Source organism: Anaerofustis butyriciformans (assembly GCF_036289385.1).
Taxonomy (GTDB): Bacteria; Bacillota; Clostridia; order Eubacteriales; family Anaerofustaceae; genus Anaerofustis; species Anaerofustis butyriciformans.
In genome coordinates this window covers 56,089-171,431 of record NZ_JAYFFH010000003.1, presented here as the reverse complement: position 1 = coordinate 171,431, position 115,343 = coordinate 56,089, and the positions used below count along the sequence as shown (strand labels likewise).

Here is a 115,343-nt window from a genome sequence, read left to right as displayed (position 1 = left end):
AAGCAAGTTCTCTTGCTACGGATTTTGTAAGACCTATTACACCTGCTTTGCTTGCCGCGTAATTAATCTGTCCTGCGTTTCCTGATATCCCTACAACGCTTGACATATTTATAATGCTGCCGTTTCTTTGTTTCATCATTTGTCTTGCTGCATGTTTTATAGTATTAAATGTTCCTTTTAAATTAACATCAATTACACTGTCAAAATCTTCTTCTTTCATTCTTAGAAGCAATGTATCTTTTGTTATACCTGAATTATTTACTAAAACATCAATACTTCCAAATGTAGAAACTGCTTCTTTTATTAAATTTTCGCTTTCAGTAAAATCAGCAACATTTGCTTTAACTGTTATTGCATTAACTCCATAATCTTCACATTCTTTTTTTACTTGTTCTGCCTTTTCTTTGTTTCCGTTATAATTAATAACTACATTAAAACCGTCTTTTGCAAGAGCCAAGGCAATGGCTTTACCAATTCCTCTGCTTGCACCTGTTACAACTGCTGTTTTTCTTTCCATTATTTTAATGCTCCTAACATTTCTTCAAGTGATTTATTATCTTCCACGCTATATACCGGAATATTTTTATTGATTTTTCTTACAAACCCTTTTAATACTTTTCCCGGTCCTATTTCAACAAAAGCCTCTACTCCGTTATCTATCATGTATTCAACCATTTGCATAAAATATACGCTTGATTTAATTTGTTTTGTTAAAATTTCTCTTATATCACCATCGTATTCTTTTCCTGTAACATTATAAACAACAGGAATTTCAGGAGTTTTTATTTCATATTCACCTAAAACTTTATTTAATTTTACCGAAGCATCTTCAAGCAAAGATGAATGAAAAGCTCCGCTTACATTAAGAGGAATAAGTCTTCTTGCGCCTTTTTCCTTTAATATTTCACAAGCCTTGTCAACTGCTTTTACTTCCCCTGTTATAACTATTTGAGCAGGAGAGTTATAATTTGCAATTTCACATACTCCATCACATTTAACTTCTTCACAAGTTTCTTTTATTATGTCTTTATCAAAGTTCATTACTGCAACCATTTTTGATGTTCCCTTAGGAAGAGCATTTGCCATTATTTCTCCTCTTTTTCTAACTATGTTTGCAGCATCGTTAACACTAAAAGCACCGCTAAAACAAAGAGCAGAATATTCTCCAAGAGAAAGTCCGCATACATAATCAGGGTTTATTCCTTTTGATTTTACAACATTTGCTATTGCCATAGAAGTTGTAAGAATAGCACTTTGAGAATATGCAGTATCATCAAGCTGTTCTTTTGGTCCGTTAAAACATAAATCTTTTACATCATAATCAAGGCTAACACTATTATAAACTTCTCTTGCTTCTTCATATGTATCATATAATTCTTTTCCCATTCCCACACTTTGACTGCCTTGTCCGGCAAACAAAAATCCTATTTTCATTAATCATTCTCCTTTAACTTTTCATTTGCTTCACTTACAAGCTCATTTATCAAATCATGCACCGTAGTCATTTTATTTACTCTGTATGCATTACTGCCTACAAACACAAGACCGTTATCTACATTCCCTTTTACAGCTTCAATAAGAGCACCTGATATACAATAAGGTGTATCGGAAGGATTACATAGTGACAAACAGTTGAAACAAGAAGACATAGATATATTTCCTCTTTCTTCTGTTTTTTTCATAAAAGAGTTCATTATTCCCCTTCCAGGAAAACCTGTAGGACTTTTTACAATTGCAATGTCTTCTTTTTTACAATTTATTATCATATCCTTAAACTCTTTAGCCGCATCACATTCTTCTGTTGCAATAAACCTTGTTCCCATTTGTACACCGTCAGCGCCCTTTTTTATAAAATGAGCAATATCGCTTCCGGTAAATATTCCCCCCGCAACAAATACAGGAATTTTCTTATTATAAGCTTCTTCAAAAGGTTGAAGCTCTTTTTTTACATCATCAAAGATTTTATCTAAACTTTCACATGTTCCGTTTAAAAGTTCTTCCTTCTTAAACCCAAGATGCCCGCCTGCTTCACTTCCTTCAATAACAACAAAATCAGGAACCGTATTATGTCTTTTATCCCATCTTTTAAGTATAAGTCTTATAGCTCTTCCACTTGAAACTATGGGAGCTAGCAAAATACTCTTATCATCTACAAGTTTTGGAAGTTCAAGAGGTAAACCCGCTCCCGATATTATTGCATCAACCTTTGCTTTTACGGCCACTTTAACATATTCTGCATAATCTTTGCTTGCAACCATGATGTTTACCCCGAGAAGTCCTTTTCCCTTGCTTATTTCTCTTGCTTTTTTTACTTCTTCAAGGATTGCTTCCACATTGCATTTTAAAGAATTTTTATTGAATCCTTCTTTTTTATATCCGGGATGAGCAGCACTTATTACCCCCATAGCCCCCTCTTTCATTACACTACCTGCCAAAGAAGACAGAGAAACACCTACCCCCATCCCACCTTGAATGATTGGTACTTGTAAAATTTTATCTTTGATTTTTACTTCTTTTAACATTATAACTCCTTGTGTTTTTCAATAAGTTTTTCAAGTTCTTCTTTTGATTCGTCAATAATATTTTGTAATATTTTTTCTAAAGGTAAAATCTCTTTTACCATTCCTGCAATTTGTCCCATCATTACAGAACCTGTTACCATATCACCTTCAAAAACAGCTCTTCTAAGCCCGCCTAAAGTAAGTTTTTCAAGTTCTTCCCTGCTTCCTGCATGGGCTTCAAGCTTAACATACTCTCTGCTCATTTTATTCTTCATAACTCTTACAGGAGCATTAAGGCTTTTTCCCGTAACGATTGTTTCTGTATCTTTTGCCTTTAAAACCGCATTTTTATAATTTTCATGAATAGGACATTCTTCACTTGCAAGAAGACAAGTTCCTATTTGAACACCTATTGCACCTAATGATAATGCAGCGTTAAAACCTCTTCCCTCAGCAATACCACCTGCTGCAATAACAGGAATATTAACTGCATCTACAACTTGAGGAACAAGGCTCATAGTCGTTTGTTCTCCAACATGACCGCCGGATTCTCCCCCTTCTACAATTAGAGCATCAACTCCGCTTCTTTCAAGCCTTTTTGCTAAAGCAACACTCGGTGTAATAGGAAATACTTTAGTTCCGCTTTTCTTTAATTTTTCAACGTATTTCCCTGGGTTTCCTGCTCCCGTTGTAACAACATCAACCTTTTCTTCACATATCATATTCATGATTTCTTCTGTTTGAGGGTTCATCATCATTACATTTACCCCAAAAGGCTTATCTGTTAATTTCTTACATTTTCTTATTTCTTCTCTTGCTTGTTCGCAAGTCATTGCCCCTGTTGCAATTATCCCAAGCCCACCTGCATTACTAACGCTTGCCGCAAATTCTGCGGTTGCTATATTTGCCATGGCTCCTTGGATAATAGGATATTTAATACCTAAAATTTTATTTAACATTGTCATAACTTTTTACTATATTTCAATATACCCTGAAGCGTATGTAAATCCGGCTCCAAAGCCTATCAAAACAATTTTTGCTCCTTCTTTTATTAATCCTTTTTCCTTTGCCTCTGCAAGTGCAATTGCAACACTTGCAGCTGAGGTATTACCATATTTATTTAGGTTAATATATACTTTATCTTCATCTATCTTAAGTTTTTTTATAACGTGTTTTATAATCCTATAATTAGCCTGATGAGGAATTACTAAATCAATATCATCTATTGTTTTACCTGCTTTATTTAAAGCTTCTGTTAAAGCATCACTCATTGCTCTTACTGCAAACCTAAAAACATCGTTACCAGCCATTTCAATATGACCTACTTTTCTTTCTTCATTTTGAAGTGGTTGTTTTAAACTTAAACCTTGTATTCTTAATTTCCCTTGATTATCCCCTTCTGCGTTAGAATAAAAGTACATATCATTATCGGTTGGTTCTCTTTTCATTATTACAGCTCCTGCTCCGTCTCCAAAGAGAACACAGGTACTTCTGTCTGTCCAGTCAATTACCTTGCTTAATGTTTCAGCTCCGATAACTAATGCACATTTATATTCACTTAACATAAACGATGCAACCTGCATTGAATATAAAAAACCGCTACAAGCAGCATTCAAATCAAAAGCCATTACATGTGAATCATTTAGTCCAAGCTTTTCTTGAACCAAACAAGCAGTAGATGGAGTCATATTGTCAGGAGTACATGTTGCACATATAATTAGGTCTATATCTTCTTTAGCAATTTTTGCATCTTCAATAGCCTTTATTGCAGCATTATAAGCAATATCGCTTGTATTTTCATCACTGCTTATATACCTTGTTTCTATTCCAGATCTGCTTTTAATCCATTCGTCATTTGTATCTACGATTTTCTCAAGGTCTTGATTTGTTATTAAATTTTTGGGTATGTAATAACCGTATCCAATAATTTTTCTATTTTTCATCTTAAATCATTCCTATTTTTCGATATTTTAAATATCTTTCCTTGATTAGTTGTCTGTCTTTTTTATTTGATAATTCCATAAGCTCATTTTGAATATAAACGGATATTTGAGCAACTACATACTCAAGACCGTTTTGAGCCCCTCCCTCAGGTTCTTTAATTATGTGGTCAACAATTCCTTTTTCATACAAATCAAAAGAAGTAAGCTTCATATATTTACTTGCTTCTTCGGCTCTGCTTTCGTCTTTCCACAAAATACTCGCAAATCCCTCAGGAGAAAGTACGGAATATATTGCATTTTCAAGCATTATTATTTTATCGGCAACGCTTAAAGCCAAAGCCCCACCACTTCCTCCTTCAGAAATAACAACGCTTATAACAGGAGTTTTCAAATTTGAAAACTCATAAAGACATTTTGCAATAGCTTCAGCCTGTCCTCTTTCCTCAGCACCTTTTCCGGGATACGCACCTGCCGTATCAACTATTGTAATAATAGGTCTATGGAATTTTTCTGCTTCTTTTGCCAGTCTTAAAGCCTTTCTGTAACCTTCGGGATTCATCATTCCAAAGTTTCTCTTTAAATTTTCTTCTAAAGTTTTTCCTTTTGCCTGTGCCAAAACGGTTACCGGAATATCATTAAACGTTCCAATACCACCAATTAACGCACTATCATCTCCAAAACATCTATCTCCATGAAGCTCATAAAAATTATCAAAAAGAAGTGATATATAATCGCTTGCTTTTGGTCTGTCTTGATGTCTTGCAAGATATACTCTGTCCCAAGGCTCTAATTTTGCATATGCCTTTTTCTTTAGCTGTCTTATTTCTTTATTTATTTTGTCAAATTCTTCATTGTCCGTTAAAGAAAGAGAAGCTTTTTTTGCTTCTAATTCTCTTATTTTTATTTCACATTCTTTTATGCTCATTGTTTTACTCCTTTATGAAGTACTATAAGATCATAAATGGTTTTCTTCATGTCAGTTCTTTTTACAATCATATCTATAAAACCTTTTTCAAGTAAAAACTCAGCTCTTTGGAATTCTTTTGGAAGAGTTTCATTGATTGTATTTTCAATAACTCTTTTTCCGGCAAAGCCTACAAGAGCATTCGGTTCAGCAATTATTATATCTCCTAGCATCGCAAATGATGCACTTACGCCACCTGTAGTTGGATGAGTAAGTAAAGATATATAAAAGCCTCCCTCATCAGAAAATCTCTTTAGTGCAGCGCTTGTCTTTGCCATTTGCATCAAAGACATAATCCCTTCTTGCATTCTTGCTCCTCCACTGGTACAGCTTATAAGAAGAGGAAGCTTTCTTTTTGTTGCAAGCTCTATTATTCTAGTAATTTTATCTCCAACAACTTGTCCCATACTTCCCATCATAAAATTACTGTCCATAACGGCAATGGCAATTTTTTGACCGTTTATTTTTCCAACTCCGGTAACAACTGCTTCATGAAGTCCTGTTGCTCTTTTTAACTTATCAAGTTTATTAGAATAACCTGGGAAATCATCTTCATTTTTACTTTCAATGTTTTTATCCATTTCCCTAAAACTTCGTTTATCCGTAAGCTGTCTTATTCTTTCTCTGGCACTTATCTTTAAATGATGACCGCAATTTGGACATACATAAAGATTTTCCATCATTTCATCATATGGAGTATTTTTATGGCATACTTCACAGTTTTTTATTAAATTTTCAGGAACTTCTCTTTTTGTAACCTCTTTTGAAGAAGTTATTCTTCTGGACTTAAAAAGTTCAAGTCTTTCCTGTCTTTTCCTAAATAAGTTCTCCACTTTGTTCTTCCAACTCCTTTATAAACTCTTCAAAAAATCCCGTATCGTATTTTCCTTCAATAAAAGTTTTATTGTGAAGCACCAAATAATGAAATTCTATATTTGTTTTTACTCCGTCTATTATTAATTCTTCCAATGCAACTCTCATTTTCTTTATGCATTCTAACCTTGTAGGTGCAAAAGTAATGAGTTTTAAAATCATGGAATCATAAAACGGAGGTATTTCATATCCTGTATACACAGCACTGTCAACTCTTATTCCTCTTCCTCCGGGAATATGTAAAAAGTTTATCTTTCCTCCGGAAGGTGCAAAATTTCTTTCTACATCTTCCGCATTGATTCTGCATTCTAATGCATAACCGTTTTGTTTTATATCCTCTTGTTTTAAAGTAAGTTTTTGTCCGCCGGCAACTTTAATTTGTTGTTTTACTATATCAACTCCGCTTATCATTTCTGATATTGGATGTTCAACCTGAATTCTCGTATTCATTTCCATAAAATAATATTTTCCGCTTTTATCAAGCAAGAATTCAATTGTTCCTACACTGTCATATCCAACATATTTACATGCTTTTATTGCATCATTTATCATAGACTGTCTTATTTCATCTTTAAGCATATGACATGGGGCTTCTTCTATAAGCTTTTGGTTTCTTCTTTGAAAAGAACAGTCTCTTTCAAATAAATGTATAACATTACCATGCTTATCAGCTATAAGTTGAATCTCTATGTGTTTTGGTTTTTCTATGTATTTTTCTATATATACATCACTATCCCCAAAACAAGCCTTTGCCTCACTTGTAGCAGCATTAAAAGCATCTTCAAATTCTTCTTCTTTTCTTACAATTCTCATGCCTCTTCCACCGCCGCCATTACTGGCTTTAATAATTACGGGATATGTTATGTCATTTGCAAGCTTTTTACCTTCATCTACATCTTTTATAATTTCTTTAGAACCGGGAACAACAGGCACCCCAGCTTCTATCATTATTTTTCTTGCTTCACTCTTGTTCCCGAGTTTTTCTATTGTTTCAGGGTTTGGACCAATAAAGATTAATCCACATCCAATAACAAGCCTTGCAAATCTTGGATTTTCACTTAAGAAGCCGAATCCGGGATGTATGGCATCACATCCTGTCTGACAAGCAGCTTCTATGATATTACTCATATTAAGATAACTATCCATTGCTTTAGGCGAACCTATACAAACAGCTTCATCTGCTATTTGAACATGTAAGGCATCTTTATCCGCAGTTGAATATACACTTACGGTTTTAATTCCCATTTCCTTACAAGTTCTTATTATTCTTACTGCTATTTCTCCTCTGTTTGCAATTAAAATTTTCTTTATCATTTAATCACCTATACATATTAGATTTTCATCAAACTGAACCATTTCACCGTCTTGTTTTGCAACACTTATGATTTTTCCGCTGCAAGGTGCTTTTATTTCGTTCATTACTTTCATTGCTTCAATGATACAAACGATATCTCCCTTGTTTACACTGTCTCCCACGTTTACATAAGCAGGTGAACTTTCATTTGGTTTTGAATAAAATGTTCCTACAATAGGACTTTTTACCCAATTCCCTTTTGGTTCTTCTTTTATAACTTCTTTAGTATCTTCTTTTATAACTGGTTGTGATTCCACAATATATTCTTGTGGTTTAACATAATTTACAACACTTTTGCTATCTTCTTTTTCAAGTTTAATCTTCATTTCTCCGGCTTCAATTTCCATTTTATGAACATTTGAGCCTTCAAAAATATCTATAACTTGTTTTATTGCTTTAGTATCCAAAATTTTCTCCTTTTGAATTAATTTTAAAGAAATCAATAAATAATACTTTGATATTCAAACTATAATATCCTATAAAACCGAATAAATAAAAAATAAAATATAATGAATAAATGTAATATAAAAGGGCCCGTAAGCCCAAATATTATACTGAATAAAAAAGTGATATTATTGTTTTTCTTTAATAATGTCAATGATATCTTGTACAGTAACAAGTTTTTCTAATTCTTCATCTTCGATTTGAACATCGAATTCTGTTTCAAGTTCAAGTGATAATTCAACAGCAGCTAAAGAATCGATATCTAAATCTTCTTTTAATCTTGCTTCTGGTGTGATAAGACTTTCGTCAATATCTAATGCATCTACTAATACCTTTTTAATATCTTCTAACATATTTATATTCCTCCTAAGTTCTTTGATATTCAAAGTATTTTTGTATTATAAACTGTTAAAGTTATAAAGTAAATAGTTTTTTGTTCATTTTATTAACTTTTTATTATATTTATATGCTTTTTTTACTCTTAATAATACTCAGTATCATTAAAAACATTTTCATACAAATTTAGAATAACTTTTCAAGTTCTTTCTCACTTATTACTTCAATTCCATTTTCTTCAAAAAGCTTTGCAGTTATTCCCTTACCATCAATCAAAACAGATGAAAAACTTCCGTCGTATATTTTTTTATTTCCGCAAGACGGAGAATTGGCTTTCATTAATGCTAATTTTACATTGTTTTCTTTTGCAATATTAAGGCAAATCATTGCTCCTTTTTTATATTCATCAGTAACGTCTTTTCCGCTTTTTGAAAATACTTTTCCTTTTCTTATTTCGCTTGGCTCTCTTGGTGTAGATAGTCCTCCAAGACATTCTGGACAACATAATATAACATTATATTTATTTTCTATTTTCTTTATAATTTCTTTTTCTATTTCATTATTACCACCGCTGTATTTACAGTTCTCTCCAAACAAACATGCCGATACAATTATATTTTCCTTACTCATATATACCTCACAGTAAAAAAATAAGGAGTGTAATACACTCCTTAAATTAGCCTAATAATTCTCTGGCAACTTCATTAACGATTTTACCGTCAGCCTTACCTTTTACTTTAGGCATAACTTCGCCCATGATTTTGCCCATATCTTTTACCGTTTCAGCTCCGGTTTTTTCAATAGCTTCTTTTACTATTTCTTTAACCTCATCTTTTGTTAGCTGTTTTGGTAAATATCTCATTAGAACTTCAAGTTCTGCTTTTGCTTCAGCTATAAGATCTTCTCTTCCTGCTTTCTCAAATTCAGCAAGAGAATCTTTTCTTTGTTTTACTTGTTTAGCAACTACATCTACAATTTCTTCATCGCCAAGTTCAACTTTATTGTCTTTTTCAACTTGTAAGATTGCAGCTCTAACCATAGTAACAGTAGATTTTGTTATATTGTCTTTTTCTTTCATGGCTTTTTTTAAATCGCCAAGTAAAGTTTCTTTAAGTGACATATAAAACACTTCCTAATTATCTTTTATTTTTTTTCTTTCTTGCTGCTTCAGCTTTTTTCTTTCTTCTTACACTAGGTTTTTCATAGTGTTCTCTTTTTCTGATTTCAGACATAACACCAGCCATAGCAGTCTTTTTCTTAAATCTTTTTAAAGCGCTTTCTAGTGATTCGCCTTCTCTTAATCTTACTTCTGACATCTCTCAACCCTCCCCTCTACCGTGGGTTATCACGTTTATAGTCAACACAAATTATTATAAAAAAATATACAAGATATGTCAATAAAAAATATTCGTTTTTTATTCATTAAAATCATTTAATTTTATTTTTATTTTCATATTTAATAAAAAAATACACCTAAATTGTATATACAAAATAGGTGTATTTTAATTATTCGTCTAAACTATTTTAAACTAGTTTCTTCTTTACGTTTGTATTGTAAGTAAGTTATAAAACCTCCTGAAATTACAAACATTACAATCCATAATAATACATTTGATGAATCTGATGTAGCTGGAGTATCGCCTAATAATTTATAATCAGCTATACCGTCTCCATCTGTATCAATATTTGCGTCAGGAATACCATCTCCATCTAAGTCGATATTAACATCTGGATTTCCATCTCCATCTGTATCAATATTGATATCTGGTTTTCCATCTCCATCTGTATCGATATTGATATCTGGTTTCTTATCTCCATCTGTATCAATATTTACATCTGGTTTCTTATCTCCATCTGTATCAATATTAATATCTGGTTTCTTATCTCCATCTGTATCTATATTGATATCTGGTTTCTTATCACCATCTGTATCAATATTTACATCTGGTTTCTTATTTCCATCTGTATCGATATTGATATCTGGTTTCTTGTCTCCGTCTGTATCGATATTAATATCTGGGTTTAAATCACCATCTGTGTCTATATCAACATTAGGTTTTCCGTCTCCATTTGTATCAATATTGATATCTGGATTTCCATCTCCATCTTTATCATAATCTAGATTTGGATGACCTGTATCATATCCAGGGTTTCCAATTCCATCAGGATAAACATCTATACTTGGTTTCCAGTAATCATCTACACCATCACCATCAGTATCTTTACCAGGTCTATATAAATGATCTGTATCAACTTTTCCGTCTCCATCTGTATCTAGTTTTGTATCAGGTTTCCAGATGCCGTCACTATTTCCACCATTTCCGCTTGGTTTCCATGTTCCTTTATTATCTGTATCAATATTTATTTCAGGTTTTCCGTCTCCGTTTAAGTCAATATTAATATCTGGTTTTCCGTCTTTGTCTGTATCAATATTTACATCAGGAATACCATCTCCATCAACATCAACGTTTAATTCAGGTTTTTTACCTACAATTACTTCTACTTTATGATCTTTATTAATATCATCAAAAGTAATTTCGCCTTTTCCGTCAGGACTGATTAGATCAGGACGACTTACACCGTCTACAATTACATCTCTAATTTCGTAATTATCAGGATCAGTCACTTCCCATTCAACTTTAGAAGAGCTACCTTCTTCTACTTTTCCACTGTTTGTAATAGTACCAGGACCACCTACGATGCTAGTATTTATGTCATATAAAGGATTATCACCTTTTCCGTCTTGAACATCATCATTTCCAGGTAAACTATTTTTTTCAACATAGATATCTACGTCTTTATCACCTTGAAGGTCTTTTAAATCGATACTATTTCCGCTAAATGAAACACTTTCTCCGTTTACTTTAACGTCTACAACTTTATAATCACCGTCAATATTCCAAGAAACAGTATCATCGTCACCTTTTTCAAAGATACCTGTTCCATCTATTTCACCTGTTGCACCGATTATTTCTCCTGTAACAGAAATTAAATCTTCATCACCAGGAAGACTTCCTCCATCAGCAGTAAAGTAAACTTCTATTTCATGATTTTTTGAAATGTCATTAACATTTACACTAATACCAGTTTTGTCTTGTTTTGTTACTTCAACTTCATTTGCTGCAAGGGTAGTAATTCCTGTAATAGGATAATCTACACCGTCTACAACTAATTTTGAAACAACACTTCCACTATTTGGAGTACCTTCGATATTTAAGTAACTTTGTCCTTTATATAAAACTTTAGATACATCTACAGTCCCATCTCCGTATTTTAGAGTGTCAACTGCATAAATAACAGGTTTCATATAAACTTTTACATCTTGATTACTTTTAATTGAATTAAATTCAATTTTGTTTTGACCTTTTGTATCATATACTTTGTCATTTACAAGAACTTTGTCTATTTCATACACAGCATAGTCAGAATCACTTGGACTATTGCCTACTTGTAAAATAGGATCCCATGTTACAGTAAAGTCACTACCTTTTGAAACTATTCCGCCTGATGAAATAGTACCAGGACCACCTATAAGTTGAGTAGTAATTGTAACTGGATCTTTTTGCCAATCTCCATCACCACTACCGTCTTTTTGGAAATAAACATCTACAACATGATTTTGTGTAATATTACTAAAATCATATTTACCGCTGTTTATTGCACTTTGACTAATTTCTTTTCCGTCAACAAATACATGTGCGATTTTATATTCGCCTGTAGATTCCCAAGTTACTGTAGCATTATCTCCAGAGTTTACAACTTGGTTACCACTTACTTTAGTAGTTTCATCACCACCATATTTATTTACAGTTACTGTGTAATATCCTGTTGTTGAACCGCCACCTAAGCCAGGTAGACTTTCAACTGTTACAATAACTTCATGATCTGCTTTAATACCTTTAAAGTCAACATTCTTTGTATCAAGTGGATATTCTTTTCCATCAACTTTAATACTTGTAATGTAATATCCTTCATTTATTGTCCAATCAACAGCATAATCACTATTTTTAGCTACTGTCTTAGTTGGTGTTATTGTTCCGGCATCAATTGGACCATCAATCTTAGTTTTAACTTGATAGTAGCCTGTTTCACCTATATCAGTAGAACCTGAGCCAGATGAACCACCTTCTTTAACAAATTCAACATATACTTTATGATTTTTATTAATATCTTTGAATTCAATCTTATTATCAACTAATAAGTCATCTCTTATTACATCATCAACAAATACTCTTCCTACAACATATCCTTTTGCAGGTGTCCAGCTAACAGTATAATCAGAACCTTCTTTCATTGTTTTTGAAGGAGTAATTGTACCACTACCGTCTTTACTTGTTGATACTGATAAGTATCTATTATAGTAAATCTTTAATGTTAATTTACCATCACCGCTTATTGTTCCTGATAATTTATTTAATTCAGAACCTTCATCATACCAATATCCGCTAAAGTCTTTAATATCACCGTCTTTAATTGAAACTTGTTCATCAGTTGTACCATATCTAACAACAGTTAAGTCATCATTTCTTACATAACCGTTTTCTGTACTAAACCAATATTCTAATTTATATTGTGTATTTGTATTTGCAGACCATTTAGCTGTTAATGTGTGATCTGCTTGTTTATATACAGCATCGCCTGATTCTCTTAAAGTTCCACCTTCATCATACCAACCTTCAAATGTATAACCTGAACGGTTTGGTGTATTTAATGTTCCGTAGTTTGTAGTTGCTGTTGGATATGATTTGTCATTTACAGTACTTCCACCATTACTATCAAAGTGAACAATATATCTTGAAGTATCTTTTTGCCATTTTGCATATACAGTATATGTACCTGCTGGCATTGTTTCACTTCCTCCGATTGCAGTTCCATTTTTATCTTTTGCCCAGCCTTGGAAAGTATAACCTTCTCTTGTTGGAAGATATGTTCCTTGGTAAGGGGAACCAGTTTCATCGTTAGTAACGGCATTTACAATATTTGCACCGTATTCTACAGATTTTTCTTTTAATTTACCTAAATTTCCGCCATTTGCATCAAATTTTAATGTAAATGAATCTTTAGCCCAGTTAGCAACAAGTGTCATATCACTGTTTGCTTTTTGAGTTGTAATTTGTGCTCCACCATATGTCCAATATGTGAAATGATATCCTTCTTTTGTAGGAAGTTCATCACCTGAAAGTAAATGATCTATTACATTACTTCCTTTTGGAACTTCTATAACTTTTGATTCTTGAGAATCACCAAAGCTTCCGCCGTTTGGACTAAATGTAAGTTGAACTTTTTCTGTTGTATAAACAGGATGTAAAACAATATCATCTGAAACAACAGTTTCTGAAGATACTAAGTTTCCATCTGCATCAGCCCAGCCTTGGAAAATTTGATTTGGATCTTCATTTTTTGGTGCTTCTGGTAATTCACCAAGTTTTCCATTTTCTAAAACATAATATGTATCATATAAATCATCTTCAAAAGAAACAGATACAGTATTAAATGTATTTGTACTTTGGTTTCCACATTCATCCCATGAAGTTACTTTCAAAGGATCTGCTGTTAATTTTTGTGAGAAATTATATGCATGAACAGGTGCATCTAAAGTAATAACTTCTCCATCATTAACTTGATATTTTAATACGCCACTTCCTTCATCTTCAATAAGTGTTACACCATCTCTATCGATACCATAACCTTTATCTACAAGAGCAATATGAGCAGAAGATTTATAACCTTCAGAAGTAGCTTCAATTGCAGCAGCTTTATCATCTTTATAAGCTGTTAAATATGTTTGGAATGTACTTGATTCATTTCCTTCTTCATCTTTTACTACAAGTTCAAATGTATATTTACCTTGTTTTGAATCTTTGGTAAAAGTATAATTTGGTAATAATTCAGGTGAGTCTACAAATCCGCCTGAATTTGCGACTATACTATTATCTGGGTCATACACTTTAAGAGACCACTGTGTAATCTCAGCCCCGGAATCTGCAGGCATTGATTTATCTTTTATCTGTGCAACTATTTTATCGTTTGATGTTTTTAAATGTTGCAAGTGAACTGTCAAAATCTGACGTTCTTCTTCCGTTCCTAATTTTTCATATATAGAAAAGTCTGCAATAGGATTTTCTTTTATCTGTTGAATTTCAACAGGTGTAAACTTAACTTTATCTTTATAGTTATTTGCAATATATTCTGCAATCTGAGAAACATAGTCTTGGTCTGTTGCATACAAACCATTATCAGGTCCTATACCAGAACTATCAGCTGTTGGGTCTTTTAATATTTTTCCATCATCAACATTACTAATATAGAATATTTCATTTTCATTAAGACGTTTTATACCTTCCAAATAATTTTCTTTATCTTCTGGAACGCCCGGATCAGCATTTGTTCCGGCTAAGTTAATGAAATATTTATAGTCTGCATCTTCCGCATATTGTACATTTTTAAGTGCATCGAAAGCATTTGCTTCATAGTTCATTTCAAGGTCAGAGAATACAAAAGATGAAAGCTCTGAACAGCCATGAGACTTATAAGCAGCCATAGGACCAAATCCATTATATCCTGTTGCTTCCATTGCTACGGCTTTACCGCCAAACAATGTTTTTGTTTCTTCAAATGTACCTGAAGAAGTATAGTTTCTTTGTTGAACAGTTAAAGATCTTGACTGTAAATCAACATCAATTCTTGCTTTTTTACTTGCACCTAAATTAAATGTATCTTTTGCAATGGCTTTACTATACAAACCTGTAACATTTGAAGTTTGGAAATTCATTGCATTAACATTATTCATAGGAATTAAATAAATATTTCCGCTTACTTGAGTAGTAAATTCATAAAATAATAAATATCCATTTACTGTAGCAGAAGAACTTGTACCATTTATACCGGCATTAACAAAGAAACCTGCACCTGTTAATGTATGATTACCAACACCTTTTGCATCAATATCAAAACTAAATGTTCTTCTTGAGTTGCTTGGGGCAGGGTATATCATAAAATCAGCAAGAGCCTGTGTTCCATAACCGGCAAATGTCATCTTTGCTTTTCCCGCTTCATCTAAAGTAGAAGAAATATGTCTTTTAAAATATTTACAACTTGTTGGAGTTGTTTTTTCAAATTCCTTTTCTATGGTTGTTGGTTTTGTACCACTTGCATAAGAATTATCTGCTGCTCTATAAGGTTGCTTTGTTGAGTCTAAGCCAAGACTGTTATATGTAGATTGATCAAGATAATGATCATATACATACCAACCAGATGTATCGGTTGTATCAATTTTGATTGCAGATGAAACAATACGGAATTTATTTTCATCCAACCCTTGAGCGATTAATTTCTCAGTCAATTCCTCCTTAAAATCTAAAAAAGTACCCGGATAATCTGCTGGGATATTTACAACAATATCAATAACAGAATCAGGGTTACTTACTGCATCATTAGCCTGTACTTTAACAAGACCGGCAATTATGCAAAAAGTTAATAAAAAACAAAAAAATGATAATAATATTTTTTTCGTTTTTACGCGCATAAAATTACCCCCCTACGCATTTTAATAAATAAAAAAATATATATAATAAAAAATTTTATTATCACATTAATTATTAAATATCAATAACCAAAGTTACTTATTATTTTATTAAAAATATAAAAACAAATTAAATTTATTTTTATCGGTTAAGATACCCATAATATATGAAATTTTTCTAAATTATATCATACTTCTTTCTAAATATACATATAAATATGGTAAAATTTTGAATATTTTGTGAAAATTTATAAGTTCAAAATAATCTAAATTATTAAGAATTAATAAACTTTAAATTTAATTAAACATTAAAATTTTTTTTGTGATATAATAACCTTAACAAGAAAAGCATATAGGAGGGTAAATTATATGGCTAATAAATTAGACGGAACAAAAACACTTGAAAACTTAAAAACTGCATTTGCAGGAGAAAGCGAAGCAAGAAACAAATACACTTACTACGCAAGCAAAGCAAAAAAAGACGGTTACAATCAAATTGCTGCATTGTTCGAAGATACAGCAAACAATGAAAAAGAACACGCTAAACTTTGGTTTAAATTAATTCATGGAATCGGAACAACAGAAGAAAATCTTCTTGACGCAGCAGCAGGCGAAAATTATGAATGGACAGACATGTATGCTACATTCGCAAAAGAAGCAAGAGAAGAAGGCTTTGATGATATAGCTGAAACTTTTGAAGGTGTTGCAAAAATCGAAAAAGCTCATGAAGAAAGATACAGAGCTTTATGCGAAAACATCCAAAAAGGAAGAGTATTTAAAAGAGAAGAAGAAGTTGTTTGGGAATGCGGAAACTGCGGACACTTAGTAGTTGCAAAAGAAGCTCCTGAAGTTTGTCCTGTATGTGACCATCCAAGAGCTCATTTCTTTATTAAAGCTAAAAACTACTAAAAATAAAAAGAACATCTTATGATGTTCTTTTTTTATTTAACAGGTATATCTTTTAATACTTCTTTCATTCCATTCATTGCTTTTTCGATATTTTTCCTGCTTGTTGCAACGTTTATTCTAAAATAGCCAACTCCCTCTTCTCCAAACTGTTTACCGTGCTGAATAGCAAAACCGCCTTTTGTAACAAATAAATCCGATAATTCCTTATAATCTATATCGTACTTATTCATATCAAGCCATCCAAGGAATGTCGCCTGAGGGATTTCAAAACCTACATTTTCTAAATTTTCATTAACGAATCTTTTTATGTATTTAAAATTTTCTTCCACATATTCAAGCATATAATTATACCAATCATCACTTTCTTTATATGCTGCCTTAACAATCCCCGGAACAAAAACGTTAGGGTCTGCAGTATGTAATCTTTTTTGTGTATATAATTTCCACTTGTTTTTATATTCTTCATTTTTGATAATTATATTACTTACCTTCATACCCGGAATATTAAATGTCTTACTCGGTGCAGTTCCTGTTATAAATATATCGTCATTTTCAAATAAAGATGCAATAGGAATATGTTTTATTCCCTTTCTTACAATATCGCAGTGTATCTCATCACTAAAAACTATAACATTATATTTTTTACATATTTCACCTATTTTTAAAAGCTCATCTTTTGTCCAGACTTTCCCTATTGGATTATGAGGTGAACAGAACAGGAACATTTTTACGTTATTGTCTTTTATCTTTTTTTCAAAGTCTTCAAAATCAAGAGTATAATCTCCATTTTCATCTTTAACAAGAGGAGAATTAACAAGATTTCTGTTATTATCCTTTACTATATTCATAAAAGGAGTATAAACAGGTTGGTTTACAATAATATTGTCCCCTTCATTTGTAAGAGAAGTTATTAATACACACATAGCAGGAACAATCCCGCCGGAATAATATATATCTTTCTTATCAATTATAAAATCGTGTTTATCCCTCATCCAATCGCAAACAGCACTTTTATATTCATCATCAGCATACACGAAAGTATATCCAAGAACAGGATTTAAAAGTCTTTCTTTTATGCTTTCGATTATTGCATCGCTGCAAGGGAAATCCATATCAGCAACCCATAAAGGTATGGTATTTTCATCTGAAAGAGGGTATGCCCTTTTTAAACTATCATATTTTTCACAGTTAGTATTTCTTCTGTCAATTATTTTATCAAAATCGTATTTCATATTTTACCTCGTAAAAAACAAATTAAGTTGTATTTATTCATTTCTATATTTTTATATATAGTATCACTTTGGTAAAATATTTTCCATATAAAACCTTAAGCCTAATAAAAATTTTTAAACAGCTTAAAAGTTTTTGTGTCTATAAAAATTATCTTCTTTTCTTTTTTTATTGCATAATCAAGAGTATATCTTGTCCCCCCGCTGTCTCTTCCGTCATAAACAGCAAATAAAAACTCACTGTTATCTACCATATATCTATTTCTTTCAAGCATACAAGTTCTTGTATATTTTTCATTTAGAATTATTGCATCTAAAGAGTTATTTAATATGTAATTATAGTTTTTAATATCTTCTTGTTTCCATAATTTAGTTTGATTTTTACAAGGAATAACGGGAATAATTTTAATATTTGTATTAAATCTGTCATTATAATCTAAAATAGCTCCGGCACATAACAAATCCGCACCAAGAGCCATTCCACAATAAAATGTATTTATTTCATATTTCACGTGTAGTAATCCTATTATATTTTTTATCTTTTCAAACAATATTGTCTTTTTCTCTTCATCAAAATTTTTCACATCCCTTATTCCCGTTATGGCACACTTTTTATCCATTATCTTATCCCCTTAATATTTTTTTACAAGATAAAAGATACATTTATTAAAGTGCGAAATTTGTCAAAATATGTATTATGTAAAACTAAACATCTCTATAACTATTCTCATACAAATATTAAATCCCATTTTAAAACAATATTCATTTTCTTTTTGATTATATCTAAGCATCTTTTCAAAGATCTCTTCAAAACTTTCACTGTATGTTTTATCAATGTTCTTATTTAGTTTTTCAAACAAATCAATAATTTCATTTAGCATTTTTTGATTATCATCACATTTATTATTTTCAAGATAAAAATATAGAATTTCATTTAAAATACTTTCGCTCATTTTATTAAATATATTCACTCTCTTTTAAATTTACTTTTTTTAAAAAATTTAGATTCTCAAATAAAAGTTTTTTCTCTTCTTTACTACAATTTTTTAAAAACTCATTAATATCCTTAATATTTTCGCTTATAAAATTATTACCAAGATCAATACTAAAAAGCTCATCTAAACTTAAATTTAATATACTGGCAATATTAACTATTGCATGCAGTGAAACTTTCGCACTTCCATTTTCTATGTGGCTTAAATGACTTACAGACAAATCGATTTTTTCTGATAAACTTTCTTGTGTATACCCTAATTTTTTTCTTTTTTCTTTTATCTTTAATCCCAATTTTTTATAATTTATTTCCATACCAAAGCCACACTTTTTTGTTTCATTTTACAAAAATCATAAAATGATTAGAATGTCGTAAAAAAGATTATAAAAACTAATAAAAATGCTATATAAAACAATATACTTATTAAAGAACTACTAAACACAACAAATTTTTATATCTATAAAAAACAACCTTTTTTATAAAATTATATATAAATTTTGTTTTTATATGACATTCACAAAATGTCAAAATAAAAAAGACATAAAAGTCTTTAATGATAAAATATAATTTTTTTTAATAAAAAAAGACTCCAAAAGGAGTCTTTTTATCTATTTTCTTTCAAGTTTTATTACTGCTTCTTGATCGTTTAATTTAACATTAGCACCGTCATTTTCAGCATAGATAATTTCATCGCAAAGAGTTTCTTTTGTAAGATAAGCTTTAAATTCTTCAATAGAATTTTTGATTACATCGCTACAATCAATTGTTATGTTAATTCTGTCTGTTACTTCATAATCATTATTTTTTCTCATTTGTTGAACTTTTGAAATAACTTCTCTTACATAACCTTCTTTGATTAATTCTTCATCAAGATTTGTATCTAAGATTACGAATAAATTATCTTGTTTTTGAACATTGAAGCCTTCTTTTGCTTCTGTTCTTATTTCAACCCATTCTTTCTTAAGCATTAATGGACCTTCAGGTGTATCAAGTGTTACTTCACCATTTTTATCAAGTTCGTCAATTACTGCCTTTGCATCACAGCTATTTAATGCAGCAACAGCTCTCTTAACATCTTTACCTAAAATCTTACCAGCAACTTTAAAGTCAAGTTTTAAAATAAAGTTCATGTATTCTTCAAGGTTTTCAGGGAATGTAACTTCTTTTACGTTAAGTTCTTCTTTGATTAAATCAACAAGTCCTGAGATAACTTCTTTATCAGCACCATAAACAAGAATGTCTTTTACAGGTTGTCTAACTTTGATATTTGCTTCTTCTCTGGCACTTCTTCCAAGAGAAACAAGAGTTCTGACTAAATCCATTTTAAATTCATTCTTTTCGTCGATTAAATCTTCATTTGCAACAGGATATCTTTCAATATGAACTGATTCTTTACCTGTTAATTTTCTGTAAATTTCTTCAGAAATAAATGGAGCAAATGGAGCAATAAGTTTGCTTAAGCCTGTTAATACTTCGTAAGTTGTATTGTATACGGCTTTTTTGTCATTATCAAGTTCGCTTGCCCAGAATCTTCTTCTACATCTTCTGATATACCAGTTAGATAAATCTTCATTTACAAAATCTTGTATTTTCTTAACTGCTTTTGTATGTTCATTAATTTCCATATCAGCAGTTACGGCTTTAACAAGGTTATTGTATTTAGATAATATCCATAAATCTATTTCATCTCTGTCTTTATATTCAACAAAGAATTCTCTTGGGTCTACATTATCTGTATTTGCATACATTACAAAGAATGTATAAACATTTTTTAATGTATTGAAGAATTTAGAAATTACTTCTTTTAATCCTTCTTCATCAAATTTAGTTGGAGTCCATGCAGGTGATACATATAGTAAATACCATCTAAGTACATCGGCACCATATCTGTCAAATAAATCAAATGGGTCAACTGTGTTTCCTTTTGATTTACTCATTTTTTGACCGTTAGCATCAAGAATTAAGTCATTTACAAGAACACTCTTATAAGGAGCTTTTTTCATTAGGAATGTTGATATTGCAAGAAGTGAATAGAACCATCCTCTTGTTTGGTCAATACCTTCACAAATGAAGTTTGCAGGGAATTGTTCTTCAAACTCTTCTTTATTTTCAAATGGATAATGTTGTTGAGCAAAAGGCATTGAACCTGAGTCAAACCAACAGTCAATAACGTCTGTTACTCTAGTCATTGTCTTACCGCATTTATCACATTTAATATGAACATCGTCAACATATGGTCTATGAAGTTCGATACTTTCATCTATATCTTCAATTGCTTCTTCCACAAGTTGTTTTCTTGAACCTACACTGTGAATATTTCCACATTCACATCTCCAAATATTAAGAGGAGTACCCCAGTATCTGCTTCTTGAAATTGCCCAGTCTTTTACATTTTCAATCCAGTTACCAAATCTCTTTTCACCAACAAATTCAGGATACCATTTTACAGTATTATTTGCTGCAACAAGGTCATCTCTAAGTTTTGTCATTTCAATATACCAACTTGGTTTTCCGTAGTATAACAATGGAGTTTTACATCTCCAGCAATGTGGATAGTTATGTTCAATTTTTTGTTTCTTAAATAACATATCATGCTCTTTTAGATATTTAATAATATCTAAATCTGCATCTATAACAAAAGTACCCTTCCATGGAGTTTCAAGGAATTTACCGTCTTCACCAACAGGATTTAATACAGGTAAATTGTATTTTCTTGATACATTGTAGTCGTCTTCCCCAAAAGCAGGAGCAATATGAACGATTCCTGTACCATCTTCAGTAGAAACGAAATCACCAAGGATTACATAATGCGCTTTCTTGCCGTTTGGAACTTTTACGAAATCAAGAAGTTGTTCATATTCGATATATTCAAGGTCTTTACCTTTCATTTCTTCCATTACTTCATATTCGTCACCAAGAACAGTATTAGCAAGTGATTTTGCAAGAATGAAAGTTACTCCTTTAGATTTTACTTTTACATAATCAATATCAGCACCAACACAAAGGGCAACGTTTGAAGGAAGTGTCCAAGGAGTTGTTGTCCAAACTAAGAAATATTCATCTTTATCTTTTATTTTAAATGCAACATAAACAGAATTTGTTTTAATGTTTTTGTATCCTTGAGCTACTTCGTGAGAAGCAAGACCAGTACCACATCTTGGACAGTAAGGAACGATTTTATGACCTTCATAAATTAGTCCTGCATCAAAGAATTCTTTTAAAATCCACCAAACTGTTTCAATGTAATTATTGTCAAGTGTAATATATGGGTTATCAAGATCTACAAAATATCCCATTCTCTTTGTCATTTCTCTCCAAAGAGCTTCATAAGTAAATACACTTTCTTTACATTTTTTATTAAATTCTGCAATACCGTATTTTTCGATATCACCTTTTCCGTTCATATTTAAAGTTTTTTCAACTTCAATTTCAACAGGAAGTCCGTGTGTATCCCATCCTGCTTTTCTTTTAACTCTGTAACCTTGCATGTTTCTGAATTTGCACACGCTGTCTTTTAATGTTCTTGCAATAACATGGTGAATTCCAGGTCTGCCGTTAGCTGTAGGAGGACCTTCAAAGAATACAAAGTTTTCACATCCTTCTCTGGTTTCAAGAGACCTTTTAAGAATATCAATATCTTCCCAATAATTTGATATTTCTTTTTCCATGTCTTTAACACTGTTTTTATTCAAATCTTCAAAAACCATATCTTACTCCATTCCTAAATTTATATTAAAAAGCTTGTAATATTGCTATTTTTTGCTTTTCCTTAAAATATAATTTTAATATATTGTAATTATTACTGTCAAGAAAAATAATAAATCTATTTTAAAATAATATCTTTAATCTGAATCGGTGTTTTTACAATATGTATAGGATTACTTTCTTTAATCTCAGACAAATCACCATATCCATACAAAACACCCATAGTAGCAATGCCGTTTTCTTTCCCCCCGATTATATCCGGTTTTTTATCTCCTATCATAATTGCACTGCTTTTGTCTGATACTTCCATTTTATCAATGCACATTCCAACAAAATCGCTTTTGCTTCCTCTTGTTTGATATAGATTATTTGCAATAAAATGATCGAAATAATCAAGTATTTCTACATGTTTTGCTTCTATCAATGCGGAATCTTCGGGCTGGCTTGTCGCTACTGATAATTTTATATTATTCGCTTTAAGCATTTCCAAAGTTTCCCTCATTCCATCAAAAAGTTTACATTCATAAACGCCTTTGTCAAACATGTATTCGTTACTTACATCTATGGCTTTTTTTGCTTTTTCTTCGCTTAGCCCGTATTTTGTTACAAGAGTTCTTGCAAAGGGAGGTCCTATTAAAGATTTTACTACTTTGTCATCTTCAATGATTCCCGCATATCTTAGTCCCTCTTGAAACATTTTTACCGTCCCTTCAGCAGTATCAATAAGAGTTCCATCTAAATCAAAAACAATATACTTATACATATCCATTCTCCAAAATTTAATTACCTTTCAATTATATAATAAAAACGCCTTAAAATAAAGGGGTAAGAGTATCAGAAGATTAATAAAAAAAGACCTTTTTAGAAAGGTCTTTTATATTTTTCTTTTTCTGTTTTATATAAATTATTTCCTTTTGAATCTATTGCCACAATAACGGGAAAATCCTCTACATATAATTTTCTAACGGCTTCGGATAATAACTCAGGATAAGCTATAAGCTCAGCTTCTTTTATACATTTTTTTATTAAAGCTCCACATCCTCCAACTGCCGCAAGATATAAAGCATTATTATCTTTAAGGCTTTTTTCTACTTCGTCGTTTCGCTCCCCTTTTCCTATAATAAGCTTTAATCCTCTTTCAAGTAAAAACGGAGTGTATTTATCCATTCTTGCAGATGTTGTAGGTCCGCATGAACCTATTACTTCCCCCGGTTTTTCGGGACATGGACCTGCATAATATATACACTCTCCTTTTATATTAAAAGGAAGCTTATCGCCATTTTCCATTGTTTCCACCATTTTTTTATGAGCAGCATCTCTTGCAGTATAAATATATCCCGTTAAATATAATTTATCCCCTGCATTTATATCCATGATTTCATCATCACTAAGTGGTAATTTTACTTTCTTTTCCATATTAAATCTCCGTTTCCTTATGTCTTGATACATGGCAACCTATATTAACACTTACAGGCAGACCTGCAATATGAGTAGGATAAGTTAGAATATTTACTCCAAGAGCTGTAGTGCTTCCGCCAAGTCCTCCGGGGCCTATTCCAAGTTTATTGATTTTATCAATAAGCTCTTCTTCCATATTTCTATAAAACTCATCTTCATTTTTATGATTAATATCAAGAAGTAAAGCTTCTTTTGCCATTAATGCAGCCTTTTCCATTGTTCCTCCTATTCCAACTCCAACAATCATAGGAGGGCAAGGCTTGCTTCCTGCCTTTTCAACTGTTTGTAAAATAAAATCAACAACGCCTTCATATCCATCTGCTGGTTTTAACATCTTTGTATCACCGCAGTTTTCACTGCCAAAACCTTTTGGCATAACTTTTATTTTAACCTTGTCACCTTTTACTACGTTATAATATATTATCCCAGGTGTATTATCTTTGGTATTTTCTCTTCTTAAAGGACAACCTACAACACTTTTTCTAAAATACCCTTCATCGTAAGCTTCTCTTATAGCATCGTTTATTTCATCATAAATGTAATTACCAGTAAAGAAAACTTCCTGACCTACCTCCAAAAACACAAGGCACATACCTGTATCTTGACATATAGGGCAGTTTTCTTTCGCTGCAATATCTATATTATCGTTTATAACACTTAAAAGTCCTCTTCCAATCTCTGACTTTTCTTCTTTCTCACTTTCAATCAAAGCATTTTTAATATCATCTCCAAGAAAAACATTTGCTTCAAGGATAAGTTTTTTTACTTCTTCTTTTATAATTTTAGTATCTATTTGTCTCATAATAACCTCTAAAAAATTTATATATTAGAGTATAGCACAGGTATATTTTATTTTCTACTTTTCATCACAAAGTTATTTCAAATATTATTATGTTAAAACATAATAATATAGTATAATAATATAAATGAAAAGGTTTAATTGAAAACGTAGAATAAATGAAAGCGAGAAAAGATATGGCTGATAATATTATTATTCAAAACGTCAGTAAAATTTACGGCAGCAAAGAAAACGAAGTAAAAGCTTTGGATAATGTTAGCTTTGAAATCGAAAAAGGCAAATTTACGATTATAGTGGGACAAAGTGGCGCAGGAAAAACAACACTTCTTAATCTCCTTGGAGGAATGGACACAATCACAAAAGGAAGCATAATCGTAGATGGCAAAGACTTAAGCAAATTAAGCGAAAAAGAACTTACCTCATACAGAAGATACGATGTAGGCTTTGTTTTTCAGTTTTATAACCTTGTTCAAAACCTTACTGCAAAAGAAAATATAGAACTTGCAACTGAAATATCAAAATCTAGCATATCTGCAATGGATGCTCTAAGAGATGTAGGGCTAGAAAAAAGAGCTGACAATTTCCCGTCTCAATTATCCGGCGGAGAACAACAAAGAGTATCAATAGCAAGAGCTCTTGCAAAAAATCCTAAATTATTATTATGTGATGAACCAACGGGAGCACTTGACTATAAAACAGGAAAATCAATATTAAAACTACTTCAAGACATTTGCTTTATGAACAATATTCCCGTAATAGTGGTAACCCACAACCTTGCATTAACGGAAATGGCAAATAAAATCATAAAGGTAAAAAACGGACAAATTGAAGATATTATAATTAACGAAAATGTTAAAAACGTCGAAGACATAGAATGGTAGAATTTTAAATAACAACATATGAAGGTGCCTTAAATGAAGACATTAATAAAAGACTTATTAAGAGAAATCAGACTTACAAAAAACAGATTTATATCCATTTTATTAATCACTCTTCTTGGAGTGTGCTTTTTTGTCGGGCTAAGAGTAATAGGACCGCAAATGGAGTATACGGCAAATAAATATTTTGAAGACACCAGCTTGTACGATGTAAGTTTTATGTCCACATATGGTTTTAGTAATAAAGACATAGAAGCGATAAAAAACGATAAAGACACAAAAGATATTTTTGCCACATATTCAACAGATCTTCTTTTAGGTCATAACGACAAAAGCATTGTAGCTAAGGCTTATGGTATGCCAAACAAAGAAGATATCGTAATGATGGATTATGAACTTATAAGCGGAAGTTATCCAAAAGAATCAAATGAATGTGTAATATCAGATAATTATTTAAAAGCAAACAATTTAAAACTCGGAGATACTTTAAAAGTAGAAGATTATGAAAGCGTAAAAATAAAAGAAAAAGAACTAAAAATAGTAGGAACAGCAAGCTGGTCATATTACATTACTGATGATGATTACGGCTCTTCAAAACTTGGAGACGGAACAATAAACACATTCTTAATATTAAGTATGGATGCTTTTGACAGCGATTACTACACAGACTTATACGTAAGTTTAAAATCAACTAAAGATATAAATTGTTTTAGTGAAGAATATGAACAAATCATTACGGACTACAAAGATAGAATAAAAGAAACAACATCTTTAAGAGAAACTCAAAGGTTACAAGAAGAAAAAGACAAAGCATATAAAGAAATAAACGATTCACAAAAAGAGCTGGACGAAAAGAAAAAAGATGCTTACAATGAATTATCCAGTGCAGAAAAGAAACTTAAAGACAGCACTTCTAAACTTTCTGATTCTAAAAATGAACTTGAAGATCAAAAGTCCATTTTAAAAAATGAAATTGCAAATGCAAAAGCTGAACTAAACAAAAGCGAAAAAGAACTTGAAACTAAAGAAAAACAAATAAATTCAGCAAAAGCAGAATTAAAAACAGCAAAAGAGGAATTAGAAAAACAAGAAGAAGAATTTTATAACTATGTAGCTTCATTAACAGAAGAGGAAAAAGAAGCCTTAAAAGATATTCTTTCTAAACAAGAACAAGAATTAAAAGATGCAAAAACGGAATTAGAGACAAAAGAAAAAGAATTAAGCATCGCACAAACTCAAATAACAAACGCAAAAAAAGAAATTAAAAGCGGATACAGCGAAATAGAAAAACAAGAAAATACAGCAAACAAAGAATTTGCAAACGCATCTTACCAAATAACATCAGCACAAAAAGAAATTGACAGCGGATACAGCGAATACAACAAAAACAAAGAAAAAGCAGATGAAGAATTTGCAAATGCACAAAAAAAAATAGATGATGCAAAAGCAGAAGTTGAAGATATGGAAGAAGTTAAGTGGTATACACTTGACAGAAACACAAACGAAAGTTATTTTAGCTACGCAGAAAATTCAAAAAAAATAACATCAGTCGCAAAAGTATTTCCTTTAATATTCTTCCTCGTTGCAGCACTTGTATGCTTAACAACCATGACAAGAATGGTTGAAGAAAAAAGAACGGAACTTGGAATATTAAAAGCTTTGGGATTTGGCAAATTTGCAGTAAGCATGAAATTTATTGTTTATGCATTCCTTGCAAGTTTTATCGGCAGCATTATAGGACTTATCATAGGTTTTACATTTGTTCCAAACATGATTTACGAAGCATATAGAATTTTATATAAAACACCTGAACTTATCCCTGTAATTTATCCTAACTACATCGTTATTTCTCTTGTAGTAGGTGTGATGTGTACGGTTCTCAGTGCTTATGTAGCTTGTAATTCAGACTTAAGAGAAGTTGCAGCAAGTCTTCTTAGACCAAAAGTAATGAAAAGCGGAAGAAAAGCATTACTTGAAAGAATTCCTTTTATTTGGAACAGATTAAGCTTTAAATGGAAAATAACAATAAGAAATCTTATGAGATATAAGAAAAGACTTATAATGAGCGTTGTAGGGATCGGCGCATGCTGCGGACTTTTAATCGCAGGATTTGGGCTTAGATATTCAGTATCTTCAATGATAGATTTACAATATACCCATGTAAGAAATTACAACATGGAAACATCTTTGGACAGCGATGTATCTACAAAAGAAATAAAAGAAATTGAACAGGAATTTAATAATAACAGTGAAATAAAAGAAAGCAAACTATTCTATCAAGATACCTATGAAGTAGACGGAGATAAAAAAAGTTATAATTTCTCTTTAATGGTTCCGATAGATACTGATGCAATGAACAACTATATTTACTTAACCGACTACGAAACGGAACAAAGCTTAACTCTTCCTGATAATGGCATTATAATAACCAGCAGATTAAGTGAAATAGCCGGAATAAAAAAAGGCGACACAATTAAAATAAAAGATATGGACGGAAAAGAATATCAAGTTTCTGTAGCAGGGGTAGTAAATAATTATATTTACCACTATGCATTCATCAGTAAAGATTATTATGAACAATTAACAAATGAAGATGTAAATGCAAATCTTATTTTATCAAGACTTACAAATAATGATGAAGAAACTTATGATAATCTAAGTAAAGAAATTTTGAAAAACAAAAATATATTAAGTGTTGAATTTAATCAAAGAACGGCAGAAGGATTTTCTCAACAGCTCGACAGTTTGGATTTTGTTATTGTTGTAATAATTATCGCAGCAGGGATGTTAGCATTTATAGTAATGTTTAACCTTGATAATATTAATGTAAGTGAGAGATTTAGAGAAATTGCAACCATAAAAGTTTTAGGATTTTATAATAATGAAGTAAACTTATATATTGTAAGAGAAAATATTATACTTAATATAATCGGTATAATAGTAGGATGCTTAATAGGAAAATTCTTCCATAAATACCTTATGAACACAGTTGCTGTTGACTTCGTACAATTTTATAATGATATTTTAATATCAAGTTATATATATGGCGTAGTTCTTACGATTGTATTTGCGGTAATAGTAAATATTTTCTTAAACAGAACACTGAAAAAAATTAACATGGTAGAATCACTAAAAAGCGTAGAATAAAAAAAGAGAAGTTTAAAACTTCTCTTTTTTATAACATCCAAATAACATAAAGCAAAAAAAAGACTTCATAAGAAGTCTTTTTATTTAAAGTTATCTTTTACCTTATCCCAGAAACTTTTATTTTGTTCATTGTTTTTATCACTTGAAAGTTCCCCGAATTCTCTTAACTTAGATTTTTGTTTTTCTGTTAAGTTCTTAGGAACTTCAACTTTTATTTCAACATATTGGTTACCTTTGCCAAAACCGTTGGCATTTTGAATACCTTTATTTTTAAGTTTAAATACTTGACCTGATTGTGTTCCTTCAGGAATTTTAAGTTTAACCTGTCCATCAACCGTAGGCACCATTATATGATCCCCTAAAGCTGCTTGAACAAAAGTTATCGGTATTTTGCAATAAATATCGCTACCGTCTCTTGTAAATATTTGATGAGGTTTTACAGTTATGTAAATATATACATCTCCGTTAGGACCTCCGTTTTTACCAGCTTCACCTTCTCCTCTTAAAGGAAGAACGCTTCCGGTATCAACACCTGCAGGAATTCTAATTGAAATAACTCTTTCTTTTCTTACAGTACCGCTACCGGAACATGTAGGACAAGGTTTAATAATTTTCTTACCTGTACCATTACATTCACTACAAGTTTTTACTGTTTGAACAGTTCCAAACAAGCTTTGTTGAGTTACTCTTACTTGACCTGTACCATGACAAGTTTCACATGTTTTAATGTCAGCATCATTTACAGCCCCCCTGCCTGCACAGGTTTCACAAGTTTCTGTTCTTTTTAATTTAATTTCTTTTTTACATCCAAAAATTGCGTCATTAAAAGATATTGAAAGATTAACTCTTAAATCTCTACCTTTTTGACGAGCATTTTGTCTATTTGCACCTGAAGAAAATCCGCCGCCAAACATTGAACCGAAGATATCACCAAACATATCTTCAAATCCACCAAATCCGGCACCGCCGAAACCGGCTCCACCGCCCATGTTTGGATCAAAAGCAGCATGACCGAATTGATCGTATTTGGCTTTTTTATCAGCATCAGATAAAACTTCATAAGCTTCGTTTATTTCTTTAAACTTTTCTTCTGCTTCTTTATCACCAGGATTTCTGTCAGGATGATATTTCATAGCAAGTTTTCTATATGCTTTCTTTATATCAGCTTCGCTGGCACTTTTATCTACGCCCAAAACCTCGTAATAATCCCTTTTTGCCATTATCATCTACTCCCTTTTAAATTTGAAAAGCACCCTGCAAAGTATTTACTTAGCAGGGTGAAGTTGTTTTAATTATTTATCGTCATCATCTACTACTTCATAATCTGCATCAACAACATTATCATCTTGTTTTCCAGCATCGCTTGCACCTTGAGCATTTGCACCTGCGTTTTGTTGGTTAGCTTGATCAGCATATAATTTTTCTGCTATTGGATATAAAGCTTCACTTAATTTTTCTGTTGCTTTTTTAATTGCTTCTGTATCAGAACCTTCTAATTTTTCTTTTAAGTCTTTAATTGCATCTTCAACAGGAGCTTTTTCTGTATCTGTCACTTTATCGCCAAGATCTTTTAATGTCTTTTCAGCATTGTAAACTGCTGCATCAGCATTATTTCTTGTATTAATTTCTTCTTCTTTTGCTTTATCTTCGTTAGCATATTGTTCAGCTTCTTTTACAGCTTTATCAATTTCTTCTTTAGACATGTTAGAAGAAGATTGGATTACAACGTTTTGTTCTTTTCCTGTACCTAAATCTTTTGCTGTAACATTAACGATACCATTAGCATCAATATCAAATGTTACTTCGATTTGTGGCACTCCTCTTGGAGCTGCAGGAATTCCTGTAAGTTGGAATCTACCTAATGTTTTATTATCGGCAGCCATTCCTCTCTCCCCTTGAAGAACATGAATATCTACTGCTGTTTGACCATCTGCAGCTGTTGAGAATACTTGGCTTTTCTTTGTTGGAATAGTTGTGTTTCTGTCGATTAATTTAGTGAATACTCCACCAAGAGTTTCAATACCAAGTGATAATGGAGTTACATCAAGAAGTAATACGTCTTGAACATCCCCTGCAAGTACACCACCTTGAATAGCAGCACCGATTGCTACACATTCATCAGGGTTGATACCTTTATCAGCTTCTTTTCCTGTGATTCTCTTAACAGCTTCTTGAACTGCTGGAATTCTTGTTGAACCACCAACAAGTACTACTTTATGAATATCGCTTGCTGATAAACCAGAGTCAGCGATTGCTTTTCTTACAGGTTCCATTGTTGCTTCAACAAGGTCTGCTGTAAGTTCATCAAATTTAGCTCTTGTTAAAGTTACGTCTAAATGTTTAGGGCCAGCTGCGTCCATTGTAATGAATGGAATATTGATTTGAGCTGTTGTTTTACTTGAAAGTTCAATCTTAGCTTTTTCAGCACTTTCTTTAAGTCTTTGCATTGCCATTTTATCGCCGCTTAAATCAATACCGTTAGCTTTTTTAAATTCAGAAATTAGATATTCAATGATTTTATTATCAAAGTCATCCCCACCTAAGTGGTTATTACCGTTTGTTGCTTTAACTTCAAATACGCCATCAGCAAGTTCCAAGATAGATACATCGAATGTACCACCACCAAGGTCGAAAATCATAACTGTTTGATTTTCTTCTTTATCAAGACCATAAGCAAGAGCTGCTGCTGTTGGTTCGTTGATAATTCTTAAAACTTCAAGACCTGCGATTTTACCAGCGTCTTTTGTTGCTTGTCTTTGAGCATCTGTAAAGTAAGCAGGAACTGTAATAACTGCTTTAGAAACAGTTTGTCCTAAATAACTTTCAGCATCTTTTTTCAATTTTTGTAATACAAAAGCTGAAATTTCTTGTGGTGTATATTTTTTACCATCAATATCAACTTTATAATCGCTTCCCATATGTCTTTTAATTGAAGCAACTGTTTTTTCTGGGTTTGTAACTGCTTGGTTTTTAGCTACTTGACCAATTAATCTTTCTCCGTCATTTGTAAATGCTACTACTGATGGAGTAGTTCTTGCGCCTTCTGCATTAGCTATAACAACAGCTTCCCCACCTTCTAATACTGCTACACATGAATTTGTTGTACCTAAATCGATACCTATAATTTTTTCTTTACTCATTTTAAATCTCTCCTTTTTATAAAATCTATTTTAACTTATTAACTTTGACCATAGCCGGTCTTAAGACTTTTTCTTTATAAACATATCCGTCTTGAAAAACTTCAAGAACAATATTATCTTCTTTATCTTCAACCTTGTCAACTGCTACCGCATTGTGTTTGTTTGGATCAAATGCGGTATCAATAGCTTCGATTGTTTCAATTCCTTCACTTTTTAACAGTTCACTTAATTGAGTGAATATCATGTTAACACCTGCATAAAAACCGCTTTCTTTATCCTCCTCACTTTCAAGAGCTCTTTTGAAGTTGTCAATTATAGGAAATAAGCCTTCTGCGAATTTAGATGTTGAATAAATAATCATTGCTTCTCTATCTTTTGCTGCTCTTTTCTTATAATTATCAAAATCGGCTAAAATTCTAAGATAGCTCTCATTTAATTTATTATATTTTTCTTCAAAGCTCTCTTCTTTCTTTTCTTCTTTAACTTCTTCTTTTTCCTCTATTGTTTCATTTACTTTTTCTTCTTTTATCTGTTCTTTGTTTTCTTCTTTCTTCACTTCTTTTTCTTCATCTTTCATATTTTTTTGTTTTTCTTTTTCTTCTTTTTCTTTTCTAAGCTCATTTATATCTTTAATATTACCATTATCCATTTAGCTACCTCACTTTTCAAATATTTTTGAAATATGCTTTGTCAGTTCATCACTTAAAACATCAAGTGTTGAAATAGCATAATCGTAATTCATCCTTGTAGGACCAATAACACCGATTGTTCCTATTGTTTTGCCGTTTAATTTATAATCGGCAGTTATAATCGAACAATCACTAAAGTCCTCAACTTTGTTTTCATTACCTATAACTATATGAATATCTTTATCATCATCAACAGCAGATAATATTGCATTTTCCAATTTATCTTTACTGTTTACCGAATCAATAAAGTGTTTAGCTTTTTCCAAATTCTCGAATTCCGGATAGTTTAATATTTTGCTTACTCCTTTAGAATAAATCTTTGAAGAATGCGCCTTTTCAACTAAACTTCTAAATACAGGCATTATTTCCGATAAAATTCTGTTTTCATCTTCACTTAAACCGTCAATTGCTTTACCTAGAAGTTCAATTACTTCATTTGCAGGTCTGTTTCTTATTATTGAAATAAGGAAATTATTTATTTTTTCTAGCTGCTCTAAAGTAACGCTGTCTTTTAACCTTATCTCTGCATTTTTGATAAGACCTTCTTTTGTTACGACGATAATCATGACTCTTTTTTCTTCAATGTAAACAAGTTTTACGTCTTTTACATTTAAAGATGAAAGTCTTGGAGCCATAACAAGAGAAGTATAATTCGTCATTTTAGTAAGAATATTAAGTGTTTGTTCTATTGTTTTATTAAGTTCAAACATATAATTTTCATACTCAGCTTTAACAACATCTCTTATTTTTTCATCTAAAGCATTTTTCTTCATAAAGTTATCGACATATAATCTATATGCCGTAGTAGAAGGAATTCTACCCGCAGAAGTATGAGGTTTTATTAATAAGCCCATATCTTCCAAATCGGACATTTCATTTCTGATAGTTGCAGAAGATACACCAAGCTTATATTTTTTTTCAAGAGTTCTTGAACCAACAGGTTCTGCTGTTTTAATATAATCATGTATTATTGCATTTAAAATAATAAACTTTCTATCTTCCCAGTTCATTTTCCTTTCTCCTTCTTATTAGCACTCTTTAAACATGAGTGCTAACACTGTCATAAATATACCACCACGACTATACTTTGTCAATAGATTATTTAAATTTATTTTCTATTTTTAATGAAATTTTAATATTACAAAATGATTTATTTAAAACTTATATAATTCATTTATAAAAACAAAAAAACTCCCATAAGGAGTTTTATTTTGCATATGTTCTTGCACCATCCATAAGGATAATTTCGCCGCTTACATAAGTTGCCATATCACTTGATAAGAATGCTGCCATATAAGCTACATCTTCAGGAGTACCAAGTCTTCCAACAGGAACAGTAGCGATTTTTTTCTTTGTCATTTCTTCATCAAACTTATTTAACTGTTCTGTTTTTATAAGAGAAATTGCAAGAGTATTACATCTTATATTTTCACTGCCATATTGAACAGCCATATATCTCGTAAGTCCCATAAGCCCTGCCTTAGCAGAAGAATACTGAGGACCTCCGCCCATACCTGAATACATTGCAGAAGAACCTATATTTATTATACTTCCTCCACCGGCTTCTTTTAATAAATCCAAACCGCCTGCCATTATAGAATAAAAAGAACCGTATAAGTTTGATTTTAATACACTGTCAAGATATTCAGGGGTAAGCTCATCAATTTCAAATACCTTAGAGCCACCCGCATTATTTATAATAATATCAAGTTTACTAAACTTATTTTTAACATCCGATAGAACTTCTTTCATCTGCTCAAAATTACCAACATCACATTTATAGCATAAAGCTTTTCTTCCCATATCCTCTATTTCTCTTACTACCTCCATTGCTGCTTCATCTCTTGAAAGATAAGTAAAAGCTACATCTGCTCCACAATCTGCTAATGTAAGACAAATAGCTTTTCCAACGCCTCTGCTTCCTCCTGTAATGAAAGCTTTTTTTCCTGTTAAATCAATTTGCAACATATCTTTTCTCCTATATATTTATATATTATTATTAATTTCCCTCACTAATACCGTAAAGACCTTTTTCATCAACTACCTCAATACCACCTCTATATAACTTTATGTACCCACAAGAAACAAAATGTTTAAGCATTCTGCTTACAACTTCCCTGGCACTTCCTAGGTGATTTGCAATTTGTTCATGAGTCATATTTAGTTTTTTATCATCGTTCATATGGTAAAGAACAAACTCAGCAAGCCTTTGGTCAAACTTCTTAAACATAACTTGTTCTAAAAGCCACATCACATCAGAAAATCTTGAAGCCATTATTTCATTTATATAATTTGAGAAAACTAAAGACTCTTTTGAAATCCTATTATATATAATTGTAGGAATTATTATGACTTCGCTTTCTTCCATCGCATCTATAAACACATCAATTGAGATATCTTTCATGACACAAGATGCAGACATTAAACAAATATCCATATCATTTAGATAATAAAGGCTTATTTCTCTTCCACTCTCAGAAACCATATATGCTCTAAGCTTACCTTTTTTTATAAGTACCAAACCAAGACAGCTTACATCATTGTCATGAACAGCATCATTTTGTTTAAATGTTTTATATTCAATATTATTTAAAATAAGATTTTTATGTTTTTCTTCCATTTTGTCCCATACGGGAATTAAATCAGAAAGAGTTTCTTCTATATTATTTGTTTCCATTTTCTTTCCCTTTTTATTTTTGTTCTTTTAATTTTTTAGTAAAAAAATGATAAATGAAGAGCAAACTATAAGCATCATACCCCAAAACATAATATTCTCTTTGTCTGAAGTATCTATACTGTTTACAGGTTGATTTTTGTCTTTATTTTTATTATTATTTACATCTTCGACTTCCATATTTTCACTATCTTTTATATTAACACTCTTCTTTACTACACCTTCATAATTTCCTTTAAAAGTTATATAAAAATCTATACTTTTATCTGTTATCTCTTTTTTAATAACATAATCAATATCTTTTGTAAGAGTAAGTTGTTTACATTTATTATGTAGATATAAAAATCTACATTCTCAGCGCTATTCCATTTGAAGTAACAACAGAATCTTTTTCATCTCTATTTTGATTTTCATTTGCAAAATATATACAACACCTACATTTAATATTAAAAATAAAGTTAAAAGTGTTACTAATAATCTTTTCATATCTTTCTTTGCCAATTATTATTATTTTATTTTATAAAACATTATTATGTCAATAAATTTATAAATTTCATCTCTATGTGACTTAGTCACTGTATTATATTTTTATTTATTTATAATATAATCAAAGATAAGAAAAGAGGTAAATAAAATGAGTGTAATGAATTTAACAAATAAAACATTTAAAAGTGAAATTAATGATGACAAATTGGTAGTAGTAGATTTCTGGGCTCCATGGTGCGGACCTTGCCAAGCTTTTTCACCTATAATTGATGAAGTAAGCGAAGAAATGGATGATGTAAAAATATGCAAGGTAAACGTTGATGAAGAAAGAATGCTTGCAATGAAAAATAGAGTAATGTCAATTCCTACATTATTAATTTACAAAAATGGAAAACAAGTAGAAAGATCTCAAGGCAGACTTTCAAAAAATGAATTAGTAGAACTAATTAACTCATTAAAATAATAAAAAAATAATATATATATTCCCCTAAAAAATAAAATTGTTTGTAAAAAAAAAGAGCATAAGCTCTTTTTTTATTCATAATCAACAAATATAAGAGGATTAATACAATCTTTAACATCTGAAGATGTCCTTATTTCAAAATGCAGATGGTGCCCCGTAGACGAACCGGGGTTTTTATCTTTCTCTGGATCTCCGCCTTCTTTTCCTATCACATCTCCCTGCTTTACTTTCTGCCCTTTTTTTACACTTATTTTTGATAGATGAGCATAAAAAGAATATATATCATACTCATGTTTTATTTTTATGTAATTTCCATACCCTTCTTTATCACACCCCACTTCAACAACTTCTCCATCTGCTGTTGCCTTTATGTCATCATGCCACTTTGCTCCAATATCAATACCGTTATGTTTTGTTTTTTTACCTGTTATTGGATGAACTCTATAAGAAAATTCGCTTGTAATAACTCCCTCCACAGGTTTAATAAAATCAGATTTTTCTGCCTTATATTCTATAAGTTTTGCTTCATTTTTACTTATAATATAATTTTTATTAAACAAATAAAATATTGTATCAATATCATTTAATACAGGATATAAAATAATAAAAGTAAAAAATAAATTTAAAATAAAATATAATACTTTTTTATAAAATTTTCTTTTAATGCTTAATTTTCTTTTCATCAATTAAATATATGAAATAAAAATTTAATTATACTAAAAAAACAGGCATAGCCTGTTTTATAAATACTTTTTTAGTTCATAAAAATTCTGCTCTTCTATTTCAAGAAGTTCTTTTGCAAGATCAACAACTCTTTTGTCGCTGTCTTTATAATCTCTTATTTTCTTTGTTATTTGAACTATACCCATTGTACTGCCTTGCATCATCATTCCGGCAAGATGTTCAACAGATTTGTCCTTTATTGTTTCCATTTTTATCATTAAATAACTTTGAAGTTCTGAAAAATAAGATAAATCTTTTACTTCCTTGCCCATATCATTCATTACTTTTATTACTTTTTTAACAAAAGCATCATAAGTTTCTTTCTCATGAACAAGTTCGTCTCTAAATCTTAAATCTTCGTTAACATCTATTAAGTCTTCAATAGATGTTGAACCCATTTTTGCATTTTTATAAATAAATTCCAATAATCTAATACTGTTATCCATGCTAACTTCCTTTTTTATTTTATTATTAAAAAAGAAAGCACTTTTTATTCATAATATTTTCCGTTATATTTATTTTTTAAAAAATCAATATTTTCTTTACTGTCTTCAACATAAGGTATATTAAAATAATCAAGTATACCTTTTGCAATTGCAACCCCGTATTCATATATGTTATTTATGATAAAATCGCTGTCTTCTGGATTATCGTGAAAAGCTACTTCCATAAGAACCGCAGGAGATACTGTTTTTCTAAGTTCATACATTCCTTTTCCGTTAAAAGTAGAATACCCCTCTTTCACACCAAAATCGTCCGTTGGTGTTAACATTTCAAGATAAGGATAAATATCCCTTGCAAGTTTTTCACCTTCACCGCCAAACCTGTGAGCATAGATTTCAGCACCTCTGGTTTCTCCATTTGAAGCATTAGAATGTATTGCAACATGAACCCTCGGTTTAATGCTGTTTGAATCCTCAACAACTTGTGCAAGAGTCATATTAGGAGAATTCCTCGCCGTTACAAGCCCATGCCTATTAAGTTCGTATTCAACAATATCCGCAATCTCGTTCATCCTTTCTTCTTCGCTTCCAAACCCGTCATAACCTAAATTAAAATGTTGCACTGACGGAGAAATATATACATCTACCATATTTACCTCCATAATAATATCCTTCAAAATATACTATGAAAAAAATTTCTTTTTGTTTATTCTTTTTCGTATTTTTTATTTAATTTTACACATTATAAAAAATAAAAGGTATTTTTATGAATTTCTTTACAACCATTCTTTTTATATTTATATATAGTTTTCTTGGATATATTTATGAAACATTAATTAATTTAAAAAACAAAGTCCCAATTAACTCAAGGGGATTTCTTTACGGTCCTTTAAGGCCAATTTACGGACTTGGATGTATCCTTCTTATTTTTGTTTTTTATAATTTCCATATAGATACTCTTCCATTATTTTTTCTTGTTGGATTTTTTTCATGCACCGTAGAATATATTAGCTCTTACATTTTAGAAAAAAAATTTAATAAAAAATACTGGGATTATTCAAATAACCTATTTAACTTAGACGGCAGAGTCTGTGCTCTTGGTTTTGTAGTATTTGGAGTTTTTGGGCTTTTTCTGCTTAACTTTCTTCATCCAATTTTACTGGATATTGTAAAAGAGACTTTATCACAAAGAGCCATAACATACTCTGTATTTACTCTCTTATTTTTTACTACAATTGATTTGATATTAAGTCTATATAACATTAAACATTCAAATTAAGTTAATTTAAAATTGACTATATTATTTATTTAATTTAAAATAGATAATTATTATAAACTAAGAAGGTATTATAAATGGACAAATTAAACATAAGACAAGTTACAATAGAAGATACAAAAGACATTCTTAAAATATACGAACCTTATATATTAAATACTCCCATTACTTTTGAATATGACGTACCAAGTATTAAGGAATTTGAAGAAAGAATAAGAAAAATAACAAGTAAATATCCTTATTTGGTATGTGAAGAAAATAATCAAATTATAGGGTATGCTTATGCAAGTGAATACAAAGGAAGAAAAGCGTATGACTACACGGTAGAACTGTCTATATATATAAAAGAGGGATATAATAAAAAAGGCATAGGAAAAAATTTATACATGGCATTAATAGAAATACTAAAAAAACAAAACTTTAAAATAGTATATGCCTGTATAACCGTACATAAAACACTGGGAAGTAATAAATTCCATGAAAAATTAGGATTTAAAGAAATAGGATTTTTTGAAAAAAGCGGTTATAAAGATAATAACTGGTATGACACAGCATGGTATAGCTTAGAAATTGGCAAATTTGAAAAACATCCTAAAGCTATTACACCTATAAATGAATTAGACAATAAAGAAAAAGATAAAATAATACAAAAATACAATAATATTTTAAACAAGAGAACTATTTAGAAAATTTTCTAAATAGTTCTTGACTTTTTTATAGGAAAGATATAATATCTATTTAGAAAAATATCTAAATAAAAGAAAGGAGATAACAAAGTGAGTTTTGCAAATACACTAAAGGCACTGTCTGATCCGGTTAGAAGAGATATTCTTGTAATGCTTAAAGACGGCAGAATGTCGGCAGGAGAAATTGCTTCAAAATTCGATATGACTGCAGCAACGGTATCCTATCATTTATCAAAATTAAAACAAGCGGATTTAATATTCGAAACAAAATATAAAAACTTTATTTACTACGATATAAACACATCTGTATTTGAAGAATTAATGTTGTGGTTATCTCAGTTCAGCGGAGGAAAAGATGAAAATAAAAATAAATAAAGAAATAATCCTTTCAACAATATGTTGTTTTATACCTACAATTTTATGTCTTTTTGTATATGACAAACTTCCTGGAAGTCTGCCAATACATTTTGACGCATCAGGAAATCCCGACGGATATGTATCAAAAGAAATATTTATCTTTGTAATGCCTTTCATTTATGCTGCTTTAAACTTACTGGTAAATGTATTTATAAATAATGACCCAAAAAGAAAAAATGCTTCAAAAGTTATATTTACATTAAGTAAATGGATAATACCGATACTAACAATACTATTTTGTTTCATATCTATATTATCTGCTCTTTATGAAAATATAAATACATCAACTTTTGTTCTCGCATTAATGGGCCTGGTGTTTATCATTATCGGAAACTACCTTCCAAAATGCAAACAAAATTACACAATGGGAGTAAAACTACCATGGACATTAAACAGTAAAGTAAACTGGAATAAAACTCATAGGCTATCTGGCTTCATATGGGTTATAGCGGGAATAATTCAAATTGCATCGGCATTCTTCAGATTACCTCAAGCTATTTTCTTAACTAGTGTTGCCGTAATGGTAATAGTACCAATTGCATACTCATTTATTTTATATAAAAAAGGAATATAAAAAAGAACGCATATGCGTTCTTTTTTAAACTAATTTAAGTTTATTTTCATCTTTTAAAATATACTTATAAACAGCATAAGCAAATGCATTTTCATTATTTGTTCTAGGCAACACTATATTTGCTCTCTGTTTTGTTTTTTCATCACTGTTTTTTACTGCAAATGCATATTTTGATATATCAAACATATATGTATCTACTTCTTGATCTCCAATACTTGCAACTTCTTCACTAGTTATTCCATATTCATCCATTAAGACTTTTAAGCCGTTTGCTTTGTTAAGTCCGTCCGGCATATAACTTACACAAGAACCAAAAGGTCTTGCAGTTGTATAAACTCCTTTAGGTGCAAGGCTTCTTAAATAAGGAACATCCTCTTCATTGTTTCTTACAACCGCAACTCTGCAGCATTTTTCAAGAGAAAGAGTATCTCCCTCACAAGCCATTTTTAAAGTATGGAATCTTTTTATGTGGTTCATAAGCTTTTCATCTGCATTTTCATACATAATTCCATCTTTATGGAAACAGAAAAATCCTCTGTTTTCCTTTCTTAAAATTTTTATAAAATTATCATAATCTTCTTTATTAAAATATGAGATAAGCTCATTTTCTCCTTTAACATCAAGAATTAAAGCTCCGTTTACTGCAACGTGTTTAAAATCTTCAAGTCCTAAATCATGAATATGTTCTCTCATTAATACTTCTGTTCTGCCTGAATTTATAATTACCTTTACTCCAGCATCTACAAGATCTCTTACTGCCTGTATGTTTTCTTTGGACATATGATCATTCTTATCCAAAAAAGTATCATCCATATCTACTGCAAATAATTTTATCATACTTTCCTCCACAAAATTAATAGCCATAACATTAAGCCATGGCTATTATACCGAATTTATTTATTTTTTTCTACTTAAATTTTTGATAATTTATCTTCGTCTTTTAATAAATATTTATAAATTGCATATGCAACACCATTTTCGTTATGACTTCTTGGAAGAACTATATCAGCAGCTTCTCTTGCAAAATCATCACAATTACTTACTGCAAAAGAATATCCACAGTTATTGAACATATCAAGATCACTTTCTTGATCCCCTATACATGTAACATCATTTTTATCTATTCCATATTCCTTTAATACAAGCTCTAAACCTGAAAATTTATTTAATCCTATTGGCATATAATCCAAAATACCGCTATTTGCAGTTGAATACAAACCTTCTGGACATATACTTCTTACATATGCAAGCTCTTTTTCATCACCATAATATGTATTTACTCTAGGACACTGAGGTATACTCATAACATCCCCTTTAATAAGAGCCTTTGCAGAATGGAAATACTCAACTTGAGGTCTAAGTTTATCCACATGTTCATACATAAGCCCCCCATCGCAGTAACAGAAAAATTCTCTGTTTTCGCTTCTTAATCTTTCTATAAGGTTTACATATGTATCCCTGTCAATGTATTTAGAAAATTCATTTTTTCCATTTAAATCGAGAACTAATGCACCATTTACTCCTACATGTTTATTTTTTTCAAGTCCAAGTTCTAATACTACATCTTTAAGAGTAGGTTCACTTCTTCCCGAAGCAATAACAACCTTAACTCCGCTTTCCTCTAAATCTCTTATAGCCTGTTTGTCTTCTTTTGAAATTATATTACCATCTCTAAGTAAAGTATCATCTAAATCCACAGCAAATAATTTAATCATTTTTATTCTCCTAAAAAGTATTTTTCTATTACATAACTTATTGCATCTTCTTCATTTGTTTTATCAATAACTACTTTTGCAGCTTCTTTTGCTTCGTCTACTGCATTTTTAACTGCTATTCCAAGAGGCGCATCTCTAAGCATTTGAAGGTCATTTCCCCCGTCTCCCACACATACTATTTTTTCTTCATCAATCCCAAACTCTTTTGCAAGTCTTTTTGCCCCTTGAAACTTACCTTCTCCCCTTACAAAGAATATTACAAAACCATTTCCCTCTCCCGTTTCTATAACATCATTCCCCCATGAACGCATCATCTTCCTTTGTTCTTCATTATTAATAAGACCATACATTAAGAATATATTTTCTATATCATAAGGTGTATAATCAACATCAATTACAGGATATCCGTGTTCATACTTATCCATAACATCAACAAGTTTATTACTGTGATTATGAAATATTCCATCTAAACTAAGTACATTTGATTCTATATTATTTACCTTTAATAAATCTAAAATCCTTTTAACTTCATCTTTGGGAATAAAATTGTACACTTTTCTGTACCCGTCTAAATTAAAAACACTAAGTCCATTATGAGCAAGATGTTTTTGATCACTAAGCCCTACCATTTTTATAACATTTTCCATTGTCGGTTCTGCTCTCCCACTGGCAAGAGCAACTTTACCGCCACTGTTTATAAGTTTTCTAAGTGCATCTTTATTCTTTTTAGAAATTGTTCCGTCATCTTTTAATAGTGTATCGTCAAGATCTGTAATAAGCAATTCGTACTTCAATGTCTATTCTCCTAAAATATATTTATCTATTACATAAGCCACAGCATCTTCATCACAACTTTGTTCTAAAACTACATCTGCAACCTCTTTTAAATCATCTGTTGCATTTGCCACAGCAACTCCAAGACCTGCATATTTTACATTTGTATAATCGTTACCCTGGTCTCCCATTACTATAACTTCATCCATAGAAATGCCAAGTTTTTCTGCTATTGCTTTTGTTCCTTCTATTTTTGTAACATTATAAGGCATCATATCAAAAAAGTTAGGATCAGGCACAACACCTTCCATTTCTCCTTCTTTTTCGAGGCTTTTTACAAATTCATATTCTTCATCATCATGAAAATATGCACTTACTTTGTATACTCCTTTTATATCTTTAATATTACCTATCCTTGATTTTGTAACAGGGAAGTATATTTTTATTCCTTTTGCGATTACTTCATCTCCCTCTTCATAAACAAAATCAAAGTTTTCACTGGAGAAAACTCCACATTCTATATTTTTAGATTTAAGTTTATCTATTAAATCAAGATAAAAATTTCTGTTAAATTCCTTTATTATTTTTCTATCATTGCCTTTAAAAATTCCTGCGCCGTTATCGGAAACATGATAATTATCTTCTATACCGATTTGTTTTGCGTAATATAAAACATCAAGTGCAGGTCTTCCACTTGCAAGAGAAACCATTACACCTTTATCCATACACTTTTTTATGGCTTCAAGATTCTTTTTTGATACACTTTTATCTGTACATAAAAGTGTATTATCAACATCCATTACAATAAGTTTATATTTCATAAAATCCTCCCTATCATTTAAACAAATACCAATTATTATTCATTAACTAATTTAAAGCATATATTTTTCTATTAAATAAGCAACTCCGTCTTCATCATTGGTATAAGGAAGAACAACATCTGCCACTTTTTTCAAGCTGTCCACAGCATTTTTCATTGCAACACCAAGCCCTACATTTGCAACAATCTGCATATCATTTTCCTGATCTCCAACTGCTATTATCTCTTTTGTAGATATTCCCATTTCCTTTGCAAGCCTTATTGCACCTGTCCATTTTGAAATACCTCTTGGAGATAAATCTATAAAATATTCTCCTGATATATCTGCTCTTATTTGACGGTTTAATCTTTCAACTTCTCTATGAAGAAAAATATCATCAACATTTCTGTAAGAAGAACTTATTTTATATACGTTTTTTAAATCTCTTACATCAGCTTCAATAAAATCAATGAGTGTTCCTTGATTTAACTCTCTACATCTGTGTACAAATTCTTCACTTGTTTCATCATAAAAAGAACCTTCATAGTCACTTGTCATTACAACAAAAGGAATATGATTGTATCTTAAAATATCAACTATTCTTTTATAATATCCTTCTTCAAAATGAGCAACATATTCTTCTTCACCCTCTTTAAATATCGTAAGACCTGCATTTGCAATATTGTAATTATATTGACAACCAAGTTGTCTTGCATATTTTATTGCATCAACATAAAGCCTGCCGCTTCCGACACTTATAAATTTCCCCCTTCTTTGAAGCTCGTGAACTGCTTTTAAATTCCTTTCGCTAATTTCACTTTTGGAGTTAAGCATAGTTCCGTCCAAATCGGTGATAAGTAATTTATAGTCCATAACTCCTCCTTAAAATAATATATAAAAATCATTAAATTCAAACTTAATTATCTTTTATAATTTTACTATAAAAAACACGGTTATGTCAAATAATACCAGTTAATACGAGTGTTTAATATTTTGAATATTTAGACATTTTACTATTGTTAAATGTCTTTAAGTAAAGTATAATAACAGTTAAGCTTAAAAAAGGAGAATATTCATGAAAAACGTAACATTAATTTATGGTGATGGTATAGGAAAAGAAGTAATGGCAAGTGCCGTTGAAGTAATCAAAGCAACAGGCGCAGAAATTAATTTTGAAGAAGAAATAGCAGGACTTGAAGCCATTGAAAAATACGGTGAACCACTTCCTAAAAAAGTAATTGATAGTATAAAGAAAAACAAAGTAGCTCTAAAAGGACCTGTAACAACTCCTGTAGGTAAAGGATTTAGAAGCGTAAATGTAACTTTAAGAAAAGAACTTAACCTTTATGCTAACGTGAGACCTGTAAAAACATATGAAGGACTAAAAAATAGATATGAAGATATTGACCTTGTAATAATCAGAGAAAACACTGAAGGATTATATGCAGGAATTGAAAAGGAAATTGAAGGCGGAGCAGAAACAACAAGACTTATCACAAAAAAAGCCAGTGAAAGAATTGCAAAATATGCTTTTGAACTTGCAAGAAGAGAAAACAGAAAAATGGTAACAGCTCTTCATAAAGCAAATATTTGTAAACTTACAGACAGAGTTTTTTTAGATGCTGTAAATGAAGTTCATAAGGATTATCCTGAAATTGAATTAAATGATTTAATTATAGATGCAGCTTGTATGAACCTTGTTATGCACCCAGAAAAATATGATGTATTACTTGCAACAAACTTATTTGGAGATATTGTAAGCGACCTTTGCGCAGGATTAATAGGCGGTCTTGGTCTTACAACAGGTTCAAACATTGGTGAAGACGGTGCAATTTTTGAAGCTGTACACGGTTCAGCCCCTGATATAGCAGGTAAAAATATAGCAAACCCTACAGCATGTATTCTTGCAGGTGCAAAAATGCTTAATTACATAGGTTACACAGAAGAAGGCGCTAGAATAGAAAAAACAATTGAAGAATTAATTAAAGAAGGAAAATACCTAACAAAAGATTTAGGCGGAAATCTTGGAACAAAAGAATTTACAAAGAAAGTAATTGAAAGATTATAAAAAAGACACTTTTAAGTGTCTTTTTTATTCTTTAATTAATTCATAAAGATATATTCCGCCTTTTAATTTTCTTTTATATAAATATTTCATACCTATATGCACGTATTTATCTTTCTTAAGCTCGCTGTCAGTTGACAATATAACAGGAAGAGAATACTCATCTGCAAATTTAAAAATTTCATTCATAATTTTATGCATATATCCTTTATTTTGAAAATCAGTCTCAACAAGAAGCATTTCTACTTTTATAAAATCCTTATTTTCCATTCTTAATTTATCTAATAAAGAAGATTTATCACTTTTCATTGATTCCAAAAAATTATAATATCCCTTAAAACCAAAAGTTCTTATAAAATTTAAAAACATATATATCTTTGCACTTGACCTTAAAGGATTTAGAGTACTATTTAATATAACAAATCCCTCTTTATTTTCACTTAAAGAATACAACATATTATTTTTAATACTTGCTTTTATTAGTACTTTTAAATATCTTCTAAATGTATTCTCATCTTTAAATAAGGAAATCGTACCCTCTTCATTCAAATTTGACTCAACATAAATTTTAACGATATCATCTATTTCTTTTTTTGATAAAGATTTTACCTTTTGCATAACAATACCTTCATTTTATTTATTAAAAAAGCTATATATTAAAAAATATATAGCTAAAATATTAATCATTTTCTAAAATCTCACTGATCATTTTCTAAAATCTCACTGACTTCAAGCCATCTTGATTCTTTTTCTTCAAGTAACAATTCTATCTCATTTAATCTTATGGAAACACTTTGCGCCTTACTTGCATCATTAAAGTATTCTGGATCATTCATCTTATTTGCAAATTCAGTTTTTTCTTCTTCCAAACTTTCCATATCCTGTTCTATAGTTTTAAGCTCTTCTTCATATGCTTTTCTCTTATTGTTACTTAAAGATGAATTTTTCTTTTCTTTCTTTTCGCTCTTTACTTCCTTTTTTGTTTCCTGTATTTTTTCTGTATTTAAAAGAGCTTCTCTTTCCATAGCATAATCATAATTACCGTCATATACTTTTATATCGCTACCGGTCAAATACATTATTCTGTTGCATATTTTATTTAAATAATATCTATCATGACTTACACTTATGACTGCTCCGTCATATTTTAATAAAGCCTCTTCAAGTACTTCTTTTGTTTCAATATCCAAATGATTGGTAGGTTCATCAAGAATAAGCACATTGGATTCTTTCATCATAAGTTTTGCTATAGCAACACGGCTCTTCTCTCCTCCGGAAAGCATAGATATCTTTTTATTTATATCATCGCCACTAAAAAGCATACATCCCAAAATATTTCTTATTTCGCCATCATCAGCATTTGTGGATTTTCTAAGTTCTTCTAAAATAGTAAGAGAATCATCAAGATCGTTATGTTCTTGTTCAAAGTATAAAATCTGACACTTAGGATTTTTCTTTATAAGTCCCTTATCTTCTTTTAAAATACCGGTAATAAGTTTTAAAAAAGTAGATTTTCCGGTTGCGTTCCTTCCGCAAATACCAAGTCTATCACTGCTTGAAATGGTAATATTAAAGTCTTTAAATAATCTCTTTTCTTTTGTATATCCGAAGTCAAGCCCTTCAACTGTTATGGCTTTTTTACTTATCATTGGAATATACCCAAATTTTATATAAGAATTCTTAGCATAATAAGGACTATCTACTCTTTCTATTTTTTCAAGCATTTTTTCTCTGCTTCTAGCTCTTTTAATGCTCTTTTCTCTGTTAAATTGCTTTAGAGTCTTTATTACTTCTTCTTGTCTTTTTATTTCTGCTTGTTGTTTATTATAAGCACTCTTTTCAATATCAACTCTTTGTTTTTTCTTTATTACATAGTCAGAATAATTTCCGCTATATACATAGCATTTCTTATTTTCTATTTCTATTATTTTATTTGTGAATTTATCCAAGAAATATCTATCATGACTTACAACAATAACAGTTGATTTCAAAGAATACAAGAAATTTTCCAACCAGGAAATACTATCCGTATCCAAATAGTTCGTAGGTTCGTCAAGTATTAAAACTTCAGGAGTAGAAACAAGTAGCTTTGCAAGAGCAACTCTCATTTTCTGTCCGCCTGATAAAGTAGATATTTTTTTAGAAAAATCTGCTTCTTTATATCCTAGACCTTTTATAATCCCAACTAACAAACTTTTATATTTATATCCATCCATATCCTCAAACTCACTTACAAGTTCGTGATATTTTTCATTTAATTCTATAAGCTTTTGTTTATCCGATTCAAACTCAAGCATCATAGATAACTCTTCTATTTCTTCTTCTTTTTTTGTGTATTTTTCTGCGCCCAGCAAAACTTCAGAATAAATATCGTTATCTAAATTCAAATTAAGATTTTGTCTTAAAAATCCTATTTTATTCCTATCTATTTTTGAAAAGCTACCGCTATAATCTTCATCAATTCCCATTATAATATTAAGCAAGGTGGACTTGCCGGCTCCGTTTCTGCCGACAATGCCCACCTTATCTTTATCACTTATAACAAGAGAATCAATAGTAAATAAATGTTCGCTTCCAAAACTTTTACTTAAACTATTTATGTTAATTTGCATATTTTTTAATCACTCCTTGGATCCTGAGTTAATTGTTCAGCGTCAATATTAAATAATCCTTTAATAAATGTTACCCTTTCAGATTGATTAACTATCCAATAAGATACTCCACCTAAATTACCAAAATCTCCAGGTAATGTATAAGTTTGTAAATCATCTATATTGAAATCTTTAAATGAAAGTCCTAAGCTTGCTATTTGAGCAAATTGTAAATCAGTTTCTACCATACTTTGCACAAGATTGTATATCTGAGGAATTTGAGAAAAAGTTCCTTTGTTTTTAAATTCTGTAAATATAGCTTTCATTATTTTTTGTTGAATTTGAACTCTTCCGATATCCCCGTCAACATATGCTCTGTAACGGCTGTAGTATAGAAGTTGATCTCCATTTAAAACTTGGGTTCCTTTTTTTATTACAACTTGAGAAGTATCATGCCCGTTATGTGCATATAAATCTTGATGAACATCTATGGTTACACCCCCCATAACATCAGCTATTTTTGGAAGTGCATCCATATCTATACCAAGATAATAATCTATTTGAACTCCACCTAAGATATCACTTACTGTATTTTTTAAATATGTAACCCCTGTATCAAACAATTTATCTTGATTTGCAGCATCCGTTTCATTTAGCCCTAAGCTGGCATAGTAAAAACATGAATTAACCTTATCTCTTCCACCTGTATTATAAATATCTACTCTACTGTCTCTTGGAATAGAAATAAGTTTAATGGTTTTTTCTTTTGAATTTATACTTGCAAGCATTATTGTATCAGGTCTAAATATTGTTGCAGTCTGACTTCTTTCTTCATTTTTATCTATACCGAATATAAGTATATTTATTGTATCTTCCAAAGTTGCAGAATTGTTAAGTTTTGTTTTGTCGCTTAATCTTGTATATTTGGGACTTTGGAAAGGATTATTATTTAACACGTTGTATCCTAAAGACTTAGCAAGTCCAAGTCCGCTTGAAGAAAAAATAACAAGCAATGCCACTAAGATAATACATATTTTTTTTCTTCTTGTTTTTTTTGATTCATATGTTTTTTGTTTAGAATGTTTTTTTAAGGATCTTTTTGGTTTAACTATTTTATTTTTCCTCATATGTTTCTCCATAAGTTTTATAATTTTTAATTATAGCATAAAAATCCTTTATTCTATTAGTTTTTTAAATTTTTTATGCCAATTAAAGAATTATTTGTAAAAAATATTATAAAATGATATAATATATAATCAGCAAATTATTACTTATATAAGGAAAAATTATGAAAGAAATAAGTAAAGAAAAAATAAGGAAATATAATAGCACTATCATTGTAAAGAGACTGGTTGATATTATATGCGCTCTTTTACTTTGCATAGCTTTTATAATTCCTGGAGTAGTAATAGCAATTATAATAAAACTTTCCGATGGAGGGAAAATATTTTTTGTTCAAGAAAGAATTGGCAGATATGGAAAAAGCTTTAAGATAATAAAATTCAGAACAATGAAAGAAGGAAGCGAAAAAGAAGAGAAAAAGCTATTAAAGAAATCAAGAAACGGATTCGTTCAAATAAAACAGGATCCAAGAGTTACCGAATTCGGAAAATTTTTAAGAAAAACAAGTTTTGATGAAATACCACAATTAATAAATGTATTAAAAGGAGATATGAGCCTTATAGGCCCAAGACCTTTTATCCCTATAGAAACAGATTTGCTTAACGAATATGAACTACAAAGAAATATTGCATATCCGGGACTTACGGGACTTGCACAACTAAAAGGAAGATCTAAATTAAATATTCATGAAGTTGTAAAAATAGACCTTGAATACTTAAATGATTATTCCTTACTTTTAGACCTTAAAATATTTTTCTCTACCATTTTTGTTGTGCTAAAAGGCATATAAGAGGTATATAAAATGAAGAAAAAGAATAAAGACTTAAATAAAAATCCAATCACAACATCACAAAACATTCCTATAAAAAGGAAAAGACACAAAAAAAACTTTTTTCAAAAAAGATATAAAGAAATAATTATTCTGGGTTCTATTTTAGTCTTTTTTTTATTTTCGATATTCCATTCAGAAAATACAATAATTCTTAATAAAGAAAAAGACATAACAACAGAAACAGCAGAAAGTTATATTTTCACAAATTCAGAATATGTAGATTTAAATGAAACAACACCTATAAAATATACCGTAAAAGAAGGACAAAAAGTAGGTGCAAACACAATTCTTTCAAAAACATATAAAATAAAAACAAATAAATATATAGACGATGCAATCAGTGTAATTGATTGGAGACTTCAAAATAACTCATACGAAAACCGTGACGTTTTTTTCAAAGACTTAAATGAGCTTGAAGAAAAAATAAAAAATGTAGAAAATGAATATAATCAGGCAAAATCTACAAACAACACAACTAAAATGAATGAATACAGCACAGAACTTACAAAATTAAAAAGCCAAAAAGAAATGATGCAGAAATCAATGAAGTACATTTTTGCCGATGATGAAACATTAAAAAAACTTAAAGAAGAATTAAAAAGCAAAATGAGCTCAGAAGAAAAAGACCTTACAATATCTAATTTAAACTTTTCTTTCACAGGAAATATATATTTTTCTAGAACAGGATATGAAGAAGTCTTAAATACAAATGTAATGGCAGCCCTTGACAGTGACTATATTGACTACTTAAAAAGATTTACTCCTGAAAGCACCAGCGAAGATAAATCAATAATTAAAATAGTAAATAATCAATGTGCATATGTTTGTGCGGTTGTCAATAAAGATACATATATAGACGGTGAAGAAGATGCAAAAGAATATAATGCATTAGTAAAGAAAAATCATGATTTAAAGACAGACGGAGAATATTACGATTATCTTCTTACAAGAGTTGATATTTTAATAACATACCCTACAATCAAATTTGAAGACAACGAAGGAAAAATAGATGAAGGATATTTGATTAACTCTCTTGATTATGGAGAAGACAAAAAAATTCTTGTTATATGCCTAAAAGATGAATTTAGTCATTTAATTAATGTAGATAAAACAAAACTTGATATACATACTAATGAAGTAACGGTTTATAAAATACCTAAAAAAGCAATTATAGAAAAAAATGGGAAAACATATGTATATGCCGTTACAGATGGGAATTTAAAAGAACTGGTTGAAGTTAAAATATATAGTGAAGAGTTTAGAACCGTGCTCCTTAAACCAAGTGAAAATCCTGATTTAACGGAAAATATGGAAATAATATCAAATCCAACATAGGAGGTTTAAAATGAGTATCAAAGATAATTTAACACAAATTCTACAAAATATTGAAAACAGCAAGAAAAACAGCAAATTTGATGAAGATGTTACTCTTCTTGCTGTAACAAAATTTAGAACAACAGATGAAATAAAAGAAGTTTTAGATTTTGGAATAAATAATCTTGGAGAAAACAAAGTAAAAGAATTTGAAACAAAATACGAGTTTTTTAAAGGTGAAGATATAAACTGGCATTTTATCGGCCATCTTCAAAGAAACAAGGTTAAAAATCTAATAGGAAAAACTGCCTTAATACATTCAGTAGATTCCATAAGGCTAATGGAAGAAATAAACAAGCAATCTGAAAAAAAAGATGTTATAACAAATATCTTAATTGAATTTAATATCGCAAAAGAAGAAAATAAATATGGATTCAACGAAGATGAAGTTGACTCTATATTCGAAAATGCACTTAAATTTAAAAATATAAAAGTAAAAGGTGTTATGTGTATGGCTCCATTTACAGACAATAAAGAAATTATCGTGAATGTTTTTAGAAAGTTAAGAAAAATTTATGATAATTGTAGAAATATATATAACAAATATGATAATATAGACTTAACTATAATATCTATGGGAATGTCAAATGATTATGAAATTGCCATAGAACAAGGAAGTAATATTGTCCGTGTAGGGACAAGTATATTTAAAGGAGAGAAAAATGGGATTTAATGATTTTATAGGCGAATTAGGCGAAAAAATTGTTGGTAAAGATGAATATTACGAAGATGAATACTATGATGATGAATATTATGATGATGAACCAAAAAGAGGCGGTTTATTTGGAAGTAAAAAATCAAGTTCAAGAAGTGAAAATGCACCAGTAGCAACTCATGCTGCATCTACTGTAATGCTTGTTGAACCAAGAAACTTTAATGATGCACCTTTAGTTTGTGATAAACTAAAAGGCGGAATTACAGTTGTTGTAAACATGGATAAAGTTGAAAATGAAGATGCAAAAAAAATATTTGATTTCTTAAGCGGTGCTGTTTATGTACTTGCTGCAAGCATGAAAAGAATTGCTCAAAACGTATTTATTTTAGCACCATATGGTGTTGAAGTTGAAACTCAAGAAAGACCTAACGATTCTTACACAACAACAAATAAAGATACTTGGGAATACGAAGGATAAAAAACAATGAATGAATATGATATTTTCATATCCAGAATAGAAGATATGGCACTTTTATCTGATAAAAAAGATGGAAGTGTCTTTTCTGATTTCTTGGATCCTACAAACCAAATGTTGGCAGGAAGAGAAATAGGAAGATATAAAAATATGGATTGTTCTTTCTTCGGAGGTCATGTATATACAGAAAGAAAAGTAATGAGTATTTTCCCTAACGGTAAGGAACCAGAAAATTTAGAATATCCTATTAAGGTATTAAAATCTGAAGAAGCACTTGATGTAAGACACCAAGACGTTTTGGGCTCAATTTTATCTTTAAGCATAGAAAGATCAAAAATTGGTGATATTAATATACTTGAAGACCATATTCAAATATTTGTTTATGATACAATAAGTGAATTCCTAACAAAAGAACTAACTAAAATTGGCGGACATAGTGTAACATTTAAAGAATATGACATTTCACAAGCAACAATTGTAGAGCCAAAATTTAAAGAACAAAACATTATTGTTCCTTCAATGAGACTTGATGCAGTTATAGGAAATATTTTTAAACTTTCAAGGAATGAAGCAAATATGTTTGTAAAAGGTGGTAAAGTAAAAGTAAACCATACCCCTGTTTCTAAACCTGCAATGAATGTCAAAGCAGGAGATATGATATCCGTAAGAACAAAAGGCAGAGCAATTATAGACAGCGAAAACGGACAAACCAAAAAAGGAAACACAAAACTTTTAGTTAAAAAATTTATTTAAGCAGGTATAATTTTGGATAAAAAGAATTTTATTATTTCAAAAGAAGATATAAATAAAAGATGTGACAAATTTTTAGCAGAACAATTAGAAGACTTTTCCAGAGAAAAAATAAAAAAACTCTTTAAAGACGGAAAAGTCTTTATTAATGAGGAAACTGTAAAACCTTCAAAAAAAATAGAAGAAAATGATAGTATTTCTGTTATACTGCCAGAAATAGAAACTCTTAACGTAGAAGCAGAAAATATTCCAATAAATATCGTTTATGAAGATAACGATGTTGTTATTGTGGACAAACCACAAGGAATGGTCGTTCATCCGGCCAACGGAAATTATACCGGTACACTTGTAAATGCATTAATGTATCATATAAAAGACTTATCCACAATTAACGGAATTATTAGACCTGGAATAGTTCATAGAATAGATAAAGACACTTCTGGTCTTTTAATAATAGCAAAAAATAACCATGCACATAACCATTTGGCTGCACAATTTAAAGAACATTCCATAAACAGAAGATATAAAACCATATGCCATGGAGTAATAAACGAAAACCAAGGAACAATAGATGCCCCTATTGGAAGAGATAAAATAAAAAGAAAAGAAATGTGCGTAACCCAAACAAATTCTAAAAGGGCAGTAACACATTTTGATGTATTAAAAAGGTATGAAGATTATACTTTTTTAGATGTTCATCTTGAAACAGGAAGAACACACCAAATAAGAGTACATCTAAAATACATCTCTCATCCTGTCGTTGGAGATAAAGTATATGGATATAATAAAAAAATAGACAAGATGTTTACTGGACAACTATTGCATGCATATAAACTTGGATTTATTCATCCCTCAACAGAAAAATACATGGAATTTAACAGCGAACTTCCTGATTATTTCTATAAGTTAATTGATAAATAAAAAAGAATAGTGTTAACTATTCTTTTTTATTATCATTTTTCTTTATTTCCATAAGATGCTTATTTAATACAACATTAATATATTGAGAGAATGATCTATCATCTTGTTCTGCTAACTTTTTTATATCTTTTATCAACTCTTCATCCAGGGTAATACTAACTTTTGCTTTTAATGGTCTCAATTTATACATCCTCCCATATCACTTAATCTTATTTTATTATATAGTATACTACCAAAATTTTACATTACTTTAAAATATGATAAAGTAATATATAATCATATTTTGTCATATTTTGTCAAAAACAATTAATTTTGTATATTATTTTGCATTTTTTCATTATTATCTATATTTTCATTACTTTGATTTTTTTCTTCTGTGTCTTGTTTTTCACCATTGTTGCTTGTGGCGATTGTTATTTTAGAAATTGCAATATTACATTCTTTATTTACAATATTTTGTATCTGTGCTGCATCTGAAGGTGTTAATGTAGCTGCATCTACAATAACATTTGCATATCCTTCATGTATTATTACAATTGCATCATCAAAACCCTTTGATTTTATAAGGTTCTCTACAACAAGTTCTGTTTCAGACAATTTAGAAATACTAACACTTTCTTCAACAGCTTCTTTTATTATATCTTTATCAAGTGATGTATCCTTTGTAATATTTTGAAGAGCTTCTAAATTTTGACTTCTAACTTTATCTCTGTTTAATCTATATTCGCTGAAAAACTCAGAGGAAAGTTCAGCATTCCCGCTTAATATGTCTTCTTCTGTAACGTTTGAAACCAACGTTGCATTGCTTGGTCCATCTTCTACATTTGATACGCTGGTATCATCATTATAAAATACCGTATAATTTGCAATGCTTATGGCAAGCAGACAAGCAACAAGCCCCAATAATACTGCATTTTTTTTCTTTACATTTTTCATATAATCATTCTCCTTATTTATTATTACTTGGTAAAACTACCACTTTATAACTAGGCAAATCCAATAAAGCCTCTACACTTTTTGTGATATAATACTCCACCGTTTTATCATTTGCCCCTTGTGCCACAACAACAACTCCCACAACATCAGGATATGTATCTTTTGTTGTAAAAGGTGTCTCACTTGAACCTTCCCTCACCATTACCGCATCTTTTGAAGAAGTATTATTATCAGATGAAGTGGTATTATCATTCGATGAAGTTGAAGAAGAATTATTCTCGTTATAAGCGATATTTTTTTCAACCTCACCATCAAGTGTAATTGTTACGCTTACATCACCTACCCCGCTTACATCTTTCAAGGTATCTTCAATACTTTTCTCTAAACTTTCCTTATATTCATTTGCCGATATGTCTTCACTGTTTTTTTTAATATCTTCCTTAGACGAAGATGAAAAGAAAGAAGAAAAAAATATCAAACATAACCCTATTATTAAAAGTAAAACAAGCAATGATTTACTACTATCACTATCTTTAAAAAATTTGTTAAACATATCACAAATCTTCTTATTATCCATTTGATACACTTCCTGTCTTTATATTTATATTCTTTATATCAAGCATATATGTTTTATTTATGTAACTTTTTATTTTGTCTTTTTTCTTTATATCTTCCTCGTTTAAAGTAACTGTTACGTTTTTTATATCCCCATAATACGCAGAATTTTCATCTTCATTTATTACTACCAAAACATCAGCATTAACATAATATTGTTTTTTTAGTGTACTATTAATGTTATTTTCAAGTTTCTTTTTATATTCATCTTTTACAAGGGTGTTAATGTCAATACTTCCATTATTGATATTAGCCTCAAACTCATCTATAGTTACATAATTTTTATTTAAAAAAGAAGAAAAGTCTCCCTTTTTTACCACAGATATAATAGGCGATAAAATTGATACCACAAATAGTAATGAAACAAAAAATTTTATGTATTTATCATATTCTTTAGCTGGTGATAACATCCTTAAAATACTTATAACAAGCATTAAATATATAAAACTTTTTAAATAACCATTCATCCTACCCTCCTATCATTGAGATGATGCCAATAAGCATAATAAATAATATTGAGACAACCATAAAGCAAGCAAAAATCAAACTTAAAAATCCTGCAGTATCATTAAGAGCCTTACTTATTCTTGCATCCGTTATAGGCTGCGATAAAAAAGCGGATATTTTAAAAGTTACAACCAAACAAAGCATATGAATAAGTGGAATAATAAGCAAAGATATAAAAATAAGTATACCTACAATTCCTACAGAACTTTTTATAACCTTTATAAACCCAATTACTGCATCCGTACTATCAGAAATTAAAGAACCAAGAACAGGGACGAGATTACTTACCGCAAACTTTGCTGTCTTTAATGAAAGACTGTCAATAGATGAAAACAAACTTCCTTGAAGACCTAAAATACCTAAAAACAAACATGAAAATATCCCCATTAAAAACAACACAATCTGTTTTATAAAAGATACCAAATAAGAAATATTTATATCTATTAAAATGTTATCTATTATGCTTAATATAAAACCAAAACTTAAAGCTGGAATAATAAAATATGTCATAGATGATGCAAAGAAATTTATTATAAATACTAAACTTACGCTTATTATATTTCCGGAAAAAACATTCCCGCTTAAATTAAGTAAAACTATTATTATTGGAAGAAGCACATTCATAAAACCTGTTATTGCTTTAACAAGAGAATAAGCTGTGCTTACAATATCAAAAAAACATTTAACAACAACCATAATAAGAACCAGATACACTCCAAAGAAAGCAACATCGCTTATCTCTTTGTTCATAAATGAAGAATTTAATAAGTTAATAAGACTTAAACATATAGAAAGTGCAATAAAAGTTAAAAGTATAGAAGTGCTTTCTTTAAAGGTATAAAAAAACATATCTTTTATGGTATTTATAAACCTGTCATAATCAAAAGAATAATTTCCGCTTAAAACATCTTTTATGAAAGTTTGGATATTATTAAAATTAAAAAGTTCATAGAAACTATTATCGTTAGTATACATATCAAGTTTATAAATTTGTCCTTGCTCATATATTCCATCTATTAAAGAGCTGTAATCTTCACTATTTCCCTCTTCCCCAGCAATAACTATTACAGGGCAGACAATAATAAAAAAACATATAAACAAAAAACATATTTTTTTCATAATACTTCCTCGATATAAGAAAACAAACTTATTAATAGCGGAAGAGAAAAATACAATATAAGTATTTTTGTAAAAAAGCTTACCTTTGTTCCAAGCATTTTATTACCGCTGTCAATACACAGTTCCGACGCAAACTGCCCTATATACGATATACCTATTATTTTAAATATTGCTTTTATGTTAAGCATGTCCAAATTTGCTTTAACGGAATAAGTATTTATTACATCTATAACACCATATAAATATTTAACGGCAAAACCTAATATAATTATTCCTGCAATAACAGAAACAAACAAAGCATATTCTTTAAAATCTTTTATAAAAAACAAACTTATGATACTGCCAAGAATTCCAACAATAGCAATTTTTACAATATCCATATTAATATAATCCAAACATAGTTTTTACCGTAGAGAAAAACTCATTTACCATATTTACGATAAGCATTAAAACAACGATTATTCCCGCTAAAGCGACCATTGTTGCCATATCATCCCTATCGCTTTTTTTCAAAATTATGCTTAAAACAGCAACAATAAAACCTACACCTGCTATTTTAAAAATAATATCTATCTGCATTTATTCTCTCCTTATATAAAAATAATCACTAAAAAACCTCCTACCAAAACTCCCATTTTTTCATATAACGAAACTTTTGTATCTTTATCTTTTCTCGCCTTTTGTATCTGATTTTCAATGGAAGTCTGAAGCAAAGTAAGCTGCTTTATCATTCTGTTTTTATCATTAAAGGAAAGACTTGCACCGATATTTTCAAGAAGTATCTTTTCTTCCAATGTAATATCAAAGTGATAATGCTTCAAACAATCAAACCAAATCTTTGAAAAATCATTTGAAGATTTTTTCTCAAGATTATCTTTTACTTCACATAAAAAATCATGATATTTTGTCTTTGTTCTTTTTATAGCTTCTGAAAGTAAAAAACTAACATCGTAAAGCCCAACATTTATACTTACAATAAAATCATTTAAAATATTATCTATTTCTTCAAGTTCATAAACTCTCTTTTTTATTTTTGATGTAATCTGTTTTGAACAAAACACGCTGGATAAAAACAAAAAAAACATTCCTGTAATCTTAAAAACAATCATACTAACTTCACCAAACTCTTGTTATATATTTCTTTTATTTTTCTTATTCCATTTTTATTTTCAAGAAAAATATATCTATCAAAAATACCTTTTTTAATAATAGAGACAAACTCTTTTCTATTTAATATATCTTTCATACTTTTCCCATGTGCAGAAGAAATCACATTAACTCCGCTTAAAACGCAATTCTCCAAAGAGGAAACATCCTCAATCTTCCCTACTTCATCGGTTATTATCACTTGTGGTGACATTGCTCTTATAAGCATATTCATTCCATAAGCTTTATCGATTCCTTCCAAAACATCACTCTTCTGCCCTACATTTAACCGGCTTATACCATTATGTAGTGCTGCAATCTCTTTTCTTTCATCGACAATACATACCCTTTTACCTATATATCCTTTTTTATTCGTGGATATTTCCCTGGAAATATCACGAAGCAATGTTGTTTTTCCTACTTTTGGAGGAGAAACAATAAGAGTATTTAGTATTTTGTCTTTATTTAATATATATGGCATTACAAGGTTACTTACTCCAACAATCTCTCTTGCAATCCTAATATTCAAGGAATTAATATTTCTTATAGAAATTATTTTGTCATTTTCTTTTATTACACTTCCGCTAAAGCCTATTCTATGTCCGCCTTTTAATGTAATAAACCCTTTTAATAAACTTTCTTCATTTGCGTAAAAGGAATAATCCGTTGCAAGATTTAATATTCCTTCTATATCGCTTTTTGTAACTTTATATAAAATTAAAAAATCCTCATTTGAACATACTATATGTATATTTTTATCAAGCCTGATTCTTATTTCTTCAACTTGATTTTTTGTTTCAACCTTCTCAATTACTTGAAGCATTTTTTCTGGCAATATATCAGTTACTTCCTTAGGTATTTCATTTAAATTCATATAACTTGTCCTTTAACTTTAATTTAGTATTAATATACTTATTTGTAGTGTCGTTTTTGAGAAAAGAGAGGAATGAACTTTAACTTTTTATAAATAAAATTGAAGTTAATAAAAAAATAGTGTAAAATAGTTATATAACTTTAAGGAGAAATAAAATGGTAGAAACAATAGTATATAAAAGTAATTCCGGACATTCCCTACGATATGCTCAAATGATAAAAGAAGAAACAGGCTTAAAGTGTTATGATATTGATGAAGCTTTAAATATTTTAAATAAAAATGCTGAAATTTTTTTTATAGGATGGATATGTGCAAGTCAAATTTGCGGATTTAAAAAAGCAAGGAAAAATTTTAATATTAAGGGTTTGGCAGGCGTTGGAATATATTCAAAAGATGATAAAGATAACATAAATAATTTAATTAAAAACAATAATATTGATATCCCTTTTTTCTATCTTCAAGGTGGAATAGATTTAACAAAACTTAATTTTATTCATAAAACAATTATTAAAATTGCACCAAAATTGTTAAAGCCAGAAAAAGAAGAAAATATTGATATTACGAAAAATGGCATAGATTATGTAAAAGAAGAAAATATAAAAGAAATTATAAAGTTTATAAAAGATACAAAAAAACAGCTATAAATTTTATAGCTGTATTGTTTTTCCACACTGCACTTCAATGAAATTCTTTTCGCATTCATCGGCTATTTTGGAAACAACTCTATATCCGCTGCAGTGACAAGGCATAATATATTGTATATTATTATTTTTTAGATATTCTATTGTTTTATTTACTCTAAAACTATCGGCATTTATAAGATGCATACCGGCAAATAAAGAATATATTTTTTCTCCCTTAAACAATTTCTTTATATATTCTATTGCATTCACTACCCCCATATGAGCACACCCCATAAAAACACAAAGCCCGTTTTTTGTTCTTATCACAAAAACCTGCTCGTCTTTCATTTCATCCATTATCATTTTGTTATTCTTTTTTAAATAAAATTTACTTGGTTTATTTTCAAAACTGTTAACATAAGGTATATTACTTATTAAATAAAAATTATTAAAGATTTCTTCCTTTTCATCTGTAAAATATAATTTATCCTTAAATAAATTCAAATCACTTTCATTTATCCCATTAAAATAATATTTATTTGTTTTTTTATTTATACTAAATTTTGGAATAAAAGCATTCTTTGTTATATAAATACTAGGAATGTTACTTAAATTTTTAAGATATTTTATTCCTCCTCCATGATCATAATGTCCATGAGATATAATAACTGCGTCCAAGTCATTCAAATCTATATTTAAAGCCTTTGCATTTTTTAAAAATACATCACTCTGTCCAACATCCATTAATATTTTTTTATTATCATGCTCTATAAGTACAGAAAGTCCATGTTCGGCGATTATGTTTTTTCTGTAAACCATGTTTTCGTTTAGTACTGTAATTTTCATAGCACACCCCTTTTTTACTTATAACTCGATTATAACATAAGAATAAAAACATATTTAAATTTAACTTATAAAATAATTCTGAAAATTCATGAAAGTTATGTAAAAAGTCGATAATTTAAGGATTTTGCTATTGATAAAACAATACAAATAAGGTACAATTAAGTGTCGTGAAAAAGTACTAGGAGGTATTAATGATGGGAAATTTAGTAGTAGTCGGTTCTCAATGGGGCGACGAAGGAAAAGGAAAAATAACAGATTATTTTACAGATAGATGCGATATCGTAGTAAGAAGTTCAGGAGGAAACAATGCCGGTCATACGGTTATAGCAAACGGAATTACATATAAATTACACGTTATTCCTTCAGGTGTTATTCAAGACAAACCATCAATTATCGGCGCAGGAATGGTAGTAGACCCTACATGGTTAGTACAAGAAATGAACACATTAAAAGAACAAGGTGTTAAATTTGACAAATTAATTATTGATAAAAGAGCGCAAGTAATTATGCCTTATCACAGAGTACTTGATGAACTTATCGAAAAATCCCTTGGCAAAAATGATATCGGAACTACAAAAAGAGGTATCGGACCTGCTTATACAGATAAAATCAAAAGAAGCGGTATAAGAATTTGCGATTTAATAGATACAAAACTATTTGAAGAAAAATTAAAAATTAATCTTGAAAACGTAAATAAAGAAATCGTAGAAGTATACGGCGGAGAAGCTTTAAAATTTGAAGATATTTTTGAAGAATACAATAAATGTGCAGATATCATAAGAAAATATGTTGATGATGCTACAGTTATTATCTATGATTACATTAAAAAAGGTAAAAAAGTATTATTTGAAGGTGCTCAAGCAACACTTCTTGATATAGACTTTGGTACATATCCTTATGTTACATCTTCACATCCTACAGCTGCAGGAGCTTGTATCGGTTCAGGTATCGGACCTGCTTATATTGATGACGTATGCGGTATAGCAAAAGCATATACAACAAGAGTAGGAAAAGGACCTTTCCCTACAGAGTTGTTCGATGAAGACGGAGATTTCTTAAGAGAAAAAGGTTACGAATATGGAACAACAACAGGCAGACCAAGAAGATGCGGATGGCTTGATGCTGTAATCTTAAAATATGCAGTAAGAATCAATTCTCTTACAAGCATAGTATTCACAAAACTTGATACATTAACAGGAATGGATAAAATCAAACTTTGTGTAGGATATAAATACAAAGATGAAATTATAACTGACTTCCCAGCAGAACTTAGCGTTCTTTCAGAATGTGAACCTGTTTATGAAGAATTTGAAGGCTGGAATGAAGATATTTCAAAAGTAAGAAAATTTGAAGATCTTCCTGAAAATGCTAAAAAATATGTAAACAGAGTTGAAGAACTTTGCGAAATACCTATCGGAATAGTTTCTGTTGGTCCTGATAGAGAAGATACAATAGTAAGAAGACAATATTTTTAATTATGAATGATAAAGTATACATAGTTTCCACCCCAATAGGAAACTTAGAAGATATGACTTTCAGAGCGGTTAAAGTTTTAAAAGAAGTGGATGTAATTCTTTGCGAAGATACAAGACATTCCATAAAACTTCTTAACCATTTTGAAATAAAAAATAAGTTAATAAGTTACCATAAATTTAATGAAAAGGAAAGAATAGATTATATTCTTTCCTTGATTAATGAAGAAAAGAAAATTGCGCTTATTTCTGACGCAGGAACTCCCCTTATATCAGACCCGGGAAGCATACTCGTAAAAGAGCTTATAGAAAATAATATAAAATTTACGGTTGTTCCGGGAGCAAATGCACTCTTACCCGCTTTGATATTATCGGGATTTAACAGTGAAGAGTTTTTGTTTATAGGATTTCTTCAAAAGAAATATAATAAAAAAGAGGAAAAACTTAAAACATTAAAAGATTTGGATAAAACGCTTATCTTCTATTCTTCCCCTTATGAATTAAAAGATTTGTTAAAAGCAATAAATAATGTTTTAGGAAACAGAAAGGTTGCCATTTCAAAAGAAATAACAAAAATTCATGAAACAACTTACAGAGACGAAGTTATAAATCTAATTGATATTTTCGAAAATGAAGAAAATATCAAAGGAGAATTTGTTGTTGTTGTTGAAGGCAACAAAGAAGAAAAGAAAAATCTTTCTATGGAAGAAACAAAAGAAATTTTTCAAAAAAGAGTTGAAAGCGGAGAAAATCCAAAAGACATAATAAAAAATCTTGCAAAAGAAAATAATTTAAACAAAAGAGAATTATATAATTTTCTTATGAAAAAATAAAGCCCCAAAGGGCTTTTTTACTTGAAAGGACATAGAATGAAAAAAAACGACCAAACAGTATTAACTAAACCTATAATAATTTGCCTTTTGGCATCAATATGCTGCATCCTTTGGGGAAGCGCATTCCCGGCAATAAAAATCGGGTATGCATTATTTAATATAGCAGGAAATGATACTGCAAGCCAAATGCTTTTTGCAGGGCTTAGGTTTACAATGGCTGGAATACTTGCAATAGTTATCGGAAGCATTCTTTCTAAAAAAGTTCTTATACCTAAAAAAGAAGCCTACCCTTCTATTTTAAAATTATCAATGGTACAAACTGTACTGCAATATGTATGTTTTTATGTTGGACTTGCAAACACAACGGGAACAAAAGCATCAATAATAGAAGCATCAAATGTATTTCTTGCAATCCTCATCCCCGCACTTATTTTAAAACATGAAAAACTTACCCCATCAAAAATATTTGGGTGTTTAATAGGCTTTATTGGAGTTGTAATTATAAACTTAAACGGAAGCAGTTTTGACTTTAACATGAAATTAAGTGGAGAAGGTTTAATTTTTCTTTCTGCCGTATTTTATGCATTCTCATCAATCATGATAAAAGAATATTCAAAACATGAAAAACCGGTTATATTAAGCGGTTACCAATTTGTAATCGGCGGTATAATAATGATATTAATCGGTATATTTACAGGCGGAAAAATAAATAATATAACAATAAACGGTATTATTCTATTAATTTATATGGCTTTTATTTCAGCAGTTGCCTATTCATTATGGGCTACACTTCTTAAATATAATCCTGTTGGGAAAGTTGCTGTTTATGGATTTTTAAACCCTGTATGCGGAGTAATTCTTTCTGCGATACTTCTAAAAGAAGGAAGCGTATTTAATATTCTTGGAATTATATCACTGATTTTGGTTTGCATAGGCATATATTTAGTAAACAAAGAAAAAGAATAGTAAATTAGTAGGAAATACTTTCCTTAAATAAAAACTTATGATATACTATCAACGAAATAGAAATAAAATATCTTTTCATATAAAAACGGAGGCAATAAAATGTTAAAACTTGAACATATAAAATGGGATACAGAAGATGGTCAATCTATAATAAAAGATATTAATCTTGATATAGAAGACGGTAAACTTATCGTTGTTACAGGCCCAAACGGAGGCGGTAAAACAAGTCTTGCAAAATTAATTGCAGGAATAAAACATGTAACAGACGGTAAAATATTCTTAGATAATGAGGATATAACAAACTTAGACATAACAACAAGAGCAAAAAAAGGAATAGCTTATGCTTTCCAACAACCTGTAAAATTTAAAGGATTAACTGTAAGAGATATTCTTAAATTATCTGCGGGGAAAGACCTTGACGAAGGAGAAGCCTGTGCATTACTAAGCAAAGTCGGTTTATGTGCGGAAGAATATATCGACAGAGAATTAAACGACTCTTTATCAGGAGGAGAAAGCAAAAGAATAGAAATTGCAGGAGTTCTTGCAAGAGATGCAAAACTATATATTTTTGACGAACCTGAAGCAGGAATAGACCTTTGGAGTTTTGCAAAACTTGTTGAAACCTTTGAAATTTTAAGAAAACATACAAAAGGAACTCTTCTTATTATTTCTCATCAAGAAAGAATACTTTCAATAGCAGACGAAATAGTAGTAATATCAGACGGAAAAGTAAGAGTTAAAGGAAATAAAAAAGAGATTTTACCAACATTATTTAAGGAAGAAAGAGCAAATATGTGCCCTAAAGAAAAGGAGGCAGCAGTAAATGAATAAAACAACAGAACAACTTTTAAAAGTAGTTTCAGGATTCAGCGGAAAATTTGAAGGTGCTTTTAATATAAGAGAAGACGGCAAATGCGCAGGTAGACAATCAAGCGAAAATATTAAAATAGAATCTAAAAAAGATGCTCCCGGACTTGAAATTCATATAAAACCAAATACAAAAGGAGAAAATGTATATATTCCAGCTTGTGTAACTCACGGGAACGTAGATGACCTTGTATATAACGACTTTTTTGTGGGTGAAAATGCAGATGTAAAAATCATTGCGGGATGCGGAGTTCATACAGATGATGGACATGACGCAAGACACAACGGAATACATAGATTTTTCCTTGAAGAAAATGCTCATGTAGTATATGAGGAAAAACACGTTGCGACAGGAAAAGGACAAGGGACAAAGAGAATTGATCCTGTTACAGATGTTTACCTTAAGAAAAATTCAGTACTTGAAATGGATACAATACAACTTGAAGGCGTAGACAGCTCAATAAGAAAAACAAGCGGTGTTGTTGAAGAAGGCGCAAAACTTCTTGTAAGAGAAAGAATAATGACAGACGGAGATGAAATTGCCAAAACTGATTTTGATGTAACATTAAAAGGCGAAAACTCATCTGCAGATTTAGTATCACGTTCTGTTGCAAAGGGAAATTCTTATCAAGAATTTACTTCTAAAATGAACGGAGAAGCAAAATGTAACGGACATTCAGAATGTGATGCAATACTTGTTGGAAACGGAAAAGTTGCCGCAGCTCCAGCCCTTGTAGCTTCTAACTTAGACGCAGAACTTATACACGAAGCAGCTATTGGGAAAATCGCCGGAGACCAAATTTTAAAACTTCAAAGTCTGGGACTTACAAAAGAAGAAGCAGAAGAAAAAATCATTTCTGGATTTTTAAAATAAAAAACGAGGTCAAACCTCGTTTTTTATTTTTCATCAAATATAATTGAAACTATTCCACATAATATTCCACCAATTGGGAAAACAACCCAGCCGGGATGCCATAATCCGAAAATAAAACCAATAAGCAGAAATATTATTGTAGCAATAAGCATTATTATAGCTTGTATTTTATCCGAATAAATTTCTTTTTTACTTAATTCATGACTTTCATTTTCTTTATTATATTCTTTGTTATATTCACTTATATTGTACTTTGCTTTCTGCATTCCAAAATAAACAAATATACCAACGGCAATTGTAACCAGAAGTAAAAATGCTGTAATTATAGGCGGATAATCCTCACCTAACTGTAAGACCTCTTCTCCAATTACAACAACAATGATTCCAAGAAGTATTAAAAATACACCAAAGGATATCATGCCTGCAAAAAGTTTATTAAATCTTCTTTTCTCATCTTTTGTATAGAAATCTTCAAAATAAGGATGCTCTTCAGTAAAGTTACCCCAGCTTATTCCATAATAAACAAATAAAAAAACTGATATTGCAATAAGAGTTAATAAAACTATAACAGGAAAAGCTTTAATATTGTTAGCATAAGTCTCTTCAAAAGAAGCAACAAAGGTAACACCAAGAAGAATAAGAACTACTCCAAGAGTAATCATCTTAGTAAACTTATTATACATTTTCTCATATAACTCTCTGTCATCTTCATTATTTTCAGTATCAAGATTACCTTTAATAAGCATATCAATATCAATATTAAATAACTCGCTTAACATTATAAGTTTATCCATTTCAGGATAAGAAGAACCATTTTCCCATTTTGAAACAGCCTGCCTTGAAACTTCCAATTTTTCTGCTAATTGCTCTTGGGATAAATTATGTTTTTTTCTTAAGTTTTGTAAATTCAAACCAAAATTCATTTTGATTACCTCCTGTTTGCAATAATATTAATAGAGCATTACCGTTTTTTCTACCAACTTTTATTTGCAACTTTAAGTTTTTATGTAAACTTACGGTTGCAATTTAAATATTAATGTAAAAAAGGTATATTTATTGTCATTCCTATTACTCCACATAAGATTCCAAGCCCCATACCGAAAAGCACATCTCTTAAAAAATGGACTCCCCCAACGACTCTTATATACATAAGAAGAACTCCAAGAATTAAAACAAAAATACCATAATAATAGTTAACAAATAAACAAGAGCTGGCTATAAGAAAAGCAGAAAAAACATGTCTGCTTGGAAAAGATTTACCTTTAGTATCCTTATCCAAAACAGGAGTAATATTAAAAACTTCATATGGTCTTTTAAAGTTAAATAGTTTTCTAAAAAAACTTAAAAGAACAAAAGGAATAAAAGTAGTAAGAACAAGCCTTAATACAAAATCTTTCCCCATAAGAAATCCTATTATCAAAAAAACAGGAAAAGAAATAAATACAGAATATGTTACTATCTTATCAAGAATATTAAGCCTTCTTTTTTTAGCTAAATCTTTTTTATATGGTTCATAAAGTTTTAAATAAAAATTCTTATCCATTGGCTCTCCCTAATCATTTTTTAGATAATCTTTAACTTTTTTTGCCAAAGCTTCATTCATCCCGTCAACTTTCATAATCTCTTCGATTGAAGCATTCTTTATTTCCTCTAAGTTTTTAAAATGAGTAAGTAAATTTCTGCATTTTACTTTTCCTATCCCCTCAATTTCTTCCAATGTAGTTTTTAAGAAACTTTTACTTCTTAAGTTTTTATGATAATCAATAGCATATCTATGAACCTCTTCACTTATATCATTAAGAAGTTTTTTTGCATATTCAAAATCTTTTATGTTTCTTGCTTCTTCGCTGTCTTTAACAACTTCCTTTAATTTATGTTTGTTGTTTTTCCCAAGCCCTAAAACTTTAATATTAAATCCAAACGTATCTACAACATTTTTTATTGCATTCACATGACCTATTCCACCATCTACAAATATAATATCAGGAAGAGGTAAAAACCTTGCATTTTCATCTTGTTCTTCCATTTCTTTTCTTGCTCTGTTAAGTCTTCTGAATACTACTTCAACCATGCTTCCGTAATCATTTGGACCTTCTACTGATTTTATTCTAAACTTTCTGTAAGCTTTATTATTCCTTTTTGCTCCGTCAAACACTACCATAACACCGACGCTGTCAACTCCGGAAGTGTTTGAAATATCATATGCTTCATATCTAAAGTTACCTTCTTTTATTATTCCAGCATAATCATTTATTTCTTCAACGGCTTTCTTTTCCATAAGTATTCTTTGTTTTTCTTTGCCTACAATATTTTCAAGATTTAATTTTGCATTATCAGTAGCAAGTTTTAATAATTTTTTCTTTTCTCCTCTTATAGGAACTTTAATTTGGACTTTTGTAGTTTTTAATTCACTAAGAAGATTTTGTATATTTTCAATATCATCAAACTCCCTTTCTACCAATATAAAAGGAGGAATAAAAGGAGTATTTGTATAAAATTGTTTTACAAAAGCAGACAAAACTTCTCCTGCATCTTTTTCGTTTTGCCCTTTTAAAATATAATTCTCTCTTCCTACAATTTTTTTATCCCTTAAGGCATAAACCTGTACGCAAGCCATATCTTCCCCCATTGCAAGACCAAGTATATCCATGTTGTCTGCTGTGGCATTAGAGACATTCTGCTCGCTTTTAAGCCCTTTTATTGCAAAAATCTTATCTCTTACCTTACCGGCATTTTCAAAGTCTAAATTTTCGCTGTAAGCATTCATTTTGCTTTCAAGACTTGATATTATTTTACCTGTTTTACCATTTAGAATATCTGTTATTTCTTTTATATATGAATTATATAAGTCTTTATTAACATTTCCCTGACAAACTCCAAGGCATTGTCCGATATGATAATTTAGACATACATTACCCTTTTTAACTCCATACTTTAATTCTTTCTTACACATTGCAATTGGATATAATTCATTTATTGTACTTACTGTTTTCTTTGCATATGTTGCATTTGCGTATGGTCCAAAATATTTATTTCCGTCATTTACATATTTTCTTGTTATAAATAATTTTGGATATTCATCTTTAGTTGTAAGCTTAATATATGGATATGTCTTATCATCTCGCATTAAAATATTATAATAAGGCCTGTATTTTTTTATTAAGTTACACTCTAAAATCAACGCTTCCATTTCGTTGGAAGTAATAATATATTCAAAATCAGCAATATTCTCAACCATTTTAAGAACTTTAGGTGTATGATTTGAATTTTTTCTAAAATATTGGGTTACCCTATTTTTAAGAACCTTTGCTTTTCCAACGTAAATAATAGTACCATTCTCATCTTTCATAAGATATACGCCACTATTTTGAGGAAGCAGTTTTATTTTTTTATTTAAATTTTCACTGAAGTTTTCTCTCATAAAAATACCTTTAAATTATTGATTTTTCTACTTGGTTATTATATCATATAATTTAATAAAACATAGGAGTATGACATGAAAAGTAATTTTAACGAATTAAGAGCAAGTAATGACAAGTATGACATATATGTAACAAAAAAAGTTTTTTTAGGATATACTTTAAAAAAATTTTTAAAAGGAACCTTTTATGACTTGGTTCAAAAAATTGATATAAACGAAAATTTAACAAGCGAAGAACTTGATAAAATTGCATACAGCATGCTTGACTAAAACAGAGTTATTCTCTGTTTTTTTTATATTTGAATTTTTTTTACATATACTACTATTATGAGTAGCGATAAAAAAGGATATATTGCAACGATAATAATGAGTTTAATAATGGGAATGCAGTATATCTTTATAAAAGATTTAATAAAATTATCCCATAATAATGTTTTTTTAGTTTTAAGCATAAGATTTTTTATTGCATTTATATTTATGCTTTTAATTTTTTATATAAGAAAAATAAAAATTCATCTGTCTTTTAAAAATAAAGATTTATTTAGACTGTCTTTTTATAATCCGGTAATAAATTTTTCTTTTCAAACAATAGGTGTAATGTTATGTCCCGTAACAACCGTAAGTGTTCTTATAGCCCTTATTCCCATTGCAAATGTTATAGTAAGTTATTTTTTATTAAAAGAAAAACCTACCTTAAAAGAAAGTATGTTTATGGGAATATGTGTTTTAGGTACGCTCATTGCAAGTGTTTCATCTTTAAATACCAATAAAACCGAATTTGCTTTTTTAGGAACCATACTTATTATTTTATCTATTTTTTCAAGAGCCTACTATCAAGGAAAACTAAAGAAGCTTAAAATTAAAGACATAAATGCAGTATCAATTTACCAAATTTTTTATGGATTTATTGCTTTTACAATAATGTTTTTTGTTTTCTTCTTTCTAAACCCTACAATAGATATTTTAGAAATAATTTTTCTTAAAGATTTTATCTTTGGAATACTATATCTATCCCTGCTTGCAACAATACTTGTATTTTACTTAAATAATTATGCAGTAAAAAGTATAAGCGTAATAAGTGTTGGGCTTATGAATAATATAACCGTTTTAATATCAACTCTTGCAGGAATAATATTCTTAGGTGAAAAATTCACCATAATTCAAGTTATAGGTTTATTTATGATACTTCTTGGAAGTTTGTTATATTATAAAAACAAAAAAGATGCATAAAGCATCTTTTATCTTTCATCAATAGGAATATACTCTCTTTTTTCTTGAACATTCATATATGCAGGTCTTATAATCTTGCTTGCATTTATAAGTTCTTCAAGCCTATGAGCAGACCAACCGGAAATTCTTGCAATTGCAAATAAAGGAGTAAATAATTCCTTTGGTATGCCTAACATTTTATAAACAAATCCACTGTAAAAGTCTATGTTAATACAAATGTCTTTATATGTTCTAAATCTTGAAGCTATAATTTCAGGAGCTAATCTTTCTACCAATTCATATAATTCAAATTCTTCTTTAAGCCCCTTTTCTTCTGATAATTTTCCAACAAAATACTTAAATATCAATGCTCTTGGGTCAGAAGAAGAATATATACCATGACCTACACCATAAATTAAACCTTGTTTATCAAAAGCATCTTTATCCAAAATCTTATTTAGATAACGTGAAACTTCTTCTTCGTCTTTCCAGTCCTTAACTGCTCTTTTAAGTTCTTCAAACATATTTACAACTTTCACGTTTGCACCACCGTGTTTTGGACCTTTTAAAGATGCAAGAGAAGCCGCAACGGCAGAATATGTATCCGTACCTGAAGAAGATACTACATGCATTGTAAATGAAGAGTTATTTCCTCCCCCATGTTCTGCATGTAAAACAAGAGCCAGGTCAAGAATTCTTGCTTCAAGTTTTGTATATTTGCTGTCCGGACGAAGCATATGTAGAACATTTTCCGCTGTTGAAAGGTCTGGTTTTGGAGAATGAATGAATAAACTTTCTCCGTTATTATAATGCATACTTGCTTGATATCCGTATACTGCAATCATAGGGAAAATTGATATTAAATGAATACATTGTCTAAGAACATTATCGATTGAAATATCATCAGGATGTTCATCATAAGCATATAGCGTTAATACACTTCTCGCCATAGTGTTCATAACATCAACACTTGGAGATTTCATTATAATATCCCTAACAAAAGAAGGCGGTAAACTTCTATATTTTGCAATTTGAGCCTCAAATGATTTAAGTTCATCTTTTTTAGGCAGCTTTCCAGTAAGAAGCAAATATGTTACTTCTTCAAAACCAAATCTGTTATCTTCAATAAATCCGTCAACCAACGATTCAATAGGAATGCCTCTGTATCTTAAATATCCGTCTATTGATGTTTTTTTACCGTCTACTATTTTACTTCCGCAAACATCAGATATTTCTGTAAGCCCAGTTAAAACACCAACACCGTTTTTATCCCTAAGCCCTCTGTTTACATTATGTATCTTATAAAGTTCTTGATCAATAAAACAGTTATCTTCACATGTCTTACTTAATTTTTTTATTTCAGGCGTAATATCAGAGAAATTTATTTCTGTTCCTTTATGTCTCATTTTAGCCCTCCTTTGTTTGATAAAATTATATTATTTATGTCTTGAATTTAACTTAGCAAATATGTCCTCTATATTTACATCTCTGTCATTTAAAAGTACCAACAAATGATATATAAGGTCGCTTGCTTCCCCTATAATTTCTTCTTTATTATTGTTTTTAGCGGCAACAATAGTTTCCGCACTTTCTTCACCAATTTTTTTACAAATCTTATCTATACCTTCAATTAAAAGATACTGAGTATAAGAACCTTCATATTTTGTAGGCATCTTTTCAAGATTTTTTATTCCTTCTTTTCTTTCATTTATTGTATCTTGAATTGTAAATAAGATTTCTGCACTTTCATCTTTATCAGCTTTTACTATATCATTGAAAAAGCAGCTTTCACTTCCTGTATGACAAGTTGGTCCGTCAGGATTTGCATTTATAAGCAAAGTATCATTATCACAATCACTAGCAATACTTACAACATTTAAATAATTCTTACTGCTTTCTCCTTTTAACCATTGTGTTTTTCTGCTTCTTGAATAAAAATTAACTTTTCCTGTTTCTAATGTATCATTATAAGCCTGTTCGTTCATATAACCAAGCATAAGAACTTTTTTAGTCTTATAATTTTGAACAATAACGGGTAAAAGTCCGCTTTCATCCAATTTAAAATCTTTAAATTCCATTTTATATCCTCATTTCTATATCATTATCTTTTAAATATCTTTTTAAATCCATTATATCTATTTCACCAAAATGGAATACACTGGCAGCAAGAGCAGCATCTGCTCCACACTTTAATACTTCCAAGAAATGTTCCATTTTTCCGGCACCTCCGGATGCAATAATAGGAATAGATAAAACATCATTTAACTTTTCTATTAACTCAAGATCAAACCCATCTTTTACACCGTCAGTATCAATGGAATTAATACAAATTTCACCGGCTCCAAGGTCTTCACCTTTTTTTGCCCATTCAATTGCATCAATATGAGTATTTTCTCTACCACCTTTTACATAAACATCCCAACTGTTTTTTTCATTCCTCTTTGCGTCAATAGATAAAACAACGCACTGGGAACCAAATTTTTTTGCTCCGTCACTTATTATGCTTGGATTCACAACAGCGCTTGAGTTTACGCTTACCTTATCTGCTCCGGCTAAAAGAACTTTTCTAAAATCTTCTACCGTTCTTATTCCTCCTCCGATTGTAAAAGGAATAGAAACCTCTTTTGCAATATTTTCAACTGTATGAATAAAGATATCTCTTTCATCGCTTGATGCAGTTATATCATAAAACACAAGCTCATCGGCACCAAGCTTAGAGTAATTTTTTCCAAGTTTAACAGGATCATCAACATCCTTTATATTTGCAAAATTTTTACCTTTAACAACTCTGCCGTGATCAACATCAAGACAAGGTATAATTCTTTTTGCTAACATACCAAATCCTCTACTTTAAATTTATTTTCATATAATGCCTTACCTACAATAACAGCATAAGTATCGTTTTCTCTTAATTTATTAATATCCTCAAGAGAAGATATTCCTCCTGAAACGACAATATTATGTTTTGTAGCTTCACTTAATCTTTTGTAAAGCTCAAAGCTTGGACCTGAAAGCATTCCGTCTTTTTTTATATCCGTAACTACAATGCTTACAAGAGGTAAATATTTTATTTTTTCAAGGTAATCCCATATTAAAATACCGCTGTTTTCACTCCAGCCTTTTATATATACATATTCATCTTTAACATCTAATGAAAGACTGATTTTATACGGGTATTTATCTGCCATTTCCTTCAAAAAATCAAAATCCTTAACAGCCTTTGTTCCTATGGACACCCTATCAACACCGATATCCACATATTTTTTTATTTGTTCTTCTCCTCTGATTCCTCCGCCTACTTCAACTTTCATGTTTGTATTTTCTATAATGCTTTTTATAACATCATAGTTTTGCATCTGACCAAGTAAAGCAGCATCCAAATCGACTACATGAAGATATTTAACACCTTTTTTTTCAAAATCTTTTGCAACCGACAAAGGACTGTTAAAGTAAACCGTCTCTTTGTCATAATCTCCTTGTGAAAGTCTTACACATTTACTGTTTCTTATATCTATTGCTGGATAAATTATCATATTTATTCTCCCAAAAAGTTTAAAAGTAATTTTTCTCCTGTCTTATCGCTTTTTTCAGGATGAAATTGCATACCTATAACATTACCGTTTCTAACAATTGCAGGAACTTTATAATGATATTCACTGTAAGCAATTAAGTTTTCATCATTCATCTTATCTGCATGATAAGAATGAACAAAGTAAACATATTCTCCGTTATTTATGCCTTTAACAATGTTATCTTCTCTATTAATAACAAGTTCATTCCATCCCATATGAGGAACTTTATATTCTTTAGGTATATCAAAAGGAACAATTTCTCCTTTTATATAACAAAGACCTTTATGCTCTCCCATTTCATAACTTTTTTCAAATAATAACTGCATTCCAAGACAAATCCCAAGAAGATACTTATCTTCTTCTACCCAGTTATCAATAAAGTCTATCAAGTCATTTTCTACTAAACCTTCCATCCCATCCCCAAAAGCTCCAACGCCTGGAATAATAAGTTTATCGCATTTCGAAAGAACGTCTTTGTCATTTGTAATAACACTGTCAAATCCAAGCCTTAAAAGAGCATTGTATACATTCTTTAAATTTCCTGCACCGTAATCTATAATACCTATCATAATACACCTTTACTTGAAGGAATTTCATCACTTGTAATTGTAACAGCTTCTTTTAAAGCTCTGGCTAAAGCTTTAAAGATAGCTTCACACATATGATGATTATTACCTTTGTCTAATATTTTTATATTAAGATTAAGCCCTCCGTTTATGCAAAATGCATATAAGAAGTCTTCTAATATTTCAGTTTCAAAGTCACCTATTCTTTCAACATTAAAAGGATTTTCATATACAAGATATCCTCTGCCGCTAACATCAACACTTACTCTTGCAAGAACTTCATCCATAGGAACGAAAAAAGTTGAATATCTGTTAATGCCTCTTTTATCTCCTACAGCTTCTTTAAAGCATTTACCTAAAACAATCCCTATATCCTCTACGGTATGATGATTATCAACTTCAAAATCACCTTTTGCCTTAATGTCTATATCAAATTTTGAATGAGATGCTAAAAGAGTAATCATGTGATTAAAAAAACCTACCCCCGTATCAGCATAAACATTACCACTTCCATCTAAATTCAAATTAATTTCAATGTCGGTTTCTTTTGTTATTCTATGTTCATAACTTGATCTCATTTAGAAAACCTCCTTTATTACTTCAATAAGTTCATCGTTTTCTGCTTTACTTCCAACGGTTATTCTAACTATATTTTCAAGGCTTTTACCATATGCCCTTATAGATATGCTTTTCTTTTCGCATTCTTCATAAAGTTTATATGCCTTATCACTTCTTATTGTTATAAAGTTTGCGTTTAGTGGAAATATAAATACGCCTTCACACTCTTTTAGTACATCGACAATCCTGTCTCTTTGTTCCTTTATAACTTCTATTTCATCTTCTATGTATTTATGGTTTTCAACCAAAACCTCTCCTGCTGTTTGAGAAGTAACTGATAAATTATATGGAGCTTTTGCGGCATATAAGAAATCAATAACTTCTTTATTTGCAATTATAAACCCAACTCTTAGTCCCGCACCGCTAAATGCTTTGGATAAGGTTCTTAAAATTATTACTCTATTACTGTAATCAAGCAAATCAAGGTTTTCACCTTCTGCAAAATGAATATATGCTTCATCTATTACAACCATAGCACTTGTATTGTCAATAACTTTTTTTATGTCATCCTTTGAATACAAATATCCTGTTGGATTGTTTGGTGTGCATATATAAATTATTTTTGCATTCTCTTCATTTGCTCTTTTTATTAATGTATCAATGTCAGGAGTAAAATCTTCTTTATCACTTTCTATTCCTATATATTTACCCTTTGCTAAAATAGCTGCTTGACCATACATTGAAAACGTAGGATCACAACTCATCACAACATCATCTTTATCCACAAAAGTAGCACTGATTATAGTAATACCTTCATCTGAGCCTGAAGTTGCAATCAATTTATCCATATCAACATTTATTAAATCTGCATATGCTTTTCTTAATTTTTTTGCATCAGGATCCGGATAACGATTTATATTGATATTTTTCATTTTTTCAATAAAATCATTTTGAAGTTTTGTTGAAAGAAAATTTTCATAATGCTCATTTGCATTTAATATTATTCTGTAATCCTGTCCCGCAGCCTTGTAACATTCATAATCTTTTAAGGCTGGAACAACAAGCTCTCTTATATCCATTATTCAAATCTCCTTTCAACAGCTTTTGCATGGGCAGTAAGCCCCTCTTTGTTTGCAAATGCAATGATTTTATCTTTATGCTTCATAAGTTCTTCTCTTGAATAATAAACTATACTTGTTCTTTTCATAAAATCATAAGTTGATAATGGGGAATAAAACTTTGCTTTACCTGATGTAGGAATTGTATGATTTGAGCCTGCAAAATAATCTCCCACAGGTTCAGGAGTATATTCACCCATAAATACACTTCCTGCATTTTGGACTTTATCTATATAGTCAAAAGGATTTTCAAGAGATATTTCCAAATGTTCCGGTGCTATTTCATTCGCAACAGCAAAGGCTTTGTCTATATCTTCAACAAGGAATATCATTCCGTAATTTTCAACAGCTTTTGAAGCTATATCTTCTTTTGTAAGTTCTTTTAATTGTCTGTATACTTCTTTTTCAACTTCTTTTGCCAATTTTTCGCTTGTAGTAACCAAAATACAAGCCGCATTCTCGTCATGTTCTGCTTGAGATAATAAGTCAGCAGCAACATAAACAGGATTTGCATTTTCATCGGCAATCACTAAAACTTCGCTTGGTCCGGCAAGCATATCTATATCTACATCACCATAAACTTTTCTTTTTGCTTCTGCAACAAATAAGTTTCCAGGACCACAAATTTTATATACGGGTTTTATGCTCTCTGTTCCATAAGCAAGAGCCGCTATTGCTCCGGCACCACCTGATAAGTAAATTTCATCAACTCCGCAAACATAAGCCGCAGCAAGAATATTTTGATTTACTTTTCCTTCTTTATCAGGAGGAGTAATAAGGGCAATTTCCTTTACTCCAGCAACTTTTGCAGGTATCGAATTCATAAGAACAGTTGAAGGATAAGGACTTTTCCCGCCTGGAATATATAATCCCACTCTTTCGATAGGAGTAACTTTTTGAGTTAGTCTTTTTGTTCCTTCATCCATATCAAAATGAGAATATTTTTGGTTCTTATGATATTTTTCTATATTTTCTTTACTTTCTTTTAATACTTCAATAAAATATTCATCTGCATTTTCATATGCTTTTTTTATTTCTTCTTTATCAACTCTTAAACTTTTAACTTCAACATGGTCAAAGTCTTTCATCATTCTTTTTAAAGCTTCATCTTTATTTTCTTTTACGTCATTAATTATATTTTCAACAATTTTTTCTACTTCGTTTAACTTATTACCATGTCTTTGTAAAATTTCTTTTAATATATCTAAATAATTTTCTTTATTTTTTAAATCTATTATTTTCATATTTTTACTCCATTCTTTCATTTGCTGCTTTTAAGTTTTCTATAAATGGTTTTAATGAAGAATGTTTCATTTTTAAACTTGCTTTATTTACGATAAAAACAGAATATATATCAAAAATTTCTTCCAATACACAAAGTCCGTTTTCTTTTAAAGTAACCCCGCTTTCAACAATATCAACTATTACATCTGACATTTTAAGAAGTGGTGCAAGCTCAACGGAACCGTTTATTTTTATAATTTTTGCTTTTATTCCAAGTTTGTCAAAATATTCTTTTGCAATATTTACAAATTTTGAAGCAGCAACAATTTGCTTCATATTCTTTACATCTGTACCTTTAAATCCTGCAACACACATTTTACATTTTCCAATATTTAAAGGGAACAATCTATATACATCAGGATTATCTTCAAGAAGTATATCCTTACCTACAATACCACAATCACATACTCCGCTTTCTACATATATAGGAGTATCACTTGGTTTTACAAGAACCATTTGTACACTGTTATCATCGCTGTTTAAAATAAGTTTTCTATTCAAATCAAATTCGGAAAAAGTAATACCGAATTCATTAAACAACTTTATGGCTTGTTTTGCTACTCTTCCTTTTGCAACTGCTATTTTTATCATATTACTCTCCTAAAATATCTAATAATTCATTTTCTTTTAAGGTTTTATTATTTTCTTTTGCTACAACCTTAAAACTCTTATCTGCTACCATTGAAACATTATAGCCTTTTTGTCTTAATTTATTTGAAACTTCAATACCTTTTTTACTATCGCTTTCCAAACAATGAACTACATAATCTACCCCGAAGAATTTTGTATCTTCTTTAAGTATTTGAGAAGTTAAATCTAAGTTTTGACTAAATCCACATGCACCTTGTCTACCTGCGAATTTTTTTGCAAGTCTATCATATCTTCCCCCTGTAATGATTTCTCCTCCGGCATCAATAGAATAAATCTTAAACATTATTCCACTATAATAATGCATTGCGTTTGTAAAACCTAAATCTAAGTAAACAAACTTATCAAGACCATGAATTTTTAAAAGTTCATAAACGCCTTCAATTTTATCAAGAGCATTATTCATTTTATCATTAACGGCTATGTCTCTTGCTTTATTCATTACATCTTCAAAGTCACCAAAAAGCATACATATATCAATAAGTTTATCTAGATATTTTTTATCTATATTTCTTCCGTCCAAAAAGCTTATTAAGTCTGCACTGTTTTTTTGTTCTATGTATTTATGAACAGTTTCTACCTCTTCTTTTTTTATTTCATGTATTTCTTCTATAAGTCCGTAAACAAAATCTGCATGAGATAAATCAAGTCTTATATCTTCAATTCCAAGAGCAAAAACACTATTAAGAGCAAGTGCAATAATGTCACTGTCTACTAAGTCACTTTCTTTTAAGAAACATTCAACTCCTGTTTGGTTAATTTCATCTAAAGTATAATCTTTAAATTTATTTCTAAATACTTTTGATTCGTAAAAATATTTTTCGCTTTCTTTATTTTTCATATTAGCAACAGTTTTTAAAACATGAAAGGTTGCATCTGGTCTTATTACAAGAATATTACCTTCCCCATCAATTAATTTTAATTGTTCATTGCTATGACTAATATCATATTTTTTATATAAATCATAAGGCATAAACATTGGTATTGTTATTTGTTCATAACCATATTTTTTATATAGCATACTTAAAGTATCTTTCATAAATGCATATTTTTTTTGAGTATTGTCTTCTTTTTGTAACATATAAACCTCCCCCAGCTTACAAGTTAAGTATAATTAATTCATTATATCATATTTTATCTATATGGGAAACATAAATAAGTAAAAATTCAGAAAATTTAATCTATTTATATTTATAAAATCATTTTAAATAGTTATATCCTTATAAATCCAAAAAAGCTAACAAAACAAATAATTTTTATAAAATTTTATTTATAATTATACATTTAATATTTTACTTTATCAATCTTAAATTATCCTTAAATTTATATGATTGTATTTAGATTTTTCATAAAAAAAAGAACGATTTCTCGTTCTTTTTACATTTCTTTATTTTCTTGTTGCTTTTTTAAAGCTTCAATATCAAACTCACCTTTTTCAAGACTTGTATCAATATTATTATTTTTATCTACATCAACGATATTATCTTCAGTTGTTTTGTTTCCATCATTATTGGTTTCATAGTATATACTATCTTTATTATTTTCATTATAAACATTTGTATCGTTTGTATAATTATTATATTGATTACCATAATTAAAATTGTTATTAGAGTAACTGCCATATTGTTCATATTTTAAGTATATTTCTTTTTCAATAAATTTCTTACATAATAATGCAAAAGACATTTCACTCCAAACAAAAAACACAAATGCACCAAATAATAAAGCTAAGATTAAAATAAGACCTACAGGCCATAATATAAAAGCAATAAAACCTATTATCATATAGAATATGAGGTATAAAATAAAAAAGACAATCCCTAAAGCAAAGAAATATAGTAACATAAATATATAATCTTTTATGTTATTTAAACCAATTTTAAATGAATTTGAAAACAAATTATTTAAAAGTCGATTATCACCTTTTGCAGAAATTGCATATCCACTTAAAGGAATTACATTTAAGAAAGAGAATATAATTCCTAATATAATTGTAAAAAGGAACATTTTAGGCATCATTGATGCAAGAACACTGTATAGCATATTATCTGAAACATATGGATAAGCATACATTAATGAATATATATCCCCTGCTAAAAATATCATAGCAAAAATAACATATAATATAACACAGACTAATACAAAAATAAGCTCAATTAATGCAGGAATTAAACATTCTTTAAACCTTGTAAAATATAAGAAAAGATTTGTAATGTTAAATTCTTTTCCATCATCCAATTCAAAAATAAGCCTAAATAAACCTATTGTAAATGCTGCAGAAACATATAAATTTATAATAGATATTGCAATACTTAAAATAAAAGACTCGTCTGCAATAAACCCGCCTAAAACAGAAAATGCTACTTGCACTAAATAAACAAGGAAAAATGAACCTATAATATACCAGAATTTTCCTTTAAGTAATTCCTTGGCTCTATCTCTAATTACTGCACGATTAATAAAATTATTCATAGATATCCCCTTTAATAAATAATATTATTTAAAAAATAAAACCCAAATTAATAATGCTACAACAACCAATCCCTCAACAATAACCAAAGCTTTTTTTGCGTTCATAATAATCCTCCAAAACAAAAATAATTTGATATAATTATAACATAAAACTATCTAATTACAAGTTATATACTGCTTTCAAAATCCTTAGCATTTACTATCTTTTCGTACTTAATCATCTGTCCATATTTTACAAAAGCTCCGGGTTGAGATTTATATAAATCTAAAAGATCCATCTTTTCTTCAACCTGTTGTTGAGTTAATGGAGAAAGATAATTGTCAACCCTAAAAAGTTCTCCCTTATCATAATATTTTGTAAAGTAAAACAATGTATCTTTATTTATATATTTATTATATAATCCGGTAGTAATATTATTAACGTATATATGATGAATATGTCCATATTCACCTTCAGGATTATGCGTTACAACCTTATTCCAATTTTTATATAACAAAACAGTTTCAATATCCTTTGTTATATAATCCATTACTCCGACTTTTTTCCAGTCAACTCTCCTAAATTTATATGCATCAGGATAAGAAAGTACTATATATTTATCATTTGTTTTTTTCATTACATCAGTTAGTTCATTATACCTAATATTTCCGGTTTCTTTACCATTTGTAATACATAATACCAAGTAATCTTCCTTTATAAGCTCCATGGCTGACCATAATGTTTCATCATCAGGATGAGCTACTATCATCAAATTATCTACATTCGATAAATCCATTTTATTCAAATCTTCTTTTGTTAAAAAAGGGGAATCTATCTGTGCATCATAATTATTATGTAAAACCAATTTTTCATAATCAAGTCCGGCAAACAAAGATTTAACAGAATATCTTATTGTTGGATTGTATTTTATATTACCTCCAAGCAAAAGAACAAAAACAAACATTATAAAAATATAAAATAGAATTAAAAATAATATTCTTCTCTTTTTTTCCCTCTCCATGCTTACATTCTCCAAGTGGTACGCCTGAGAGGAGTCGAACCCCCACTAAGCGGGCCGAAGCCGCTTGCTCTATCCATTAAGCTACAGGCGCACAATAATATAATTTATAATTCTATCATTTATAACTTTCTTCATCAATATTATACACAATTATTAATAAAAATTTAACATTTAAAAAATATATATTTTTTTATAAATTTATTGTATAAATATATTGAAAAAAAACAAATAAAACATTAAAATGCTATTTAGAAATATAAAGTTCTAATAAAAAAATGTTATTAATTCTAAAGCATGACAAATGTAACAGCATCGAACTTTTTTAAAAAAAACACAATTTTATTGTTTAAATTATTTATATTTATGTTATAATAGTGTTGTGCAAAAGTAACGTGAAAGGATAATTATGATTACTATACTTGTTATATGCGGAAGTGGTGTCGCAACATCAACTTTAGCATCAGAAAAGCTTAAATCAATTTGCAAAGAAGAAAATATTGATATTGAAACTTATCAATGCAAAGTCAGCGATGCCAAAGCAAGAGCAAAAATGATTGATCCCAATATAATCGTTACAACCGCTGAATTAAACGAAGAATTTAATATACCTGTCATAAACGGAAAATCATTAATTACACAAAATGGGGTCGCAGAATTTAAAAAAGAATTATTTTCCGTTATTGTCAAGCTGTTAAGTTCAAATTCAAATTAAGTACAAAACGGAATAACCGTTTGTAATAAAAGTTGCTTTAAATAAATCTTTTTAAAAGTACATATTTTGGTAAATAATAGGATTTTATTATTTATTTAATTAATGGAGGATTTTATTATATGAAAACTATTTTAGTTGCATGTGGAACAGGTATTGCTACATCTACAGTAGCTGCAAAAAAATGTGAAGGAATTTGTAAAGAAGCTGGTATTCAAGTAAAAACAGTTCAATGTAAAGCTGCTGAAGCTGCTTCAAAAGTAAAAGTTATTAAACCAGACGTAATCGTTGGTACAACAGATATTCCTGGAGATATCGGTGATACAGTTCTTTTAAACGGTAGATGCCTACTTACAGGTGTTGGTTTAAATCAATTCAAAGAAGATTTAATTAACGCTGTTAAATAATTAATTTAATTACATTTTATTTTTAAGTATTTATTGTTAAAAGATTTATCTTAAAGAACGAAACACAATTCTATTAGACCGAATGAAATAGTACTTTACATAAAGAACAGATTTTTATCTGTTCTTTTTTGTTTAAAGAGAATTACCATTTGTGAATTTTAAGAAAAGATAATTATGTTTATTGACACTTTTATTTATAATGTGATATCATATAATAAAGATAACATTGTTTTAATAGAATTTAAAACAAAAATAAATGCAAATAAAAAAGGAGATTTAAAATGTTAACAAACAAAGTTGCAATAGTGACAGGCGCTGGAACAGGCATAGGAAAAGAAGTTGCAAAATTATTTGGCAAAAACCATGCATCTGTTGTAATAAATTACAGATCAAGCGAAAAAGAAGCCAATGAAGTAAAAAAAGAAATTGAACAAATGGGTTCAAAAGCAATAACAGTAAAAGCAGATATTTCTAATTACGATGATTGCAAAAAAATTATAAAAGAAACTCTTGATGCTTTTGGACATATTGACATTTTAGTTAATAACTCAGGAATGGGACTTTCAAAAGGTAATATCCTTGATATAACGGATGAAGAATATCATAAAGTAATGAAAACAAACATAGATGGAACATATTATATGACAACACTTACTTTAAAACAAATGGAAGAACAAGGAACAGGAGGAAGCATTGTAAGCATATCATCTTCTGCGGTTGCACAACCAAGCAGCGGAAACGGTCCATATGCAATGAGTAAAGCTGCAGTAGAACTTTTAATGCGCTCAATCGCACAAAATCATGGAGTAAACGGTATAAGATGTAACATAGTTGCTCCAGGCCCTACAGAAACAAACATGGTAAAAGAATTCTTTGATGAAGAAAAGAGAAACAGAGTAACAAAAGAAATACCACTAAGACGTTTTGGAGATCCGAAAGAAACAGCTCAAGCTGTTCTGTTCTTTGCAAGTGATATGTCAAGTTATGTAACAGGTCAAAAAATCCACGTAGATGGTGGAAGAACAATAAGATAAAATTATAAAATTAAGGAGAATAATAAAATGGAAGAAAAACTTTTAGGAAAAGTCGCTTTAATTACAGGAGCCGCAAGAGGCATAGGGAGAGAATATGCTCTTAGACTTGCCAGACTTGGTGCAGATGTTGTTATTACAGATTTAGATTTAAAAGCTACAAAATTTAAAGAAAAAGATGTACTTGCACCAACAGTAAAAGAAGAAATTGAAGTTCTTGGAAGAAAATCAATGGCTTTTGAAGGAGATGCAACCGATGATAAATTTGGTAAAACGGTTGTAGACGAAGTAATAAAAGAATTTGGACATATTGATATTCTAATTAATAATGTTGGTGGAACAGGCGGAGCTGGCCCTGCTCTTGCTACTGAAATGGATACAGATAAATTTGTTCATGCTCTACATATAAATTTACTTTCAACATTTATTTTCTGCAAATATGTTGGAAAACAAATGAAAAAACAAAAAAGTGGTAAAATAATTAATATTTCTTCCGTTGGAGGCTCTGTACCTCTATTCATTACGCAAGCACATTACTCTGCAGGTAAAGCAGGCGTTGACTCATTAACAAGAACATTTGCATTAGAACTTGCTCCATATGAAGTAAATGTAAATGCAGTTGCTCCAGGATATATCCACACAGTAAAATGGGATGCTCATTTTGAAGAACAATTTAGTGAACTTACAGAAAAAGTTCCTATGGGCAGACTTGGCAATACAGAAGACTGTGCAAAAGTTATTGAATTTTTAGCAACTGATTTGTCAGATTATCTTACAGGACAAACAATTTATATTGATGGTGGTCTAAAAACACTAAATCCTTCTTCATCAAAACTTAACTTATACTAATTTACATAAGAATACTTGCAATCATTTGTAATATAAATTATAATATTGTAAGTAACAAGAAAAGGAGAATGAACATGAAAATTATTATTGCAGCAAGCATGAAAGATGCTAAATTTGCTAAATTTGAAGATTTAATTCACACTAACTGTGGAAAAGACGTTGAAGTTGTAAAATGTAATGTTATTACAGATAAGATTGAAGACTTAATAGCTTCAGAAGCTCCTGATGCTATCGTTAAAGTTGGTGTAAAAGTTCCTGATACAGATATTCCTGTAATTGATGGTTTAGCATTAAATTACCCTCAAATGGGTGCAAAAAAACTTTATGATGCAATTAACAAATTAAAATAATTAAAAAAAGAGAAGTATAACTTCTCTTTTTTATTTGCAGTAATATAATAAAAAAATAGCGGTACCTTTGCACCGCTATTTTTATTTTTTAATAATTTGGTACTCCATAACCCATAATGCTCCAAGAACCTATAGAATAGCTTCTTCTTGCACACATATTAGATGTATTTCCTTCAATTGTATGTACAGTTCCACCGCTTACGTATTCAACTATACCTACATGATTTCCTACTCCATTACCATCCCAATCAAAGAATATAATATCTCCCGGAGATGGTGTATAGCTTCTGCCTTTCCATCTTCCTCTTGCTCTAAACCAATTTGCACCATTATCAACATATGAGAATTTTGGAATTACACCGGCTTTAATATATCCTGCTTCATTCGCACACCATGATACAAAACATGCACACCATGAAACTCTATAATTAAACCCATACCAGCTCCAGAATTTATCTCCATTGTAATTTCCTATTTGAGCTTTTGCTGCATTTACAACAGCTGTACGACCTCTACCATAATATGCATTACCACTTGAATAGTTACCATTTTTTATATTTTCTTCATAAAGTTTATCATTTAATTCAATAGCTTCTTTTTCAAGTATATCAAGTTGTTCTTCAATAGCTTCAATACTTTCATTTGTATCAGTTAACTGATACTTTTTAGCTTCTGTCAATACATTAAGTTCTTCTTTATCTGCTTCTAGCCCAGCAATGATAGTATCAAGTTCTTTTTTATCATTCTCTATTTTCTTTGTTTGTGTTGCTATTTCTGCTTCTGCTTGTTGTAAATTACTTATTATATTTTGGTCATATGTAACTAACTCTTTATAATTAGATATATTGCTTATTAAATCTGATAATCCAGAAGAAGAAAAGATTACATCTAAATATCCGCTGCCTCCGTACATGTACATTACTTCCATTCTTTGAGCAAATATTTCTTCATATTTTTCTTTCTTTTCTTTTGCTTCATCTAATTTTTTTTGAGCTTCTTCAAGTTGCTTCTCAACTTTATCTCTCTTAGTTTCCTGAGTTTTTATCTTTTTATTTAAGTCAGAAATCTTACTTTCATAATCATCTATTTCACTTTGAAGTTGATCAGCTTCACTCGATGCATCTTGTAAATCAGATTCTTTATTTTCTATTTGTTGTTTTTTCTCTTCTAACTGCTGTTCAGTAGATTTTTTCGCACTAACTGTTGCAAATGGGAAATCTAAAAAAGCAGTCACACAAAAAAGCATTAAAATAATCGCAATAAATTTTTTCTTCATAGTTTCTCCAAAGTTTACTTATAGTTTTAGTCATTATAATGTTATAATATTTTTCATATTTTGTCAAATATTTACTATATTTTTCATATTTCTTTAAATTATTTTATAATTTATTTACTTCTATAAATAACAACTTTTAATAAAAAAAAACACCTCAAAGGTGTTTAATTTCAGATGGCGCGCCCTGGAAGATTCGAACCCCCGGCCTTTTGATCCGTAGTCAAACGCTCTATCCAGCTGAGCTAAGGGCGCATATATAATATTTTTTAGTAATACATATACATGACATTTGTATTACTTATCTATTATACCATAAGTTTAATTTTTTGCAATATTATTTTAATAATAAAAAAGGGTTCTCAACTGAGAACCCTTTGGGTGTGACCAGATTAAGTTATTTTACTAAAAATTAATTAATATTTAAATTAAACTAATAATGCTTTAGCAATCATGAATGGGAACCAAGTAATCCATTGAGCACCTAAAGCGATGTTTGAAAGTTGTGTTGCACCTTCAGGAATTGTTAAGTTTGCAGCACCTGCTAAAGATGTCATAACGTCTGCAGCATATGTAGAGAACCATAAGTAAATAGCACACATAATGATTACTTCGATTAAGCCTCTGAATAAGTTACCTTTGTTTGGTAATACAGCACAGATTACGTAGAATGGTAAAGCAGCTAAGTCAGCTAATGGTAGTAAAGAGTTGTATGGAAGAACAACAGCTTCTACTAAGATAATAGGAATAGCTAATAGACCTAAAGAAATTACGAATGGATGTCCTGTTGCAACAGCAGCATCAAGACCAATGTAAAGTTCTCTACCAGGGAATCTCTTTTCAAGGAATGCTTGAGTCATTTCAGAGATTGGCATTAAACCTTCCATAAGTAATGCAACCATTCTAGGGATAAGTACTAATACAGCAGCGATGTTCATACCAACGATAAGAATTTGTTGGATAGCTGTACCTACATTAACTTGTGGAGCTGTAAATTGAGCTAAAGCTGATAAGAATCCACCGATAATGAATCCCATCATCATAGGTTCACCTAATAAACCAAGTTTTTCAGCGATACCTTCACTTGTCCAGCTGATGTCTTTGATTCCAGGGATCATACCTAATAATTTATCTAATGGGTATGTAACGATACAGTTACACATAGATTGGATATGAGGTAATGAAATACCTTCAAGACCAAAGATTTCAGCACAGTCAGCTTGTGTCCAGTCAGCTACGATAAAGATAATAGCCATCATGATAACAGCTTGACCGATAGCAAAAGCCCAAGAAAGTGGAGAGTTACCACAGATTAATAGGATAGCTGAAGCTGTAAATAATACATGCCAGTAGTTCCAGATATCAACGTCCATTGTTTTTGTCCAGCCTAACATAATCATAACGATGTTTGTTAAGATTACAGCTAAGAATACGAATGGAACAGCTTCTGTTGACCAAGCGATAGCTGAACCAGCAGCCCAACCAACGTCAACAGCTGTTAATTTGAAGTTTAAGTTTTCAACTAATGCGTTAGCAACTGGTGTAACTGTGCTAGACATAATACCGATAACAGCATTAAGTCCGATGAAACCAACACCGAAAGTCATACCAGCTCTTAAAGCTTCACCAAATTTAGCGCCCATTACAAGACCTAAAATTGTAAAGATAATAGGCATCATTACTGATGCACCCATGTCAATTATATAACTAAATATACTTGTTACGACTTGCATTGTTTTTCTCCTTTAAAATTAAAATTGTTTGTTTTCTATGTTAAATATTCCCGCCTACGTAAATGTTCTTATAATACCTAATGAATTTAACTTTTTAATGTTTCCAATAATTCATCAATACATTCTTGTAACTTAATACCTGTTAAGAATGCCCTTCCGTTAATTGTTTTGCAAGGGAATGTTCCAGGCAAATCACAAGTTCCTATTACCAAATCAGGTAATATTTCATTTGCTTTAGAAGCAGCATCGGCAGCTTTACACTGAACCGTTTTTACTTCAATATTATTTTGTTCGCAAAGTCTTTTTACTTTTTTGGCAACGACTGTAGAAGTAGCAATTGCTGTTCCACAAGCCACCAATATTGTTTTCATATCTAATCACCCCCGATTAAATCTGTAAGCGAAAAATATTCTAACCTAATTAATTATTTAATATTAAATTGTCAAGCATCTCGATAATCTATCGAAAGGTTTTCATTATTGTTACAATAAAACATCAATGAAACTTTGTTACAATAATAGTATAATACTTTAACTTTAATTTGTCAATAAAATATAAAAGTAAAACAACAAATTAAATTACGTTAATATATATTATCTAAAATCAATAATATTACTATTCACATAAAAATAGGGAGAATGTTCTCCCTATTTTATATAAAGCAATAAAAACATCAATAAAATAGCAACTACACTCACATAAAATGAAAATCGTGCCATAGATAGAGCCTGATCAACCTTTTTTTCTAACATGGATATTCTTCTTTCCATTAAATCATAAATATCCAATGTTTGATTTTTAGCTTTTTCAGCTTCTTCTTCTTTTAAAAGGTCTATGGGATTAATACCAACGTTACCACCTATTAAAGGAGCAAAAGCCCTTTTTCTTAAACTTTTCTTATAGCTGGCAAGTATTTTTCTTCTATCTTCTCCACTTGTCGAATCTAAATGAAACTCTTTATCTTCGTTTTTATTCTCTTCGTTCAAATTATCTTTTTCTTTAATATCTATATCTTTGTTTGTATCCATATTATACACTTAAGCTTCTTCCGCCGTCAGCAATAATAACTTCACCATGGATGAATGAAGGTGTATTTAAGAAGTAAACTATATCAGCAACTTCTGTAACATCCATAAATCTTCCTAGAGGAACTGAATCTTTTCTCTTTTGTAAAGCTTCTGGATCATCTTTGAATCTTTCAGCCATAAGTGGTGTCATAATTAATGTTGGAGCAACTGCATTGATTCTTAAACCTGTATCACCGAAGAATCTTGCAAAACTTCTTGTCATAGAAACTACAGCACCTTTACTTGCAGCGTATACAACGCTTCCGCCACCACCAGTAAATGCAGCTGTTGAAGCAACGTTAACTACTGAAGGAACTTGATCTTGTTCTTTAGCTTTAAGTAATAAGTCAAGTAAAGAAATAATCATATGGAAAGGACCATTTACGTTAATTCCCATTGTTCTTTGGAATAAAACTGGGTCTAAGCTGATTTCTTTTGGATCTCCACCAGGTCCGATCGCAGCATTGTTAACTAATGTTGTTAAATAACCGTATTCTTTTTCAACTAATTCAGCAACTTTTTTGCAATCATCTAAATTAGAGATATCGCATTTTACAGCATAAACTGTAGCGCCTTTTTCTTGTAATTCTTTTTGAGTTTCAAGCATACCAGCTTCATCATAGTCTACGATAATAACTTCGTAACCTTCTTTAATAAATTTTTCACAAATAGCTTTACCAATACCTTTGGCTCCGCCTGTAATAACTACATTTTTCTTAGCCATTATTATTTCACTCTCCTAAACATTGTATTTTGTTGTCATTATTATATAGCATATGAACATTAATGTCAATTACTATTGTAATTTTTATATTTAGCTAATGACAATTGTAACAATTTAAACTTTTTCATTATTTTGACCACATATAAAAAAAAGGTGCTTAAAGCACCTTTTTTTAACTATTTCATTTCTGGGTCAAATAATACTTTGAAACCTGTTACGTTAGCAGCTTTGTTGAAAGCTTCTTCCCAATCTTCAAGTTTCATAACGTCAGATACTAAAGGTTTAATATTGATTTTGCCTGCAGCAACTAAATCAATAGCTCTTCTCCAAGCTGTTGGTTTTTGAGAAAGTGTACCTTGGATTCTGATTTCTTTTTCTTGAATTCTACCTAAATCTAAGTAGTCTGGAGATGGACCATGGAATACGCCCATTTGAGAAATTGTACCAGTTTTCTTAACGATGTCAAGACATGTATTTAATGATGGATAAGCACCTGAAGCTTCAACAACAACATCAGCACCATAGCCATCTGTTAAATCCATAACAAGAGCTTTTAAGTCTTCTTCTTGTTGGTTTACACAGTAATCAATACCTAATGTTTTAGCGATTTCTAATCTGTGTTTATCTTGGTTGATACCTGTTAATACAACTGTTGAGTTGTTTGCTTTAGCAGCTAAAGCAGCAAGTGTACCGATTGGTCCAGGACCACAAACTACAACAACTTCGTCAGCATGTGTAGTAGTTGTTTCTCTAACAGCATGGATACCACAAGCTAATACTTCGATTAAAGCACCTTCTTCAAAGCTCATGTTATCTGGCATTGGGATACAGCTTGTTGAAGGAACTTCTACGTATTCAGCGAAACATCCGTTCTTTTTAGAACCGATACCTAATCTTTCGATACATACGTTTGTGTTACCTACTGCACAGTTTTTACATTTACCACATACTTTATATGTAGTCATAACAACAACTCTGTCACCAACTTTAACATCAGTAACATCTTCACCTAATTTATCAACAACACCACAACCTTCATGTCCGATAATTACAGGAAGTTCACCTAATCTATCAGAACCGAATTTCCAGTAAGCTAAGTCTGTAGCACAGATACCGCCTCTTTTTACTTTAACTCTTACATATCCTCTTTTAGGTTCTGGAACAGGGAACTCTCTAAGTTCAAGTTGTCTGTCTTCATTTAGGCATAAGCCTCTCATCATTTCACTCATTTGAATTGTACCTCTTTCTTTTATTTTACTGAGTCTTTCATTTTTTGAATAAGCTCTTTATAATCAGCATCATCACCTTTAAAGATAGATGATGTTCCTGCCACTAAAACATCTGCGCCTGCTTTTACGCAGTTTGGAATTGTATTTTCATTAATATTTCCATCAACGGCTATCATTAAATCCGGATTTCTGTCATTTGCCATTTTTCTTATATTTTCAATTTTACCAAGAGTTTGTTTGATAAATTTTTGACCGGCAAATCCAGGAGAAACCGTCATTGCAAGAACAATGTCGATATCGTCGATTAAATATTCAAGTGCATCTTCATTTGTTGCAGGATTTAATGCAACACCTGTTTTTACACCCATTCTTTTAATATCTCTTAATACTCTGTGTATATGTATAGTACTTTCAGGATGAACGTGAATAAAGTCATTTTCATCTAAAATACTACATAATTTTTCAATATGTTTTTCAGGATGGAACATTGCAAGATGAACATCGAAAGGAATTTTTGTTTTCTTTTTCATATGTTCAAGCATATATATACCCATAGCTATATTTTCAACATAATGTCCGTCCATCATGTCAAAATGAATCATGTCTGCACCGGCTTTTTCAAGCTTTTCAAGTTCCCATCCAAACTTCATAGGGTTACCACACATAATTGACGCTGATACTTTTAAATCATTCATCTTATTTGTCCTCCCCTACTGCTTTATGTATTATATCTTTCATTTCTTTTGTTAAAGGTTTATATAAGTTTCTATCCCCTTTAAAAATAGCACTTGTTCCGCAAACATAAACATCAGCACCTGCTTTTGCACATCCAGGGATTGTTTCAGGTCCAATATTACCGTCTACTTCAATCAACAAGTCAGGATTATATTTTTCTTTCATTGCTTTTAAATCAGCAATTTTTTTGTATTGGTTTGGAATGAATTTTTCTCCTGATCCACCAGGATTAACAGTCATAAGACAAACCAAATCAATATCTTTTATAACTTCTTTTAAAACATTTAAGTTAGTAGATGGATTTAAAACAACACCAGCTTTAGCGCCGGCAGCTTTAATAGCCATAATACTTCTGTGTAAATGTTTTACCGCTTCAGCATGAATACAAATATATTCCGCTCCTGTTTTTGCGATTCTTTCATAATATACATCAGGCTCAACAACCATTAAATGAACATCAAATACCATATCAGTATATTCTTTCATTGCCTCAAGCATATAAAGCCCCATGCCTAAGTTATTTACGAATTCGCCATCCATTACATCAAAGTGAATCATATCCACGCCTGCTTCTTTAAGCGCATCTAATTCTTCGCCGTACTCAAGCGCATTTCCGCACATAATCGAAGCTGCAATCTTATCCATAAATGTTATATCCTTTCATAAAATTTATACCCTATTATTCTTACATTATTATACCTTTTTTTAATAATAGGGTCAATAATAAAAACAAAATCCTAAAGAAAAGGCAATATGTCTTCCTTAGGATTATTGTCTTAAACTAAATTTATTTTGTACGATATTTTGCTTCCATTTCAGCCATTACACCAAGTCTTTCAGTAAATCTTGGTTCTTTTGAATATTCTGTTTCAATCCAAACTTTAGCTATTTCAGCCATCATTCTTGGAGCAATAACTCTAGCGCCCATAGTTAAAATATTTAGTTTTGTATCACTTTTAGCAAATTTAGCTGTAAATAATTCGTTACATACAGCAGCTCTTGCACCTGGAACTTTATTTGCGGCAACAGACATACCGACACCGTTACCACACATTAAAATACCACCTGTTTCTCCTGTTTCATCATTAACAACTTCAAGAGCAACTTTTTCTGCTATTAAAGAGAATTGAACAGGAGGTTGTGGAGCATCAGGTCCCATATCAATAACCTTGATTCCCCAAGATTCTAATTCTTTTATAAGTAATTTTCTTTCTTCGATTGCTGCGTGATCAGAACCGATTGCAATAGTTTTAAATTGACCTTCCATTATTTTTCTACTCCTTCTGGGAAGAACATAATCTTACCAAATAATGTTTTTCTTTCAAAATTAGCTTTAAATACTTCTTCGATATCATCAAGTGCATATCTATGTGTAATGATAGGACTATAATCAATTAATCCTTTTTCAAGTGCCGCTACAGTAGAAGTCCAAGGTTTTCCTGGGAATCCTTGTTGAATAGCATTCCAAGAACCATATACAGTAAGTTCGCTTCTGCCGATTTTTTCAAAGTATTCTCTTGGAATATTAACATCTCCGTAAGGAATACCTAAGTATAATACTTTAGCACCTTTACATCCAAGACCAAGTACTTGAGCAGATGTGATTGGAGTTCCGCCTGATTCAATAACAACATCAGCACCTCTTCCGTTTGTCACTTCAAGTACACCGTTTCTTGCTGAATTATAATCATCTATTTTAGATAATACTACATCTGTAGCACCGCATTGTTTAGCCCATTCAAGTTTTTCTTCCATAATATCAATTGCAATAATTCTTTTAGCACCGAATACTTTTGCAACTAAGATTGAAAGTAATCCGATAGGACCACAACCCATAACAGCTACATCATCTCCAGGTTGCATCTTTGTTTTATATAAACCATGATATACAACAGCTGTAGGTTCGATAACAGCAGCTTGTTCATATGTTACATTGTCAGGAATTGGAACAACGTTAACTTCTGGCATTGTAATATATTCAGCATAAGCACCATCTCTTACAGCACCTATAACTTCAAGAGTCATACATCTTGCATATTCGCCTTTTTTACAATATTCACATTCAAAGCAAGGAAGAGCAGGACAAGCAGTTACTCTGTCTCCAGCTTTAAATTTAGTAACGCCTTCACCAACAGCTTCGATTTGTCCACTAAATTCATGACCAAATGTAAAGATTCCTTTTTCAGGGAATTTTGGTCCGTGGCTACGATATCTTGATAAGTCTGAACCACAAATACCAACAGCTTTAACTTTAATTAAAACTTCACCAGGTTTTGCTTCAGGTTTTGGAACATCTTCTAATCTTAAGTCTTGAACTCCATATAGTCTTGCAGCTTTCATTTTATTTCATCTCCTTATTAATTAAATAAAATTATTTCTCAGCAGCTTCTCTTAAAGCTTGTAAATTCTTTTCAACATCTCCTGTAAATGCGAAAGAACCAGCAACAATTACGTTCGCACCAGCATCTACAAACTCTTTAACATTTTCAGTATTTATACCACCATCGATTTCGATGTCAATATCTCTGTCGCCAATCATTTCTTTAAGTTCTCTAACTTTTTCAACCATACCCATGATGCATTTTCCACCGCCACCACCTGGGTTAACAGTCATTAATAGAACCATATCAATATCATCTAAAACATATTTAAGTACATCAAGTGGAGTTGCAGGATTTAAAACAACACCGCATTTAACACCAAAAGATTTAATAAGCATTAAACTTCTGTGTAAATGAGTTGTAGCTTCAGCATGAACAGTAATCATTTGAGCTCCTGCTTTAACGATTCTTTCAATGTATCTATCTGGTTCTCTAACCATCATATGCACATCAAAGAATAAGTCTGTATTTGGTCTTAACATAGCAATTTGATCTGGACCAAATGCGATATTTGGAACATAGTTCCCATCCATTACATCAATATGTAACATTTCTACTTTACAGTCTTCAACAGCTTTAATTTGTTCGTTTAATCTACCGAAATCAGCTCCGAAAATTGAAGGTGATAATTTTACCATTTTTCTTTTCTCCTTTATTAATTCTATTTGTTTCTATCTACAATATATTATAAGCATTAATGTAAAATTTTCAAGCACTTTTCATTATTTTCCAAAAGAAACAAAAAAAAAATATTTTTACATCTTTTCATTAGTGAAAAATAGTATTTTCACCTTGGAAAATGACAATTTATATAAAAAATTTAAAGTTTTATTTACATAATCTTTCATATTGTAAATAAAATTTTTTAATGATATTATATTTTTATGAAAGAAAAAAATAATAAAAAATGGGGAGAAAAGCCTTATTTTTCCCTTGATTACATGTTAAAAGAAAAGTTTAATAAAAAAGTTTATAAAGTATCAATTAATGCTGGAATGACATGTCCAAACAGAGACGGAAAAATAGATACAAGAGGATGTATATTTTGTAGCATGGGAGGAAGCGGCGACTTTGCAGGTAAAAGTAAAGAAGATATACAAACTCAAATTAATAATCAAATAGAAATAATGAAAAACAAATCAACTGTATCTGACTTCATAGCATACTTTCAAGCCTATACAAATACTTATGCTTCAATTGATTACCTAAAAAAAGTTTACACAGAAGCAATATCCCACCCCAATATTATTGCACTTTCTATAGCAACAAGACCGGACTGTTTAGATGACAAGATTATCGAGCTTATAAGCAAATTAAACAAAATAAAACCTGTTTGGATAGAACTTGGTCTTCAAACCATACATGAAAAAACTGCAAAATATATAAGAAGAGGATATGATCTCAATTGCTTTGAAAATGCGGTAAATAAGCTAAGAAAAGAAAATATAGATGTTATTGTTCATGCTATTTTAGGACTTCCCGGAGAAGATAGGAAAGATATAATAGAAACAATAGAATACTTAAACAAAAGAGATATACAAGGAATAAAACTCCAACTTCTTCATGTTCTAAAAAACACGGATCTTGCAAAAGATTATATGGAAAATAAATTTAAAGTTTATACAATGGAAGAATACATTGATACTGTAATTGACTGTGTTGAACATTTAAGAGAAGATATCGTAATTCATAGAATAACAGGAGATGGACCTAAGAAAATACTTATTGCTCCTATTTGGAGTGGAAACAAAAAGAAAGTATTAAATACACTGCACCATGAATTCAAAACTAGAGAAGCATATCAAGGCAAAAAATATAATAAAAATTAATTATGTATTTAAAAACCTATTTGAATTTACTTATTTTATTTTTTATAAATATAGTAATCAATATAAAAATAATAAATAAAACAAAAAACACACTACAAACATGTAGTGTGTTTTTAATTATTTTTCAAATTCTTCTTTTAATTTTTCGCCCCAAGCGCCACCTTGATGATAGAAAAGAACTTGTTCTCTTGTAACGCCTCTGATTTCTTCACTTACCATAGCTAAAGCATCACCCATCGCAAGAGTATTTGTTGTTGAAGTTGTCGCATTTACACCGGTTGGACAAGCTTCTTTTTCTACTCCTATATATAATGCAACATCACATTGTTTTGCAAGTGTAGATTCGGTATTCCCTGTTAAACAAATCGCTTTTGCACCAATTGTTTTTGCTGAAGGAATAACTAATTCTTTTAAAATATTTGTTTCTCCACTATTTGAAATCGCAATAATAAGGTCATTTGGCTGAATAGCACCAATATCTCCGTTTTCACAGTTGTAAGCACTTAAGAAAAATGCAGGTTTACCTGTACAACAAAGAGTTGCAGCGATTTTTCTACTAATTAAACCTGATTTTCCTGTTCCTGTTAAAATTATTTTACCTTTACAATCAGTTATCATTTCTACGGCTTTAACAAAGTTATCATCAAGAGAGTCCATTAATCTTCCAAGTTCATATCTCTCCATTTCAATAACTTTTTTACCTTTTGATATTATTTCGTTTTTTTCCATGATAAACCATTCCTTTTCTGTATTTATATAAATACATTATATCAATTTTAATGTTTTTTTCAATATGTTTCGATTACTTTCAAAACGAAACTGGAAAATATTACCACTTGATAAAAGTTTTATTAAAATCTTATACTTTTTATATTACGAAAAGAAAAAAATAATAATTTTTTTTAATAATATTTTAATCAATCTACAAAAATCACTTTAAAAACAAATTATTTTATTATTTAAAATATTTAATGAGTAATAAAAAATAAAGCTTCTCTTTAGCCATTTTTTTTGAAAAACAATCTTTAATTTACATGAAAAATTTAATTAAATAAGCAACAAAAGAAAAAAGAGAGAGGGGGGACTTCTCTCCTTTTTCTTTTATTTATCCTATTTTTTCAAACGATGATTGCTAATTAATTTACTCCCTGCGAGGAAAATCACAAGAAGCGAGAATAATATTCCAAACATGTATAGATTAATATTATTCATATCGAAAGTTGCAGCACTATCTGCTTTGTCTATATCATCAAATATCTTTTCTTCATTATTAACTACAACTACATTCCTATAATTTGTTATGGTATAACCGTCATAACTTACTTCATATCCATCAGGAATATCAACTTCTTTTAATGTATATATAATTCTCTTATTTAATGAATTATATTCAGGTAAATTTTCAAATACATATTCCCATATATTGCCTTTTCCATTTAAGGTTGCTTCGTCAACTTTTACATTATCTGCATAAAGTTCAACCTTAATATTTTTAGGACGTACTTTATCATAATTATCCATATCATCCCAAACCTTTTTAATAGGAATGTTTATGGTATCATTTAATGTATTTGTAATATTATATCCATCATAAGTTACGGCATATTCATCAGGAACAACTTCTTCAACTTCATAAGTGTACTCTTTTCCACTATCATCAGTCACAAGAAGCCCTTCAAATTTATATTCCCATTCATCGCCATCTTTGCTTATCCATATAGGTTCAAAATCAAGCTTAACTTTATCTTTTCCGTCTATACTTCTAAATATATTAATTTGTATATCTTCAGGTCTTGTATTGTAAGCATTTGAACTGTCAAGCCATGTTTTTTTACCGGATATTTCTTTTTTACCTATATTGGTTATTGTTGTTTTACCATTCTCATCATTATTTAATATGCGATAATCGTAATTTTCTATACCTATTCCATCTATTGATAACTCTCTTGCATAGTAAATATATTCATTACCATTTTCATCATATTTAGGAAGAGAATTGAAGGTTGTTTTTAGGTTAGTCTTTGTAAGAAGTGCTGTCATTTGATTTGTTGTGCCGCTTTGCATTACAGGTTCAGTATTGGAATCACCAATTTCACCTATTGCCCTATAAAGTCCTACTCTTACAATACCTTGTTTTGCGGAATCTACCCCATACCATACTTTTTCAACACTATAAGAAGTTGATTCGACATTTGTAAACTCAAACTGAGTATAACTATCTATGGAAACTTCATTTGTACTTTCTTGAACATATCCGCTTGGTACTGTTTCAAAAACTTTATATTGAGTATGCCCATTTGCATCAAGTTTACTTCCGCTTACAACAAGAGGTAAATCGTTCCATACAGCTCTCCATTCTTCACATTCATAATAAGGTTTTGTAGGATTGCTTACAGGATTACATGTTAAAGTTACCTTTGCTTGAGTATTGAAAGATCTCCAAGTTCCATTTGAAGCAAGGTATTTTACTTCCAATGTTACATTAGTTTTTCTTGAAGATGGATTCCACTTCTTCAAAGCATAAACTTTTGTGGAATCAAGAGTATTTGTTACTTGCGTATTACTATCATAAGTTGTTGTATAAGTAATGTTATAAGTATTGTTTCCTCCATTTCCAACAATATCTTCATCTTTTACATGCCCGTCTGTTAAAGTGTAATTGCTGTCCAGTTCTCTTACCCTATATTCATATTCATTTCCGTTTACATCAGATTTTAAAAGTCCCCTTACAGTTGTTGTAACACTATTATCTTCTTCTTTATCAGTACCATATATTGTAATAACCATATCTTTACTTGTTTGATTATTTGCATGTATTTCAACATTTTCCCAGTCAGATGAAGCTGTTCTTCTTTGAACTATGAAGCTTGCTTGCCATGTATATCCACTTTGAGAGCTTTTAGGTCTTTGAGAATAAATATTATTATTATCTCCTTCCCAAATCTTCGTAAAATTAAAACTTGTTGTTTCTAATCTGTTATACATAACTCTTGTCGTATTGTTATTATATGTAGTTGAAGTATCGTTATAAGTCTGATCTTCCGTAGGAGTTCCTCTTCCATTTGCCCAATATGCAGGAGTAAACATTCCTCCGTTTACAAACTCATATGTATATGAGCTATCATTTCTTTCAATAACATTTATTGTTGTTGGACTTGATATACTGTCACTACCGTAGTGAATTGCTGTTTCTACAATTCGGTATTGAAGTCTAGTAACTTCATTATTTTGAGCATCTTTCTTAACAATAATTCTTGGAAGATTTGCATAACTTTTACTTACTCCCCATATTGTAATATCGTTTATTCTTCCGGTTAAACTTCTGTTAAATTGATAACCGTCAAATATCGCATTATAGTTTGCTTCGGCTAAATTGTCTTTAAAATATTCTTCCGCAGATTTATAAGTTTTATCCGTACTATCCATTTCACTTACTTGCAGTTCAAAATCCACTGTAAGATCAAATCCCAAATAATCATTTTCTATTATATTTCCGTCATTATCTACCCAGTTTTTACTATATGGAATACTTGTTGTTATATTATTTGACAAATTGTTCATTATTATATCATTATTGTCATTTTCTCTTCTATTTTCCGTTACTTTTCCTAAGTAACTATTACCACCTGAAGGAGAAACGATATAATTTGAATCAGCAGAAAGAGTTTCTTTCACAACATATTTCCAAACCATACCATTTGGAGCATATTTTTCAAGCTCACCCATAGCATCACCTGTAATTTCATATGTCCAATTATTTTCACCTTTTTGAGTCCAAGTTATTTTATATAGACTCTCATCAACTTTTTCTTCCGGAATTGAATTTCCTTGTCCTGGTTGTTCATTTGCATATTTATAAAGGGTAAGCTCAATATCATCAGGTCTAAATCCAAATATATCTTTATAGTCATTCCAAACTTTCGTACCTGTAATATTTACCGTATCCCTATTTGTATCAGGGGCATTTATAAATGTTGTCATAGGTGTCGGATCAAATATTGAGTTCACAGGATATAAATTTTGTGCCACATTTCCTAAGTATGTGTCGTTTTTTATACTTGAAATATTTTCAACTGCAAGGTCACTGTTAACTACCCAAGTATTAAATCCACCAAGATAATCTTTTCTTTCTTCAACAGAGTAAACATACTTTGATCCGTTCGGAGCATATATATCTAAATCTTCAAACACAATTTCTTTTTCAAGAGGATCGGTTTGTGTACCTGCATCAGAATTAAGTCCAAGCATATGTTTTAAGTTATAAGCATTTTCAACTTCACTTGATGTCCATATCTTATAAGAAACTTCTTCTTTTTCTGATGTAGTACCATCATTTTTTGTATAAGTTCGATACAAAGTAAACCTTACTCCTGGGAAAGCTTCCGGCTCGCCATTTTCATCCATTGAAAGCTCTAAAAATTTCTTTATTGAAATTTTCCCTTTTTCGCTATTATATATATTATCAATCAAATACGTATTTTCTATCGGATCATCAAATACATCTTCTTTATCCGGATTTGCACCATTAACCCAATGAATCTCTGTTTCCTTTAATTCATAAGAGTAAAGCTGTCCTTTATCGTTATATTTAGGTATTTTTTTAGCTTCACCGCTTCCACCGTAAGATACAGAACCATCTTCATTGATAATATTTTCGCCTAAATACAACACCTGGAACAAATAAGAACCTTTAGAATAAATATCAACCCAGTCTTTAACGGTTATAGTAGATACAGGAGTTCCTTCCCCACTATCTCCCGCTACTTTTTGATACAAGGTAAAGGTTACACTAGGTAAATCTTCATTTGGATAAGAAGAAGGTACTGCAGACCATATTTTCTGACCTTGAATTGTTAAATCAGAATATATTGTATTTTCAAATATTCCGCCTTCAATTAAAGCATAGTTTGCATAATCAGATATGTTTGGCTTATCTTGAACATTTGATAAATCAAGTACATAATCTTCATACTCACTATCTACTTCATCTCTTGTTCCTAAGTATATAGATTGATTTCCTGCCTCTTCATCAACAACATAATAATTTCCTACTTGATAATCAAATTTTCTAAAATCAATATTTGTTCTTTCAACAGCATAGTACATAATTTCATATCCCAACTCATCATATTTTGGAACATTATTAAAAAGTACTTTCCATTGATTAACAGGATCACTTCCTTCGATATCACTATAAATCCATCTATAGTTTGAAATATATAATGAAGTTTTTTCGGTTATATTTCCATTATCATCTTTTTCATGAGTTACTTGGTAAATATCAAGATATAAATCCATTCTATTTCCACTTTCATATGCGTACTCATCTTTCCATACTTTTTCCCATGTTAATGTTTTAGTACCTGTTAAAGAATTTGTAACATTTATATCTTGATTATCACTCGCAAAATGATCCCCTACAACATAATCACCATATGTAATGGAAGTAGAATATTGACTATACAAATCATATAAATCAGGATATTTATTTTTTATAGTTGTTAATGCTACTTCATTTCCGTTTTTATCAACCCACACTTCGCTTATTTTGTAACTAACAACAGAACCTGATCTATCATATTTTGGAAGGTTAAAGAAATAAGCTTTATTATTTTCTCCATCTGCCCATAAAATTTTTTGAGTAGAAGAAACATTATTACCTTCATTATCTTTTATAGCTACTTTATTATCAGAATTACCTATCGTTACAGTATCAGCATTATCAACACCATTCCTTGAAATATCATAATATGCTGGTATATACCCATCTTCAAAATCCAATTCTAAAACTAAAAATAATGATACATTAAATTCATTCTCTATTTTTTTTAGTTCTTTTTGGATTTCATCACGAAGAGAACCATCACCATCAGTCCAAGTTTTTTCTACAGTTAGATTAATATTTCCAAGTCTTCTGTTAACAGCTTTATATATCTTTTCTCCATCTATTTCTTCACTTGTATATTTAACATCATATTTATGATACTTTGTTTGATATTGAATTGATGTATAATTACTATCACCTTCACCTTCATATTCATTAGGAGGTATTGGATTATCATAGTTAGGAGTATCTCCTTGATCCATAAAATATGTATCTAAAGGAATATCTGTATCCCCTACCTTTGTTTCTAAAATATATACATCATCTTCATCTAAATTACCTATACCAACATATTTAAACCAAACCCCATCCCCTAAGGTAACTTCATTTATTTTTTCATTAGTTTTTCTGTTGTATACTGAAATTGTAACATTTTCTCTATGAGCAATATCACTATCATCTATCCAGCCTTTTGTAACTAAAATATGATTTCCAGGACCAGGTGCATTAATAATCGTAGACTCATATCCTTCAAGAGTCCTTATTGTTTCCATATTAGGTAGATATGTATTTTTTGCTTCCATAAGTACATATTCATACTGCATCCCCTGTTCATTAAATTCTCTTAAAGGAGTAACTCTAACCATCCAAGGAGAAATTTCTTGTGCATAAATGCCAAGCTCTTTATTTACCAATGTTTTTTCATCATCTACAACACCGTCTATATCAAACGTTGCAATTGGATCTTTATATGTATATTCATTATTTAACATTTGATATATTTTAAAAGAAACTGTTGTACCTTCAGGAGGCTCTGTCTTTTCTCCCTCTGCATTAACCCATTGTTTTATTACATCATATTTAATTGTATTTGCAATTGTATTTGTAATAATTGTATTTTGAGGATTATCTTCATCAATAGAAGGTGTAGAAATAAAGTCAATATCTCTTCCATCCAAATTTAATGTAAAAGAACCCGTTCCATCAGTGTTAGGTCTATAAATGTTTTCTCCATTATCTACAAATACACCACTCTCAACCCATCTATACTCAAGTTCTCTACCTAAATTATCATACTTAGACATTTTCTTTGTTTTAGTATCGGTTAAGTTTTCTGCATAAAAGTCACTCATTACCAGAGTTTGTGATGTATTAGTCCATGTTTCTTGACCTTTTACACGTTTTTGTAATGTAAATTCAACGCTCACATTATCAAAGCCTGACTGGAATGAAGAAGCTTCCCAAATTTTTGTAACCTGAGTTGTAATACTGCCTTTTATTCTATTTGTAATTACACCACCATTATATATAAAATCATTATTACCTACTCTATCTGAAGTATTAGAAGTATCTTTTATTTCTCCATTTATATCGACTCTGTCTGTAATATTTCCACTTTGATCAATACGTCCAAATACTTGCTCATAATTTCCGGCATTATCTCCTTCAAGATACTCTCTTAAAACATAAAAATATTCATATCCTTCAGAATCATATTTTGGAAGTTCACGGCTTCCATTCAATTCAAATATTAAAGTTTGTTCATCAGTATTATTATTTAACGCAATTTCAACCATTGATCCATCATTATTTCTTACAACAGAAGCTGTTGAAAAAGATGTACCTTCACGATATCTCCACAATTGGAAAATACCACTTGGTCGATTTTTCTTCGTTTCAGCAGAACCGTCATCAAGCCAAATTTTTGTTGCTTCATATGTTTTTTTACCAGTTAGAGTTAATATTACGGTTCCTTCACTATAAAGTTTATCTATTTTTGATCCATAATTTGGAGAAGAAGAATTATCATAACTTACAGACAAATAATCATCCTCATCAAAAGCATTTTCAACATAAACCTTGTTGTCAGCATTACCTGAACTATCAGGAATCTCTTCTATATAATAAGTAATTAAAGAGCCATCAATATTATATTTCCATGTATTATCAATAGCTAATGTCATACTGTCATCATCAGGATGTTCTGTAAAATATGTGTTTTTAAATTCAGAAAGAACATATTCTTGAGTGAATCTACCATTTCCAATATCTATCACAAGTTGAAAATCATTTAAAAGAGTATTACTAACTTCTTCCCAATGTTTATTCTCACCCATCCTTACAACGCATGTAAAACGAATATCTATTTGCAAAATATAATACCATCCAATATTATTTACAGAAGGATATTGATCATTATTTTCATCTGTTAAATTAACAACAGAATATCCGTCTATATCTTTTGGTGTTATTTCCCAGCTTACATTATAAGAAGTCTTATTTCCATAAACATCTTCATATGTAACTTTTGACGGTAAAGTTTTATTTCCTGTATAAATCGTATATACACCAACCCCCGTATTATCAACAGATAACTTTGGATAAGACTGTAACCCTATTTCACTCATATTTTGCTCTGTTAATTCTTTATAATTAACACCATCCAATGAAAACTTTAAGGTTGGTTGCAAATAAGATGTTGTACTTGGTCTTATTGAAGATTCATTTTTATTATCAACCCAAAAAATTTCTTTTGAAAAATTAGTTAAATAACTATTTATTGTAACGCTGTCTTCTATAACTTTATTTTCTAAACTGTCTTTTCCCTTTAAAGATTGTGTTATTTTATTAGTACTATCATCTGAGATTTCTTTTGTTTGCTCTTCATTTTTTGTTATTGTAATATTATTAGTACTTTTTTCTACATCAATATCCTCAATCGTACCACTATTTTCTCCCATTGCATTTACTACAATATCATTTTCATCAACATCAATTGTAAAAGGAAGTGTTAAACTGTTTGGAACATTAAATTTATATTCATAAGATAAAGAAGGCTTTTCTTTATCAAGTCCAATTACCAAATGAACACTTTTATCTTCTTCAATTTTAGGAAGTATATTATTTCCTAAAGAGTCAAGTCCATTTTCGCTATTTTCTACTTCACTTTTAAAAGCATCTTCATTTAATTTCAATCCATCTTCTGATAATATACCTAAAGCAATTGCTTCATCATTTGTCAAAACAATCTCAACACTTACAGCATTAATATCTTTGACATTATCAGTATTAAGCTTAGCTTCAATGTTAAGTATCCCTTCTTGCGAAGAAGTAATTTCACTGTTTTCAAATTCCCAATCTACATATACGTCATTAGTGTCAACTTCTTCAATTACGTTAGAATCTTTTTGTCCATTTGTATCAAAAACATCATCTTGAACTTTCGCAAAAATACTCGAGGGCAATGATGTAAAAATAATTAATAAAGACAAAAAAACACAAAACAACCTGTCTTTTAATGTTCTTTTTCGCATAACGTTCCTCCATTTCCTGTCTTTTAAATAAGTAAACAAACTAAAATACATTAACGTAAACAAAATCGAAACATGAATTATTAAAAGAAATATTTTTTAACAAAAAGACATTAAAATTTTTGTATATAAAAATATATTTATAACATTTATATACTCTTGAAATTTAAGCAACACATATTATTACAAATGAACTTAATTAAATTTGTCAGAAAATGTATACATAATGGAACAAATGAAATATATTACATAAAAGAAATTAATTTAAATAAAAAGATAAAAAAAAATAAATAATAATACTTTGTTAATTATAAATGTATTATTATCTATCTGTTACAATTTGTATATTTTATCACAATTTTAAACGTTTAACTATAGTATTTTTTTATAAAAAAACGTACTATATTAATATTAAAAATCTTATCGTTATCTATAATGAATAGTATTGAGTGTAAAAAATTTAAACAAAAAATATTTGAATACTGAATGATGATAAAATAATTAAGAAAAAACCTAAAAGTAAACATTTTAATGATAGTTTTGTCATTAAAATTATTTTTTGTTTTTTAATATAAATATTTGATGAATAAAATACTTTTTAAATACTAAAGGGGAAATATATTTATATTTCCCCTTATTTACTTAATTTAAACAAAGCAGCTTAGACACATTTATATAATAGTGTATATCAGAAGTATCTGCTTTTATATATTTAATTTTTCTCAGATGCCATCTCTTCTTTTTTATTGTTTTTAAACATAGTTACTATGGATTGTCTGTTTATCTTTAAATCTTCCTCTAAAGCTTGAACTGTTGGTTTTACAATCCACCAACCTTTTTTAGAAGGTATCCTGTATTTGCTTGGCAACTCAGGTACATGTTCTACCCATTTATCATAAATTTGTTTTGATAAATCATCAATACTTATAGATGAATTAGTTTTAAGTATCTTTGAACTTTCAATAAATACAAAATCATTAAAATCTTTTGGTATCCATTTTTTCGCACAAACGGCACCATAAAACAGAACACAACCATATAAAAAGCCTATACATCCAATAATATATGTATGCTCAACTATCCATTCATAAATAAAATATAGATGTTCGCCAAAAGACATTCGCATCAGAAAATCTACTATTATTAAATACATTATACGTCTAACTCCTTCTTAGAGAAAATATTCTCTTATAACTTATTATGCTTCTTCTACTTGTTTAGCTAATTCGTCTTGAACGATTTTCATTATTAACTCTTTATCTTTAGATTCATAAATTGATTTTAATTTATCTTCTTGTTGAATTAGAGAAATAACTGTTTGTAACATAGCTAATTGTTGATGTGGTTCTTTTAATGCAAGCATGAATAAAATTGAAACTTCACATTTTTCACCAGCACCAGCCATTACTTCAAAAGTAACAGGTTTTTTAAGTGTAGCAACACAAATACTTTGTTTGTTTACATGTTCAACATCTGTATGAGGAACTGCTACTGCAAAATCTTCTACAGGTAGACCTGTTGCGAATACTTTTTCTCTTTCTTTTACAGCTTCGATATAGCTTTCTTTTACATAACCAAGATCAAATAATTTATGTGCAACTTGATCTAATGCATCTAAATTGCTATCAGCCTCCACATCGAAAAATATAAGATCTTTGTTAAATTCTAAATCTGCCATTGGTATCTCCTCCTTAAACTATCTAAATATAAATAGCTCTTCATATAATTATTTTAAATTAATTATATGAAAAAAAATTTTAAATGTCAATAAGTAAACAGTATACCCTTTTGAACATCATCTTTTAAAGTGCCTATATAAACGGGTTTAAAGGTTTAAAAATACAAAAAAATAACATTTTTATGTTAAAACTGATAAATTTAGTGTAACAAATGTAATGGTAAAAAAATTTTTGAACAAAAGTACTTTACAATTAAAAACAAATGTTATATAATAACCATAAATTAATAAGAAACATATCCAGGAGGAAAAAATGAGTCAAGATATTCAAAAATTAAGAGAAGCGATTTGTGATGTAGGACGTAAAATGTACGATAGACAACTTTGTTCTACAAATGATGGAAACATCTCAATTAGATTAGAAGATGGTAACTTCCTAATCACACCAACAGGTGTATCAAAAGGTTTCATGACACCTGACATGATGTGTATCGTTGATAAAGACGGTAACTTAGTAGAAGAAAATGGTCCATGGAAAGGAACAAGCGAATTTAAACTTCACTACAAAATTTACCAATTAAGACCAGACGTAAACGCAGTAGTTCATGCTCATCCATTATATGGTACAGTATTTGCAGCTGCAAACATGCCTTTAGATAAACCAATCTGTACAGAAGCTGCACTTAACTTAGGTGAAATCCCTGTAATCAAATATGGTTTACCAGGAACATTCGATATCTGTGGAGACATCGAAGACTACATCGAATACCATGATGCAGTACTTATGAGATATCACGGTGCTGTTACATACGGTCCTGATGTACTTACAGCTTACTACAGAATGGAAAGCTTAGAATTCATCGCTCAACAAGAATTTGCAGCAAGAGCTATGGGAATCGTTGAAAAAGCTACAATTCCTCAAGATGTTATTGATGAATTATATCAATTAAGAAGAGAAAAATATTCAGCTCCAGATTCAATGGGTCCTCACCACATTGCAAATAAAAAATAATTAATTTTGAATTAAAAGAAAGGCTTTTGCCTTTCTTTTTTTATTATTTAAAATTTTATGTTAAAATATCTATAATAAAAGTATAGAGGTTAATTATGTACGAATTAATACAGGTTGGTAAAAACACTTACTACATAAAAAGTGAAAACAACGTAGGCGTTTATAAAATAAGTGATAGTGAAATATTTTTAATAGACTGTGCAATGAATGGTATACAAGCAAATAAAATCCTTGAAATAATTGATAAAAATAACTGGGTATTAAAGGGTATAATAAATACTCATGCTCATGCAGACCATATAGGGAACAATAAAATTTTACAAGATAAAACAGGTTGTAAAATATATTCAAGTGAATTTGAAAGTCATTTTATAAAATATACAGTGCTTGAACCAGCTTTTATTTATGGAGCATATCCACCAAAAAGAATACAAAAAAAGTTCTTAATGGCTACCCCTACTGAAAAGATATCATATAACTTAAAGGAACTACCAAAGGGATTGGAAATAATTAAGCTTCCCGGTCATAGTTATGACATGATAGGAATAAAAACCGATGATGATATTTATTTTATTGCAGATAGTCTCTTCCCTATAGAAGCGTTAAATACTTACCATATCCCAACAATATATAACATAGAAGAATTTCTATATACTCTTGAATATTTAAAAACACTAAAAGGAAAACTTTTCATTTCAACCCATGAACAAGCATTAACAGACATAACTGAGCTTATACAAATTAATGAAAATAAAATAAAAGAAGAACTTGACTTAATATGTAAATTTTTAAAAGTACCTTTAAGCCTTAATATGATAACCAAAAAGATGTTTGATTATTATAATATTGAAATCAACTTTGTTGAATATAATCTTGTTGAGGGAACAATAAAAGCAATGCTGTCTTATTTAATAGATAAAAAGAAAATAGATATAACGTTTAAGGATAATTTTTTATTATATAAATTGAGGAAATAAAATGAAAATAAACAATGAATTTTTAATAACAACAAAAAAAGAAATGGAAGAAAGAGGAATATCCGAGCTTGATTTTATTATAGTCACAGGAGATGCCTATATAGATCACCCATCTTTTGGAACTGCAATAATAGGCAGACATCTTGAAAGCCTTGGATTTTCCATAGGTGTTATCCCCCAACCAAACTGGAAAGAAAAAGAATCCTTTATGGTACTTGGCAGACCTAAATATGCTTTCCTTGTAAACAGCGGAAATATAGACAGCATGGTAAATCATTATACTGCATCAAAGAAAAAAAGAAACGATGATGCATATACAGAAGGCGGAGTGGCAGGGAAACGTCCTGACAGAGCCGTAATAGTATATTGCAATATGATAAGAATGGCATACAAAAAAGTTAATATAATAATCGGAGGAATAGAAGCAAGCCTTAGAAGATTTGCACATTATGATTATTGGGACAACAAAGTAAGACACTCCATACTTACAGACTCCACAGCCGATATGCTAACATACGGAAGCGGAGAAAAAATACTTGGAGAAATTGCAACAAGACTAAAAAACGGTGAAAATTTAAAAGATATTACTGATGTTAAAGGCTCTTGTTATATGACAAGTGATATAAGTAATATTGAAAATGCAATTATTATCCCTTCTTATAAAGAAGTATGTGAAGATAAAGAAAAATATAATAAAGCATTTAAAGTACAATATCAAAACCAAGACCCAATAACAGGCAAAACAATAATACAATTTATGGATAAAACTTATCTTGTCCAAAACTCTCCAATGATGCCCCTAAACAGAGAAGAACTGGATAAAGTATACGGACTATCTTATGCAAGAAAACCTCACCCTATGTACAAAAAAGAAATTCCGGCAATAAAAGAAATAGAATTTTCTGTAACATCAAATAGAGGTTGCTTTGGTAACTGCTCTTTTTGCGCTCTAACATTTCATCAAGGAAGAATGGTACAGTCAAGAAGTAAAAAAAGCATAATCGACGAAGTAAAATTGCTTACAAAAATAGACGGTTTTAAAGGATATATTCATGATATAGGAGGACCAACAGCAAACTTTAAAAATCCTTCATGTCAAAAACAAATGAAATACGGAACATGTGTTGGGATAAACAAAACTTGCCTATCTCCTTCTCCTTGCAAAAATTTAGAAGTTGATCACAGCGAATTTTTAGATGTGTTAAGAGCGGCAGGAAATGTAAAAAACGTAAAAAAGGTTTTTGTTAGAAGCGGCATAAGATATGATTATCTTCTTTTAGAAAAAGACCCTACGGTTTTAAAGGAACTTGTAAAACATCATATAAGCGGACAACTTAAAATAGCTCCAGAGCATATAAACAATAAAACATTAAAACAAATGGGGAAACCGGGAAGAGAAGTTTACGAAAAATTTGTAGATAAATACAACAAAGTAAACAAAGAACTTGGCATGAAACAATACTTAGTTCCATATTTTATTTCATCACATCCGGGATGTACCATACAAGGAGCATTGGAGCTTGCACTGTATATGAAAAAACATAATATACGACCAAGACAGGTACAGGATTTTTATCCAACACCGGGAACTTTATCAACTTGTATGTTTTATACAGGAAAAAATCCTCTGACAAATGAAAAAGTATTCGTTCCAAAAACATATGAAGAAAAACAAACGCAGAGAGCTTTTATGCAATATTACAAACCTGAAAACAAAGAAAGAATAAGAAAAGCTCTTATAAAAATAGGCAGAACAGATTTAATAGGTCCTTATGAAAACTGTTTGATATTTGAAAAGAGAGAATTTAAAAATAATAAAAACAATAAAAGAAAAACATCTTCTAAAAAATTAACAAACAAAAGCGGCAAAGGAAAACCAAACAGCAGAAAAAGAAGATATAAATAAAAAACATTTTGTGTTTTCACAAAATGTTTTTATTTATTCATAAAAGAATTTATTTCATTTGAAAGTTTCGCAAATTGCTCTATTGTTATGTTTTCAGCTCTTACTTTTTCATCTAATCCAGAATTTATCAAAGCTTGTTTTAACAAATCTTTATTTAAAGATAATCCGTTAGCAAGAGAGTTAAAAACCATTTTTCTTCTGTTTAAAAAGGCAGCTTTAACGACTTTGAAAAATACTTTTTCATCATCAAGTTCAATACCTTCTTTTTTTCTCGGTGTAATTCTAAGCACCGTAGAATCAACCTTTGGCATTGGAACAAATACAGTTTTAGGAACATTAAACAATCTTTCAACATCTGCATAATAATCAACAGCAACCGTAAAAGATGAATAATCCTTTGAATTTACTTTTGCGTTAAGCCTTGTTGCAACTTCTTTTTGAAGCATTACAACAATATTATTAAACTCAACTTCATCTTCCAATACTTTCATAAGAATTGGAGATGTGATGTAATAAGGAAGATTTGAAATAAATTTTATTTTTCTTCCTTCTTTTATTTCTTCAGCTAAAATATCTTTTAAATTAGTTTTTAATATATCTTTATTAATAATTTGTATATTTTCATATTCACTTAACGTTTCTTCAAGCATCTCAACAGCTCTTGAATCTATTTCAACAGCATACACTTTATATGCTCTATCTGCTAACTTTTGAGTAAGACTGCCCATACCGGGACCAACTTCAAGAACAACTTCGTCATTCTTTAATTCTAAGGCATCTACGATTTTTAGCACTATATTTTCATCTGTTAAAAAGTTTTGCCCTAAATCCTTTTTAAATCTAAAATCATATTTTGATGTTATTTCGTTAATTGTATTTTTATTTGTTGCTTTCATATTTTATTTCCCTATAACACTTCTTACTTCTTTTATGTTAAGCACTTTAGTAAAATATATTAATGCAAAGTAAACAATAATTGCAACAATTATAACAATAACCGTTAAAATACTGTTACTCAAAAATCCTGCAAGGAATGTTTTTAATGCGAAACATATAATTCCCATTACAGCAGCACAGAAAAGATTTTTTATAAAAGCCATACCAAGCCCCTTATATGTTGAGCCCAGGAATTTTTTTATAGCTCTATAATCGAGACTTGCCACAACAAAGTCGGCGCCTAACGTCCCAAGAATAGCACCATATATATTTAATGCAGGAATTTGTATTAATATTACATTTAAAATAAGTTTTATAACACAACCTACAGCCAAGTTTTTAACAGGAACTTTCAATAGTCCAACCCCTTGTAATATCCCCTGCATTGTAGTTGATATCATGGTAAACACTATACCTATAGATAACAATCTAAGCATATTTGCTCCGTTCGCATCACCAAATAATAATGTTGTAACTTCACTTGCCATAACAATAAGACCGGCAATACATGGAAGAGCAAGCATTAAAACTACTTTAAAAGTTAAAAATGTTTTTTGTCTTATCTGCTCTGTATCTTTTCTTACAAAAGATTCAGAAATTGTCGGAACCAAACTGGCAGCAAGAGATGAAGATAATATAAGAGGTATACTTATAATTGTCTGAGCTCTTTGTGATAATTGTCCCCATAAAATTGTTGCTTCTTCAACACTAAAACCTGCTTTTTGTAAAAATGCAGAAACAGTAAACGAGTTAATTAAATTCATTGAAGAAGTAACAAGGGAAGCAATAGTAATAGGAATTGCAATTGCAGCTAAAATCTTAAGTATAGTTTTTACATCTTCAGTAGACTTTGTTTTTTGATGTTTTATTTGTCTTTTTATTCTCGGTCTTATCTTAAAAAAACATAAGAATAAGAATAAACTGGCAACCAAAGCACCCGCGGTAGCACCAAAAGTCGCACCGGCAGCCCCAAACGCAACGCCAAATTGTTTATATAAAAATACAGCAAGACCAAGTCCAACAACAACCCTTGTTATTGATTCAACTATTTGTGAAATACTTGGAGGTGTCATATTTTGCATACCTTGGAAGAAACCTTTAAATGATGACAAAATACAAACACAAAGAGGTGCAAATGCCAAACCAAGTATTGAATAATACGTATCTGGATGCCACTTAAATACGGATATGAAAAAATGTGCTCCAAATATCATTATTGCAGTACATACAGCACCTATTAAGGCAAGTGTCGTAATTGCAACTTTAAATACTCTATACGCACCATCGTATTTTCCTAAACTTATTCTTTCAGAAACCATTTTTGAAATAGCAACCGGAAGTCCTATAACAGAAATAGCAAGTAAAAATGTATATACAGGGTATGCGTTTCCGTATAGCCCCATACCAAAATCGCCAAGAATTCTTACCAAAGGAAGTTTTAAAAACATCCCAAGGAATTTAGCAACTATTCCCCCAAAAGCAAGAACAGCAGCTCCTTTTAAATAATTTTTCTTTTTACTAGCACTCAAATTACTTTCCTCCTGAAAATAGTACTTCTTCTATTATAAACCCGAATTACTAAAATTCAACCATTTTAACTCTTTTTTAATTTTCCCATCACAAAAACAACATCTTCGGGAAGTTCAGCTTTGAATTCTACCATCTTTTTACTTCTTGGATGAACAAAAGATATTGATTTTGCATGAAGAACTTGATGAGAAATTAATTCGCTTTTATTTTCGTTATATAGTGTATCTCCCAAAATAGGATGACCTATATGAGCGAAATGAACTCTTAATTGATGAGTTCTTCCGGTTATAAGTTTCGCTTCAACTAAAGAGTGTCCATTAAATTCCTCAATTACTTTATACTTGGTTATGGATTCTTTTCCATCTTCACTAACTATTCTTTTTAAAGCATGCCCCTCTTCTCTTTTTATTGGAGCTGATATGTACCCTTCTTTTTTATCAAGTATTCCTTCAGCTATAAGAAGATATCTTTTATCTATTTCATTTCTTATACTTTGATTTTGTATAAAATGATGAACATACTTATTTTTGGCAATAACAACAAGTCCAGAAGTATCCATATCAAGTCTGTTAACAAACCTTGTTTTAAGATGTTTGCCTTCTTTATCCCACTTATAATAAATGGCATTTTGAAGAGTATCGAGAGGATGTGAACGGGTAACATGAACAACCATACCGCTTTCTTTGTTTATAACCACTATATCATCATCTTCATATATAATATTAATATCGATATCACTTGATGGAGCATCTGCTTTTTCAATAGGGAAAAATATTTTTATATTATCATTTTCTTTTAAAACATCAACAAACAAAGCTTCTTTGTCATTAACAAGAAGCTTTCCCTCTCTTATTATATATCTAAAGGTTCTGGAAGAATAATCATATTCATTTTCCAAAAATGAATATATATTCTCCCCCTCGTATTTTTTCCCTACCGTATATTCGTATACTGTGCTGAATTTATTAGTATTTATCACTTTCAAAATATTCCTCTAAAGTTAAATTATTATCATGAATTATTTTTGCTAAATCTTTTCCGACGTATCTTATATGCCAAGGCTCATAGCTATACCCTGTTATTTTTTCCTTATTTTCAGGGAATCTTATTATAAAACCATATTTATAACAATTTTCTTCAAGCCATTTTCCCGCAGGAGTATCTCCTAAACTTTCCACAAGCTGGTAATTTACTTCTTTTGTACTTACATCCATAGAAAGCCCCAATTGATGTTCGCTCTCTCCCGGTTTTGCAGAGTAAAAATTGGCATCTTCTTCATTACCATACTGGGCAATATTATCTTTATAAACATCAACTTGTAAACTATATGACCTAAATCCACTTACACCATAAAACTTATAACCAGAACTTTGAGCAGCTTTACAAAGTTCTTCAAGTGCTTTTGCAGCTTCTTTTCTAAGATACATTACAGATTCATTGGACTGCATAAAATCAATATTTGGCTTTACAAGGTCCGAAGGCTTGTAACTTGATGACAAGTGCCTTTGTTTATTAACAACAGCATCATATTCGTTAGGGTTAGTTATAATCATATTTTTATCAATTTCCTCACTTAAGTTATCTTTTACAATATAACTATATGATTTACTTAATTTTTTATAAC

At 30.1% G+C, this 115,343-nt stretch carries 117 protein-coding genes and 2 tRNA genes (2 of these 119 only partly in view); 32 read left to right on the top strand and 87 right to left on the bottom strand.

Translation table 11 applies throughout. The annotated features are described in order from the left end of the window. From fabG to V2W16_RS06110, 14 genes are all read right to left on the bottom strand, one after another. Positions 1-520 carry the 5' portion of a 3-oxoacyl-[acyl-carrier-protein] reductase gene (fabG, locus tag V2W16_RS06175; RefSeq protein WP_329383266.1) on the bottom strand. 221 nt of this gene lie to the left of the window's left edge, so only the first 520 of its 741 coding nucleotides appear in the window; the start codon lies at positions 518-520; the stop codon falls past the left edge of the window. Further along, positions 517-1,434, bottom strand: a complete 918-nt coding sequence (gene fabD / locus V2W16_RS06170; RefSeq protein ID WP_329383138.1) for an ACP S-malonyltransferase — start codon at positions 1,432-1,434, stop codon at positions 517-519. The genes fabG and fabD overlap by 4 nt, the downstream gene beginning before the upstream one ends. Then, entirely contained in the window at positions 1,434-2,522 is a 1,089-nt protein-coding gene (locus tag V2W16_RS06165; RefSeq protein WP_329383135.1) for an NAD(P)H-dependent flavin oxidoreductase, read from the bottom strand. Before V2W16_RS06165 ends, fabD begins: the two co-directional genes overlap by 1 nt. After that, positions 2,522-3,466 carry a DUF561 domain-containing protein gene (locus V2W16_RS06160; protein WP_329383131.1) on the bottom strand — a complete coding sequence of 315 codons (945 nt, stop codon included), beginning with the start codon at positions 3,464-3,466 and terminating at the stop codon, positions 2,522-2,524. Before V2W16_RS06160 ends, V2W16_RS06165 begins: the two co-directional genes overlap by 1 nt. 9 nt (positions 3,467-3,475) lie before the next feature. Next, the gene (locus V2W16_RS06155) at positions 3,476-4,444 is read right to left on the bottom strand and encodes a beta-ketoacyl-ACP synthase III (RefSeq protein ID WP_329383128.1); all 969 of its coding nucleotides are present in this window, start codon (positions 4,442-4,444) and stop codon (positions 3,476-3,478) included. A gap of 1 nt (position 4,445) precedes the next feature. Further along, positions 4,446-5,369, bottom strand: a complete 924-nt coding sequence (locus V2W16_RS06150) for an acetyl-CoA carboxylase carboxyltransferase subunit alpha (protein WP_138268124.1) — start codon at positions 5,367-5,369, stop codon at positions 4,446-4,448. Then, positions 5,366-6,241 carry an acetyl-CoA carboxylase, carboxyltransferase subunit beta gene (gene accD, locus V2W16_RS06145; protein WP_329383123.1) on the bottom strand — a complete coding sequence of 292 codons (876 nt, stop codon included), beginning with the start codon at positions 6,239-6,241 and terminating at the stop codon, positions 5,366-5,368. Before accD ends, V2W16_RS06150 begins: the two co-directional genes overlap by 4 nt. Continuing rightward, on the bottom strand, positions 6,225-7,595 hold the full coding sequence (locus tag V2W16_RS06140) for an acetyl-CoA carboxylase biotin carboxylase subunit (RefSeq protein WP_329383119.1): 1,371 nt from the start codon (positions 7,593-7,595) through the stop codon (positions 6,225-6,227). Before V2W16_RS06140 ends, accD begins: the two co-directional genes overlap by 17 nt. Beyond that, a complete protein-coding gene (accB, locus tag V2W16_RS06135; RefSeq protein WP_329383117.1) occupies positions 7,596-8,042 on the bottom strand; it encodes an acetyl-CoA carboxylase biotin carboxyl carrier protein in 447 nt (148 codons plus the stop codon). Positions 8,043-8,207: 165 nt separating this feature from the next. Further along, positions 8,208-8,432, bottom strand: a complete 225-nt coding sequence (locus tag V2W16_RS06130) for an acyl carrier protein (RefSeq protein WP_138268120.1) — start codon at positions 8,430-8,432, stop codon at positions 8,208-8,210. Positions 8,433-8,601: 169 nt separating this feature from the next. Beyond that, positions 8,602-9,045, bottom strand: coding sequence for a 2-thiouracil desulfurase family protein (locus tag V2W16_RS06125; protein WP_329383112.1), 444 nt, complete (start codon positions 9,043-9,045; stop codon positions 8,602-8,604). Positions 9,046-9,091: 46 nt separating this feature from the next. Further along, positions 9,092-9,535, bottom strand: a complete 444-nt coding sequence (locus V2W16_RS06120) for a GatB/YqeY domain-containing protein (RefSeq protein WP_138268118.1) — start codon at positions 9,533-9,535, stop codon at positions 9,092-9,094. 16 nt (positions 9,536-9,551) lie between these two features. Further along, on the bottom strand, positions 9,552-9,731 hold the full coding sequence (gene rpsU / locus V2W16_RS06115) for a 30S ribosomal protein S21 (RefSeq protein WP_138268117.1): 180 nt from the start codon (positions 9,729-9,731) through the stop codon (positions 9,552-9,554). Positions 9,732-9,934: 203 nt separating this feature from the next. Further along, positions 9,935-15,940 (bottom strand): InlB B-repeat-containing protein, encoded by a 6,006-nt coding sequence (locus V2W16_RS06110; protein WP_329383107.1) that lies wholly within the window; start codon positions 15,938-15,940, stop codon positions 9,935-9,937. A gap of 366 nt (positions 15,941-16,306) precedes the next feature. On the opposite strand from V2W16_RS06110, the gene rbr reads away from it, so the two are divergent. Next, positions 16,307-16,846, top strand: coding sequence for a rubrerythrin (gene rbr / locus V2W16_RS06105; RefSeq protein ID WP_138268116.1), 540 nt, complete (start codon positions 16,307-16,309; stop codon positions 16,844-16,846). A 32-nt stretch (positions 16,847-16,878) separates the two neighbouring features. Here rbr and V2W16_RS06100 read toward each other — a convergent pair whose 3' ends face one another. From V2W16_RS06100 to V2W16_RS06065, 8 genes are all read right to left on the bottom strand, one after another. Continuing rightward, the gene (locus tag V2W16_RS06100) at positions 16,879-18,078 is read right to left on the bottom strand and encodes a MalY/PatB family protein (protein WP_329383104.1); all 1,200 of its coding nucleotides are present in this window, start codon (positions 18,076-18,078) and stop codon (positions 16,879-16,881) included. A gap of 101 nt (positions 18,079-18,179) precedes the next feature. Then, positions 18,180-18,695 (bottom strand): SLOG family protein, encoded by a 516-nt coding sequence (locus V2W16_RS06095; protein ID WP_253229864.1) that lies wholly within the window; start codon positions 18,693-18,695, stop codon positions 18,180-18,182. A 75-nt stretch (positions 18,696-18,770) separates the two neighbouring features. Continuing rightward, the gene (locus V2W16_RS06090; RefSeq protein WP_253229863.1) at positions 18,771-19,028 is read right to left on the bottom strand and encodes a DUF6809 family protein; all 258 of its coding nucleotides are present in this window, start codon (positions 19,026-19,028) and stop codon (positions 18,771-18,773) included. 4 nt (positions 19,029-19,032) lie between these two features. Further along, positions 19,033-19,383 (bottom strand): helix-turn-helix domain-containing protein, encoded by a 351-nt coding sequence (locus tag V2W16_RS06085; RefSeq protein WP_329383097.1) that lies wholly within the window; start codon positions 19,381-19,383, stop codon positions 19,033-19,035. A 294-nt stretch (positions 19,384-19,677) separates the two neighbouring features. Beyond that, positions 19,678-22,776 (bottom strand): isoleucine--tRNA ligase, encoded by a 3,099-nt coding sequence (gene ileS, locus V2W16_RS06080; RefSeq protein ID WP_329383095.1) that lies wholly within the window; start codon positions 22,774-22,776, stop codon positions 19,678-19,680. Between the two features lie 116 nt (positions 22,777-22,892). Beyond that, complete coding sequence (locus V2W16_RS06075) at positions 22,893-23,537, bottom strand: HAD hydrolase-like protein (RefSeq protein ID WP_171020550.1); 645 nt, start codon at positions 23,535-23,537, stop codon at positions 22,893-22,895. Between the two features lie 98 nt (positions 23,538-23,635). Next, complete coding sequence (locus tag V2W16_RS06070; RefSeq protein ID WP_138268109.1) at positions 23,636-24,190, bottom strand: Fe-S-containing hydro-lyase; 555 nt, start codon at positions 24,188-24,190, stop codon at positions 23,636-23,638. A gap of 1 nt (position 24,191) precedes the next feature. Further along, complete coding sequence (locus V2W16_RS06065) at positions 24,192-25,034, bottom strand: fumarate hydratase (RefSeq protein WP_138268108.1); 843 nt, start codon at positions 25,032-25,034, stop codon at positions 24,192-24,194. 173 nt (positions 25,035-25,207) lie between these two features. Here V2W16_RS06065 and V2W16_RS06060 point away from each other — a divergent pair, with 173 nt between their 5' ends. After that, positions 25,208-25,912, top strand: coding sequence for an ABC transporter ATP-binding protein (locus V2W16_RS06060; protein WP_329383263.1), 705 nt, complete (start codon positions 25,208-25,210; stop codon positions 25,910-25,912). Between the two features lie 33 nt (positions 25,913-25,945). After that, positions 25,946-29,056, top strand: a complete 3,111-nt coding sequence (locus tag V2W16_RS06055) for an FtsX-like permease family protein (protein WP_329383090.1) — start codon at positions 25,946-25,948, stop codon at positions 29,054-29,056. Positions 29,057-29,136: 80 nt separating this feature from the next. On the opposite strand, the gene dnaJ is transcribed toward V2W16_RS06055, so the two are convergent. The 8 genes from dnaJ to V2W16_RS06015 form a co-directional block, all read right to left on the bottom strand. Continuing rightward, positions 29,137-30,276 carry a molecular chaperone DnaJ gene (gene dnaJ / locus V2W16_RS06050; protein ID WP_138268104.1) on the bottom strand — a complete coding sequence of 380 codons (1,140 nt, stop codon included), beginning with the start codon at positions 30,274-30,276 and terminating at the stop codon, positions 29,137-29,139. Positions 30,277-30,348: 72 nt separating this feature from the next. Then, positions 30,349-32,196: a molecular chaperone DnaK gene (gene dnaK, locus V2W16_RS06045; RefSeq protein ID WP_329383087.1), complete on the bottom strand. Its 1,848-nt coding sequence runs from the start codon at positions 32,194-32,196 to the stop codon at positions 30,349-30,351. A gap of 25 nt (positions 32,197-32,221) precedes the next feature. After that, positions 32,222-32,845 carry a nucleotide exchange factor GrpE gene (gene grpE / locus V2W16_RS06040; RefSeq protein WP_138268102.1) on the bottom strand — a complete coding sequence of 208 codons (624 nt, stop codon included), beginning with the start codon at positions 32,843-32,845 and terminating at the stop codon, positions 32,222-32,224. A 9-nt stretch (positions 32,846-32,854) separates the two neighbouring features. Continuing rightward, entirely contained in the window at positions 32,855-33,895 is a 1,041-nt protein-coding gene (gene hrcA / locus V2W16_RS06035) for a heat-inducible transcriptional repressor HrcA (RefSeq protein WP_329383082.1), read from the bottom strand. A gap of 196 nt (positions 33,896-34,091) precedes the next feature. Beyond that, on the bottom strand, positions 34,092-34,853 hold the full coding sequence (locus V2W16_RS06030) for an SDR family NAD(P)-dependent oxidoreductase (RefSeq protein ID WP_253229856.1): 762 nt from the start codon (positions 34,851-34,853) through the stop codon (positions 34,092-34,094). Positions 34,854-34,884: 31 nt separating this feature from the next. Beyond that, on the bottom strand, positions 34,885-35,562 hold the full coding sequence (locus tag V2W16_RS06025) for a Crp/Fnr family transcriptional regulator (protein ID WP_329383076.1): 678 nt from the start codon (positions 35,560-35,562) through the stop codon (positions 34,885-34,887). Positions 35,563-35,589: 27 nt separating this feature from the next. Next, positions 35,590-35,739, bottom strand: a complete 150-nt coding sequence (locus tag V2W16_RS06020; RefSeq protein WP_329383072.1) for a hypothetical protein — start codon at positions 35,737-35,739, stop codon at positions 35,590-35,592. A gap of 180 nt (positions 35,740-35,919) precedes the next feature. Then, complete coding sequence (locus V2W16_RS06015) at positions 35,920-36,060, bottom strand: hypothetical protein (RefSeq protein ID WP_329383069.1); 141 nt, start codon at positions 36,058-36,060, stop codon at positions 35,920-35,922. Positions 36,061-36,172: 112 nt separating this feature from the next. Between V2W16_RS06015 and trxA the strand changes: the two genes are divergently transcribed. Beyond that, positions 36,173-36,508, top strand: a complete 336-nt coding sequence (gene trxA / locus V2W16_RS06010) for a thioredoxin (protein ID WP_279222098.1) — start codon at positions 36,173-36,175, stop codon at positions 36,506-36,508. Between the two features lie 71 nt (positions 36,509-36,579). Here the strand turns inward: trxA and V2W16_RS06005 are convergent, their stop codons facing one another. The 3 genes from V2W16_RS06005 to V2W16_RS05995 are packed head-to-tail and all read right to left on the bottom strand — an operon-like array spanning position 36,580 to position 38,324. Further along, positions 36,580-37,191, bottom strand: a complete 612-nt coding sequence (locus tag V2W16_RS06005; RefSeq protein ID WP_329383067.1) for a M23 family metallopeptidase — start codon at positions 37,189-37,191, stop codon at positions 36,580-36,582. 57 nt (positions 37,192-37,248) lie between these two features. Next, positions 37,249-37,677 carry a hypothetical protein gene (locus V2W16_RS06000; RefSeq protein ID WP_329383063.1) on the bottom strand — a complete coding sequence of 143 codons (429 nt, stop codon included), beginning with the start codon at positions 37,675-37,677 and terminating at the stop codon, positions 37,249-37,251. Between the two features lie 44 nt (positions 37,678-37,721). Next, a complete protein-coding gene (locus V2W16_RS05995; RefSeq protein WP_329383061.1) occupies positions 37,722-38,324 on the bottom strand; it encodes an N-acetylmuramoyl-L-alanine amidase family protein in 603 nt (200 codons plus the stop codon). Positions 38,325-38,440: 116 nt separating this feature from the next. Here V2W16_RS05995 and V2W16_RS05990 point away from each other — a divergent pair, with 116 nt between their 5' ends. The 4 genes from V2W16_RS05990 (at position 38,441) to V2W16_RS05975 (ending at position 40,627) form a co-directional block, all read left to right on the top strand. Further along, positions 38,441-38,953: a putative ABC transporter permease gene (locus V2W16_RS05990; protein ID WP_329383058.1), complete on the top strand. Its 513-nt coding sequence runs from the start codon at positions 38,441-38,443 to the stop codon at positions 38,951-38,953. A gap of 74 nt (positions 38,954-39,027) precedes the next feature. After that, positions 39,028-39,636: a GNAT family N-acetyltransferase gene (locus tag V2W16_RS05985; protein ID WP_329383054.1), complete on the top strand. Its 609-nt coding sequence runs from the start codon at positions 39,028-39,030 to the stop codon at positions 39,634-39,636. Between the two features lie 90 nt (positions 39,637-39,726). Next, positions 39,727-40,011, top strand: a complete 285-nt coding sequence (locus tag V2W16_RS05980) for an autorepressor SdpR family transcription factor (RefSeq protein ID WP_138268092.1) — start codon at positions 39,727-39,729, stop codon at positions 40,009-40,011. Then, positions 39,992-40,627: an SdpI family protein gene (locus tag V2W16_RS05975; protein WP_329383049.1), complete on the top strand. Its 636-nt coding sequence runs from the start codon at positions 39,992-39,994 to the stop codon at positions 40,625-40,627. The genes V2W16_RS05980 and V2W16_RS05975 overlap by 20 nt, the downstream gene beginning before the upstream one ends. 24 nt (positions 40,628-40,651) lie before the next feature. Here the strand turns inward: V2W16_RS05975 and V2W16_RS05970 are convergent, their stop codons facing one another. The 5 genes from V2W16_RS05970 to V2W16_RS05950 all read right to left on the bottom strand — a co-directional run bounded on the left by V2W16_RS05970 (position 40,652) and on the right by V2W16_RS05950 (position 44,789). Continuing rightward, positions 40,652-41,464 (bottom strand): HAD-IIB family hydrolase, encoded by an 813-nt coding sequence (locus V2W16_RS05970; RefSeq protein WP_329383046.1) that lies wholly within the window; start codon positions 41,462-41,464, stop codon positions 40,652-40,654. A gap of 74 nt (positions 41,465-41,538) precedes the next feature. Next, positions 41,539-42,342, bottom strand: coding sequence for an HAD family hydrolase (locus tag V2W16_RS05965; protein ID WP_329383043.1), 804 nt, complete (start codon positions 42,340-42,342; stop codon positions 41,539-41,541). Positions 42,343-42,344: 2 nt separating this feature from the next. Then, positions 42,345-43,136, bottom strand: coding sequence for an HAD-IIB family hydrolase (locus V2W16_RS05960; protein ID WP_329383040.1), 792 nt, complete (start codon positions 43,134-43,136; stop codon positions 42,345-42,347). A 3-nt stretch (positions 43,137-43,139) separates the two neighbouring features. Then, entirely contained in the window at positions 43,140-43,937 is a 798-nt protein-coding gene (locus V2W16_RS05955; RefSeq protein ID WP_329383037.1) for a Cof-type HAD-IIB family hydrolase, read from the bottom strand. Between the two features lie 51 nt (positions 43,938-43,988). Next, on the bottom strand, positions 43,989-44,789 hold the full coding sequence (locus V2W16_RS05950; protein WP_138268086.1) for a Cof-type HAD-IIB family hydrolase: 801 nt from the start codon (positions 44,787-44,789) through the stop codon (positions 43,989-43,991). Between the two features lie 202 nt (positions 44,790-44,991). Between V2W16_RS05950 and V2W16_RS05945 the strand changes: the two genes are divergently transcribed. Beyond that, on the top strand, positions 44,992-45,984 hold the full coding sequence (locus V2W16_RS05945; RefSeq protein ID WP_329383032.1) for an isocitrate/isopropylmalate dehydrogenase family protein: 993 nt from the start codon (positions 44,992-44,994) through the stop codon (positions 45,982-45,984). 24 nt (positions 45,985-46,008) lie between these two features. Here the strand turns inward: V2W16_RS05945 and V2W16_RS05940 are convergent, their stop codons facing one another. The 3 genes from V2W16_RS05940 to V2W16_RS05930 form a co-directional block, all read right to left on the bottom strand. Then, positions 46,009-46,599, bottom strand: coding sequence for a hypothetical protein (locus tag V2W16_RS05940; RefSeq protein WP_329383030.1), 591 nt, complete (start codon positions 46,597-46,599; stop codon positions 46,009-46,011). Between the two features lie 80 nt (positions 46,600-46,679). After that, positions 46,680-48,593 (bottom strand): ABC-F family ATP-binding cassette domain-containing protein, encoded by a 1,914-nt coding sequence (locus V2W16_RS05935; protein ID WP_329383027.1) that lies wholly within the window; start codon positions 48,591-48,593, stop codon positions 46,680-46,682. 5 nt (positions 48,594-48,598) lie between these two features. Next, a complete protein-coding gene (locus V2W16_RS05930) occupies positions 48,599-49,699 on the bottom strand; it encodes an LCP family protein (protein WP_329383023.1) in 1,101 nt (366 codons plus the stop codon). 161 nt (positions 49,700-49,860) lie between these two features. On the opposite strand from V2W16_RS05930, the gene V2W16_RS05925 reads away from it, so the two are divergent. The 6 genes from V2W16_RS05925 to V2W16_RS05900 are packed head-to-tail and all read left to right on the top strand — an operon-like array spanning position 49,861 to position 54,701. Beyond that, positions 49,861-50,484 (top strand): sugar transferase, encoded by a 624-nt coding sequence (locus tag V2W16_RS05925; RefSeq protein WP_329383020.1) that lies wholly within the window; start codon positions 49,861-49,863, stop codon positions 50,482-50,484. A 12-nt stretch (positions 50,485-50,496) separates the two neighbouring features. After that, positions 50,497-51,861 (top strand): biotin/lipoyl attachment domain-containing protein, encoded by a 1,365-nt coding sequence (locus tag V2W16_RS05920; protein WP_329383018.1) that lies wholly within the window; start codon positions 50,497-50,499, stop codon positions 51,859-51,861. A 10-nt stretch (positions 51,862-51,871) separates the two neighbouring features. After that, positions 51,872-52,573 (top strand): YggS family pyridoxal phosphate-dependent enzyme, encoded by a 702-nt coding sequence (locus V2W16_RS05915; protein WP_329383015.1) that lies wholly within the window; start codon positions 51,872-51,874, stop codon positions 52,571-52,573. Continuing rightward, on the top strand, positions 52,563-53,033 hold the full coding sequence (locus tag V2W16_RS05910) for a cell division protein SepF (protein WP_329383013.1): 471 nt from the start codon (positions 52,563-52,565) through the stop codon (positions 53,031-53,033). Before V2W16_RS05915 ends, V2W16_RS05910 begins: the two co-directional genes overlap by 11 nt. A 6-nt stretch (positions 53,034-53,039) precedes the next feature. Then, the gene (locus V2W16_RS05905) at positions 53,040-53,783 is read left to right on the top strand and encodes a YlmH family RNA-binding protein (RefSeq protein ID WP_329383011.1); all 744 of its coding nucleotides are present in this window, start codon (positions 53,040-53,042) and stop codon (positions 53,781-53,783) included. Between the two features lie 6 nt (positions 53,784-53,789). Next, positions 53,790-54,701, top strand: coding sequence for an RluA family pseudouridine synthase (locus V2W16_RS05900; protein WP_425353952.1), 912 nt, complete (start codon positions 53,790-53,792; stop codon positions 54,699-54,701). Between the two features lie 16 nt (positions 54,702-54,717). Here V2W16_RS05900 and V2W16_RS05895 read toward each other — a convergent pair whose 3' ends face one another. The 9 genes from V2W16_RS05895 to spoIIIAA form a co-directional block, all read right to left on the bottom strand. After that, positions 54,718-54,882: a toxin-antitoxin system protein gene (locus V2W16_RS05895; RefSeq protein WP_329383005.1), complete on the bottom strand. Its 165-nt coding sequence runs from the start codon at positions 54,880-54,882 to the stop codon at positions 54,718-54,720. Positions 54,883-55,007: 125 nt separating this feature from the next. Then, positions 55,008-55,637: a SpoIIIAH-like family protein gene (locus V2W16_RS05890; RefSeq protein WP_329383002.1), complete on the bottom strand. Its 630-nt coding sequence runs from the start codon at positions 55,635-55,637 to the stop codon at positions 55,008-55,010. Positions 55,638-55,650: 13 nt separating this feature from the next. Further along, a complete protein-coding gene (locus V2W16_RS05885; RefSeq protein WP_329383000.1) occupies positions 55,651-56,214 on the bottom strand; it encodes a hypothetical protein in 564 nt (187 codons plus the stop codon). Continuing rightward, positions 56,207-56,719 (bottom strand): stage III sporulation protein AF, encoded by a 513-nt coding sequence (locus V2W16_RS05880; RefSeq protein ID WP_329382996.1) that lies wholly within the window; start codon positions 56,717-56,719, stop codon positions 56,207-56,209. Before V2W16_RS05880 ends, V2W16_RS05885 begins: the two co-directional genes overlap by 8 nt. 1 nt (position 56,720) lies before the next feature. Next, positions 56,721-57,878, bottom strand: coding sequence for a stage III sporulation protein AE (locus V2W16_RS05875; RefSeq protein ID WP_329382994.1), 1,158 nt, complete (start codon positions 57,876-57,878; stop codon positions 56,721-56,723). Next, on the bottom strand, positions 57,875-58,258 hold the full coding sequence (locus V2W16_RS05870; protein ID WP_138268070.1) for a SpoIIIAC/SpoIIIAD family protein: 384 nt from the start codon (positions 58,256-58,258) through the stop codon (positions 57,875-57,877). Before V2W16_RS05870 ends, V2W16_RS05875 begins: the two co-directional genes overlap by 4 nt. Position 58,259: 1 nt before the next feature. After that, the gene (spoIIIAC, locus tag V2W16_RS05865) at positions 58,260-58,457 is read right to left on the bottom strand and encodes a stage III sporulation protein AC (protein ID WP_138268069.1); all 198 of its coding nucleotides are present in this window, start codon (positions 58,455-58,457) and stop codon (positions 58,260-58,262) included. A gap of 11 nt (positions 58,458-58,468) precedes the next feature. Then, positions 58,469-58,987, bottom strand: coding sequence for a stage III sporulation protein AB (locus tag V2W16_RS05860; RefSeq protein ID WP_329382986.1), 519 nt, complete (start codon positions 58,985-58,987; stop codon positions 58,469-58,471). After that, entirely contained in the window at positions 58,984-59,898 is a 915-nt protein-coding gene (gene spoIIIAA / locus V2W16_RS05855) for a stage III sporulation protein AA (RefSeq protein WP_329382983.1), read from the bottom strand. The genes V2W16_RS05860 and spoIIIAA overlap by 4 nt, the downstream gene beginning before the upstream one ends. A gap of 155 nt (positions 59,899-60,053) precedes the next feature. On the opposite strand from spoIIIAA, the gene V2W16_RS05850 reads away from it, so the two are divergent. Further along, positions 60,054-60,542 carry a hypothetical protein gene (locus V2W16_RS05850; protein ID WP_138268066.1) on the top strand — a complete coding sequence of 163 codons (489 nt, stop codon included), beginning with the start codon at positions 60,054-60,056 and terminating at the stop codon, positions 60,540-60,542. A 3-nt stretch (positions 60,543-60,545) separates the two neighbouring features. Here V2W16_RS05850 and V2W16_RS05845 read toward each other — a convergent pair whose 3' ends face one another. Beyond that, a complete protein-coding gene (locus V2W16_RS05845; protein WP_329382979.1) occupies positions 60,546-61,367 on the bottom strand; it encodes an MBL fold metallo-hydrolase in 822 nt (273 codons plus the stop codon). 194 nt (positions 61,368-61,561) lie between these two features. Between V2W16_RS05845 and V2W16_RS05840 the strand changes: the two genes are divergently transcribed. The 5 genes from V2W16_RS05840 to V2W16_RS05820 all read left to right on the top strand — a co-directional run bounded on the left by V2W16_RS05840 (position 61,562) and on the right by V2W16_RS05820 (position 66,379). Continuing rightward, positions 61,562-62,842, top strand: coding sequence for an adenylosuccinate synthase (locus V2W16_RS05840; RefSeq protein WP_329383254.1), 1,281 nt, complete (start codon positions 61,562-61,564; stop codon positions 62,840-62,842). A 2-nt stretch (positions 62,843-62,844) separates the two neighbouring features. Beyond that, complete coding sequence (rsmI, locus tag V2W16_RS05835) at positions 62,845-63,672, top strand: 16S rRNA (cytidine(1402)-2'-O)-methyltransferase (RefSeq protein WP_138268063.1); 828 nt, start codon at positions 62,845-62,847, stop codon at positions 63,670-63,672. 36 nt (positions 63,673-63,708) lie between these two features. Then, the gene (locus tag V2W16_RS05830; RefSeq protein ID WP_329382976.1) at positions 63,709-64,638 is read left to right on the top strand and encodes a DMT family transporter; all 930 of its coding nucleotides are present in this window, start codon (positions 63,709-63,711) and stop codon (positions 64,636-64,638) included. Positions 64,639-64,737: 99 nt separating this feature from the next. Beyond that, complete coding sequence (locus V2W16_RS05825) at positions 64,738-65,469, top strand: ABC transporter ATP-binding protein (RefSeq protein ID WP_329382973.1); 732 nt, start codon at positions 64,738-64,740, stop codon at positions 65,467-65,469. Further along, complete coding sequence (locus V2W16_RS05820) at positions 65,462-66,379, top strand: SufB/SufD family protein (RefSeq protein ID WP_329382970.1); 918 nt, start codon at positions 65,462-65,464, stop codon at positions 66,377-66,379. Before V2W16_RS05825 ends, V2W16_RS05820 begins: the two co-directional genes overlap by 8 nt. A gap of 23 nt (positions 66,380-66,402) precedes the next feature. On the opposite strand, the gene V2W16_RS05815 is transcribed toward V2W16_RS05820, so the two are convergent. From V2W16_RS05815 to uvrC, 3 genes are all read right to left on the bottom strand, one after another. Continuing rightward, positions 66,403-67,302 carry a helix-turn-helix domain-containing protein gene (locus V2W16_RS05815; RefSeq protein WP_329382967.1) on the bottom strand — a complete coding sequence of 300 codons (900 nt, stop codon included), beginning with the start codon at positions 67,300-67,302 and terminating at the stop codon, positions 66,403-66,405. 110 nt (positions 67,303-67,412) lie between these two features. Further along, the gene (locus tag V2W16_RS05810; protein ID WP_329382963.1) at positions 67,413-67,922 is read right to left on the bottom strand and encodes a phosphatase PAP2 family protein; all 510 of its coding nucleotides are present in this window, start codon (positions 67,920-67,922) and stop codon (positions 67,413-67,415) included. 9 nt (positions 67,923-67,931) lie between these two features. Continuing rightward, positions 67,932-69,800, bottom strand: coding sequence for an excinuclease ABC subunit UvrC (gene uvrC / locus V2W16_RS05805; RefSeq protein ID WP_329382961.1), 1,869 nt, complete (start codon positions 69,798-69,800; stop codon positions 67,932-67,934). A 75-nt stretch (positions 69,801-69,875) separates the two neighbouring features. On the opposite strand from uvrC, the gene V2W16_RS05800 reads away from it, so the two are divergent. Then, entirely contained in the window at positions 69,876-70,070 is a 195-nt protein-coding gene (locus V2W16_RS05800) for a hypothetical protein (RefSeq protein ID WP_138268054.1), read from the top strand. Between the two features lie 57 nt (positions 70,071-70,127). After that, positions 70,128-71,030: a DMT family transporter gene (locus tag V2W16_RS05795; RefSeq protein ID WP_329382957.1), complete on the top strand. Its 903-nt coding sequence runs from the start codon at positions 70,128-70,130 to the stop codon at positions 71,028-71,030. A gap of 8 nt (positions 71,031-71,038) precedes the next feature. On the opposite strand, the gene V2W16_RS05790 is transcribed toward V2W16_RS05795, so the two are convergent. The 13 genes from V2W16_RS05790 to V2W16_RS05730 all read right to left on the bottom strand — a co-directional run bounded on the left by V2W16_RS05790 (position 71,039) and on the right by V2W16_RS05730 (position 82,319). Next, positions 71,039-72,415 carry a citrate/2-methylcitrate synthase gene (locus V2W16_RS05790; protein WP_329382955.1) on the bottom strand — a complete coding sequence of 459 codons (1,377 nt, stop codon included), beginning with the start codon at positions 72,413-72,415 and terminating at the stop codon, positions 71,039-71,041. 30 nt (positions 72,416-72,445) lie between these two features. Further along, the gene (gene hisIE / locus V2W16_RS05785; RefSeq protein WP_329382951.1) at positions 72,446-73,087 is read right to left on the bottom strand and encodes a bifunctional phosphoribosyl-AMP cyclohydrolase/phosphoribosyl-ATP diphosphatase HisIE; all 642 of its coding nucleotides are present in this window, start codon (positions 73,085-73,087) and stop codon (positions 72,446-72,448) included. A 1-nt stretch (position 73,088) separates the two neighbouring features. Beyond that, positions 73,089-73,844, bottom strand: a complete 756-nt coding sequence (hisF, locus tag V2W16_RS05780) for an imidazole glycerol phosphate synthase subunit HisF (RefSeq protein ID WP_138268050.1) — start codon at positions 73,842-73,844, stop codon at positions 73,089-73,091. Then, positions 73,838-74,542 carry a 1-(5-phosphoribosyl)-5-[(5-phosphoribosylamino)methylideneamino]imidazole-4-carboxamide isomerase gene (gene hisA / locus V2W16_RS05775; RefSeq protein ID WP_329382946.1) on the bottom strand — a complete coding sequence of 235 codons (705 nt, stop codon included), beginning with the start codon at positions 74,540-74,542 and terminating at the stop codon, positions 73,838-73,840. Before hisA ends, hisF begins: the two co-directional genes overlap by 7 nt. A 2-nt stretch (positions 74,543-74,544) precedes the next feature. Beyond that, complete coding sequence (gene hisH, locus V2W16_RS05770; RefSeq protein ID WP_329382943.1) at positions 74,545-75,150, bottom strand: imidazole glycerol phosphate synthase subunit HisH; 606 nt, start codon at positions 75,148-75,150, stop codon at positions 74,545-74,547. Beyond that, entirely contained in the window at positions 75,147-75,725 is a 579-nt protein-coding gene (hisB, locus tag V2W16_RS05765) for an imidazoleglycerol-phosphate dehydratase HisB (RefSeq protein ID WP_329382940.1), read from the bottom strand. The genes hisH and hisB overlap by 4 nt, the downstream gene beginning before the upstream one ends. Next, entirely contained in the window at positions 75,726-76,784 is a 1,059-nt protein-coding gene (hisC, locus tag V2W16_RS05760) for a histidinol-phosphate transaminase (RefSeq protein ID WP_329382937.1), read from the bottom strand. It abuts the gene before it with no gap. Continuing rightward, positions 76,784-78,067, bottom strand: coding sequence for a histidinol dehydrogenase (gene hisD / locus V2W16_RS05755; protein WP_329382934.1), 1,284 nt, complete (start codon positions 78,065-78,067; stop codon positions 76,784-76,786). Before hisD ends, hisC begins: the two co-directional genes overlap by 1 nt. A 4-nt stretch (positions 78,068-78,071) precedes the next feature. After that, the gene (hisG, locus tag V2W16_RS05750; RefSeq protein WP_138268044.1) at positions 78,072-78,698 is read right to left on the bottom strand and encodes an ATP phosphoribosyltransferase; all 627 of its coding nucleotides are present in this window, start codon (positions 78,696-78,698) and stop codon (positions 78,072-78,074) included. A gap of 1 nt (position 78,699) precedes the next feature. Next, positions 78,700-79,836 carry an ATP phosphoribosyltransferase regulatory subunit gene (locus tag V2W16_RS05745; protein WP_329382929.1) on the bottom strand — a complete coding sequence of 379 codons (1,137 nt, stop codon included), beginning with the start codon at positions 79,834-79,836 and terminating at the stop codon, positions 78,700-78,702. Between the two features lie 296 nt (positions 79,837-80,132). Beyond that, positions 80,133-81,227 carry a hypothetical protein gene (locus tag V2W16_RS05740; RefSeq protein ID WP_329382926.1) on the bottom strand — a complete coding sequence of 365 codons (1,095 nt, stop codon included), beginning with the start codon at positions 81,225-81,227 and terminating at the stop codon, positions 80,133-80,135. 167 nt (positions 81,228-81,394) lie between these two features. Further along, a complete protein-coding gene (locus V2W16_RS05735; protein ID WP_329382922.1) occupies positions 81,395-82,228 on the bottom strand; it encodes a PIG-L family deacetylase in 834 nt (277 codons plus the stop codon). 16 nt (positions 82,229-82,244) lie between these two features. Continuing rightward, positions 82,245-82,319: transfer RNA gene (locus V2W16_RS05730), tRNA-Arg, on the bottom strand. A gap of 315 nt (positions 82,320-82,634) precedes the next feature. On the opposite strand from V2W16_RS05730, the gene V2W16_RS05725 reads away from it, so the two are divergent. The 5 genes from V2W16_RS05725 to V2W16_RS05705 all read left to right on the top strand — a co-directional run bounded on the left by V2W16_RS05725 (position 82,635) and on the right by V2W16_RS05705 (position 85,574). After that, entirely contained in the window at positions 82,635-82,940 is a 306-nt protein-coding gene (locus V2W16_RS05725; RefSeq protein WP_329382919.1) for a PTS sugar transporter subunit IIB, read from the top strand. Positions 82,941-83,059: 119 nt separating this feature from the next. After that, positions 83,060-83,344 carry a PTS sugar transporter subunit IIB gene (locus tag V2W16_RS05720; RefSeq protein WP_329382915.1) on the top strand — a complete coding sequence of 95 codons (285 nt, stop codon included), beginning with the start codon at positions 83,060-83,062 and terminating at the stop codon, positions 83,342-83,344. Between the two features lie 281 nt (positions 83,345-83,625). Further along, entirely contained in the window at positions 83,626-84,378 is a 753-nt protein-coding gene (locus tag V2W16_RS05715) for an SDR family NAD(P)-dependent oxidoreductase (RefSeq protein WP_329382912.1), read from the top strand. Positions 84,379-84,405: 27 nt separating this feature from the next. Next, positions 84,406-85,224: an SDR family NAD(P)-dependent oxidoreductase gene (locus tag V2W16_RS05710; protein WP_329382909.1), complete on the top strand. Its 819-nt coding sequence runs from the start codon at positions 84,406-84,408 to the stop codon at positions 85,222-85,224. A 74-nt stretch (positions 85,225-85,298) separates the two neighbouring features. Beyond that, on the top strand, positions 85,299-85,574 hold the full coding sequence (locus V2W16_RS05705) for a hypothetical protein (protein WP_329382906.1): 276 nt from the start codon (positions 85,299-85,301) through the stop codon (positions 85,572-85,574). Positions 85,575-85,662: 88 nt separating this feature from the next. Here the strand turns inward: V2W16_RS05705 and V2W16_RS05700 are convergent, their stop codons facing one another. The 12 genes from V2W16_RS05700 to rpe (V2W16_RS05645) all read right to left on the bottom strand — a co-directional run bounded on the left by V2W16_RS05700 (position 85,663) and on the right by rpe (V2W16_RS05645) (position 95,354). Further along, a complete protein-coding gene (locus tag V2W16_RS05700; RefSeq protein ID WP_329382903.1) occupies positions 85,663-86,850 on the bottom strand; it encodes a CHAP domain-containing protein in 1,188 nt (395 codons plus the stop codon). Positions 86,851-87,025: 175 nt separating this feature from the next. Then, a tRNA-Arg gene (locus V2W16_RS05695) sits at positions 87,026-87,102 on the bottom strand. A gap of 173 nt (positions 87,103-87,275) precedes the next feature. Then, the gene (locus V2W16_RS05690; RefSeq protein ID WP_329382900.1) at positions 87,276-88,580 is read right to left on the bottom strand and encodes a PTS galactitol transporter subunit IIC; all 1,305 of its coding nucleotides are present in this window, start codon (positions 88,578-88,580) and stop codon (positions 87,276-87,278) included. Positions 88,581-88,666: 86 nt separating this feature from the next. After that, the gene (locus V2W16_RS05685; protein WP_138268904.1) at positions 88,667-88,951 is read right to left on the bottom strand and encodes a PTS sugar transporter subunit IIB; all 285 of its coding nucleotides are present in this window, start codon (positions 88,949-88,951) and stop codon (positions 88,667-88,669) included. 276 nt (positions 88,952-89,227) lie between these two features. Next, positions 89,228-89,608 (bottom strand): hypothetical protein, encoded by a 381-nt coding sequence (locus V2W16_RS05680; RefSeq protein WP_329382897.1) that lies wholly within the window; start codon positions 89,606-89,608, stop codon positions 89,228-89,230. 1 nt (position 89,609) lies between these two features. Then, a complete protein-coding gene (locus V2W16_RS05675) occupies positions 89,610-90,371 on the bottom strand; it encodes an SDR family NAD(P)-dependent oxidoreductase (RefSeq protein WP_329382894.1) in 762 nt (253 codons plus the stop codon). Positions 90,372-90,547: 176 nt separating this feature from the next. Next, complete coding sequence (locus V2W16_RS05670) at positions 90,548-91,600, bottom strand: zinc-dependent alcohol dehydrogenase (RefSeq protein WP_329382891.1); 1,053 nt, start codon at positions 91,598-91,600, stop codon at positions 90,548-90,550. 20 nt (positions 91,601-91,620) lie between these two features. Next, positions 91,621-92,295: a ribulose-phosphate 3-epimerase gene (gene rpe / locus V2W16_RS05665; protein WP_138268908.1), complete on the bottom strand. Its 675-nt coding sequence runs from the start codon at positions 92,293-92,295 to the stop codon at positions 91,621-91,623. Position 92,296: 1 nt separating this feature from the next. Beyond that, positions 92,297-92,980, bottom strand: a complete 684-nt coding sequence (gene rpe, locus V2W16_RS05660; RefSeq protein WP_329382887.1) for a ribulose-phosphate 3-epimerase — start codon at positions 92,978-92,980, stop codon at positions 92,297-92,299. A gap of 142 nt (positions 92,981-93,122) precedes the next feature. Next, positions 93,123-93,602 carry an RpiB/LacA/LacB family sugar-phosphate isomerase gene (locus V2W16_RS05655; RefSeq protein WP_329382884.1) on the bottom strand — a complete coding sequence of 160 codons (480 nt, stop codon included), beginning with the start codon at positions 93,600-93,602 and terminating at the stop codon, positions 93,123-93,125. Next, the gene (locus tag V2W16_RS05650) at positions 93,602-94,675 is read right to left on the bottom strand and encodes a galactitol-1-phosphate 5-dehydrogenase (RefSeq protein ID WP_329382881.1); all 1,074 of its coding nucleotides are present in this window, start codon (positions 94,673-94,675) and stop codon (positions 93,602-93,604) included. Before V2W16_RS05650 ends, V2W16_RS05655 begins: the two co-directional genes overlap by 1 nt. 31 nt (positions 94,676-94,706) lie before the next feature. Further along, entirely contained in the window at positions 94,707-95,354 is a 648-nt protein-coding gene (gene rpe / locus V2W16_RS05645; RefSeq protein ID WP_329382878.1) for a ribulose-phosphate 3-epimerase, read from the bottom strand. Positions 95,355-95,600: 246 nt separating this feature from the next. On the opposite strand from rpe (V2W16_RS05645), the gene mnmL reads away from it, so the two are divergent. Continuing rightward, positions 95,601-96,545 (top strand): tRNA modification radical SAM protein MnmL/YtqA, encoded by a 945-nt coding sequence (mnmL, locus tag V2W16_RS05640; RefSeq protein WP_329382875.1) that lies wholly within the window; start codon positions 95,601-95,603, stop codon positions 96,543-96,545. 117 nt (positions 96,546-96,662) lie between these two features. Here the strand turns inward: mnmL and V2W16_RS05635 are convergent, their stop codons facing one another. The 4 genes from V2W16_RS05635 to V2W16_RS05620 form a co-directional block, all read right to left on the bottom strand. Further along, a complete protein-coding gene (locus V2W16_RS05635; protein ID WP_138268914.1) occupies positions 96,663-97,274 on the bottom strand; it encodes a KpsF/GutQ family sugar-phosphate isomerase in 612 nt (203 codons plus the stop codon). A gap of 381 nt (positions 97,275-97,655) precedes the next feature. After that, on the bottom strand, positions 97,656-105,683 hold the full coding sequence (locus tag V2W16_RS05630) for a Cna B-type domain-containing protein (RefSeq protein WP_329382870.1): 8,028 nt from the start codon (positions 105,681-105,683) through the stop codon (positions 97,656-97,658). Between the two features lie 709 nt (positions 105,684-106,392). After that, positions 106,393-106,833, bottom strand: a complete 441-nt coding sequence (locus tag V2W16_RS05625; protein WP_329382867.1) for a hypothetical protein — start codon at positions 106,831-106,833, stop codon at positions 106,393-106,395. Between the two features lie 45 nt (positions 106,834-106,878). Further along, on the bottom strand, positions 106,879-107,358 hold the full coding sequence (locus V2W16_RS05620; RefSeq protein ID WP_138268917.1) for a PTS sugar transporter subunit IIA: 480 nt from the start codon (positions 107,356-107,358) through the stop codon (positions 106,879-106,881). A gap of 313 nt (positions 107,359-107,671) precedes the next feature. On the opposite strand from V2W16_RS05620, the gene V2W16_RS05615 reads away from it, so the two are divergent. From V2W16_RS05615 to V2W16_RS05605, 3 genes are all read left to right on the top strand, one after another. Continuing rightward, a complete protein-coding gene (locus V2W16_RS05615) occupies positions 107,672-108,370 on the top strand; it encodes a class II aldolase/adducin family protein (protein WP_329382862.1) in 699 nt (232 codons plus the stop codon). A gap of 95 nt (positions 108,371-108,465) precedes the next feature. After that, complete coding sequence (locus V2W16_RS05610) at positions 108,466-109,347, top strand: MBL fold metallo-hydrolase (RefSeq protein WP_329382859.1); 882 nt, start codon at positions 108,466-108,468, stop codon at positions 109,345-109,347. Between the two features lies 1 nt (position 109,348). Beyond that, on the top strand, positions 109,349-111,253 hold the full coding sequence (locus V2W16_RS05605; RefSeq protein WP_329382857.1) for a YgiQ family radical SAM protein: 1,905 nt from the start codon (positions 109,349-109,351) through the stop codon (positions 111,251-111,253). Positions 111,254-111,282: 29 nt separating this feature from the next. Here V2W16_RS05605 and rsmA read toward each other — a convergent pair whose 3' ends face one another. From rsmA to V2W16_RS05585, 4 genes are all read right to left on the bottom strand, one after another. After that, positions 111,283-112,149: a 16S rRNA (adenine(1518)-N(6)/adenine(1519)-N(6))-dimethyltransferase RsmA gene (rsmA, locus tag V2W16_RS05600; RefSeq protein ID WP_329382854.1), complete on the bottom strand. Its 867-nt coding sequence runs from the start codon at positions 112,147-112,149 to the stop codon at positions 111,283-111,285. A gap of 3 nt (positions 112,150-112,152) precedes the next feature. Next, positions 112,153-113,718 carry a putative polysaccharide biosynthesis protein gene (locus tag V2W16_RS05595; protein ID WP_329382851.1) on the bottom strand — a complete coding sequence of 522 codons (1,566 nt, stop codon included), beginning with the start codon at positions 113,716-113,718 and terminating at the stop codon, positions 112,153-112,155. 65 nt (positions 113,719-113,783) lie between these two features. Further along, positions 113,784-114,698, bottom strand: coding sequence for an RluA family pseudouridine synthase (locus V2W16_RS05590; protein WP_329383252.1), 915 nt, complete (start codon positions 114,696-114,698; stop codon positions 113,784-113,786). Continuing rightward, positions 114,685-115,343 carry the final stretch of a M15 family metallopeptidase gene (locus V2W16_RS05585; protein WP_329382848.1) on the bottom strand. The gene runs 781 nt beyond the window's last position, so the window shows 659 of its 1,440 coding nt (coding positions 782-1,440); its start codon lies beyond the right edge, outside the window — the gene reads right to left on this strand; the stop codon is at positions 114,685-114,687. Before V2W16_RS05585 ends, V2W16_RS05590 begins: the two co-directional genes overlap by 14 nt.

Bases quoted from the DNA above. Each gene is read 5' to 3' on its own strand.
- fabD (WP_329383138.1), bottom strand. From the start codon at position 1,434: ATGAAAATAGGATTTTTGTTTGCCGGACAAGGCAGTCAAAGTGTGGGA.
- V2W16_RS06165 (WP_329383135.1), bottom strand. From the start codon at position 2,522: ATGTTAAAAGAAGTAAAAATCAAAGATAAAATTTTACAAGTACCAATC.
- V2W16_RS06160 (WP_329383131.1), bottom strand. From the start codon at position 3,466: ATGACAATGTTAAATAAAATTTTAGGTATTAAATATCCTATTATCCAA.
- V2W16_RS06155 (WP_329383128.1), bottom strand. From the start codon at position 4,444: ATGAAAAATAGAAAAATTATTGGATACGGTTATTACATACCCAAAAAT.
- V2W16_RS06150 (WP_138268124.1), bottom strand. From the start codon at position 5,369: ATGAGCATAAAAGAATGTGAAATAAAAATAAGAGAATTAGAAGCAAAA.
- V2W16_RS06140 (WP_329383119.1), bottom strand. From the start codon at position 7,595: ATGATAAAGAAAATTTTAATTGCAAACAGAGGAGAAATAGCAGTAAGA.
- V2W16_RS06130 (WP_138268120.1), bottom strand. From the start codon at position 8,432: ATGTTAGAAGATATTAAAAAGGTATTAGTAGATGCATTAGATATTGAC.
- V2W16_RS06125 (WP_329383112.1), bottom strand. From the start codon at position 9,045: ATGAGTAAGGAAAATATAATTGTATCGGCATGTTTGTTTGGAGAGAAC.
- V2W16_RS06120 (WP_138268118.1), bottom strand. From the start codon at position 9,535: ATGTCACTTAAAGAAACTTTACTTGGCGATTTAAAAAAAGCCATGAAA.
- rpsU (WP_138268117.1), bottom strand. From the start codon at position 9,731: ATGTCAGAAGTAAGATTAAGAGAAGGCGAATCACTAGAAAGCGCTTTA.
- V2W16_RS06110 (WP_329383107.1), bottom strand. From the start codon at position 15,940: ATGCGCGTAAAAACGAAAAAAATATTATTATCATTTTTTTGTTTTTTA.
- rbr (WP_138268116.1), top strand. From the start codon at position 16,307: ATGGCTAATAAATTAGACGGAACAAAAACACTTGAAAACTTAAAAACT.
- V2W16_RS06100 (WP_329383104.1), bottom strand. From the start codon at position 18,078: ATGAAATACGATTTTGATAAAATAATTGACAGAAGAAATACTAACTGT.
- V2W16_RS06095 (WP_253229864.1), bottom strand. From the start codon at position 18,695: ATGGATAAAAAGTGTGCCATAACGGGAATAAGGGATGTGAAAAATTTT.
- V2W16_RS06090 (WP_253229863.1), bottom strand. From the start codon at position 19,028: ATGAGCGAAAGTATTTTAAATGAAATTCTATATTTTTATCTTGAAAAT.
- V2W16_RS06085 (WP_329383097.1), bottom strand. From the start codon at position 19,383: ATGGAAATAAATTATAAAAAATTGGGATTAAAGATAAAAGAAAAAAGA.
- ileS (WP_329383095.1), bottom strand. From the start codon at position 22,776: ATGGTTTTTGAAGATTTGAATAAAAACAGTGTTAAAGACATGGAAAAA.
- V2W16_RS06075 (WP_171020550.1), bottom strand. From the start codon at position 23,537: ATGTATAAGTATATTGTTTTTGATTTAGATGGAACTCTTATTGATACT.
- V2W16_RS06070 (WP_138268109.1), bottom strand. From the start codon at position 24,190: ATGGAAAAGAAAGTAAAATTACCACTTAGTGATGATGAAATCATGGAT.
- V2W16_RS06065 (WP_138268108.1), bottom strand. From the start codon at position 25,034: ATGAGACAAATAGATACTAAAATTATAAAAGAAGAAGTAAAAAAACTT.
- V2W16_RS06060 (WP_329383263.1), top strand. From the start codon at position 25,208: ATGGCTGATAATATTATTATTCAAAACGTCAGTAAAATTTACGGCAGC.
- V2W16_RS06055 (WP_329383090.1), top strand. From the start codon at position 25,946: ATGAAGACATTAATAAAAGACTTATTAAGAGAAATCAGACTTACAAAA.
- dnaJ (WP_138268104.1), bottom strand. From the start codon at position 30,276: ATGGCAAAAAGGGATTATTACGAGGTTTTGGGCGTAGATAAAAGTGCC.
- dnaK (WP_329383087.1), bottom strand. From the start codon at position 32,196: ATGAGTAAAGAAAAAATTATAGGTATCGATTTAGGTACAACAAATTCA.
- grpE (WP_138268102.1), bottom strand. From the start codon at position 32,845: ATGGATAATGGTAATATTAAAGATATAAATGAGCTTAGAAAAGAAAAA.
- hrcA (WP_329383082.1), bottom strand. From the start codon at position 33,895: ATGAACTGGGAAGATAGAAAGTTTATTATTTTAAATGCAATAATACAT.
- V2W16_RS06030 (WP_253229856.1), bottom strand. From the start codon at position 34,853: ATGTTGCAAATTGATTTAACAGGAAAAAAAGCTTTCATTACAGGAGGA.
- V2W16_RS06025 (WP_329383076.1), bottom strand. From the start codon at position 35,562: ATGGAAACAAATAATATAGAAGAAACTCTTTCTGATTTAATTCCCGTA.
- V2W16_RS06020 (WP_329383072.1), bottom strand. From the start codon at position 35,739: ATGGAAGTCGAAGATGTAAATAATAATAAAAATAAAGACAAAAATCAA.
- V2W16_RS06005 (WP_329383067.1), bottom strand. From the start codon at position 37,191: ATGAAAAGAAAATTAAGCATTAAAAGAAAATTTTATAAAAAAGTATTA.
- V2W16_RS06000 (WP_329383063.1), bottom strand. From the start codon at position 37,677: ATGGATAACAGTATTAGATTATTGGAATTTATTTATAAAAATGCAAAA.
- V2W16_RS05995 (WP_329383061.1), bottom strand. From the start codon at position 38,324: ATGGTAGATGTATATATTTCTCCGTCAGTGCAACATTTTAATTTAGGT.
- V2W16_RS05990 (WP_329383058.1), top strand. From the start codon at position 38,441: ATGAATTTCTTTACAACCATTCTTTTTATATTTATATATAGTTTTCTT.
- V2W16_RS05985 (WP_329383054.1), top strand. From the start codon at position 39,028: ATGGACAAATTAAACATAAGACAAGTTACAATAGAAGATACAAAAGAC.
- V2W16_RS05975 (WP_329383049.1), top strand. From the start codon at position 39,992: ATGAAAATAAAAATAAATAAAGAAATAATCCTTTCAACAATATGTTGT.
- V2W16_RS05970 (WP_329383046.1), bottom strand. From the start codon at position 41,464: ATGATAAAATTATTTGCAGTAGATATGGATGATACTTTTTTGGATAAG.
- V2W16_RS05965 (WP_329383043.1), bottom strand. From the start codon at position 42,342: ATGATTAAATTATTTGCTGTGGATTTAGATGATACTTTACTTAGAGAT.
- V2W16_RS05955 (WP_329383037.1), bottom strand. From the start codon at position 43,937: ATGAAATATAAACTTATTGTAATGGATGTTGATAATACACTTTTATGT.
- V2W16_RS05950 (WP_138268086.1), bottom strand. From the start codon at position 44,789: ATGGACTATAAATTACTTATCACCGATTTGGACGGAACTATGCTTAAC.
- V2W16_RS05945 (WP_329383032.1), top strand. From the start codon at position 44,992: ATGAAAAACGTAACATTAATTTATGGTGATGGTATAGGAAAAGAAGTA.
- V2W16_RS05940 (WP_329383030.1), bottom strand. From the start codon at position 46,599: ATGCAAAAGGTAAAATCTTTATCAAAAAAAGAAATAGATGATATCGTT.
- V2W16_RS05935 (WP_329383027.1), bottom strand. From the start codon at position 48,593: ATGCAAATTAACATAAATAGTTTAAGTAAAAGTTTTGGAAGCGAACAT.
- V2W16_RS05930 (WP_329383023.1), bottom strand. From the start codon at position 49,699: ATGAGGAAAAATAAAATAGTTAAACCAAAAAGATCCTTAAAAAAACAT.
- V2W16_RS05925 (WP_329383020.1), top strand. From the start codon at position 49,861: ATGAAAGAAATAAGTAAAGAAAAAATAAGGAAATATAATAGCACTATC.
- V2W16_RS05920 (WP_329383018.1), top strand. From the start codon at position 50,497: ATGAAGAAAAAGAATAAAGACTTAAATAAAAATCCAATCACAACATCA.
- V2W16_RS05915 (WP_329383015.1), top strand. From the start codon at position 51,872: ATGAGTATCAAAGATAATTTAACACAAATTCTACAAAATATTGAAAAC.
- V2W16_RS05910 (WP_329383013.1), top strand. From the start codon at position 52,563: ATGGGATTTAATGATTTTATAGGCGAATTAGGCGAAAAAATTGTTGGT.
- V2W16_RS05905 (WP_329383011.1), top strand. From the start codon at position 53,040: ATGAATGAATATGATATTTTCATATCCAGAATAGAAGATATGGCACTT.
- V2W16_RS05890 (WP_329383002.1), bottom strand. From the start codon at position 55,637: ATGAAAAATGTAAAGAAAAAAAATGCAGTATTATTGGGGCTTGTTGCT.
- V2W16_RS05885 (WP_329383000.1), bottom strand. From the start codon at position 56,214: ATGGATAATAAGAAGATTTGTGATATGTTTAACAAATTTTTTAAAGAT.
- V2W16_RS05880 (WP_329382996.1), bottom strand. From the start codon at position 56,719: ATGAATGGTTATTTAAAAAGTTTTATATATTTAATGCTTGTTATAAGT.
- V2W16_RS05875 (WP_329382994.1), bottom strand. From the start codon at position 57,878: ATGAAAAAAATATGTTTTTTGTTTATATGTTTTTTTATTATTGTCTGC.
- V2W16_RS05870 (WP_138268070.1), bottom strand. From the start codon at position 58,258: ATGGATATTGTAAAAATTGCTATTGTTGGAATTCTTGGCAGTATCATA.
- spoIIIAC (WP_138268069.1), bottom strand. From the start codon at position 58,457: ATGCAGATAGATATTATTTTTAAAATAGCAGGTGTAGGTTTTATTGTT.
- V2W16_RS05860 (WP_329382986.1), bottom strand. From the start codon at position 58,987: ATGATTGTTTTTAAGATTACAGGAATGTTTTTTTTGTTTTTATCCAGC.
- spoIIIAA (WP_329382983.1), bottom strand. From the start codon at position 59,898: ATGAATTTAAATGAAATACCTAAGGAAGTAACTGATATATTGCCAGAA.
- V2W16_RS05850 (WP_138268066.1), top strand. From the start codon at position 60,054: ATGGTAGAAACAATAGTATATAAAAGTAATTCCGGACATTCCCTACGA.
- V2W16_RS05845 (WP_329382979.1), bottom strand. From the start codon at position 61,367: ATGAAAATTACAGTACTAAACGAAAACATGGTTTACAGAAAAAACATA.
- V2W16_RS05840 (WP_329383254.1), top strand. From the start codon at position 61,562: ATGGGAAATTTAGTAGTAGTCGGTTCTCAATGGGGCGACGAAGGAAAA.
- rsmI (WP_138268063.1), top strand. From the start codon at position 62,845: ATGAATGATAAAGTATACATAGTTTCCACCCCAATAGGAAACTTAGAA.
- V2W16_RS05830 (WP_329382976.1), top strand. From the start codon at position 63,709: ATGAAAAAAAACGACCAAACAGTATTAACTAAACCTATAATAATTTGC.
- V2W16_RS05825 (WP_329382973.1), top strand. From the start codon at position 64,738: ATGTTAAAACTTGAACATATAAAATGGGATACAGAAGATGGTCAATCT.
- V2W16_RS05820 (WP_329382970.1), top strand. From the start codon at position 65,462: ATGAATAAAACAACAGAACAACTTTTAAAAGTAGTTTCAGGATTCAGC.
- V2W16_RS05815 (WP_329382967.1), bottom strand. From the start codon at position 67,302: ATGAATTTTGGTTTGAATTTACAAAACTTAAGAAAAAAACATAATTTA.
- V2W16_RS05810 (WP_329382963.1), bottom strand. From the start codon at position 67,922: ATGGATAAGAATTTTTATTTAAAACTTTATGAACCATATAAAAAAGAT.
- uvrC (WP_329382961.1), bottom strand. From the start codon at position 69,800: ATGAGAGAAAACTTCAGTGAAAATTTAAATAAAAAAATAAAACTGCTT.
- V2W16_RS05800 (WP_138268054.1), top strand. From the start codon at position 69,876: ATGAAAAGTAATTTTAACGAATTAAGAGCAAGTAATGACAAGTATGAC.
- V2W16_RS05795 (WP_329382957.1), top strand. From the start codon at position 70,128: ATGAGTAGCGATAAAAAAGGATATATTGCAACGATAATAATGAGTTTA.
- V2W16_RS05790 (WP_329382955.1), bottom strand. From the start codon at position 72,415: ATGAGACATAAAGGAACAGAAATAAATTTCTCTGATATTACGCCTGAA.
- hisIE (WP_329382951.1), bottom strand. From the start codon at position 73,087: ATGGAATTTAAAGATTTTAAATTGGATGAAAGCGGACTTTTACCCGTT.
- hisF (WP_138268050.1), bottom strand. From the start codon at position 73,844: ATGTTAGCAAAAAGAATTATACCTTGTCTTGATGTTGATCACGGCAGA.
- hisA (WP_329382946.1), bottom strand. From the start codon at position 74,542: ATGATAATTTATCCAGCAATAGATATAAGAAACAGTAAATGTGTAAGA.
- hisH (WP_329382943.1), bottom strand. From the start codon at position 75,150: ATGATAGGTATTATAGATTACGGTGCAGGAAATTTAAAGAATGTATAC.
- hisB (WP_329382940.1), bottom strand. From the start codon at position 75,725: ATGAGATCAAGTTATGAACATAGAATAACAAAAGAAACCGACATTGAA.
- hisC (WP_329382937.1), bottom strand. From the start codon at position 76,784: ATGGATATAAGAGAGCTTGTTGTTCCAGCCTTAAAAGATTATGAATGT.
- hisD (WP_329382934.1), bottom strand. From the start codon at position 78,067: ATGAAAATAATAGATTTAAAAAATAAAGAAAATTATTTAGATATATTA.
- hisG (WP_138268044.1), bottom strand. From the start codon at position 78,698: ATGATAAAAATAGCAGTTGCAAAAGGAAGAGTAGCAAAACAAGCCATA.
- V2W16_RS05745 (WP_329382929.1), bottom strand. From the start codon at position 79,836: ATGTTACAAAAAGAAGACAATACTCAAAAAAAATATGCATTTATGAAA.
- V2W16_RS05740 (WP_329382926.1), bottom strand. From the start codon at position 81,227: ATGAATAATTTTATTAATCGTGCAGTAATTAGAGATAGAGCCAAGGAA.
- V2W16_RS05735 (WP_329382922.1), bottom strand. From the start codon at position 82,228: ATGGAGAGGGAAAAAAAGAGAAGAATATTATTTTTAATTCTATTTTAT.
- V2W16_RS05725 (WP_329382919.1), top strand. From the start codon at position 82,635: ATGATTACTATACTTGTTATATGCGGAAGTGGTGTCGCAACATCAACT.
- V2W16_RS05720 (WP_329382915.1), top strand. From the start codon at position 83,060: ATGAAAACTATTTTAGTTGCATGTGGAACAGGTATTGCTACATCTACA.
- V2W16_RS05715 (WP_329382912.1), top strand. From the start codon at position 83,626: ATGTTAACAAACAAAGTTGCAATAGTGACAGGCGCTGGAACAGGCATA.
- V2W16_RS05710 (WP_329382909.1), top strand. From the start codon at position 84,406: ATGGAAGAAAAACTTTTAGGAAAAGTCGCTTTAATTACAGGAGCCGCA.
- V2W16_RS05705 (WP_329382906.1), top strand. From the start codon at position 85,299: ATGAAAATTATTATTGCAGCAAGCATGAAAGATGCTAAATTTGCTAAA.
- V2W16_RS05700 (WP_329382903.1), bottom strand. From the start codon at position 86,850: ATGAAGAAAAAATTTATTGCGATTATTTTAATGCTTTTTTGTGTGACT.
- V2W16_RS05690 (WP_329382900.1), bottom strand. From the start codon at position 88,580: ATGCAAGTCGTAACAAGTATATTTAGTTATATAATTGACATGGGTGCA.
- V2W16_RS05685 (WP_138268904.1), bottom strand. From the start codon at position 88,951: ATGAAAACAATATTGGTGGCTTGTGGAACAGCAATTGCTACTTCTACA.
- V2W16_RS05680 (WP_329382897.1), bottom strand. From the start codon at position 89,608: ATGGATACAAACAAAGATATAGATATTAAAGAAAAAGATAATTTGAAC.
- V2W16_RS05675 (WP_329382894.1), bottom strand. From the start codon at position 90,371: ATGGCTAAGAAAAATGTAGTTATTACAGGCGGAGCCAAAGGTATTGGT.
- V2W16_RS05670 (WP_329382891.1), bottom strand. From the start codon at position 91,600: ATGAGTGAAATGATGAGAGGCTTATGCCTAAATGAAGACAGACAACTT.
- rpe (WP_138268908.1), bottom strand. From the start codon at position 92,295: ATGAATGATTTAAAAGTATCAGCGTCAATTATGTGTGGTAACCCTATG.
- rpe (WP_329382887.1), bottom strand. From the start codon at position 92,980: ATGGATAAGATTGCAGCTTCGATTATGTGCGGAAATGCGCTTGAGTAC.
- V2W16_RS05655 (WP_329382884.1), bottom strand. From the start codon at position 93,602: ATGGAAGGTCAATTTAAAACTATTGCAATCGGTTCTGATCACGCAGCA.
- V2W16_RS05650 (WP_329382881.1), bottom strand. From the start codon at position 94,675: ATGAAAGCTGCAAGACTATATGGAGTTCAAGACTTAAGATTAGAAGAT.
- rpe (WP_329382878.1), bottom strand. From the start codon at position 95,354: ATGGTAAAATTATCACCTTCAATTTTCGGAGCTGATTTCGGTAGATTA.
- mnmL (WP_329382875.1), top strand. From the start codon at position 95,601: ATGAAAGAAAAAAATAATAAAAAATGGGGAGAAAAGCCTTATTTTTCC.
- V2W16_RS05635 (WP_138268914.1), bottom strand. From the start codon at position 97,274: ATGGAAAAAAACGAAATAATATCAAAAGGTAAAAAAGTTATTGAAATG.
- V2W16_RS05630 (WP_329382870.1), bottom strand. From the start codon at position 105,683: ATGCGAAAAAGAACATTAAAAGACAGGTTGTTTTGTGTTTTTTTGTCT.
- V2W16_RS05625 (WP_329382867.1), bottom strand. From the start codon at position 106,833: ATGTATTTAATAATAGTAGATTTTCTGATGCGAATGTCTTTTGGCGAA.
- V2W16_RS05620 (WP_138268917.1), bottom strand. From the start codon at position 107,358: ATGGCAGATTTAGAATTTAACAAAGATCTTATATTTTTCGATGTGGAG.
- V2W16_RS05615 (WP_329382862.1), top strand. From the start codon at position 107,672: ATGAGTCAAGATATTCAAAAATTAAGAGAAGCGATTTGTGATGTAGGA.
- V2W16_RS05610 (WP_329382859.1), top strand. From the start codon at position 108,466: ATGTACGAATTAATACAGGTTGGTAAAAACACTTACTACATAAAAAGT.
- V2W16_RS05605 (WP_329382857.1), top strand. From the start codon at position 109,349: ATGAAAATAAACAATGAATTTTTAATAACAACAAAAAAAGAAATGGAA.
- rsmA (WP_329382854.1), bottom strand. From the start codon at position 112,149: ATGAAAGCAACAAATAAAAATACAATTAACGAAATAACATCAAAATAT.